The 111,185-nt window shown below is 65.7% G+C and carries 107 protein-coding genes (2 of these 107 cut by a window edge); 60 read left to right on the forward strand and 47 right to left on the reverse strand.

Translation table 11 applies throughout. The features are described from left to right. Nucleotides 1–252, reverse strand: partial view of a ribosome biogenesis GTPase YlqF gene (ylqF, locus tag M5C98_RS14385; RefSeq protein WP_272548121.1) — the start only. Its footprint begins 768 nt before the window's first position; 252 of the gene's 1,020 nt are visible here — the first part of the coding sequence; its start codon is at nucleotides 250–252; the stop codon falls past the left edge of the window. Nucleotides 253–331: 79 nt separating this feature from the next. Between ylqF and M5C98_RS14390 the strand changes: the two genes are divergently transcribed. Together M5C98_RS14390 and M5C98_RS24720 are read left to right on the forward strand one after the other, a co-directional pair. Next, nucleotides 332–577: a hypothetical protein gene (locus M5C98_RS14390; protein ID WP_272548123.1), complete on the forward strand. Its 246-nt coding sequence runs from the start codon at nucleotides 332–334 to the stop codon at nucleotides 575–577. After that, on the forward strand, nucleotides 555–884 hold the full coding sequence (locus tag M5C98_RS24720; protein WP_336298475.1) for an oxidoreductase-like domain-containing protein: 330 nt from the start codon (nucleotides 555–557) through the stop codon (nucleotides 882–884). The genes M5C98_RS14390 and M5C98_RS24720 overlap by 23 nt, the downstream gene beginning before the upstream one ends. 81 nt (nucleotides 885–965) lie before the next feature. On the opposite strand, the gene M5C98_RS14400 is transcribed toward M5C98_RS24720, so the two are convergent. Further along, the gene (locus M5C98_RS14400; protein ID WP_272548124.1) at nucleotides 966–1,844 is read right to left on the reverse strand and encodes a LysR family transcriptional regulator; all 879 of its coding nucleotides are present in this window, start codon (nucleotides 1,842–1,844) and stop codon (nucleotides 966–968) included. Between the two features lie 153 nt (nucleotides 1,845–1,997). Here M5C98_RS14400 and M5C98_RS14405 point away from each other — a divergent pair, with 153 nt between their 5' ends. Together M5C98_RS14405 and M5C98_RS14410 are read left to right on the forward strand one after the other, a co-directional pair. After that, complete coding sequence (locus M5C98_RS14405) at nucleotides 1,998–2,909, forward strand: NADP-dependent oxidoreductase (RefSeq protein ID WP_272548125.1); 912 nt, start codon at nucleotides 1,998–2,000, stop codon at nucleotides 2,907–2,909. Between the two features lie 135 nt (nucleotides 2,910–3,044). Next, on the forward strand, nucleotides 3,045–3,821 hold the full coding sequence (locus tag M5C98_RS14410; protein ID WP_272548126.1) for an SDR family oxidoreductase: 777 nt from the start codon (nucleotides 3,045–3,047) through the stop codon (nucleotides 3,819–3,821). Between the two features lie 92 nt (nucleotides 3,822–3,913). Here M5C98_RS14410 and M5C98_RS14415 read toward each other — a convergent pair whose 3' ends face one another. Both M5C98_RS14415 and M5C98_RS14420 read right to left on the reverse strand, forming a co-directional pair. Beyond that, nucleotides 3,914–4,486 (reverse strand): DUF4256 domain-containing protein, encoded by a 573-nt coding sequence (locus tag M5C98_RS14415; RefSeq protein WP_272548127.1) that lies wholly within the window; start codon nucleotides 4,484–4,486, stop codon nucleotides 3,914–3,916. A gap of 75 nt (nucleotides 4,487–4,561) precedes the next feature. Further along, a complete protein-coding gene (locus M5C98_RS14420) occupies nucleotides 4,562–5,044 on the reverse strand; it encodes a GreA/GreB family elongation factor (protein WP_272548128.1) in 483 nt (160 codons plus the stop codon). A 226-nt stretch (nucleotides 5,045–5,270) separates the two neighbouring features. On the opposite strand from M5C98_RS14420, the gene M5C98_RS14425 reads away from it, so the two are divergent. Further along, nucleotides 5,271–5,843: a DUF3885 domain-containing protein gene (locus M5C98_RS14425; RefSeq protein ID WP_272548129.1), complete on the forward strand. Its 573-nt coding sequence runs from the start codon at nucleotides 5,271–5,273 to the stop codon at nucleotides 5,841–5,843. 97 nt (nucleotides 5,844–5,940) lie between these two features. Here the strand turns inward: M5C98_RS14425 and M5C98_RS14430 are convergent, their stop codons facing one another. Beyond that, on the reverse strand, nucleotides 5,941–6,852 hold the full coding sequence (locus tag M5C98_RS14430; protein WP_272548130.1) for a LysR family transcriptional regulator: 912 nt from the start codon (nucleotides 6,850–6,852) through the stop codon (nucleotides 5,941–5,943). Nucleotides 6,853–7,074: 222 nt separating this feature from the next. Between M5C98_RS14430 and amaB the strand changes: the two genes are divergently transcribed. The 4 genes from amaB to M5C98_RS14450 all read left to right on the forward strand — a co-directional run bounded on the left by amaB (nucleotide 7,075) and on the right by M5C98_RS14450 (nucleotide 12,646). Next, complete coding sequence (amaB, locus tag M5C98_RS14435; protein WP_272548131.1) at nucleotides 7,075–8,640, forward strand: L-piperidine-6-carboxylate dehydrogenase; 1,566 nt, start codon at nucleotides 7,075–7,077, stop codon at nucleotides 8,638–8,640. 94 nt (nucleotides 8,641–8,734) lie between these two features. Further along, nucleotides 8,735–9,670, forward strand: coding sequence for an amino acid ABC transporter substrate-binding protein (locus tag M5C98_RS14440; protein ID WP_272548132.1), 936 nt, complete (start codon nucleotides 8,735–8,737; stop codon nucleotides 9,668–9,670). Next, nucleotides 9,667–10,908, forward strand: coding sequence for a pyridoxal phosphate-dependent aminotransferase (locus tag M5C98_RS14445; RefSeq protein WP_272548133.1), 1,242 nt, complete (start codon nucleotides 9,667–9,669; stop codon nucleotides 10,906–10,908). Before M5C98_RS14440 ends, M5C98_RS14445 begins: the two co-directional genes overlap by 4 nt. 49 nt (nucleotides 10,909–10,957) lie before the next feature. Next, nucleotides 10,958–12,646 (forward strand): thiamine pyrophosphate-binding protein, encoded by a 1,689-nt coding sequence (locus M5C98_RS14450; protein ID WP_272548134.1) that lies wholly within the window; start codon nucleotides 10,958–10,960, stop codon nucleotides 12,644–12,646. Nucleotides 12,647–12,700: 54 nt separating this feature from the next. Here M5C98_RS14450 and gshA read toward each other — a convergent pair whose 3' ends face one another. Next, entirely contained in the window at nucleotides 12,701–14,227 is a 1,527-nt protein-coding gene (gene gshA / locus M5C98_RS14455) for a glutamate--cysteine ligase (protein WP_442867285.1), read from the reverse strand. Nucleotides 14,228–14,497: 270 nt separating this feature from the next. Here gshA and xopZ point away from each other — a divergent pair, with 270 nt between their 5' ends. Continuing rightward, entirely contained in the window at nucleotides 14,498–18,730 is a 4,233-nt protein-coding gene (gene xopZ / locus M5C98_RS14460; RefSeq protein WP_272548135.1) for a XopZ family type III secretion system effector, read from the forward strand. Nucleotides 18,731–18,757: 27 nt separating this feature from the next. Here the strand turns inward: xopZ and M5C98_RS14465 are convergent, their stop codons facing one another. After that, nucleotides 18,758–20,989: an FUSC family protein gene (locus M5C98_RS14465; protein WP_272548136.1), complete on the reverse strand. Its 2,232-nt coding sequence runs from the start codon at nucleotides 20,987–20,989 to the stop codon at nucleotides 18,758–18,760. Between the two features lie 108 nt (nucleotides 20,990–21,097). Between M5C98_RS14465 and M5C98_RS14470 the strand changes: the two genes are divergently transcribed. After that, entirely contained in the window at nucleotides 21,098–23,059 is a 1,962-nt protein-coding gene (locus M5C98_RS14470) for an esterase/lipase family protein (protein WP_272548137.1), read from the forward strand. Nucleotides 23,060–23,087: 28 nt separating this feature from the next. Here M5C98_RS14470 and M5C98_RS14475 read toward each other — a convergent pair whose 3' ends face one another. Further along, the gene (locus tag M5C98_RS14475; RefSeq protein ID WP_272548138.1) at nucleotides 23,088–23,990 is read right to left on the reverse strand and encodes an SDR family NAD(P)-dependent oxidoreductase; all 903 of its coding nucleotides are present in this window, start codon (nucleotides 23,988–23,990) and stop codon (nucleotides 23,088–23,090) included. A gap of 113 nt (nucleotides 23,991–24,103) precedes the next feature. Between M5C98_RS14475 and M5C98_RS14480 the strand changes: the two genes are divergently transcribed. The 10 genes from M5C98_RS14480 to M5C98_RS14525 all read left to right on the forward strand — a co-directional run bounded on the left by M5C98_RS14480 (nucleotide 24,104) and on the right by M5C98_RS14525 (nucleotide 33,639). Continuing rightward, entirely contained in the window at nucleotides 24,104–25,018 is a 915-nt protein-coding gene (locus tag M5C98_RS14480; RefSeq protein ID WP_272553290.1) for a LysR substrate-binding domain-containing protein, read from the forward strand. Between the two features lie 198 nt (nucleotides 25,019–25,216). Next, nucleotides 25,217–26,602, forward strand: a complete 1,386-nt coding sequence (locus M5C98_RS14485; RefSeq protein ID WP_272548139.1) for an SLC13 family permease — start codon at nucleotides 25,217–25,219, stop codon at nucleotides 26,600–26,602. A gap of 49 nt (nucleotides 26,603–26,651) precedes the next feature. Continuing rightward, nucleotides 26,652–28,343: a malonate decarboxylase subunit alpha gene (gene mdcA, locus M5C98_RS14490; protein ID WP_272548140.1), complete on the forward strand. Its 1,692-nt coding sequence runs from the start codon at nucleotides 26,652–26,654 to the stop codon at nucleotides 28,341–28,343. 13 nt (nucleotides 28,344–28,356) lie between these two features. Further along, a complete protein-coding gene (mdcC, locus tag M5C98_RS14495) occupies nucleotides 28,357–28,689 on the forward strand; it encodes a malonate decarboxylase acyl carrier protein (protein WP_272548142.1) in 333 nt (110 codons plus the stop codon). Beyond that, entirely contained in the window at nucleotides 28,686–29,573 is an 888-nt protein-coding gene (locus tag M5C98_RS14500) for a biotin-independent malonate decarboxylase subunit beta (protein WP_272548143.1), read from the forward strand. The genes mdcC and M5C98_RS14500 overlap by 4 nt, the downstream gene beginning before the upstream one ends. A gap of 34 nt (nucleotides 29,574–29,607) precedes the next feature. Then, on the forward strand, nucleotides 29,608–30,309 hold the full coding sequence (locus tag M5C98_RS14505; RefSeq protein WP_272548144.1) for a biotin-independent malonate decarboxylase subunit gamma: 702 nt from the start codon (nucleotides 29,608–29,610) through the stop codon (nucleotides 30,307–30,309). A 14-nt stretch (nucleotides 30,310–30,323) separates the two neighbouring features. Then, entirely contained in the window at nucleotides 30,324–31,037 is a 714-nt protein-coding gene (gene mdcG / locus M5C98_RS14510) for a malonate decarboxylase holo-[acyl-carrier-protein] synthase (protein ID WP_272548145.1), read from the forward strand. After that, nucleotides 31,034–31,924, forward strand: a complete 891-nt coding sequence (mdcB, locus tag M5C98_RS14515) for a triphosphoribosyl-dephospho-CoA synthase MdcB (protein WP_336298476.1) — start codon at nucleotides 31,034–31,036, stop codon at nucleotides 31,922–31,924. Before mdcG ends, mdcB begins: the two co-directional genes overlap by 4 nt. Then, nucleotides 31,921–32,829 carry an ACP S-malonyltransferase gene (locus tag M5C98_RS14520; protein WP_272548146.1) on the forward strand — a complete coding sequence of 303 codons (909 nt, stop codon included), beginning with the start codon at nucleotides 31,921–31,923 and terminating at the stop codon, nucleotides 32,827–32,829. Before mdcB ends, M5C98_RS14520 begins: the two co-directional genes overlap by 4 nt. 141 nt (nucleotides 32,830–32,970) lie before the next feature. Continuing rightward, nucleotides 32,971–33,639, forward strand: a complete 669-nt coding sequence (locus M5C98_RS14525; protein WP_272548148.1) for a glutathione S-transferase family protein — start codon at nucleotides 32,971–32,973, stop codon at nucleotides 33,637–33,639. A 19-nt stretch (nucleotides 33,640–33,658) separates the two neighbouring features. Here the strand turns inward: M5C98_RS14525 and M5C98_RS14530 are convergent, their stop codons facing one another. Next, nucleotides 33,659–33,805 (reverse strand): hypothetical protein, encoded by a 147-nt coding sequence (locus tag M5C98_RS14530; RefSeq protein WP_272548149.1) that lies wholly within the window; start codon nucleotides 33,803–33,805, stop codon nucleotides 33,659–33,661. A 134-nt stretch (nucleotides 33,806–33,939) separates the two neighbouring features. On the opposite strand from M5C98_RS14530, the gene M5C98_RS14535 reads away from it, so the two are divergent. The 11 genes from M5C98_RS14535 to tolA all read left to right on the forward strand — a co-directional run bounded on the left by M5C98_RS14535 (nucleotide 33,940) and on the right by tolA (nucleotide 43,035). Continuing rightward, nucleotides 33,940–34,221, forward strand: a complete 282-nt coding sequence (locus tag M5C98_RS14535) for a DUF427 domain-containing protein (protein ID WP_272548150.1) — start codon at nucleotides 33,940–33,942, stop codon at nucleotides 34,219–34,221. A gap of 389 nt (nucleotides 34,222–34,610) precedes the next feature. After that, nucleotides 34,611–34,907, forward strand: a complete 297-nt coding sequence (locus M5C98_RS14540) for a 2Fe-2S iron-sulfur cluster-binding protein (RefSeq protein ID WP_272548151.1) — start codon at nucleotides 34,611–34,613, stop codon at nucleotides 34,905–34,907. A 123-nt stretch (nucleotides 34,908–35,030) separates the two neighbouring features. Further along, nucleotides 35,031–36,764, forward strand: coding sequence for a DUF2235 domain-containing protein (locus tag M5C98_RS14545; RefSeq protein WP_272548152.1), 1,734 nt, complete (start codon nucleotides 35,031–35,033; stop codon nucleotides 36,762–36,764). A gap of 147 nt (nucleotides 36,765–36,911) precedes the next feature. Beyond that, complete coding sequence (ribBA, locus tag M5C98_RS14550) at nucleotides 36,912–38,033, forward strand: bifunctional 3,4-dihydroxy-2-butanone-4-phosphate synthase/GTP cyclohydrolase II (RefSeq protein WP_272548153.1); 1,122 nt, start codon at nucleotides 36,912–36,914, stop codon at nucleotides 38,031–38,033. Between the two features lie 3 nt (nucleotides 38,034–38,036). Beyond that, nucleotides 38,037–38,501 (forward strand): 6,7-dimethyl-8-ribityllumazine synthase, encoded by a 465-nt coding sequence (ribH, locus tag M5C98_RS14555; RefSeq protein ID WP_272548154.1) that lies wholly within the window; start codon nucleotides 38,037–38,039, stop codon nucleotides 38,499–38,501. Beyond that, complete coding sequence (gene nusB, locus M5C98_RS14560) at nucleotides 38,498–39,082, forward strand: transcription antitermination factor NusB (RefSeq protein ID WP_272548155.1); 585 nt, start codon at nucleotides 38,498–38,500, stop codon at nucleotides 39,080–39,082. Before ribH ends, nusB begins: the two co-directional genes overlap by 4 nt. Nucleotides 39,083–39,188: 106 nt before the next feature. After that, nucleotides 39,189–40,373, forward strand: a complete 1,185-nt coding sequence (locus M5C98_RS14565; protein ID WP_272548156.1) for a pyridoxal phosphate-dependent aminotransferase — start codon at nucleotides 39,189–39,191, stop codon at nucleotides 40,371–40,373. Nucleotides 40,374–40,381: 8 nt separating this feature from the next. Continuing rightward, the gene (locus M5C98_RS14570) at nucleotides 40,382–40,834 is read left to right on the forward strand and encodes a YbgC/FadM family acyl-CoA thioesterase (RefSeq protein ID WP_272548157.1); all 453 of its coding nucleotides are present in this window, start codon (nucleotides 40,382–40,384) and stop codon (nucleotides 40,832–40,834) included. Next, nucleotides 40,831–41,535, forward strand: a complete 705-nt coding sequence (gene tolQ, locus M5C98_RS14575; protein WP_272548158.1) for a protein TolQ — start codon at nucleotides 40,831–40,833, stop codon at nucleotides 41,533–41,535. The genes M5C98_RS14570 and tolQ overlap by 4 nt, the downstream gene beginning before the upstream one ends. Before the next feature lie 20 nt (nucleotides 41,536–41,555). Beyond that, nucleotides 41,556–41,981 (forward strand): ExbD/TolR family protein, encoded by a 426-nt coding sequence (locus M5C98_RS14580; RefSeq protein ID WP_272548159.1) that lies wholly within the window; start codon nucleotides 41,556–41,558, stop codon nucleotides 41,979–41,981. Between the two features lie 52 nt (nucleotides 41,982–42,033). Next, a complete protein-coding gene (gene tolA, locus M5C98_RS14585; protein ID WP_272548160.1) occupies nucleotides 42,034–43,035 on the forward strand; it encodes a cell envelope integrity protein TolA in 1,002 nt (333 codons plus the stop codon). 234 nt (nucleotides 43,036–43,269) lie between these two features. Here the strand turns inward: tolA and M5C98_RS14590 are convergent, their stop codons facing one another. Beyond that, nucleotides 43,270–44,610, reverse strand: coding sequence for an MFS transporter (locus tag M5C98_RS14590; RefSeq protein ID WP_272548161.1), 1,341 nt, complete (start codon nucleotides 44,608–44,610; stop codon nucleotides 43,270–43,272). Nucleotides 44,611–44,785: 175 nt separating this feature from the next. On the opposite strand from M5C98_RS14590, the gene cyoA reads away from it, so the two are divergent. From cyoA to M5C98_RS14670, 16 genes are all read left to right on the forward strand, one after another. Beyond that, nucleotides 44,786–45,865 carry a ubiquinol oxidase subunit II gene (gene cyoA / locus M5C98_RS14595; RefSeq protein WP_272548163.1) on the forward strand — a complete coding sequence of 360 codons (1,080 nt, stop codon included), beginning with the start codon at nucleotides 44,786–44,788 and terminating at the stop codon, nucleotides 45,863–45,865. A 54-nt stretch (nucleotides 45,866–45,919) separates the two neighbouring features. Further along, the gene (cyoB, locus tag M5C98_RS14600) at nucleotides 45,920–47,923 is read left to right on the forward strand and encodes a cytochrome o ubiquinol oxidase subunit I (protein ID WP_272548164.1); all 2,004 of its coding nucleotides are present in this window, start codon (nucleotides 45,920–45,922) and stop codon (nucleotides 47,921–47,923) included. Beyond that, on the forward strand, nucleotides 47,916–48,557 hold the full coding sequence (cyoC, locus tag M5C98_RS14605) for a cytochrome o ubiquinol oxidase subunit III (protein ID WP_272548165.1): 642 nt from the start codon (nucleotides 47,916–47,918) through the stop codon (nucleotides 48,555–48,557). Before cyoB ends, cyoC begins: the two co-directional genes overlap by 8 nt. Beyond that, nucleotides 48,554–48,982: a cytochrome o ubiquinol oxidase subunit IV gene (gene cyoD / locus M5C98_RS14610; protein ID WP_272548166.1), complete on the forward strand. Its 429-nt coding sequence runs from the start codon at nucleotides 48,554–48,556 to the stop codon at nucleotides 48,980–48,982. Before cyoC ends, cyoD begins: the two co-directional genes overlap by 4 nt. A 44-nt stretch (nucleotides 48,983–49,026) precedes the next feature. After that, nucleotides 49,027–49,851: an SURF1 family protein gene (locus M5C98_RS14615; RefSeq protein WP_336298504.1), complete on the forward strand. Its 825-nt coding sequence runs from the start codon at nucleotides 49,027–49,029 to the stop codon at nucleotides 49,849–49,851. Further along, complete coding sequence (locus tag M5C98_RS14620) at nucleotides 49,835–51,172, forward strand: ATP-binding protein (RefSeq protein ID WP_272548167.1); 1,338 nt, start codon at nucleotides 49,835–49,837, stop codon at nucleotides 51,170–51,172. Before M5C98_RS14615 ends, M5C98_RS14620 begins: the two co-directional genes overlap by 17 nt. Further along, the gene (locus tag M5C98_RS14625; RefSeq protein WP_272548168.1) at nucleotides 51,162–51,698 is read left to right on the forward strand and encodes a response regulator transcription factor; all 537 of its coding nucleotides are present in this window, start codon (nucleotides 51,162–51,164) and stop codon (nucleotides 51,696–51,698) included. Before M5C98_RS14620 ends, M5C98_RS14625 begins: the two co-directional genes overlap by 11 nt. Before the next feature lie 162 nt (nucleotides 51,699–51,860). Next, nucleotides 51,861–52,409 carry a hypothetical protein gene (locus tag M5C98_RS14630; RefSeq protein ID WP_272548170.1) on the forward strand — a complete coding sequence of 183 codons (549 nt, stop codon included), beginning with the start codon at nucleotides 51,861–51,863 and terminating at the stop codon, nucleotides 52,407–52,409. A gap of 850 nt (nucleotides 52,410–53,259) precedes the next feature. Next, nucleotides 53,260–57,009: a non-ribosomal peptide synthetase gene (locus M5C98_RS14635; RefSeq protein ID WP_272548171.1), complete on the forward strand. Its 3,750-nt coding sequence runs from the start codon at nucleotides 53,260–53,262 to the stop codon at nucleotides 57,007–57,009. Between the two features lie 56 nt (nucleotides 57,010–57,065). Beyond that, a complete protein-coding gene (locus M5C98_RS14640) occupies nucleotides 57,066–58,049 on the forward strand; it encodes an aldo/keto reductase (RefSeq protein WP_272548172.1) in 984 nt (327 codons plus the stop codon). A gap of 43 nt (nucleotides 58,050–58,092) precedes the next feature. After that, entirely contained in the window at nucleotides 58,093–58,815 is a 723-nt protein-coding gene (locus tag M5C98_RS14645; protein ID WP_272548173.1) for a hypothetical protein, read from the forward strand. Nucleotides 58,816–58,979: 164 nt separating this feature from the next. Continuing rightward, a complete protein-coding gene (locus M5C98_RS14650; RefSeq protein WP_442867286.1) occupies nucleotides 58,980–59,738 on the forward strand; it encodes a family 3 encapsulin nanocompartment shell protein in 759 nt (252 codons plus the stop codon). After that, on the forward strand, nucleotides 59,666–60,976 hold the full coding sequence (locus M5C98_RS14655) for an MFS transporter (RefSeq protein ID WP_272548175.1): 1,311 nt from the start codon (nucleotides 59,666–59,668) through the stop codon (nucleotides 60,974–60,976). The genes M5C98_RS14650 and M5C98_RS14655 overlap by 73 nt, the downstream gene beginning before the upstream one ends. Before the next feature lie 55 nt (nucleotides 60,977–61,031). Then, the gene (gene cysD, locus M5C98_RS14660) at nucleotides 61,032–61,931 is read left to right on the forward strand and encodes a sulfate adenylyltransferase subunit CysD (RefSeq protein ID WP_272548176.1); all 900 of its coding nucleotides are present in this window, start codon (nucleotides 61,032–61,034) and stop codon (nucleotides 61,929–61,931) included. Then, nucleotides 61,931–63,838: a sulfate adenylyltransferase subunit CysN gene (gene cysN / locus M5C98_RS14665; RefSeq protein ID WP_272548177.1), complete on the forward strand. Its 1,908-nt coding sequence runs from the start codon at nucleotides 61,931–61,933 to the stop codon at nucleotides 63,836–63,838. The genes cysD and cysN overlap by 1 nt, the downstream gene beginning before the upstream one ends. Then, nucleotides 63,835–65,046: an NAD(P)/FAD-dependent oxidoreductase gene (locus tag M5C98_RS14670; protein WP_272548178.1), complete on the forward strand. Its 1,212-nt coding sequence runs from the start codon at nucleotides 63,835–63,837 to the stop codon at nucleotides 65,044–65,046. The genes cysN and M5C98_RS14670 overlap by 4 nt, the downstream gene beginning before the upstream one ends. Before the next feature lie 151 nt (nucleotides 65,047–65,197). Here the strand turns inward: M5C98_RS14670 and acnB are convergent, their stop codons facing one another. From acnB to M5C98_RS14695, 5 genes are all read right to left on the reverse strand, one after another. Then, the gene (gene acnB / locus M5C98_RS14675; RefSeq protein WP_272548179.1) at nucleotides 65,198–67,783 is read right to left on the reverse strand and encodes a bifunctional aconitate hydratase 2/2-methylisocitrate dehydratase; all 2,586 of its coding nucleotides are present in this window, start codon (nucleotides 67,781–67,783) and stop codon (nucleotides 65,198–65,200) included. Nucleotides 67,784–67,871: 88 nt separating this feature from the next. After that, nucleotides 67,872–68,549, reverse strand: a complete 678-nt coding sequence (locus tag M5C98_RS14680; protein WP_272548180.1) for a hypothetical protein — start codon at nucleotides 68,547–68,549, stop codon at nucleotides 67,872–67,874. 53 nt (nucleotides 68,550–68,602) lie between these two features. Continuing rightward, nucleotides 68,603–69,613, reverse strand: coding sequence for an HpcH/HpaI aldolase/citrate lyase family protein (locus tag M5C98_RS14685; RefSeq protein ID WP_272548181.1), 1,011 nt, complete (start codon nucleotides 69,611–69,613; stop codon nucleotides 68,603–68,605). Next, complete coding sequence (gene tam, locus M5C98_RS14690; protein WP_272548182.1) at nucleotides 69,610–70,386, reverse strand: trans-aconitate 2-methyltransferase; 777 nt, start codon at nucleotides 70,384–70,386, stop codon at nucleotides 69,610–69,612. Before tam ends, M5C98_RS14685 begins: the two co-directional genes overlap by 4 nt. Nucleotides 70,387–70,405: 19 nt before the next feature. Beyond that, the gene (locus M5C98_RS14695) at nucleotides 70,406–71,392 is read right to left on the reverse strand and encodes a malate dehydrogenase (protein ID WP_272548183.1); all 987 of its coding nucleotides are present in this window, start codon (nucleotides 71,390–71,392) and stop codon (nucleotides 70,406–70,408) included. 219 nt (nucleotides 71,393–71,611) lie between these two features. Between M5C98_RS14695 and M5C98_RS14700 the strand changes: the two genes are divergently transcribed. The 7 genes from M5C98_RS14700 to M5C98_RS14730 all read left to right on the forward strand — a co-directional run bounded on the left by M5C98_RS14700 (nucleotide 71,612) and on the right by M5C98_RS14730 (nucleotide 77,587). Next, nucleotides 71,612–72,403 (forward strand): GntR family transcriptional regulator, encoded by a 792-nt coding sequence (locus M5C98_RS14700; protein WP_272548184.1) that lies wholly within the window; start codon nucleotides 71,612–71,614, stop codon nucleotides 72,401–72,403. 134 nt (nucleotides 72,404–72,537) lie between these two features. Next, complete coding sequence (sdhC, locus tag M5C98_RS14705; protein ID WP_272548185.1) at nucleotides 72,538–72,972, forward strand: succinate dehydrogenase, cytochrome b556 subunit; 435 nt, start codon at nucleotides 72,538–72,540, stop codon at nucleotides 72,970–72,972. Nucleotides 72,973–73,017: 45 nt separating this feature from the next. Further along, the gene (gene sdhD / locus M5C98_RS14710; RefSeq protein WP_272548186.1) at nucleotides 73,018–73,383 is read left to right on the forward strand and encodes a succinate dehydrogenase, hydrophobic membrane anchor protein; all 366 of its coding nucleotides are present in this window, start codon (nucleotides 73,018–73,020) and stop codon (nucleotides 73,381–73,383) included. Nucleotides 73,384–73,414: 31 nt separating this feature from the next. After that, nucleotides 73,415–75,223, forward strand: a complete 1,809-nt coding sequence (gene sdhA, locus M5C98_RS14715) for a succinate dehydrogenase flavoprotein subunit (protein ID WP_272548187.1) — start codon at nucleotides 73,415–73,417, stop codon at nucleotides 75,221–75,223. 27 nt (nucleotides 75,224–75,250) lie between these two features. Then, nucleotides 75,251–75,952 carry a succinate dehydrogenase iron-sulfur subunit gene (locus M5C98_RS14720; RefSeq protein ID WP_272548188.1) on the forward strand — a complete coding sequence of 234 codons (702 nt, stop codon included), beginning with the start codon at nucleotides 75,251–75,253 and terminating at the stop codon, nucleotides 75,950–75,952. A 5-nt stretch (nucleotides 75,953–75,957) separates the two neighbouring features. Continuing rightward, a complete protein-coding gene (locus M5C98_RS14725; protein WP_272548189.1) occupies nucleotides 75,958–76,257 on the forward strand; it encodes an FAD assembly factor SdhE in 300 nt (99 codons plus the stop codon). Between the two features lie 19 nt (nucleotides 76,258–76,276). Continuing rightward, the gene (locus M5C98_RS14730) at nucleotides 76,277–77,587 is read left to right on the forward strand and encodes a citrate synthase (RefSeq protein ID WP_272548190.1); all 1,311 of its coding nucleotides are present in this window, start codon (nucleotides 76,277–76,279) and stop codon (nucleotides 77,585–77,587) included. Nucleotides 77,588–77,664: 77 nt separating this feature from the next. Here the strand turns inward: M5C98_RS14730 and M5C98_RS14735 are convergent, their stop codons facing one another. Next, nucleotides 77,665–77,910, reverse strand: a complete 246-nt coding sequence (locus M5C98_RS14735) for a hypothetical protein (protein WP_272548191.1) — start codon at nucleotides 77,908–77,910, stop codon at nucleotides 77,665–77,667. A 766-nt stretch (nucleotides 77,911–78,676) separates the two neighbouring features. On the opposite strand from M5C98_RS14735, the gene M5C98_RS14740 reads away from it, so the two are divergent. Then, a complete protein-coding gene (locus M5C98_RS14740; protein ID WP_272548192.1) occupies nucleotides 78,677–79,408 on the forward strand; it encodes a hypothetical protein in 732 nt (243 codons plus the stop codon). A 282-nt stretch (nucleotides 79,409–79,690) separates the two neighbouring features. Here M5C98_RS14740 and M5C98_RS14745 read toward each other — a convergent pair whose 3' ends face one another. The 26 genes from M5C98_RS14745 to M5C98_RS14870 all read right to left on the reverse strand — a co-directional run bounded on the left by M5C98_RS14745 (nucleotide 79,691) and on the right by M5C98_RS14870 (nucleotide 103,030). Then, nucleotides 79,691–80,797 carry a glycoside hydrolase family 24 protein gene (locus M5C98_RS14745; protein ID WP_272548193.1) on the reverse strand — a complete coding sequence of 369 codons (1,107 nt, stop codon included), beginning with the start codon at nucleotides 80,795–80,797 and terminating at the stop codon, nucleotides 79,691–79,693. Beyond that, a complete protein-coding gene (locus M5C98_RS14750) occupies nucleotides 80,794–81,075 on the reverse strand; it encodes a hypothetical protein (protein ID WP_272548194.1) in 282 nt (93 codons plus the stop codon). The genes M5C98_RS14745 and M5C98_RS14750 overlap by 4 nt, the downstream gene beginning before the upstream one ends. Before the next feature lie 32 nt (nucleotides 81,076–81,107). Next, on the reverse strand, nucleotides 81,108–81,494 hold the full coding sequence (locus M5C98_RS14755) for a hypothetical protein (protein WP_272548195.1): 387 nt from the start codon (nucleotides 81,492–81,494) through the stop codon (nucleotides 81,108–81,110). Continuing rightward, complete coding sequence (locus M5C98_RS14760; RefSeq protein WP_272548196.1) at nucleotides 81,491–81,718, reverse strand: hypothetical protein; 228 nt, start codon at nucleotides 81,716–81,718, stop codon at nucleotides 81,491–81,493. Before M5C98_RS14760 ends, M5C98_RS14755 begins: the two co-directional genes overlap by 4 nt. A gap of 10 nt (nucleotides 81,719–81,728) precedes the next feature. Continuing rightward, on the reverse strand, nucleotides 81,729–82,289 hold the full coding sequence (locus M5C98_RS14765; protein ID WP_272548198.1) for a hypothetical protein: 561 nt from the start codon (nucleotides 82,287–82,289) through the stop codon (nucleotides 81,729–81,731). Beyond that, nucleotides 82,289–83,668 (reverse strand): hypothetical protein, encoded by a 1,380-nt coding sequence (locus M5C98_RS14770; protein ID WP_272548199.1) that lies wholly within the window; start codon nucleotides 83,666–83,668, stop codon nucleotides 82,289–82,291. The genes M5C98_RS14765 and M5C98_RS14770 overlap by 1 nt, the downstream gene beginning before the upstream one ends. Next, nucleotides 83,665–84,576 carry a carbohydrate-binding protein gene (locus M5C98_RS14775; protein ID WP_272548200.1) on the reverse strand — a complete coding sequence of 304 codons (912 nt, stop codon included), beginning with the start codon at nucleotides 84,574–84,576 and terminating at the stop codon, nucleotides 83,665–83,667. The genes M5C98_RS14770 and M5C98_RS14775 overlap by 4 nt, the downstream gene beginning before the upstream one ends. Next, nucleotides 84,573–90,053: a phage tail length tape measure family protein gene (locus M5C98_RS14780; RefSeq protein ID WP_272548201.1), complete on the reverse strand. Its 5,481-nt coding sequence runs from the start codon at nucleotides 90,051–90,053 to the stop codon at nucleotides 84,573–84,575. The genes M5C98_RS14775 and M5C98_RS14780 overlap by 4 nt, the downstream gene beginning before the upstream one ends. 76 nt (nucleotides 90,054–90,129) lie before the next feature. After that, a complete protein-coding gene (locus M5C98_RS14785) occupies nucleotides 90,130–90,390 on the reverse strand; it encodes a DUF1799 domain-containing protein (protein ID WP_272548202.1) in 261 nt (86 codons plus the stop codon). Nucleotides 90,391–90,452: 62 nt separating this feature from the next. Next, complete coding sequence (locus M5C98_RS14790) at nucleotides 90,453–90,869, reverse strand: phage tail assembly chaperone (RefSeq protein ID WP_272548203.1); 417 nt, start codon at nucleotides 90,867–90,869, stop codon at nucleotides 90,453–90,455. Between the two features lie 93 nt (nucleotides 90,870–90,962). After that, nucleotides 90,963–91,613, reverse strand: coding sequence for a phage tail protein (locus tag M5C98_RS14795; protein WP_272548204.1), 651 nt, complete (start codon nucleotides 91,611–91,613; stop codon nucleotides 90,963–90,965). Nucleotides 91,614–91,742: 129 nt separating this feature from the next. Next, complete coding sequence (locus tag M5C98_RS14800; RefSeq protein ID WP_272548205.1) at nucleotides 91,743–92,177, reverse strand: Rha family transcriptional regulator; 435 nt, start codon at nucleotides 92,175–92,177, stop codon at nucleotides 91,743–91,745. Between the two features lie 136 nt (nucleotides 92,178–92,313). Next, the gene (gp17, locus tag M5C98_RS14805) at nucleotides 92,314–92,670 is read right to left on the reverse strand and encodes a tail completion protein gp17 (protein WP_272548206.1); all 357 of its coding nucleotides are present in this window, start codon (nucleotides 92,668–92,670) and stop codon (nucleotides 92,314–92,316) included. Next, on the reverse strand, nucleotides 92,667–93,218 hold the full coding sequence (locus M5C98_RS14810) for an HK97 gp10 family phage protein (protein WP_272548207.1): 552 nt from the start codon (nucleotides 93,216–93,218) through the stop codon (nucleotides 92,667–92,669). The genes gp17 and M5C98_RS14810 overlap by 4 nt, the downstream gene beginning before the upstream one ends. Next, nucleotides 93,215–93,547 (reverse strand): phage head closure protein, encoded by a 333-nt coding sequence (locus tag M5C98_RS14815; RefSeq protein ID WP_272548208.1) that lies wholly within the window; start codon nucleotides 93,545–93,547, stop codon nucleotides 93,215–93,217. The genes M5C98_RS14810 and M5C98_RS14815 overlap by 4 nt, the downstream gene beginning before the upstream one ends. Further along, nucleotides 93,544–93,903, reverse strand: a complete 360-nt coding sequence (locus M5C98_RS14820; RefSeq protein ID WP_272548209.1) for a head-tail connector protein — start codon at nucleotides 93,901–93,903, stop codon at nucleotides 93,544–93,546. The genes M5C98_RS14815 and M5C98_RS14820 overlap by 4 nt, the downstream gene beginning before the upstream one ends. Next, complete coding sequence (locus M5C98_RS14825) at nucleotides 93,900–94,970, reverse strand: phage portal protein (protein WP_272548210.1); 1,071 nt, start codon at nucleotides 94,968–94,970, stop codon at nucleotides 93,900–93,902. The genes M5C98_RS14820 and M5C98_RS14825 overlap by 4 nt, the downstream gene beginning before the upstream one ends. Beyond that, nucleotides 94,955–96,358, reverse strand: coding sequence for a phage portal protein (locus tag M5C98_RS14830; RefSeq protein ID WP_272548211.1), 1,404 nt, complete (start codon nucleotides 96,356–96,358; stop codon nucleotides 94,955–94,957). The genes M5C98_RS14825 and M5C98_RS14830 overlap by 16 nt, the downstream gene beginning before the upstream one ends. Continuing rightward, nucleotides 96,355–96,711 carry a hypothetical protein gene (locus M5C98_RS14835; RefSeq protein ID WP_272548212.1) on the reverse strand — a complete coding sequence of 119 codons (357 nt, stop codon included), beginning with the start codon at nucleotides 96,709–96,711 and terminating at the stop codon, nucleotides 96,355–96,357. Before M5C98_RS14835 ends, M5C98_RS14830 begins: the two co-directional genes overlap by 4 nt. A gap of 60 nt (nucleotides 96,712–96,771) precedes the next feature. After that, a complete protein-coding gene (locus M5C98_RS14840; RefSeq protein ID WP_272548213.1) occupies nucleotides 96,772–98,175 on the reverse strand; it encodes a phage major capsid protein in 1,404 nt (467 codons plus the stop codon). Between the two features lie 17 nt (nucleotides 98,176–98,192). Then, entirely contained in the window at nucleotides 98,193–98,771 is a 579-nt protein-coding gene (locus tag M5C98_RS14845) for an HK97 family phage prohead protease (RefSeq protein WP_272548214.1), read from the reverse strand. 100 nt (nucleotides 98,772–98,871) lie between these two features. Then, nucleotides 98,872–99,069 carry a hypothetical protein gene (locus M5C98_RS14850; RefSeq protein ID WP_272548215.1) on the reverse strand — a complete coding sequence of 66 codons (198 nt, stop codon included), beginning with the start codon at nucleotides 99,067–99,069 and terminating at the stop codon, nucleotides 98,872–98,874. A 265-nt stretch (nucleotides 99,070–99,334) separates the two neighbouring features. Then, a complete protein-coding gene (locus M5C98_RS14855; protein WP_272548216.1) occupies nucleotides 99,335–101,176 on the reverse strand; it encodes a terminase large subunit in 1,842 nt (613 codons plus the stop codon). Beyond that, nucleotides 101,121–101,507, reverse strand: a complete 387-nt coding sequence (locus tag M5C98_RS14860) for a hypothetical protein (protein WP_272548217.1) — start codon at nucleotides 101,505–101,507, stop codon at nucleotides 101,121–101,123. The genes M5C98_RS14855 and M5C98_RS14860 overlap by 56 nt, the downstream gene beginning before the upstream one ends. 222 nt (nucleotides 101,508–101,729) lie before the next feature. Beyond that, nucleotides 101,730–102,032 (reverse strand): HNH endonuclease signature motif containing protein, encoded by a 303-nt coding sequence (locus M5C98_RS14865; RefSeq protein WP_272548218.1) that lies wholly within the window; start codon nucleotides 102,030–102,032, stop codon nucleotides 101,730–101,732. A gap of 205 nt (nucleotides 102,033–102,237) precedes the next feature. Continuing rightward, nucleotides 102,238–103,030, reverse strand: a protein-coding gene (locus M5C98_RS14870; RefSeq protein WP_272548219.1) for an IS5 family transposase whose coding sequence is annotated in 2 segments (ribosomal slippage) — nucleotides 102,238–102,772 and nucleotides 102,771–103,030 — 795 coding nt in all. Because the reading frame shifts where the segments join, the coding sequence is not laid out codon by codon here. Between the two features lie 52 nt (nucleotides 103,031–103,082). Between M5C98_RS14870 and M5C98_RS14875 the strand changes: the two genes are divergently transcribed. The 4 genes from M5C98_RS14875 (at nucleotide 103,083) to M5C98_RS14890 (ending at nucleotide 106,629) form a co-directional block, all read left to right on the forward strand. Beyond that, nucleotides 103,083–103,364, forward strand: coding sequence for a hypothetical protein (locus M5C98_RS14875; RefSeq protein WP_272548220.1), 282 nt, complete (start codon nucleotides 103,083–103,085; stop codon nucleotides 103,362–103,364). Between the two features lie 263 nt (nucleotides 103,365–103,627). Continuing rightward, the gene (locus M5C98_RS14880; protein ID WP_272548221.1) at nucleotides 103,628–104,620 is read left to right on the forward strand and encodes a hypothetical protein; all 993 of its coding nucleotides are present in this window, start codon (nucleotides 103,628–103,630) and stop codon (nucleotides 104,618–104,620) included. Between the two features lie 198 nt (nucleotides 104,621–104,818). Next, nucleotides 104,819–105,175 carry a hypothetical protein gene (locus tag M5C98_RS14885; RefSeq protein WP_272548222.1) on the forward strand — a complete coding sequence of 119 codons (357 nt, stop codon included), beginning with the start codon at nucleotides 104,819–104,821 and terminating at the stop codon, nucleotides 105,173–105,175. A gap of 707 nt (nucleotides 105,176–105,882) precedes the next feature. Next, nucleotides 105,883–106,629, forward strand: coding sequence for a hypothetical protein (locus M5C98_RS14890; RefSeq protein WP_272548223.1), 747 nt, complete (start codon nucleotides 105,883–105,885; stop codon nucleotides 106,627–106,629). A 169-nt stretch (nucleotides 106,630–106,798) separates the two neighbouring features. On the opposite strand, the gene M5C98_RS14895 is transcribed toward M5C98_RS14890, so the two are convergent. The 5 genes from M5C98_RS14895 to M5C98_RS14915 form a co-directional block, all read right to left on the reverse strand. Beyond that, a complete protein-coding gene (locus M5C98_RS14895; RefSeq protein WP_272548224.1) occupies nucleotides 106,799–107,506 on the reverse strand; it encodes a hypothetical protein in 708 nt (235 codons plus the stop codon). Continuing rightward, nucleotides 107,490–107,720, reverse strand: coding sequence for a hypothetical protein (locus M5C98_RS14900; RefSeq protein ID WP_272548225.1), 231 nt, complete (start codon nucleotides 107,718–107,720; stop codon nucleotides 107,490–107,492). The genes M5C98_RS14895 and M5C98_RS14900 overlap by 17 nt, the downstream gene beginning before the upstream one ends. A 317-nt stretch (nucleotides 107,721–108,037) precedes the next feature. Next, complete coding sequence (locus M5C98_RS14905; RefSeq protein ID WP_272548226.1) at nucleotides 108,038–108,979, reverse strand: PriCT-2 domain-containing protein; 942 nt, start codon at nucleotides 108,977–108,979, stop codon at nucleotides 108,038–108,040. After that, nucleotides 108,976–110,481, reverse strand: coding sequence for a DEAD/DEAH box helicase (locus M5C98_RS14910; protein WP_272548227.1), 1,506 nt, complete (start codon nucleotides 110,479–110,481; stop codon nucleotides 108,976–108,978). Before M5C98_RS14910 ends, M5C98_RS14905 begins: the two co-directional genes overlap by 4 nt. A 50-nt stretch (nucleotides 110,482–110,531) precedes the next feature. Next, nucleotides 110,532–111,185, reverse strand: the 3' portion of a protein-coding gene (locus M5C98_RS14915) for a hypothetical protein (protein ID WP_272548228.1). It continues 240 nt past the right edge of the window; only the last 654 of its 894 coding nucleotides appear in the window; the start codon falls outside the window, past its right edge — the gene reads right to left on this strand; its stop codon occupies nucleotides 110,532–110,534.

Below are 111,185 nucleotides of genomic sequence, written 5' to 3' on the forward strand. Positions count from 1 at the left end.
GATGGCGCGCGTCTCCGAGCGGGCGTTGTACCAGTCCAGCCACAGCGGCGTGCGCGCGGGGTCGGCCACATCCTGCTTGTTGAGCACCTTGACCGCGGGCTTGTGCCCGGTCAGCTCGGCCAGCAACGGGTTGCTGCTGGAGCCGGGCAGGCGCGCATCCAGCAGCTCGATCACCACGTCGATGTCCTTGATGCGCTCGCCGATCGCCTTGCGCGTGAGGTGCATGTGACCGGGAAACCACTGGATGGCCATGGAGAGTCTTTCGCTTTTTGAGGGGGTTCGAGGGCGACAAGGATAATCGGCCCTGTCTTCACTTCCCCCATTGGCCTTCATGCCCCTTCCCCCACCCCCCGTTCACCGCCCCGATCAGAAGCACGACAAGGAGTTGCTGTTCAAGGGCGTGACCTGCGCGCTCATCGGCCTCATCGTGCTGCTGGCGCCCTACGTGGCGCGGTCGTCCAGCGTGGCGGACATGATGCGGCAGGCCTACCTCGTGGGCTGGTTCGCCCTGGTGCTGGGCGGCGCGTTCCTCGTGCGCTACGCCCTGCGCCGCTATGGGGGCCGCCGCCGCTACTGAGGGGACGAGCGACGTGACGCAGTACGAAGCCGCCGCCCGCGCGCCGGCCGCCCCGGCCCCGATCGCTGCGGTGCATGTCCCTGCGGCCGATCTGCCCGGCGCACGCGCGATGTTCGCCACCTTGGGCGAACGCGCCGCGGCGCAGGCCGTCGCGCTGCGCCCGCCCCCGGCCGAACCCACCACCTGCTGCGGCCGCGGCTGCAACGGCTGCGTGTGGGAAGGCTTCTATGCCGCCGCCGAGTGGTGGCGGCAGGATGCGCTGGAGGCTTTACAAGCCGCAGCTCCTGCCGTCGCGCCCCCCGGCTGATGGCGCGGCCATCCGGCTGCAGCGCCAGCGATTTTTAGCTTCCGCGCCCGATCGTCTTGGGCCCTCGGGCACAGTCCCACCTCAGGCGAAATGATCGCAGAGGAAATCCACGAAGGCGGTGACCTTGGGGCTCACGAGCCGGCGTGATGCGTGCAGCACCCAGCCTTCGGGTTCAGCCCCCTGCACCACGCCCCACTCGACGATGCGCCCGGCGGCCAGGTCCGGCGCCACGGCGGTCCGCGGCACCAGGGCCGGGCCTGCGCCCGCGAGCACCGCGTTCCGGATGAGCAGCGGGGTCGAGTAGCGCAGCAGGGGCTTGGGGTGATACGTGCGCACGCTGCCGGCTTGATCGACCACCGTCCAGGGCCCCGCCACGGTGCGGCCCGTGCGCATGACCGCCGGGAGTTCGGTGCCGCCGCCGGGCGCTGCGGCATTCGCTGGCGGCAGCGGCCAATCCGGCGGAGCGACCAGCAGCAACTGATCGCGCAAAAAGCAGCGGCCGACCAGCGTGTCGTCCGGCCGCGGATTGAAGCGCACGACGACGTCGTACCCGTCGCCCACCAGATCGACGAGGCGGTCTTCCGCCGTGACCTCCAGCCGCACCTCGGGGTGCGCGCGGAGAAACGCCGCGCCCAGGTGTCCCATCGCCACGTGCGCGAACAGCAGCGGTGTGCTCACGCGCAGCACGCCGCGCGGCCGGCCGATGCCGGACTTCAGCTCATCGACCACCTGCGTGATCTCACCGAAAGGATCGGCCGTGCGCGAATGCAGGATGGCGCCCTCCGGCGTCAACTGCAATTTGCGGGTGCCCCGCTCGACGAGGCGCACGCCCAGGGCGTCCTCCAGCGCCCGCACGCGGCGGGACAGCGTGGCCTTCGGCACGCCGCTGGCGCGGCTGGCGCTGCCGAACCCGCCGTGGGTCGCCACCCGATTGAAGTCGGCCAAGGCCGTGATGTCCATGGTTTGTTCCATTGATGAGACGCCGTGTCTAGATTTCTCTGACTATGCACCATTCATGAGCCACTGAACAATCACGGCGTGGGCAAGGACTGGCCGCCACCCGGCTCGCCTCACTGCCCTCTCCCTTCACCCCATCAGCAAGGAATGCCCCCCATGAAAGCAGTACGGTTTCACCAATACGGTGGTCCAGAGGTTCTGGCCATTGAAGACATCGCGAAACCCGCGCCCGGCCCCGGCCAGGTGCGCATCGCGGTCAAGGCGGCAGGCGTCAACCCGATCGACTGGAAATTGCGGGCCGGCTACATGCACGCGATGATGCCCATCGCCATGCCCGCCGGCAGCGGGTTCGACGCGGCAGGCATCGTCGATGCCGTGGGCGAAGGCGTGTCCGGCGTGGCCGTGGGCGACGCCGTCTTCGGCAAGGGCATCGACACGATGGCCGAATACGCAGTCCTGCAGGAATGGGCCGCGAAGCCCCAGGGGCTGTCTTTCGAAGAAGCCGCAGGCTACCCGGTCGCGGTCGAAACGGCCACGCGCATCATTGCCGAAGTGGGCGTGAAGCCGGGCGAGACGCTCCTGGTCAGCGGCGCCGCCGGCGGCGTGGGCTCGGCCGTGATCCAGCTGGCCAAAGCCGCCGGCATCCGCACGATCGGCACCGCCAGCGCTGCCAAGCACGACTACCTGCGCTCGCTGGGCGCCACCCCGACGACCTACGGGCCCGGGCTGGCCGACCGCGTGGCCGCCCTGGCGCCGCAAGGCGTGCAAGCCGCACTCGACATTGCCGGCTCTGGCGTCATTCCGGAACTGGTGGCGATCACCGGCGACGCATCGAAAGTGCTGTCGATCTCCGACCTGTCGGCCCCCCAGCACGGCGCGAAATCATCGTTCGAGCCCATGGAGGCGGCCCAGGCCGCCAAGGCGCTGGCAGGTGCTGCAGCGCTGTTCACCGCCGGCTCGTTCACCTTGCCCGTCGAGCAGACCTTTCCGCTCAACCGCATCGCCGCCGCGCATGAACTCAGCGCCCAAGGCCACGTCACCGGGCGGCTCGTCATCACCATGAACTGACGGATCAGAGGCCGGGCCCTCACGGCCTGGCCTCTTTCAACCACATCGATTTCCCTAGCAGCGCCTGGAAGGCTGCGTGCGGAATCCAACGACCGTCAACCTCCACCTTCAACCGTCAGGCAACAAGGCCACACCATGGACATCAGCAACAACACCGTCTTGATCACCGGCGGTTCGTCCGGCATCGGGCTGGAACTGGCGAAGCAGCTTCTGCACCTCGGCAACACCGTGATCGTCACCGGCCGCAACCCCACCAAGCTGGCGGCCGTGAGCCGCTCGCTACCCGGCATCCATACCCGGGTTTGCGACGTGGCCGACCCCGCGTCCATCCGCGCGATGCACCAGAAGTTGCCCCAGGAGTTTCCGGCACTGAACGTCGTCATCCACTGCGCCGGCATCATGCGAAAGATCAATCTCCAGAGCCCCACGGACGATCTGCAAGGCCTGACCCAGGAAGTCGAAACGAATCTAAAAGGCACCCTCTGGGTCAACCAGATGTTCCTGCCCCACCTGAAAAAGCAGCCACGCGCGGCGATCGTCAACGTGTCTTCAGGATTGGCCTTCGTGCCCATGGCCATCGCGCCCATCTACTGCGCGACCAAGGCGGGCCTGCATGCCTACACACGCTCGCTGAGATTGCAGCTCAAACGCACCCGCGTGCAGGTCTTCGAGCTGGCGCCACCGGGCACGGATACATCGCTGTTCTCGGGCGACTTCACGAAGGAAGATGTGGGCGGCGTGACCCCGATGCCGGTCGAAACCCTGGTGAAACATGCCTTGGCCGGGCTGCGAAAAGACAGGCTCGAGATTCGGCCGGGGCTGAGCAACGTCTTGAAGATCGCATCGCGCATCGCACCGAATTTCATGTTCGCGCAGTTGGGTAAGTCGGTGGATTTGATGCGGGACCAGTGAGCCGGGCGAGCGAGCTGGCAACGATGAACGCCATGCGACGACGCCTTCGGCAGGTTCGAGTTCATATCGCTACGCGCCGACTCAAGGCTGTCTCACACACTCACCGAGCCCCTGAACCCTCGCGCAGCATAGTAAGACTCGGCCCCGTTGTGGTACACGAAGACCCTGCCGTAGCGCCTATCGCAAAACAGCGCGCCACCGAGTTTTCTGATCTCCGGCGGCGTGGCGACCCAGCTCGACGTTTTGCGGTCGAACTCCCCGAATTGCTGAAGCGCCCGGTATTGGTCCTCCGTCAGCAGCGAAATGCCCATGGCAGCGGCCACGTCCTCCGCGTTGTTCTCTGGCTTGTTCTGCTTGCGGGCATTCCATGCCGCTGCGTCATAGCAGAGGCTTCTGCGGCCCGAAGGGCTTTCGGCGGCACAGTCATAGAAAACGCAGGCGCCAGTGGCATCCGCTGTTCCGATGACATCGGGTTCGCCTCCTGTGGCCTCCATGGCGTGGAGCGCCTTCAGCTTTTCGGGGTTGCTTTGCAAACGCGCATGGACGTGGGCCCAATCGACACCCGGGTGTCTGTGAGTGTTCTGCTGGAAACGCTGCTGCAATGCTTCAAGGATGAGGTCGCCCTGGTCTGTTTTCACGTCGCTCCACTCCTGTTTGAACATCATTTTTGCCAGCGGATGCGTGCATGAGGTCTGAACGTCCGCTGACCTCGTGTTGATTCTGCTTGACCTTGCAACGGCTCAATGCACCCGAAGCACCTCAAACTGCTGCCGGCTCGAAGCGACCTGTATCGACAATTCATCCCCCTCGCATTTACCCAGCATGGCCTTGCCCAAAGGGGCTTCGCAGCTGATGACCTGAACGAGCTGACCGCCGCTGACCAACTTCATGTTGCCTCCATCCGGGCCGAGAAAGATCTGCTGCTCCTTGTCGTCGGAATCGACCAGGCAGACCAGCGCGCCGAGCTGTATGCCTTTGCTGGCGTCGTAGGGGCGCGGTCGGAATTGGCGCCAATGGGCCAGCGCCTGGCGGATGGCTTCGGCGCGCCGAGCCTGGCCGGTCGCCAGATAGGCGGCTTCGAGCCCCAAGGTGTCGTATTTGTTCTCGGCGATGTTTTCTTCGTGGGTCGCCGTTTCATGGGCCGCCCGCATTGCCTGCTCGGCTTGCAGCAGGTCTTCTGCGAGCCGTTCCAACACCTGCTGCTGCAGCAAAAATTTATCCATGATCAAAGTGAGGCATGTCGAACGAGCGGTGGGCAGGTCTTGATTGTGAAGGGCTCCAACAGCCTTCGAACGCTCCCGTTGGCCGCGGGGTTAACTTCAGCGATGGGAGCGATGCCGCAGCTCAAGCGGCTAAGCCATTGGCAGAATTGACCAATCACCCGACACTTGGCACTGGCCTCACTCAGGCAACTCCATCAACAAAAGATGCTCGAATAGAGTGACGGATATGCGCACTGACCCCCTTGCCTGGTGGCATTCTGAGTTCGGCGAGATTGCGCCTCGCGGGCATCTTCTGCGTCGCGCTCTCAGCGCGCAATGGGTGCGGTTTCATTCACTCCCTGAATCGAAGCGGTACGCTGAGTCGCTGGACGAATACGCCGAAATTGAACATCGACATTGTCTCGTCGCATCAGCGCTCTTCAGCGCCAACGAGCCCTTGTACGTCTTTCGCGCGCTTGGCGAGGAAGCCAGGCTGCGTGGAAAGGCCAAGCATCAGCTTGCCGGGCGCCAATTCAGAGAGGCCGTTGCTGTTATGCAGCCCGAAAGTCTTGGGCAGGACGAAGAGGATCGAATGTATGTCCGGGCTTTGGTTTCCCATTGGAAACCGGATTTTTTCGAAGCTGCGATTCGCCTACTCGCAGACTGGAAAGCGGTGGGCATCTCGTTTGTTTCTCCGGCGACAAAAAACATTTTCTGTCCCTACGACGGTGGGATGGACGTCTTCACGCACTCCATCGCACCCGAAGAGCTTCGTGCCTGCTTTACGGACTGGCTATCGCCCCGTCCGGACGGTCTATGAACGACGGCTTGGGCCCAAAGCGAACATCCGTCTCAACCGAAATTGGCCATACGTGACGGACCTTGAAACCGCGAATCATTCAGGCCAACTTTTCGCGTCAACTCCCCCACTCTCCCCCACTCTCCCCCACCACCCAATCCCTGAACGCCTTCACCAACGGCGCCTCGGCCCGCGTCTCCGGATACACCAGGTAATACGCATCGCCACTGGTCAGCACCGTGGCCGACAGCTCCACCAGGCTCCCCGCCGCCAGCTCCGGCTCGATCAAAAACCGCGGCAGCAGCGCCGCCCCCAGCCCCGACACCGCCGCCTGCGCAATCATGGCGAACTGCTCGTGCCGTGGCCCGCGCAGTGCCAGGCTGGTCGGGGCGCCCACCAATTCGAACCATTCCGACCACTGCGTGGGCCGCGTGCTCTGCTGCAGCAGCACCACGCGCGCCAGGTCTTGCGGGGTGTGGATGCCGTGCTGGCTTTGGTAGCCCGGGCTGCACACGGGCACGACTTCTTCGTGCATGAGGTATTCGCACACCGCCCCGGCCCAGTGCGGCGCGCCGAAGTGGATGGCGGCGTCGAACGGGGTGCCGGCAAAGTCGAACGGCTCGGACCGCGCCGCAAAATTGACCGTCACCTCCGGGTGCAGCGCCATGAACCCGCCCAGGCGCGGGATGAGCCAGCGGGTGCCCAGGGTGGGCAGCACGGCCAGGTTGAGCAGGCCGTCGGTGCTGCTGAAGGCCATGGCCTTTTGCGTGATGGCCGACAGTTGCTGCAACACGCCCTGCAGGTCGGCTGCGTAGACGCGGCCGGCGTCGGTGAGCACCACGCGCTGGCGCACGCGGTGGAACAGGGCGGTGCCCAGCTGCGCCTCCAGCTGGCGGATCTGGCGCGAGACGGCGCTTTGGGTCAGGTGCAGTTCTTCGGCCGCGCGCGACACGCTGTGGTGGCGGGCGGCGGCTTCGAAGGCCAGCAGGTCGGCCATGGAGGGGAGAAAGGCGCGGCGCAGCAAGGTCATGCTTGAAGGGAATGACTCTGCGCAGGGCATTGCCGGCCAGCGCAGATTCGACTAGGGCAAGGGTTTTTACCAATCCAGGACTTGATTCCATTTTTACATCAAGTCGTTCCGTTATTTTGCTATGCAGGCGGTCGCGATTGGGGGATATTGGCGCACGCGTTCTTGTTTCTTTTCCTCGTCGCGTCTCCTGTTGTTTGTTTTTTGACTGCGAGCACCACCGCCATGTCTGCCAACGCCGCCAGCCCGTCTGCCCCCGCCACGCCCTCCCCGTCCGTCTCGGCAGAGGTCGATCAACTGCTGCAACGACTGGGCGTGCCGCGCACGGCCTACACGGGCGGCAGCTTGCCGGTGCGCTCGCCCATCACGGGCGAGGCGATCGGCGCGGTGCCGCAGCACAGCGCGGCCGATGCCACCGCGGCCATCGGACGGGCGCACGCGGCCTTCCAGGTCTGGCGCAATGTGCCGGCGCCGCGCCGGGGCGAACTGGTGCGCCTGCTGGGCGAAGAGCTGCGCGCGGCCAAGTCCGACCTGGGCCTGCTGGTGACGATCGAGGCGGGCAAGGTGCCGTCCGAGGGGCTGGGCGAGGTGCAGGAGATGATCGACATCTGCGACTTCGCCGTGGGCCTGTCGCGCCAGCTGTACGGCCTGACGATCGCCACCGAGCGCCCCGGCCACCGCATGATGGAAACGTGGCATCCGCTGGGCGTGTGCGGCGTGATCTCGGCGTTCAATTTTCCCGTGGCGGTGTGGTCGTGGAACGCGGCGCTGGCGCTGGTGTGCGGCGATCCGGTGGTGTGGAAGCCGTCGGAAAAAACCCCGCTCACGGCGCTGGCCACGCACGCGATCGCGCAGCGCGCCATCGCCCGGTTCGGCGCCGATGCGCCCGCGGGCCTGCTGGAGCTGATCATCGGCCAGCGCGACCTGGGCGAGGTCCTGGTGGATGACGCGCGCGTGCCGGTGCTGTCGGCCACGGGCTCCACCGCCATGGGCCGGGCCGTGGGCCCGCGCCTGGCGGCCCGCTTTGCGCGCGGCATCCTGGAGCTGGGCGGCAACAACGCGGCCATCGTGGCGCCCACGGCCGACCTGGGTCTGGCGCTGCGCGGCATCGCCTTCGCGGCCATGGGCACGGCGGGCCAGCGCTGCACCACGCTGCGCCGGCTGTTCGTGCACGAAAGCATCTACGACCAGCTGGTGCCCCAGCTCGCCAAGGTGTATGCCAGCGTGCAGGTGGGCGACCCGCGCACGCCAGGCACCTTGGTGGGCCCGCTGATCGACCGGCCGGCCTTCGAGGGCATGCAGGAGGCGCTGGCGCAAAGCCGCGCGCTGGGCGCCACGGTGCATGGCGGCGACCGGGTGGAGGGCATCGCGGGCAGCGATGCGTATTACGTGCGCCCGGCGCTGGTGGAGCTGCCAAAGCACGAAGGCCCGGCGCTGCATGAAACCTTCGCGCCCATCCTGTACGTGGTGCGCTACGGCACGCTGGAGGAGGCGATTGCCATGAACAACGCGGTGGGCGCGGGCCTGTCGTCGTCGATCTTCACGCTGAACGTGCGCGAGGCCGAGCAGTTCATGTCGGCCGCGGGGTCGGACTGCGGCATTGCCAATGTGAACATCGGCCCGAGCGGCGCCGAGATCGGCGGGGCCTTCGGCGGCGAGAAGGAGACCGGCGGCGGCCGCGAGGCGGGGTCGGACAGCTGGAAGGCCTACATGCGCCGCGCAACCAACACCATCAACTATTCCACCGCCCTGCCCCTGGCGCAGGGCGTGACCTTCGACATCGCCGACTGAGCGATCGGCCGCGGCGCAACGGATTCCCCGCCGCCGCAGCCCCCCGGCCTGGGCCTTCACGGACCGGGCCCATCCCTATAGGAGACAAGCACCCATGGCATTCCCCCTCAAGGCCCTGGCTGGCGCGGCCACGGCCGCAGCGGCCTTTTTCTGGGGCGGCGCCGCCGCCGCGCAGGCGTCCGCACCGCCCGCCACCCCTTCGGCGCAGCAGCCCACGCTGGAGAAGATCAAGGCCGCCGGCAAGGTGGTGCTGGGCGTGCGCGAGGCCTCGCCGCCCATGGCCTACGCCCTGGGCGCGAACGAGAAGTTCGTGGGCTACCACGTGGAGCTGTGCGAGCGCGTGATGAAGGAGATCGCGCCGCAGGCCCGGCTCGAATACATGGCGGTGACCGCGCAGAACACGCTGGCGCTGGTGCAGAACGGCACCATCGACATCGGCTGCGGCCCCACCACCAACAACACGGCGCGCCAGCAGCAGGTGGCCTTTGCCGTGACCACCTACGTGAGCGAGGTGCGCATGACCGTGCGCGCGGATTCGGATTTGAATTCGGTCAGCCAATTGGGCGGGCGCACGGTGGCCGCATCGGCCGGCACCACTGCCGTGCAGATGCTGCGCAAGCAAGAGCGCGCACTGGGTGCCCCCATCAAGACGCTGCTGGGCAAGGACCACCAGGAGAGCTTTCTGCTGATGGAGTCGGGCCGGGCGGATGCCTTCGTGCTGGACGACAACCTGCTGGCGGGCGCGATTGCCACCTCCAAGGACCCGGCGGCCTACCGCATCGCGGGCGAGGCGATGGGCGTGGAGCCGATCGCGCTGCTGTTCCGCAAGGACGACCCCGCGTTCAAGGCCGGGGTGGACGGCGTGCTGGTGCGGCTGATGCAGACGGGCGAGCTGGAAAAGATCTACGCCAAGTGGTTCACGAGCCCCATCCCGCCGCGCCACCTGAGCCTGAACCTGCCCATGAGCGGCACGCTGCGGCAGCTGATCGCGGCGCCCAACGACAAGCCGCTGGAGGCCTATCTGAAATGACCGCCGCTCTGACCAATGGCGCGGCCCCGGCCGACACCTTCACGCCCGCGCGGCGCATCGCGGCGCTGGGCGTGTCGCCCATCCTGCGCATCACGGACCACGCCAACGCGCTCAAGCGCTCGGGCCGGCCGGTGATCGTGCTGGGCGCGGGCGAGCCCGACTTCGACACCCCCGACCACATCCTGGAGGCGGCGCGCCAGGCGCTGGCGCGTGGCGAGACCCGCTACACGGTGCTGGACGGCAGCCCGGCGATGAAGGAGGCCGTGCGCGAGAAGTTCCGGCGCGACAACGGCCTGGACTTCGCCCTGGACGAGATCACCGTGGGCACGGGCGCCAAGCAGGTGCTCTACAACGCATTCATGGCCACGCTGGACCCGGGCGACGAGGTGATCCTGCCCGCGCCCTACTGGTCGTCGTATGCCGATGTGGTGACGATTGCGGGGGGCGTGCCGGTCACCGTGCCGTGCACCGAGGCGGACGGCTTCCGGCTGGCGCCGGCCGCGCTGGAGGCGGCCATCACGCCGCGCACGCGCTGGCTGCTGCTCAACTCGCCCTCCAACCCCACCGGGGCCGCCTACAGCGCTGCGCAGTTGCGCCCGCTGCTGGACGTGCTGCTGCGCCACCCGCAGGTGTGGCTGCTGTCGGACGACATCTACGAACACATCCTGTACGACGGCGCGGCCTTCGCCACGCCGGCCGCGCTGGAGCCGCGCCTGAAAGGCCGCTGCCTCACGGTGAACGGCGTGTCCAAGGCCTATGCCATGACGGGCTGGCGCATCGGGTTTGCCGGCGGCCCGCGCGCGCTGATCGCCGCCATGGCGGTGGTGCAGAGCCAGTGCACCTCGTGCCCCTCGTCCATCAGCCAGGCCGCGGCCATCGAGGCACTGACCGGGCCGCAGGCCATCGTGGCCGAGCGCTGCGCGGATTTCCAGGCCCGCCGCGACTTCGTGGTGCAGGCGCTGAACCAGGCGCCCGGCCTGCGCTGCCGCACGCCCGAGGGCGCGTTCTACACCTATGCCAGTTGCGCCGGCACGCTGGGCCGCACCACGCCGGGCGGCGCGCTGCTCAAGACCGACGTGGATTTTTGCCAGTACCTGCTGGCCGAGTACGAGGTGGCCGTGGTGCCGGGCACGTACTTCGGGCTGGCGCCGTACTTCCGCATCTCTTACGCTACCTCGATGGCGCAGCTGCAGACGGCCTGCCAGCGCATCCAGGACGCTTGCGCTGCGCTGCGGTGAGCCGGCCCGCCGTGTTTCCATTCCTTCAACGCCCTTGATCGACGCCCTCATGACTTCCACCGTTTCCCCCCGCACCGGCGGCCAGGTCCTCGTGGACCAGCTCATCCTGCACGGCGTGCAGCAGCTTTTCTGCGTGCCCGGCGAAAGCTACCTGGCCGTGCTGGATGCCCTGCACGATGCGCAGATCGCCGTCACCGTGTGCCGCCAGGAGGGCGGCGCGGCCATGATGGCCGAGGCGCAGGGCAAGCTCACCGGGCAGCCCGGCATCTGCTTCGTGACGCGCGGCCCGGGGGTGACCAATGCCTCGGCCGGCATCCACATCGCGCACCAGGATTCCACGCCGCTCATCGTGTTCGTGGGCCAGGTGGCGCGCGGCGCGCTGGGGCGCGAGGCGTTCCAGGAGCTGGACTACGGCGCCGTGTTCGGCACCATGGCCAAGTGGGTGGTGCAGATCGACGACGCGCGCCGCGTGCCCGAGCTGGTGTCGCGCGCCTTCCACGTCGCCACGTCGGGCCGCCCGGGCCCGGTGGTGGTGGCGCTGCCCGAGGACATGCTGACCGATGCGGTGCAGGTGGCCGACGCCCTGCCCTACACGGTGCCGGAAACCCACCCCGGCGCGGCGGCGCTGCAGGAACTGGCCGAGCGCCTGGCGGCCGCCGAGCGCCCCGTCGCCATCCTGGGCGGCAGCCGGTGGTCGGAGAAAGCGGTGCAGGACTTCGTCGCGTTCGCGCAGGCCTGGTCGCTGCCGGTGTACTGCTCGTTCCGCCGGCAGATGCTGTTCCCGGCCAGCCACGACAGCTACGGCGGCGACCTGGGCCTGGGAGTGAACCCCAAGCTGCTGGCGCGCATCCGCGGGAGCGACCTGGTGCTGGTGGTGGGCGGGCGCCTGTCGGAGATTCCGTCGCAGGGCTACGAGCTGTTCGACATTCCCGTGCCGGCACAGCCCCTGGTGCATGTGCATGCCGACGCCAATGAACTGGGCCGCCTGTACCGGGCGACGCAGTCCATCCACGCCACGCCGCAGGCCTTTGCCAGCGCACTTGCCCAAATGCAGCCACCCGCCGCCGTGCGCTGGGCGGCGCACACACAGGCCGCCCGCGCCGAGTACCTGGCCTGGAGCGATCCGGACCCGATCCGCATCCCGGGGCCGCTGCAGATGGGCGAGGTCATGCGGCACCTGCGCGAGGTGCTGCCGGCCGATGCGATCTTCTGCAACGGCGCGGGCAACTTCGCCACCTGGGTGCACCGCTTCTGGCCGTTCACCGCCTATGCCAGCCAGTTGGCGCCCACCAGCGGATCGATGGGCTACGGCCTGCCGGCCGGCGTGGGGGCCAAGCGGCTGTGGCCGCAGCGCGAGGTGGTGGTGTTCGCGGGCGACGGCGACTTTCTGATGCACGGGCAGGAGTTCGCCACCGCCGTGCAGTACGGCCTGCCCATCATCGTGGTGCTGCTGGACAACGCCATGTACGGCACCATCCGCATGCACCAGGAACGCGAATACCCCGGCCGCGTGAGCGCCACCCAGTTGAAGAACCCGGATTTCAAGGCCTATGCCGCGGCCTTCGGCGGGCATGGCGAGCGGGTGGAGACGACGGCGGAGTTCGCCCCGGCGCTGGCACGCGCCCGGGCCAGCGGCCTGCCCTGCGTGCTGCACTGCCTGCTGGACCCGGAGGCCATCACGCCCACGGGCACGCTGCAGGGCATCCGCAGCGCGGCGCAGGCCCGCAAGCCGGGCTAGGCCCCAAGCCAGCACCAGCGCGCCGACGCCCGGCGGCCCGCCGGGCAAAGTCCGTCAGTCGTGGATGGGCACCGCCATGTACTGCTCGCGCCAGGCTTCGAACGGCAGGGTGTCGGCCGCTTCGATGGCCTTTTGTTCGGCCACCGACTGCGCGGCGGCGGCCTCGAACCGGGCCTGCTGCGCATCGGTCCAGGGCATGGCCAGCAGCGTGTCGCGCGCCCATTGCGAGCGTTCCAGCCCGAAGGCGCTGAAGTTCTGGCCATGCGCCTCGGCCATGCGGTCGAGCACGCGGGCGGAGGGCGTGGCCTGCGGCTGCTGCATGAGCCGCTGTGCATCGGCCAGCGCGTTGCCGTAATCGCCGGTGCCGTGCGCGGCATCGAGCGCGGCGGCCAGCGGCTCGCATTCGGCCAGCACCTGCGCACCCCATTCGGCCAGCGGCACCTCGCGCCCGGCGCGCTGCAGCAGCAGGCCCGGCTCGCGACCCCGCTCGGCGGTGAGGTGCTGGTTGCGCTTCAGTTCGGCGATCTCCTGCGGCGTGTCGGCCGGGCTGTCGGACAGCAGGCAGTGCAGCAGGAACACGTCCAGCAGGCGCATGGTCTGCGCATCGATGCCCAACGGCGCGAACGGGTCGAGGTCCATCAGGCGCACCTCGACGTATTCCACGCCCCGGTCACGCAACGCGTTCAGGGGCCGCTCGCCGGAACGCACGGTGCGCTTGGGGCGGATGGTGCCGTAGAACTCGTTCTCGATCTGCAGCAGGCTGGTGCCCAGCTGGTTGTATTCGCCGCCGGGGCTGCGCACGCCCAGTGCCTCATAGGCGGGGTACGGCCGGCTCAGCGCTTCGCGCAGCGAGGCGGCATAGCCGTCAAGCCCGTTGTAGCTCACCGCCAGCGTGGCCTGCGCCTCGCTCTGGTAGCCCAGGCGGCCCATGCGCAGCGATGTGGCGTGCGGCAGGTAGAGCGCCTCGCCGCCCAGGCGCTGCAGGCCGTGTTCGCGCCCCTGCACGAAGCACGGGCACAGCGCGGGCGAGGCACCGAACAGGTACAGCAGCACGAAGGCATGGCGGCGGAAGTTGCGGATCAGCGCGAAGTATTCGTCGCTGGTCACATCGGGCAGCGACCAGTTGTAGTGGATGCCCGAGATGGTCTGCATGCGCCGGCCGTAGCGGTGGCCCAGGCCCATGCGGTACACGCTCTTGGCGCGCCCCACGTTGGACGAGCCGTAGCGCGCCAGGGGAATGGTCTCGTCGGTGGGCAGGCCGCAGGGCATGCTGGACAGCCACAGCATCTCGCCGCCCGAGGCCTGCAGGCTGCGATAGACGAACTGGTGGATCTCAGTGAGTTCGTCCAGGCATTCCTGCACGCCCAGGCGCGCGCCGGTGATCAGCTCGATCTGGGATTCGCTGTAGTCGGTGGTGATGTGGGGATGGGTCAGCGCCGAGCCGAGCGCCGCCGGGTGCGGCGTGAGCGCCAGCCCTCCCGTGGGCAGCACCCGCAGTCCTTCTTTTTCGATGCCACGGCGCATGCCAGCCAGTCGGCTGGCGGGCTGCGCGTGGATTTTCCGCTGCAGATGGCTCATCATCATTTTGGTCGTTTCTTTATCACCTGATCGTCGGTTCGGCCCGGAACTTAGCACGGCCGAGGCACTCTCGCTGGCGCGCCAGGTCAAGACCTTGCTTCGCCCGGCTGCACAGCCTTTCGCAGGCAGGCTGGGCGCCCTCTTTGCCGCAACGCACCATCGCGCGTGTCGTGGCCAGCCAACACAGGGCGTGCAATGCACCCGGTCCAGCCACCGTTCCCCAAGAGCCGTCGCTCGCGGAATGCACACGACGCCCATGAATGACTGGACACCATGCCCAAACTCTCAGTGCGTCCCACTACCTCTTCCGCGGGCCTGCCCGGCACGTCGACATCGAGCGCTCACGCCGGCGCGCCGGCCAGCCACAAACAGGCCCACCACAAGCTGCACCAGCTCGACCCGCGGGCCGCGCAGAACGAGCTGCTGTCGCCCCTGTACGGCGCGGGCCGCGCCGCACGCCAATACCTCGCGCAACCGCTGCCGACGGCCGACGCCGCCCCCATGCCTCCGCGCAAGTCCAAATCGGTACTGGGCCAGTTGGCGAACAAGGTGGGCAGCTGCTTCGGAATGGCGCGGGGCAATCCGGTGCCGACCGAGCAGTTGCTTCGCTATCAGAACACCAAGGAAGACCACGCCCGCATCCCCTCGCGCAGCCGCGGCCAGTGGGAAAGCGTGGAGCCGGTGCTGACCGGGCAGATGAAAGCCGCCGAAACCCTGCGGCTGGCCCAGATCGCTGTGGACAAGGCCATCGCGATGGAACGGCTGGTCCAGCACCACGAAGCGCAGTTGACCTGCGAGGCCGGTTTGCGCGGACAGCGGGCGGCGCACATGGCCGACCAGGCCCACCAGCTCACCAGTGAAAAGCAATCCATCGCCATCTGGCAAGCGGCACTGCATTCGCAGCAAGCCGCCGCGCAAAAGGAACTGGACACCACGCAGCAGCGGCTGAACCGGGCGCTCGCACAATCGGGCGCACCGGGCGAAGAAACCGCCCCCCACCCGGCCCAGGTGGACGGGCTGGCCCAGCACATCGAGGCGCTCCAGGCACTGAAAAGCCGGCAAGCCGACAAGCACGCCGAGCTGGTGCGGCGCAGCCAGGACAAGGACGCCGCGCTGGAACACACCCAGCGCCTGGCCCAGGCCGCCACGCGCGAACTGTTCGAGTTCGAAGCAGGCGCCGACGACCTCAAGTCGCTGCAGCCGGCCCTGGCCCAGCGCCGCAAAGAGGCCGAGGTGCAGCTGGAACACGCCCAGCGCCGCCATCGGATCGCGAACGAAGCCCTGCAAAAAACCTATGCCGAGATCATCGACCTGCAACTGCGGCGCCTGCCGGGGTTCGAGGTCTTTCGCAGCTCGCCCGCCATCGCGGCCTTGCGCGACGCGTTGCGCGACTGGGTGCAAACCATCGACCCCGCCCGCCACGGCGCCGAAGCCGTGGAGCCAGCGGGTGCACTGACGATGGCGATCAAGGCCCTGGCCGACACCAGCGGGGGCGATGCCAAGGCCGCGCTGCATACCCTCAAAACCCTGCGCGGGCACACCTGGGGCACGCTGCTGCCTGCGCCGGCGGCCGGGCCGGGCCACCCCCCGCCGCTGGACCCGGCCAGCCAAGGCATGGTGGATCTGCTGGCCCACATGCCGCGTGGCACCCAGGTGCTGGGCCATCTGCTGGCACCGGCGGCCGAAGGCATGCCCGACCACACCCGCCGCCACACCGCCCGCCTGGCGCTGCAGACCGAAGCGGCGATGCGCTCGGCCCCCACACCGGAACTGCGTGAATGGCTGGGCGCGGCCTCGCACGCCGCCCGCACGGCCCTGCACGCGGCCGATCCGGCAAAGGCGCTGGCGGCGTGCACCGACGATCAGCGCGCGGCCTACCACGCCATCCGCAACAACTACCGCAGCAACGCCAAGGGCTCGGCCTACGACCGAGCCAACCAGCATCTGCAGAAATTCGCCGACTGGCTGCACGACATCGACGACACCGGCGACCTGGCTGCCGACCCCACCGCCAAAGCCAGGCGGGGCCAGAAGATCAACCCCCTGCGCTCACTGCCCCAGGCCCTGCAGGTGGCGTCGGCCACCGCGTTGCCCACCCCCAGCCGCAGGGCGGAAGAAGAACTGGAGAACGCGGCGGGCCACCTCACCCAATACCTCATGGCCTTGCGCGCGCAGCGGCCGGCAACGCAGGTGCCCTCCGAATCGGAACTGGCCTGGCAGGCCATCGCCGAAAAGATACGCTGGGCGCCCGAGGGCACCGAGCGGGCTTCCATGGTGCTGGACGCATCCATGCTCGACGGCATCCGCGCGCAATGCGATGCCATGCGGCGCGACATGGCGAAAAAAAACGCCCGCCGTGGCGGCGAAATCAGCACGGCCATTGAATCGCCAGCGCTGCGGTCCGCATGGGAGCAGTTGCGCGCCGAGCCGCACACCGGCGTGCAAGCCCTGGCACTGCTGCAGCACGCGCTGCTGAACACCGACCGCGAACAAGCAGAGACGACACCCGCATCGGCCACGGCCCAGGCCACGGCCGATATGGAGCATGCGCAGGCAAAGGGCAATGCATTCCACGTTGCTCTGTACAAGGCCCTCAACCTGCTGCACGACGGGGACCCGGCCAACGCCACCAACAGCCAGGCGCTGTTCAACCTGCTGCGCGATGTCGCCGAGCACCTCGAATGGCGCGACCGCATGAAACTGCTGGGCCAGAAGACGTACGGCGCCAACCTCGGCCCGCTGTCGGCCGCCGCGGCGATTACCAGTGCCGTGGGCCTGGGCGTCAAGCTCATCGGCGGGGTTCAGCACAACGAGGACCGCATCCTGGAGCTGTACCGTGGCCGCACCGGCATGTATCTGCAGATCACATCCCAGTCCACCAACCAGCTGCAGGCCGGCGCCGGGGTGAACACCGGCTACTCGGTCGCGATGGACACCGAGCAGGCCAGCTTCGGCGTGACAGGCGGAGCCGACTGGCGCTGGCGCGGCGAGCGGGGCGTGGAAAACGGCGTGCAGGTGCGCATGCCGCGCCTGACCAAGAACCGCGAGCCGCAACTGGACGCCCAGTTCGTTGACGCGATGGAGCACCTGTTCGACATGGCGGCCCCCCCCGGGGACGGCCAGCCGGCCCGCAGGGACTGGATGCGCGAACTGCTGGCCCACCACCCCGAGCTGAGCGTGGGGATCATCGACGACGCGCAGCGCAGCAGCATGGGCACCGAGACCAATGTGTCGCTCAGCGCAGGCGTGCGGGTGGGCGAGGTGGCGGGCAAGGGGCGGCGGGCAGGCGTGTCAGCGGGCGTGGGCGTGAAATCCCGGCAGGACAATGGCCAGACCCGCACCACCGTTGCCGGCTACATGACCACCATCTACCGCGATGCCACGGCCCAGATGAAGGTGGAGGTGTCGGGCCGCGCCACGCTGGGCGTGCAGTTGGCGGAATCCGTCAAGGACGACCCGAAGAACGGCCCGTCCCAGAAGGCCAGCGCCAGCGTGGGGCTGCTGGATGCCAACCATGGACGCGAACTGGTTTCCAAGGCCGTGACGCACTTTTGCACGCTGTTCCTGTTCGACGACGAGATCGATCCGACCCGCAGCGACCGCGCCACCGACGTCTCGCAATTCGACGTATTCCAGCAGCTCGTGCGCGACGAGTGGGACAGCTGGTCGGCCTACGGGGTGGGCAAGCTGGGCACCGCCGTGGACGATGACTTGAAGCATGCTGCGTCCGAACTGCAGCTCGAACACTTCATGGAGCAGACCCGGGCATTCGCCGAAGGCAATGGCCTGGCGGCGATGTTCGCCGACAAGTCCATGAAGGTGCAGGCCGCACCCGCGTTGGACATGTTCCGGGCGCTGTCGCGCATGGATGGCGAAGCCGCCCAGGCGAAGTTCGAGCAGGCTTGCCAGGGCTATGAAAGCGCGGCCACGGAATTCGAGGCCGCCGGCATGGACATGCGATCGGCACGTGCGAAGCTGGGCCAGGCCCGCCAGGCCCTGGCGGCGGGCCACACGGCGGCGGCGGCAGAAAGCCTGGAGCAGGCGCAAGCCAGCATGCAGCGCAAAGTGCTTGGCAAGACAGGCCGCTCGCCCGCGTTGGCGCGGCGGCGGGACGACGGGGTGGCCCACATGGCGCAGGCCACGCGCAGCAAGGAGATGGCCGCCATCCGCTGGAAGCAGGCGCAGGCGCACGACACCGCGTTCGACGACCTGGTGGTCAAGGACGAACTGTGGGAGCCCACCCTGCTGCTGCTGCGCGAAAAAGCCAAGATCCTGCGCGAGCGGGGCCTGGACTTTTTCCTCAAGCGCCAGAACAACCGCGGCGCCGAGGCCATGCGCACCGTGGCGCAATGGATTCTTTACGAGCCCGTGCTTCGCGCGGAGCCCGGCCAGCACATCGAGCCGGCCGGACACTGGAAGGCCACGGCCAACGACGCCGCAGGGGCACGCCTGCCCACGGTGACGGAAGGCGATGAAGAGGGCGAACTCCAGGCGCACCGGGGATGACCGTTGCACCAGCGCGCAACGCCTGCCTCAGGCGCGGCGCTCGCCGTCCGGGCCGGCAACCGGCGCCTTCATCGATTGCAGCACCTGGTCCGCATCGCTGCGCAACTCCTCGGCCAGCCCTGCGGCCAGGCCCAGGCGGCGCAGCAGCCATGGGCCCAGCTGGGCATCGAACGGGTCGGGCAGCGGCTCGGGCCCGGGCGAGGCGCGCGGAGGCATGCCGGCATCCGCCGCGGCGCGCGGCGCGGACAGGGCGTGGCCGATGGCCTCGGCCGTGGTAGCCAGCGGCGCCTGCAGGCGCTCGGGTTCCAGGTGTCCGCGGCGCAGCAGCAGCATGGTCTTGACGGCCGTGAGCTGCGCCAGCAACTGGTAGCAATGCACCTGCAGCCGCTCCAGCGGCTCGAGCGGCGGGCGCACGGCGCGCGGCTCCGACAGCGACCGCTGCGTGGCCTGCACCAGGGCCGAGAGACTGTCGTAGGCCTCGCGCCGCGCCAGCCGCCAGGCCAGCTCGGGCGCGTTGTCCACCGCCTGCAGTTGCCCCAGGGCCAGCGCCTCGCGCGCATGCAGCGCCTGGGCCGCCAGGGTGCGCGACACCAGGGCGGGAATCTGCGTGCGCTCCCATGACGGCAGCACATAGGAGAACGCCCAGGCCACGCCGGTGCCGATCAGGGTATCGGCCAGCCGCTCGAACAGCGCGAAGGCCGTGCTGCTGCCGGCATGCAGCATGTGCGACTGCACCAGCCCCAGCACCGTGGCCGCCACGGCGGTGATCAGGTAGCGCCGCACGGCAAAGCCATGGGCCACGGCCTGCGCCAGCGTGAGGCACACGATCAGGCCCAGCGCGGTGGGGTGCATGGACAGCAGCCCCAGCGCCAGCACGCAGCCCAGCAGCGTGCCGGCCACGCGGCTGTTGCGCCGCTCCAGCGTCTGCGCCAGGCTGCCGCGCAGCACCACCACGATGGTCAGCAAGATCCAGTAGGCGTGCGTGCCCCAGGGCAGCGCCAGCGCCACCGCATAGCCCACCCCCATGGCCAGCGCCGCGCGGATGGCGTGGCGCAGCGGCGGCGCATCCCAGCGCCACAGGCCGTTGAACGGGTGCCACGACCACGCGGTGGGGCTCACGAACATCTGCCAGTTCGCGCGCACCACGGCCAGGTTGGGCTCGGCCTCGCCACGGGCCAGGGCGATCATGCGCAGGGCCTCGTCGTTGATGTGGCCGATGCGGTCGGCCAGCCCGCGCGCCAGCAGGCGGGGCGACGGGGTGGCGCTGTCCGGCTCGGGCAGGGGCGCCGCTTCCCAGCGCAGCGCGGCCAGGTGGGGCCGGTGGTCGGCAAAGGCGGTGGGCATGCGGCCCATCAGCATGGCGTCGGCCAGGCGCTCCATTTCGTCGGCCACGTGGTGCAGCACGTCGCGCAGGCCGACCACCACGGGCGCATGGCCGGGGTGGGCTTTGAGCGTGTCCAGGTCCAGCTCGCAGGCCAGCAGGTGGTCGCGCATTTCCAGCACCAGCAGCAGCATGCCGGCCAGCCGCTGGCGGCGCGGCGTGCGGGGCGACTCCAGCACGATGTTGCGCGCGGCCTGCAACTGTTCGGCCAGGGCCGCCTGCCGGTGCAGCAACGCACCCGCCAAGGCGGGCGCGGGCGGCCCCTGCAGATCGACCGGCGTGAACTGCCGTGCCTGCACCCGCATGAGCGCAGCGAGCGCCAGCAGCGCATCGGCCACCGACTGCACGCGGTAGCGCGCATTGAGCGCATGGTTGGCCACCACCGAATACACCACGTACAAAGCCGCCCCGAGCGCGAAATGCCCGGTGGTGGCCAGCGCCGCCGCCAGCGGCTCCACGCCCTGGGTGGGCGGCACGGCCATGGAGAACACCATCGAGAACATCACGGCCACCGCGATCGGCACGCCGCGCTTGCCCCAGGCCATGGCCAGGAACGCGACGAAGCTGGCCGGCACGATCAGCAGCCCCAGGGCCAGCTCCGAAGGGTGCAGCATCTGCACCCCGAAAAAGAGCGGCACGCCCAGCAGCGGCGCCGGCAGCATCTGCCAGAACTTGCCGCGCGTGGGGCCGGGCAGATCGGGCGGCGCCGTGACGATGACCCCGACCGATGCCGAGGCGGCCGCCGCAGCGCCCAGCCACCCGTGCACCCCGGCCGAGATGAGCAGCAGGCCGAAGGCCACCGACAGGCCGTTGAAGACGTAGTGGCTCAGCGCCACGCGCAAGGCAGCCCGCAGGCGGTGTTCCGGAGAGATCCTCATAAGCCGGCAAGCGTACCGCAGCGCCGTGCGCCGCGGCGTCAGGCGGCGCCCCATTCGCGGGCCCGCCGGGTAACATCGGCCACCCCGTTGCCGCCCGGCCCGCCGCCCATGTCGCCACCCACCCCGTCGCCGTTTCACCACACCCGGACCCCTGCCCCGCGCCCCACTCCGTGGCCGGTCCTGCGGGGGCTCGCCGCGCTGTGCGCCGCGGCCCTGCTGTGCGGCTGCGCGGGGGTGACGGTGTCGTCGATGTCGCCGCGCGAATACCTGTCGCAGCGGCGCGGCGACGTGCTCACCAGCGGCCGGGTGAGCGAGGCCACCGAAGAGGTGCTGCGCGTGATCGGCAGCGATGCCGACACCTGCGCGGACGACCTGGCCGGCTGCCGCAACCAGCTGGCGGCCTCGGGCGGCATCAGCGAGGAGCAGCGCCTGTCGGCGCTGGCCGAGGTCTGGCTGCAGGTGGGTATCGAAGGCGAGCGCGACCGCAGTGCGCCGCTGCCGCCGGACGAGGCGCTCGATGCCTGGATGGAGTCGGCCCGCTACGCCTGGGCCTACCTGTTCTTCACGCAGCGCTCCCCCGGCGAGCGCGCGTTCGAGGACCGGCAGACGCAGGTGCGCGACTACTACAACTTCGCCACCCAGCGCGTGGTGTCCCTGCTGTTCCTGCGCTACCGGGCCGAAGGCGCCCGGTCGGACGAAGCACGCACCCTGGGCGCCTGGCGGATTTCGAGCGACGCCTCGGACCTGCGCCTGCCCAGCGACGCCCCGTTGCCCGAGGAGTTGATTCCGGCCACCACGCTGCGGTTCTCCGGCGTGCGCAACACCTACCGGCGCGACGGCTTCGGCACGGAACTGGTGGCCGCGTCCACGCCCGAGCCGGCCAACGCGCCAGCGCCCGCACCTTTCAAGGAAATGCCCTACCCCGCGGCCACGGCGCTGCTGCGGTTTCCCGGCAAGACGCTGGGCGAGGTGCTGCGCACGCAGGAAGTGCAGGTGGCGATCTACGACCCGTATCACACCGCGCGGGTGGAACTGGGCGGGCAGCAGGTGCCGCTGGCGGGCAACTTCACCGCCGGGTACGGCCTGTGGCTGGCCCGCTCGGGCTTTGCCACGCAGGCCATGCGCACGCTGCTGGGCTGGAGCGACCGGCTGGACGCGCCGCGCATCCACCTCATGCAGCCCTACGACCCCAACCGCCGCACCATCGTCATGCTGCACGGCCTGGCCAGCAGCCCCGAGGCGTGGATCAACGTCGCCAACGAGGTCCTGGGCGATGCGCAGTTGCGGGACGCCTACCAGGTGTGGCAGGTGTACTACCCCACCAATGCGCCGCTGGCCCTCAACCAGCACGACATCCGGGAGGCCCTGGTGCAGACGCTGGCGCACTTCGATCCCGCCGGTACGGCGCGCGCATCGCGCGACATCGTGCTGGTCGGGCACAGCATGGGCGGCGTGCTGGCACGGCTGCTGGTGTCGGAATCCGGCGACGCGCTGTGGAACTCGATCATCGGCCGCCCCGTGCTGCCCCCGCAAGACCAAGCCCGGCTGCGCGAGGACCTGGGGCCTTTCCTCGTGTTCCATCCCATGCCCCAGGTGGCCCGCGCCGTCTTCATCGCGGCGCCCCACCGGGGCACGCCGTTCGCGAACAAGACCCTCTCGCGCTGGCTGGCCAACATGGTGACGCTGCCGCTGGCCGTGCTGGAACGTTTCGGCGATGCGACCCGCATGCTGGCGAAAGCCCATGCCACGCAGCCTTCCTCGGAAGGGATTCCGCCGCGCCTGCCCAACAGCATCGACAACCTGGGCGACACCGACCCGTTCGTGCGCGCCGCCGCCGACCTGCCGATCAGCCCCCGCGTGCGATACCACTCCATCATGGGCCGCGAAGACCCGGGCGCACCGCTGGCGCAGTCGAGCGACGGCATCGTTCCCTACGGCAGCGCCCACTTGGAGGGCGCCGATTCGGAACTGGTGCTGACCTCGCACCACAGCGTGCAGGAGAACCCGCGCGCGATCCTGGAGATCCGCCGCATCCTGCGCGAGGCGCTCGCGGCAGAGCCGGTGCGCTAAACGCCGGCGCGGCGCAAGCCCTTGGCGCTCAGCGCTGCTGGGCCAGCCGCACCTCGTTCGTCCCTTGGGCGGCACCGCTTTGCGGCACCTGCTCGCCGCTGCGGTCGGTCACCTCGGTCAGGCGCGCGGCGAGCTGCTCGGGCACATCGGGCCCGATGCCCAGATGCAGCCCCTGGGTGAGCGTGACGTGCGCCGCCTCGAAGGTGCCAGCGCCCGCGCACAGGATGGTGCGCGTGGGCGCGCTCTCGTGCGCCAGCACCAGCATGGCCGGCACCACGGCCTCGGGCTTGAGCGCGGCCAGCACCTCCTCGGGCATCAGGCCCTCGGTCATGCGGGTGGCGGCGGTGGGCGCGAGCGCATTCACGTGGATGCCGTGCTTGGCCCCTTCGATGGCAAGGGTCTGCATCAGCCCGACCTGCGCCAGCTTGGCGGCGCCGTAGTTGGCCTGGCCGAAGTTGCCGTACAGGCCGGTGGACGAAGTCGTCATCACGATGCGGCCGTATTGCTGCGCGACCATGTGCGCCCACACGGCCTTGCAGCAGTGGGCCGCGCCCATCAGGTGCACATCCACCACGAGCCGGAAATCGTCCATGTCCATCTTGCCGAACGACTTGTCGCGCAGGATGCCGGCGTTGTTGACCAGGATGTCCACGCGGCCCCAGACATCGACAGCCTGCTGCACCATGCCCTGCACGGCCGCGAAGTCGGTCACCGAGGCGCCGTTGGCCAGCGCCTCGCCACCGGCCGCGCGGATCTCGTCCACCACGGCCTGCGCCGCGCCCACCGCCGCGCCGCTGCCGTCCACCGCGCCGCCCAGGTCATTGACCAGCACCCTCGCGCCCCGCGCCGCCAGCGCCAATGCATGCTGGCGGCCCAGGCCGCCGCCCGCGCCCGTCACGATGGCCACGCGGCCCTTGAAATCGATTGCCATTGCGTTCTCTCTCCTGTGGGCCCGGCGGGCCCGTGGTGGTTTTCGGGAAGCGGCCGCGCAATGTGCTGCAATCGGCCCAGCACGAATTCTGATCGAGCCCCACCCGCATGGCCATGCCTCACCGTCCCGATGACGACATCACCCTTCGCAAGCTGCACATCCTGCGGGTCTTCCTGGAGGCCGGCAACCTCGCGCGGGCGGCGGCGAGCCTGGACATCAGCGCGGTCAGCGTGCACCGCGCCTTGCACTCGCTGGAAGACGCGCTGCGCTGCCCCCTGTTCCGCCACGAAGGCCGCCACCTGCACCCCACCGAGGCCGCGCACCACCTGGCCGAAGTCGCGCGCGAGCTGCTGGGCACACTGGCCGAGGGCATCCGCTCCACGCGGGCGGTGGCCGGGTATTCGTCCGACCGCATCCGCATCGGCTCGCTCTATTCGCTGACCAGCCGCGCGGTGCCCACCATCGTGATGGGCATGAAAAAGCGCCTGCCCGAGCTGCAGACCGAACTGGTGCTGGGCTCGGACGCCGACCTGCGGCAAAAGCTGCGCAACGGCGCCATTGACGCCGCACTGATGGGGTCGTCCGGCGACATGCCCGACCTCGAGTGCGAGCCCCTGTTCGAGGACGACATCCACTTCGCCGCGCCAACCGACTCGCCCTACCCGCCCGACGAGCCCATCGACCTGGCCGCCTGCGCCGGCGAGCGCTTCGTCAGCCTCACGGAAGGCTTCGTGACCTACCAGGGGTTCATGGAAACGTTCCGCGTGGCCGGCTTCACGCCCGACATCGTGATGCACACCGAAGACATCTTCTCGCTGATGAACCTGGTGGGCGGCGGGGTGGGCTGCACGCTGCTGCCCGGGCGGGTGCGCGGCGTGCTGCCGCCCAACGTGCGGCTCATCGCGCTGCAGCCGCGCTACCGCATGCGCCAGACCATCGCGCTGCACTTCCTGCGCACCCGCGAGCGCGACCCCAACCTGCTCGCCCTGCTGGCGGTGTGCCGCACCGCCAAGGCGGCGCTGTCCTGAGCCACCTCGGCTGCCGCCTGCGGCCACCCTACGGGGTAACCCTGGATCGTTTCAATTAGCGTAAGTGTCGGCACGCCGCTGGCATTGATCCGCACCGCCCGGCTGCGTATCGTCCCCTGCAAGAACAAAGCCCCGCATCCATGAGCACAGCCACCGGCATGTGCCGCCGCGGGGCGCCACGGACAGGAGACAAATTCAATGACTTCCCACTGGATATCCATCTGCGCGCTCGCCAGCATGTTCGTCATCGCCACCGTGCTGCCCATCAACATGGGCGTCATCGCCTTCGTCGGGGCCTTCCTCGTTGGCACGCTCGTGGCCGGCATGAACGCCAAGGCCATCATGGCGGGCTTTCCGGCCGACCTGTTCCTGACGCTGGTGGGCATCACCTACCTGTTCGCGCTGGCGCAGAACAACGGCACGATCGACTGGCTGGTCAAGCTGGCGGTGCGCGCGGTGCGCGGGCGCATCGCGGCGATCCCGTGGATCATGTTCTTCATCGCCGCGGCGCTCACGGGCGTGGGGGCCGTCAGCCCGGCGGCGGTCGCGATCATCGCGCCGATCGCACTGGGCTTCGCGGCCAAGTACGGCATCAACCCGCTGATGATGGGCCTGCTGGTCATCCACGGCGCGCAGGGCGGCGGCTTCTCGCCGATCAGCATCTACGGCGGCATCACCAACAAGATCGTGGCCACTGCCGGCCTGCCGCTGAACCCCATCGCCACCATGGCGGCCAGCCTCGCGGTGAACCTGTCCGTCGCGGCCATCCTGTTCGTGGCGATGGGGGGCCTCAAGCTGGCCCGCCACCGCGCCGAGGGCAACCCTGCGCGCTTCGACCTGCCGCAGGTCACGCACGGCCAGGGGGGCGCCCAGGTCTATGGCGATGCCGAGGGCGATTCGCTGGCCGAGGAGCGCCGCACGGCCGCCCAGACCGGCGACTCGCTCCTGAACGCCGCTCCGTCCGCCCAGGAAGCGCAGGGCGCGCGCTGGTATCAAGCGGCCACCGTCATCGGGCTGCTGACCCTGGCCGTGCTGACCCTGTTCTTCAAGCAGGACATCGGCTTCGTCTCCATCACCATCGGCCTGCTGCTCACGCTGATGGCGCCCAACCTGCAAAAGCGCGCGCTGGGCCAGGTGTCGTGGCCCGAGATCATGCTGATCGTGGGCGTCAGCACCTTCGTGGGTGTGATGGACAAGATGGGCACCATCGACTTCGTGGGCCACAGCGTGGCCGCGCTCACCTCGCCGCTGATGGCGGCGCTGCTGCTGTGCTTCGTCGGCGCGGTGATCTCGGCCTTCGCCTCGTCCACGGCGGTGCTGGGCTCGCTGATCCCGCTGGCCGTGCCGTTCCTGCAGGGCGGCGGCTCGGGCGATGCCGGCGTGGGCGCGGTGGGGTTCATCGCGGCCATGGCCGTGTCGTCCACCATCGTCGATGTGAGCCCCTTCTCCACCAACGGCGCCCTGGTGCTGGCCAATGCGCGCGGCGTGAACCGCGAGGTGTTCTTCCGTCAGCTCATGGTGTACGGCGCGGCTGTCACACTGATCGCACCCGTGGTGGTGTGGCTGCTGTTCGTGGTGCTCTGACCGGCCGCCATCACCCGCCCTTCCCTCTTCCAACCCAACCCTACCTCCCATGAACCCCAGAGACTGGAACACCCGCGCGGACCGCCGCGCCGCCCGGCTCGCGCGGGCCGACCGCGCGCTGGCTGCGCACGGCATGCCGCTGGCCGGCAAACGGGTCGATGCCGCCGCCATCGGCACGCTGCTCGAAGCCGTGCTGGAGCCCGGCGACCGCGTATGCCTCGAAGGCAACAACCAGAAGCAGGCCGACTTCCTGGCCGATGCGCTGGTGCAGGTCGATCCGGCGCGCGTGCACCACCTGCACATGGTGCAGTCGGTGCTGGCGCTGCCGCAGCACCTGGACGTGTTCGAGAACGGCATCGCCTCGCGGCTCGATTTCAGCTTCTCGGGCCCGCAGAGCGCGCGCATCGCGCGGCTGGTGTCGGCCGGGCGCATCGAGGTCGGCGCCATCCACACCTACCTGGAGCTGTTCGCGCGCTACTTCATCGACCTCACGCCGCAGGTCGCGCTGATCGCCGCGCAGGCGGCCGATGCCGAGGGAAACCTCTACACCGGCCCCAACACCGAGGACACGCCCGCCATCGTGGAGGCCACGGCCTTCTCGGGCGGCATCGTGATCGCGCAGGTCAACGAGATGGTGGACGGCCGCACCACCACGCTGCCGCGCGTGGACATCCCGGCCGGCTGGGTGAGCTTCGTGGTGCAGGCCCCGCGCCCGCACTTCATCGAGCCGCTGTTCACGCGCGATCCGGCGCAGATCAGCGAGATCCAGGTGCTCATGGCCATGATGGCGATCAAGGGCATCTACGGCGAGTACGGCGTGCAGCGCCTGAACCACGGCATCGGCTTCGACACCGCCGCCATCGAACTGCTGCTGCCCACCTACGGCGAGTCGCTGGGCCTCAAGGGCAAGATCGCCCGGCACTGGGCGCTCAACCCGCACCCCGCGCTGATCCCGGCCATCGAGGCGGGCTGGGTGGAGTCGGTGCACTCCTTCGGCTCCGAGCTGGGCATGGAGGACTACATCCGCGCGCGCTCGGACGTGTTCTTCACCGGGCCGGACGGCAGCCTGCGCAGCAACCGCGCCTTCTGCCAGGCCGCGGGCCACTATGCCTGCGACCTGTTCATCGGCTCCACCCTGCAGATCGACCTGGACGGCAACAGCTCCACCGCCACGCTGGGGCGCATCGCGGGCTTCGGCGGCGCGCCCAACATGGGAGCCGACGCACGCGGCCGGCGCCACGCCAGCCCCGCCTGGCTCAAGGCCGGCGAACAGGCGCGGGCGGGCCGCCGCGGCGCGGCCGGCACGCCGCGCGGGCAAAAGCTCGTGGTGCAGATGGTGGAGACCTTCCGCGAGCACATGCAGCCCGCGTTCGTGGAGCGGCTCGACGCCTGGACGCTGCAGGAGCAGGCCGGCATGGCGCTGCCGCCCATCATGATCTACGGCGACGACGTGACCCACATCCTCACCGAGGAAGGCATTGCCAACCTGCTGCTGTGCCGCAGCGACGAAGAGCGCGAGCAGGCCATCCGCGGCGTGGCGGGCTACACCGCGGTGGGCCTGGCCCGCGACCGGCGCGCGGTGGAGAACCTGCGCGACCGCGGCATCATCCGCCGCCCGCAGGACCTGGGCATCGATCCGCGCGACGCCACGCGCAACCTGCTGGCCGCGCGCAGCATGCGCGACCTCGTTCGCGCCTCGGGCGGGCTGTACCAGCCGCCCAAACGATTCCGGAACTGGTAGCAGGAGGCACCCCATGAGCGACATTCCCGCAGGGCTCGAAACCCTGGACTTTTCCTTCCCCGGCGGCCGCGCCGCCGGCCCCTTCGCCCCCGTGCTGGTCGGCGTGGTGGGCTCCGGCAACCTCGAAGTGCTGCTGGAGCCCGACAGCGGCGCCGGCTGCTCGGTGCGCGTGGAGACCTCGGCGCGCGGCTTCGGCCCGATCTGGCAGGCGGTGCTGGACGACTTCCATGCGCGCCACGCCTTGGCCGGCGTGCGCATCGCCATCAACGACATGGGCGCCACGCCCGCCGTGGTGGGCCTGCGGCTCGACCAGGCCGTGGCCGAACTGCCGGGAGCGCGGCCATGACCTTGAGCTACGCGGAATGCAGCGCGCGCGAGCGCCTGGCCCACCTGCTGGATGCCGGCAGCTTCCATGAGTGGCTGCCGCCGTCCGAGCGCGTGACCAGCCCGCACCTGGCGCAACTGGGCGTGCCCTCGGCCTTCGACGACGGCGTGGCCGTCGGCCGCGCCACGCTGGGCGGGCAACCCATCTTCGTGGCCGCGCAGGAGGGCGAGTTCATGGGCGGCGGCGTGGGCGAGGTGCACGGCGCCAAGCTGGTGGGCCTGCTGCGGCGCGCGCTGCGCGACCGGCCCACGGCCGTGCTGCTGCTGGCCGAGTCCGGCGGCGTGCGGCTGCACGAGGCCAACGCCGGGCTGATCGCCGTCTCGGAGGTCATGCGCGCTTTGCTGGACGTGCGCGCCGCCGGCATCCCGGTGGTGGTGGTGATCGGCGGCGCCAACGGCTGCTTCGGCGGCATGGGCATCGTGGCGCGCTGCGCAGACCACGTGGTGATGAGCGACATGGGCCGACTTGCCATGTCGGGCCCCGAGGTGATCGAGGCCTCGCACGGCGTGGAGGAATACGACGCGCGCGACCGCGCCCTGGTGTGGCGCACCAGCGGCGGCAAGCACCGCTGGCTCACGGGCGACTGCGACGCGCTGGTGGAAGACGACGTGGCCGCCTTCCGGTCCGCTGCCATCGCCGCGCTCGGGGCCGCGCGGCCCGTCACGCTGGCGGCACTGGAGGCCGAGCATGCGCTGCTGGCCGCCCGCATGGCCGCGCTGGACCACCTGCCGGACGATGCCCCCGCCGACGACGCCACCGCGCTGTGGCAGGCCCTGGGCGTGGCCGATGCCGCCCGCGTGCCAGAGCTGGACGTGGCGGCGGTGCAGGGCCTGCGCCCGGCCTGAACCCGCAGCAACGAACGAGAAGGAAGGAACCGACATGCAATGGAACACCCTGGCCGAACGGCTCTTCGGCGCGCAGCACGGCATCGTGGCCGATGGCGACCTGCTCTCGGGCACGCCGACCTTCGACGGCCAGCCCCTGGCCGTGATCGGCACCACAAACCATGCGCCCATCGGCGTGCGGCTGGCGCTGGCACAGGCCCGCGCGGTGCTGGACACCGTGGCGCATCACCCCGGCCGCGCCATCCTGCTGCTCATCGACACGCAGGGCCAGCAACTGCGCCGGCGCGACGAACTGCTGGGCATCAACCGCGCCATGGCGCACCTGGGGATGTCCATTGACCTCGCGCGCCGGCACGGCCACCGCGTGGTCGGGCTGGTCTATGACCAGGCGCTCTCGGGCGGCTTCATCACCTCGGGCCTGATCGCCGATGCCTGCTACGCGCTGCCCGAAGCGGAGATCCGCGTGATGCGCATTCCCGCCATGGCGCGCGTGACCAAGCTGCCCGAGGCCCGGCTCACCGAGCTGTCGCAGTCCAACCCCGTGTTCGCCCCGGGCGTGGACAACTACGTGGCCATGGGCGGCGTGCGCGCGCTGTGGGAAGGCGACCTGGCCGCCGCGCTGCGCGAGGCCCTGGCCCACACGCCCACGGACGACGTGCGGGCCCGGGATGGCGCCGCGCGCGGTGGCCGCCGACTCGCCGCCGGGGTGACGCAGCGCGTGCTGGATGCCGCCTGACGACGCAGCCCCCCATGCCAACGCCCATGGCCACCGCCCTGCCCCTGCAGCGCCACCAGCTCGCCTGCCTGTCCGACGCCGGCTGGCAGCGCCAGCTCGCCCGGCCCTGGGACGGCGAGGCCCGCGAATGCCTGGACCACTGGGCCGCGCGGCGCCTGCCGCTCGTGGTGACCACCCAGCCGACCGGCCCGGACGGCAGCATCGCGCTGGGCCTGCCGGCCCCAGGCCGCTGGGCTCGGCGCCGCCTGGCGCTGTGCGTGGCGCGCGAAGACATCCTCTACTTCGATGCCTTTCCCCCCGCCCTGCAGGCCCAGCCGCTGATGCCCACCGGATCGAAGGCCGCCTGGGGCCGCCTGTGCAACGCGCTGCAGGCCTGCGGCGTGGCCGCCCGCATCTACGGCAGCCACGGCTGGCAGCTCCTCACCGGGCTGGACCACCTGCGCAGCGGCTCCGACGCCGATCTGTGCATCGGCGTGGCCAGTCCCGCACAGGCCGATGCCGTCGCCAGCTGCCTGCTCGCCTTTCCGAAAGCGCAGCCCCGGCTGGACGGGGAACTGCTGTTCGCCAACGGCGCCGCCGTGGCCTGGCGCGAATGGAGCGCCTGGCGCGCGGGCCGCGGCAAGGCCGTGCTGGTCAAGCGCCTGGCCGGCGCGGCGCTGGAGCGTGCGCCGTTCTGGCCGGCCCCGCAGGCGGCGGAGGAACCGGCCGCCGAGGAGCCGGTGCCATGACCGCCATCGCACGGCGCATGCCCATGGCAGTGTCGCTCTGCGGACCGAGCCCGCACACCATCGGCCGCGCCGCCACGCTGTCGCTCTACGACGAACTGGCCCTCTCGCCCAAGCCCGGGCTGGTGACCCTCACCGACACCGGCAGCCACACCGACATGGATGCCCGCACCTTCGTGCGCAGCCTGTTCGCGCTGCGCGGCTATTTCGTGCGCATCGCAGCGCTGGGCCATGCCGGCGAAGGGTTCCCGGCGCTGGAGCGCTGCGGCATCGAGGCCGAGGCCCGCATGGCAGCGGCCACCGGCGGCGTCAACACCCACCGGGGCGCGATCTTCACGCTGGGCCTGCTGTGCGCAGCGGCGGGGGCCCTGGCGCGCAAGGACACGCCCATGCAGCCCGCCGCGCTGCGCGATGCGCTGCGCCGCCACTGGGGCGCGGCGCTGGCCGAGCGCGCCGAACGCACGCTGCGCGCGCCGCGGCTGCCCGGCGGCATCGCCGCGGCGCGCCACGGCCTGCGCGGCGCGGCGCAGGAGGCGGCGCTCGGCTTTCCCGTGCTGTTCGACACCGCGGTGCCTGCGCTGCGCCACGCGCTCGCCCGCGGGCTCGGCGTGCAGCAGGCGCGCGTGGACACGCTGTTTTCCGTGATGGCCGTGCTGGACGACAGCAACCTCGCGCACCGGGGCGGCCTGGAAGGCCTGCGCCACGCCCAGGCCTGCGCGCGGGGCTTTCTGACCGCGGGCGGCGCCGGGCGGCCCGGCGGCCTGGAGGCCGCCCACGCCATCGGCCGTGATTTCGTCGCGCGGCGCCTGTCACCCGGCGGTTCGGCCGACCTGCTGGCCGCCGCCTGCTGGGTGGTGCGCATGGCGCCGCCGGCGAGCCGCGCGCCATGAGCTACGCCCTGGTGTTCTCGGGCCAGGGCATGCAGCACCCCGGCATGCTGCCCTGGCTGGCCGACGGTGCCCCGGTGCGCGCGGTGAACGAACGCCTCGGCGTGCGCGACTGGCGCGCCGCGCTGCAGGACGCCGATTGGGCCGCGCGCAATGCCCACGCCCAGGTGCTGCTCACCGGCCTCGCCCTGGCCGCATGGGACGCCCTGGCCCCGCTGCTGCCCGCGCCGGCCGCCATCGCGGGCTACAGCGTGGGCGAGCTGGCCGCCTTCAGTGCGGCCGGCGTGTTCGATGCCGGCACGGCGCTGTCGCTCGCACAGGCGCGCGCCGAGGCCATGGACCGCTGCGCCGCCGGCCACCCCGGCGGCCTGATCGGCCTGAGCCGCATGGCGCCGGCCGCCATCGACGCCCTGGTGCGCGACACCGGCCTGGCCGTGGCGATCAGGAACGGCCCGGACAGCGTGGTGCTGGGCGGCGCGCTGGCCGCGCTGGACCGCGCCGAAGCGCTGGCCGCCGCACAAGGCGGCCACTGCACGCGCCTGCGCGTGGGCGTGGCCTCGCACACGCCGGCCCTGCAGCCGGCGGCCGATGCCTTGCGCCAGCGGCTGGAGGGCACGGCCTTCGCCCGCCCGCGCACGGCGCTGTTCAGCAACGCGGCCGACCGCATCGCCAGCGTGCCGCAGGCCCGCGAGGCGCTGGCGGCGCAGATCGCCCGCACCGTGCGCTGGGACGAGTGCATGGACAACCTGCACGCGCGCGGCGTGCGCTGCGTGGTCGAGGTGGGCCCCGGCCAGGCGCTGGCCAAGATGTGGAACGCGCGCTACCCCGGCGTGCCGGCCCGCGCCTGCGACGAATTCCGCAGCGCACTGGCGCTGGCCGCATGGGTGGGCAGCCACGGGCTCTCCTGATTCCCTGGACGCCGCGAACAGGCGCCCTGCAAACACATTGGCAGCTTTTGCGAACGCGTTGTCGCAGCAGCACCCGGCACCGCACCTAAGCTGGTGGCCCCTTCTTCCTCGATGGCGACGGTACCGCCGGGAAACACGCCCATGCTCACGCTCCACCACTGCCTCAGCGCACGCTCTTTTCGCCCCCTGTGGATGCTGGAGGAACTGAATGCGCCGTATGCGCTGCAGGTCCTGCCCTTCCCCCCGCGCGTGCATGCGCGCGCTTTCCTGAACGAGAACCCGCTGGGCACCGTGCCGCTGCTGGTCGATGGCGATACCCGCATGACCGAATCCGCTGCCATGTGCCAGTACCTGTGCGCACGCCACGCACCCACTCCACTGCAGGTCGAAGCGGGCGAGCGCGATTTCGGCCGCTATCTCAACGACCTGCATTTCGGCGAAGCCACGCTCACCTTCCCTCAGACCCTGGTACTGCGCTACCGGTATTTCGAGCCGGCAGAACGCCGCAGCCCCCAGGTGGCCGACGACTACGCCCGCTGGTTCCTGGCGCGGCTGCGCACGCTGGAACCCCGGCTGGCGCAGCAGCCCTACCTGTGCGCGGAGCGCTTCACGTCGGCGGATGTGTCGGTGGGCTATGCGCTGCTGCTGGCCGAGCACCTGAAGCTGGCGGCCGCGTTCCCGCCCGCCGTGGCGGCCTACTGGACCCGCCTGCGCGAGCGGCCCGCATTCGGCCGGGCCATGGCGGCGCAGGAGGCGGCGGCACGCGCGCAAGGGGTGCAGCTCACGCCATCGCCCGACCTGCGGCCCTGAGCCGGTCAAAAACAGGGATTCAGAACGGCTGGCGCATGAAGTCGGCCATGCGCTCGGCCGTGTCGGCGCTGCCACGGCGGGCCTTTGCCGCCTGGCGCTGCGCTCGCGCCCAGATGCCGGCCCGGGCAAAGTCGGGTAAGGTGCTCTTCAGTACAGCGGTTTGCAACCCGTTGCCACCGCCCCACCGTCCGGACCCTGCACATGCCGCAGCGCCCCTCGGTCAAATCGCTATCCATTCAATCGCTGCCCGCGCCATATCCATGAGCGCAGCCAGCATTTTTCACTGCAAAGGAAACTCCCATGAAAGCCATCTGGAACGGCGTGACCGTCGCCGAGAGCGACAACACCGTGCTGATCGAGGGAAACCATTACTTCCCCGAGAGCGCGCTGAAGCAGGAATATTTCACCTTCAGCAACCACAAGACCATGTGCCCCTGGAAGGGCCAGGCCACCTACCGGTCGCTGCTGGTCAACGGCGAACTCAATCCCGACGCCGTCTGGACCTATGCCGATCCCAAGCCCGAAGCCGAGTCGATCCGCGGCCACTTCGCGTTCTGGAAAGGCGTCAAGGTCGGCGCCTGAGCACGCACCCTCGGGTTATCCCTGCCCGCACTGGACAATCATGTGGATAACCCGGGACAACGCCTGTATGGGCGCGCCAAGTCGTTGATTTTTCAGGGAAACCGATGCAGTGCCTCATTTTTTGGCACTGGGTTGCCCACAGGCCTGTGGTTATCCCTGGCACCGCTGGACAATCATGTGGATAACTCGGGACAAGCCCTGTATGGCGGCGCCAAGTCGTTGATTCTTAAAGGATACCGCTCGACTGCCTTCTTTTTAGGCAATCCAGGCCGGGCCGTGTGCCAGCCAATAGATGCTATAAAATTCATAGCTATACGCCCTAGTCTTTATTGCGGTGGAGGCCTTTTTTATCCTGCCCCTCCGCTGGCCCATTTTTGTTGCCGCTTGCCATGAGTGACCCTTCTCCGACTCCCTTTTTCACCGCCCGCATCGGCGACGACGGCACCCAGTGCGACGCCTGGCCCGAGCAGCCCTTGCTGCTGTCGCTGGAGCAAGGCGGCATCGACTGGCCCAGTTCCTGCCGCAACGGCACCTGCCGCACCTGCATCGGCATGCTGGCCGAAGGCGAAGTGCGCTACGCCATCGAGTGGCCCGGCCTGTCCCCCGAAGAGCGTGCCGAGGGCTGCGTGCTGCCCTGCGTGGCCTACCCGGTGAGCGACGTGCGGCTGCAAGCGCCCGGCATCTGAAGCCGGCTGAAATGATCTGAACGCGCGCCCGCCCCGCGCGCAGGCCGGGCTGGCACCCTTGCTGGGGCCCACGTTCCTCGCCCAGAATCCTCCGACATTCATTGCAATGAAGGGAGGGACACCATGAACGCCAACGACCATCCGTCGGCAACAAAGGCCGAAAAGGCCGCGACGGCCACCAACGCGCCGCAGGGCGCCGACCAGGCCCCCACGCGCGAGGCCATCCTGGCTGAATGCATCGCCGCGGACGCGCAATGGGCCACGCAGCCCGGCCGCAACCTCGTGCTGCTGTTCGACGGCACCGGCAACATCCTGGGCAACCAGCAGGACACCAACGTGGTGAAGCTGCTGCGCATCCTAGGCAAGGGCCGGGACGCATCGGGCAGCGGGCCCACGCAACTGGTCTATTACGACCCCGGCGTGGGCACCACCAACGAATTCCCGGCGGACGGGGTCGTATCGAGGGCCAAAAACAAGCTGCGGCAACTGGCCGGGCTGGCACTGGGCAACGGCGTGTTCCCCAACATCGCCGAGGCCTACAAGTTCCTCGTGCACACCTACCGGCCGGGCGACCGCATCTACCTGTTCGGCTTCTCGCGCGGCGCGTTCACCGCGCGGGCAGTGGCCGGCATGATCAACATGTACGGCCTCATCCACACCGAGGGCCTGCCGCTCATCGACAGCCTGGTGCGCACCTATTTCGCGCCGATCAACCGAAAGAACCAGGCCGGCACCAAGAGCCGCGAGGCCTTCGCGCGCGACGTGATCGACAACTTCTCGCTCGGCCGCACGCCGCTCGTGCACTTCGTGGGCGTGTGGGACACGGTGGAGGCCATCGGCCTCGGGCTGCTGGGCGGCATCAAGATCACCAACTCCGCCAAATTCGCCCGCAAGCGCTTCGCCCATGTGCGCCATGCCATGTCGCTGTACGAATCGCGCAGCAAGTATTCGCCCCGCCGCTACGACGATCCACATTTCACGGATAAGGATCGGCCCTGGCGCAGCTACGACCAGCGCTGGTTCCGCGGCGTGCACAGCGACGTGGGTGGCTCGTACGCGCGCGACGGGCTGTCCAACCTCACGCTGAAATGGATGGTGGACGAGGCCTTGGCCCAAGGCCTGCGCGTGGACCGGGGGCAGTTGCAGCCCGGCGACCCGCTCACGGCCATGCACGACCAGGCCTACGACTGCCCTTATTGGGTCTGGACCGGGCTCAGCGCGCGCGAGCGCTTTCCCAGCGACTTCATCGACCCCACGGCCCGCCCGGTGGACGGCGCCGTGCCCGCCAACACCGTGCCGCGCACGCAGCCCTGGCGCTGGCTGGGCGTGGCGCTGGCGATCATCACGGCCGTGCTGTTCGCCATCACGTTCCAGGCCGGCCAGGCCGCCTGCGATCTGGGGGCCGCGCCGGGGTGGGTGCAGGGCCTGCCCTCCAGCTTTCAGGTGTCGGCGCACTGGCATGCCGGCTGGGGCGTGGTCTGCGGCGGCACCGACGGCGTGCGCCGCGCCATCGCCTGGGACTGGGCCTTGCTTGCGAGCTACGCCCTGTGGCTGGCCTATCCGGTGGCCTGGTCCCTGCGGCGGCTGGTCGCGCGGGCCGTGCCGCCGGGCCGGGCGCAGGGCTGGCTCTACCGCCATGCGCACTGGGCGATGGGCGCGCTGGTGCTGTCGGACATCGCGGAAAACTACGCCACGCTGCACATGCACCACCCGAACTGGCCCACCGTGCTGACGGTGGCCAGCAGCATCAAGCTGCTGTCCCTGCTGCTGCTGGCGTGGGTGATGGTGGCGGGTGCCCTGGCCGGGCGCGAGGGCAGCCGGACGCGGCCCGCCTCGCCCGCGCCCCAACTGCACTAAAATCGCCGCCTTTGGGGCGCAGAGCGCTCCCGCACCGTGCGGCCAGCGCCGCACCGCCCGCTCTTTGGAGGCGGCCCTGCCCGGGCCGCGACCGGATCAGCGTGCGGTGCACGCCACCCGCGCGGCCCACCGAAAGCCCAGCCCTCCATGAACACCCCCCTGACCCCTGCGCCGATCTCGCCGGTGCAAGACATCGTGGCCGAGATGCGCGCCGGGCGCATCGTCATCCTCGTGGACGAGGAAGACCGCGAGAACGAAGGCGACCTGGTCCTGGCCGCCGACCACGTCACCCCCGAGGCCATCAACTTCATGGCGCGCTTCGGCCGCGGACTGATCTGCCTGACCCTCACCCGCGAACGCTGCGAACGGCTGAACCTGGCGCCGATGGTGGCGCGCAACGGCACCAAGATGGGCACGGCGTTCACCGCCTCCATCGAGGCGGCGGAAGGCGTGACCACCGGCATCTCGGCGGCCGACCGCGCCCGCACCGTGCAGGCCGCCGTGGCGCCGAACGCCGTGGCCGCCGACCTGGTGCAGCCCGGCCACATCTTCCCGCTGCAGGCGGTGGACGGCGGCGTGCTGATGCGCGCCGGCCACACCGAAGCCGGCTGCGATCTGGCCGCCATGGCCGGCTGCAGCGCCAGCGCCGTGATCTGCGAGGTCATGAAGGACGACGGCACCATGGCCCGCCTGCCCGATCTGCAAACCTTCGCCGCCGAGCACGGCCTCAAGATCGGCACCATCGCCGACCTGATCGAATACCGCAGCCGCAACGAATCGCTGGTGCGCAAGGTGGGCACGCGCGCGCTGCAGACCGCCTTCGGCGAATTCACCGCCCATGCCTTCCGCGACGAGCCCAGCCAGGCCGTGCACCTGGCGCTCGTCAAGGGCCAGTGGGGCCCGGACGACAGCGTGCCGGTGCGCGTGCACGAGCCCCTGTCGGTGCTGGACGCGCTGGAAGTCAACCGCTCCATGCACTCCTGGGGCCTGGACAGCAGCTTGCAATACATCGCAGCCCAGGGCCAGGGCGTGGCCGTGCTGCTCAACTGCGGCGAAAGCGCCGACCAGCTGCTGGAGCAGTTCGAAGGCCGCGCCCGCTCGGCCCACGCGCCCGAACGAGGCCGCATGGACCTGCGCACCTACGGCGTGGGCGCACAGATCCTGCGCGAATGCGGCGTGCACAGGATGCAACTGATGGGCCCGCCGCGCCGCATGCCCAGCATGGCGGGCTACGGCCTCGAGATCACCGGATACCTTCCCAAGGAATAAGACATGTTTGGCGCAGACAAAGGAACATCGGACAAGCTCGACGGCAAGAAGCTGCACATCGGCATCGTGCAGGCCCGTTTCAACGAGAGCATCACCAACACCCTGGCCTCGGCGTGCCGCGCCGAGCTGCTGGCGCTGGGCGTGCAGGAAAAGCACATCCACCACGTGCTGGTGCCCGGCGCGCTGGAAGTGCCGGTGGCGCTGCAGGCCATGGCCGAGCGCGACGAATACGACGCGCTGATCGCCCTGGGCTGCATCATCCGCGGCGAAACCTACCACTTCGAACTGGTGGCCAACGAATCGGGCGCGGGCGTGAGCCGCATCTCGCTCGACTACCACGTGCCGGTGGCCAACGCCATCATCACCACCGAGAACATGGCGCAGGCCATCGCCCGCCAGACCGAAAAAGGCCAGGACGCCGCCCGCGTGGCCGTGGAAATGGCCAACCTGCTGGAGGAACTGTCGTGAGCGATTCCACCTCTTCCCACCCCGGCGGCGCCAAGCGCCCGCCCCGCCAGGCGCGCACCGGCGTGACCAGCACCGGCGCCCGCAAGGCCGCCTCCAAATCCAACCGCAGCCGTGCCCGCGAGTTCGCGCTGCAGGCGCTCTACCAGCATCTGGTGGGACGCAACGATGCCACCGCCATCGACAGCTTCACGCGCGACCTGTCCGGCTTTCACAAAGCCGATGCCGCCCACTACGACGCGCTGCTGCACGGCTGCATCGAATCGGCCGAGGCGCTCGATGCCTTGATCACGCCGCAGCTCGATCGCAAGATGGCCGAGATCTCGCCCATCGAACATGCGGCCATGTGGATCGGCGTGTACGAGTTCCAGCACTGCCTGGACGTGCCATGGCGCGTGGTCATCAACGAGTGCATCGAGCTGGCCAAGGAATTCGGCGGCACCGACGGCCACAAGTACGTGAACGGCGTGCTCAACGGCCTGGCCCCCACGTTGCGCGCCTCCGAGGTCGCGGCCGACAAGAGCGCAGCGAAGCCCCAGGCTCCCGCCAGCCAGGTCCCCGAAGCCCCGGCGGACAACGCCTGAGCGCGATGGGCATGGGCGTGGGGCCGCGCGCCCCGTTGCCGGACTGCCTCGCCCGCCCCTCCCCACGTCAACGCCCACGCACGCGCCGTGCGGGCAGGAACAGACCATGCAATTTTCTTCGCGCGCCGAGCGCATCGAACCGTTCTATGTGATGGAAGTGGCCAAGGCCGCCCAGGCGCTGGCGCGCGAGGTCGCGGGCACGCGCGAGCCGATGATCTTCCTGAACATCGGCGAGCCCGACTTCACCGCGCCCCCCCTGGTGCAGGAAGCGGCCGCCCGCGCCGTGCAGCGCGGCACCACGCAGTACACCAACGCCCTGGGTCTGGAGCCGCTGCGCGAGCGCATCAGCGGCTGGTATGCCGACCGCTTCGGCGTGCAGGTGCCGGCCCGGCGCATCGTGGTAACGGCAGGGGCCTCGGCGGCACTGCAGCTGGCCTGCCTGGCCCTCATCGATTCGGGCGACGAGATCCTCATGCCCGACCCGAGCTACCCGTGCAACCGCCACTTCGTGAGCGCAGCGGAAGGCAAGGCCGTGCTCATCCCCACCACGCCCGAAGAGCGCTACCAGCTGAGCGCCGCCAAGGTCGAGGCGGCCTGGGGTCCGAAGACGCGCGGCGTGCTGCTGGCCTCGCCCTCCAACCCCACCGGCACCTCCATTGCACCCGAGGAGCTGCGCCGCATCCACGCGGCCGTGCAGTCGCGCGGCGGGGTGACGCTGATCGACGAGATCTACCTGGGCCTGTCGTACGAGGAGCGCTTCGGACACACGGCGCTGGCCATCGACGAGAACATCATCAGCATCAACAGCTTCAGCAAATACTTCAACATGACCGGCTGGCGGCTGGGCTGGATGGTCGTGCCCGAGGCCATGGTGCCCGTGGTCGAGCGGCTGGCGCAGAACCTCTTCATCTGCGCCAGCACCGTCTCGCAGCATGCGGCCCTGGCCTGCTTCGAGCCCGACAGCATCGCCGAATACGAGCGCCGCCGCGCCGAGTTCAAGGCCCGGCGCGACTACTTCATTCCCGCGCTGCAGGCGCTGGGCCTGCCCGTGCCCGTGGTGCCGGACGGCGCCTTCTACGCCTGGGCCGACTGCACGCAGGCCGCCGAGCGCCTGGGCGTTGCGGGCAGCTGGGACTTCGCCTACGAGGTGATGCGCCGCGCCCACGTGGCCGTCACGCCGGGCCGCGACTTCGGCGCGTTCGAGCCGCAGCGCTTCGTGCGCTTTTCCACGGCCAATTCGATGGCGCAGCTGGAAGAATCCGTGGCCCGCCTGCGCACCTTGCTCGGATGAAGGCGGGCATGGCAACGGAGAACGCGCGCGCCATTCCGTCCGTCCCGTTCGCGTGGCCCTTGCGCATCTACTGGGAAGACACGGACGCGGGCGGCATCGTGTTCTATGCCAACTACCTCAAGTTCTTCGAGCGCGCCCGCACCGAATGGCTGCGTTCGCTGGGCCTGGGGCAGCAGAACCTGCGGGAACTCACGGGCGGCATGTTTGTCGTAACGGACGCGCGGCTGCGCTATCTGCGGCCGGCACGCCTCGACGATGAACTGATTGTTACGGCCTCTTTGCAAGAGGGTGGCCGGGCATCCCTGACAATACGCCAGCAAGCGCTCCTGAAACCAGAGCAAATGACCGAATCCCCGCCCGTGCTACTGTGTGAAGGCACCATCCGCATCGGATGGGTCGATGCCGCCACCTTGCGTCCCGCACGCATCCCGGGCCCCCTTCTGGAACAACTCTCATCATGAACTCCCAAGACATGTCCATCCTGAATTTGGTGCTCAACGCCAGCTGGGTGGTGCAACTCGTCATGCTGCTGTTGATCGGCGTGTCGGTGGCCAGCTGGGCCGCCATCTTCCGAAAACTGTTTTCCCTCAAGCGCGTGAAGTCGCTCAACGAAGACTTCGAGCGCGAGTTCTGGTCGGGCACCAGCCTGAACGACCTGTATTCCAGCGCCGCGCAGAACGCCAAGAACGCAGGCCCCATGGAACGCATCTTCGCCAGCGGCATGCGCGAGTACCAGAAACTGCGCGAGCGCCGCATCTCGGACGCCGGCACGCTGCTCGACGGCGCCCGCCGCGCGATGCGCGCCAGCTTCCAGCGCGAGATGGACGTGGTCGAGTCCAGCCTGTCCTTCCTCGCCTCCGTGGGCTCCGTGTCGCCCTACGTGGGCCTGTTCGGCACCGTGTGGGGGATCATGCACGCCTTCACGGGCTTCGCCGGCATGGAGCAGGTCACCCTGGCCACCGTCGCCCCGGGCATCGCCGAAGCGCTGGTCGCCACGGCCATCGGCCTGTTCGCCGCCATTCCGGCCGTGATCGCCTACAACCGCTTCGCGCGCGACATCGACCGCGTGGCCATCCAGCAGGAGACCTTCATCGAGGAGTTCTCCAACATCCTGCAGCGCAACCTGGGCGCGCAGCCCACGTCGTCCGCCTCGGGCCACTGAGCAGCACAGGAGACAGCAGCATGCCCGCAATGGCTTCACGCGGCGGCGGCCGGCGCCGCACCATCAACGAAATCAACATGGTGCCCTTCATCGACGTGATGCTGGTGCTGCTCATCATCTTCATGGTGACCGCGCCCATGCTCACGCCCAGCGCCATCAACGTGCCCTCCGTCGGCAAGGGCGCCAAGCCGCCCAAGTCGTTCGGACAGGTCATCATCCAGAAGGACGGCAGCCTGCAGCTCAAGACCGGGGACGCCGAGCGCCCGATCACCCTGCAAGGCCTGGGTGCCGCCGCCAAGGCCTGGCAGGCCACGCAGCCGCCCGATACGCCCATCCTCATCAGCGCCGACAAGACCGTGACCTACGAATCCGTGGTGAAGGCCATGGATGCCCTGCAAAGGGCGGGTGTGCAGCGCGTGGGCCTGTCGGTCAAGTCCGGCGGCTAAAGGGGCGCTCGCCGCCCTGATCCGCCGCCCGTTTTCGCCTTTTTTCGATCGCATGCACGCCTCCAACGACCGCGACCAGTTCGCCCCCACCCGTCCGCCCGGGCGCCTGCGCGCCGTGGCGCTGGCCGTGCTCGTGCACGCGGCGCTGCTGGGCGCCCTCACCTGGGGCGTGAACTGGAAGACCAGCGCGGACATGCCGGCCGTGGAGGCCGAACTGTGGTCCGCCGTGCCGCAGCAGGCGGCACCCCGCGACGTGCCGCCGCCGCCAACGCCGCAGCCCGAACCCACCCCCGCTCCGCCCCCGCCTCCCCCGGCACCGGCGCCGCCGCCTCCCCCCCCTCCGCCACCCAAGGCCGAGCCCGACACGCGCGAGGCCGACATCGCCATCGAGCGCGAGAAAAAGCGCCTGGAGCAGGAAAAGAAGGAACGCCAGCAGCAGGCCGAGCGCGAAAAGCGCGAGCGTGAGCGCAAGGAACAGGCCGAGCAGGACAAGAAGGAACGCCAGCAAAAGGAAAAAGAGAAGGAACAGCGCGAGAAAGCCGACAAGGCCGAACGCGAGAAGGCGGAAAAGGAGCGCCGCGAAAAGCAGGCCGAGCAGGACCGCCAGGAGCAGCAGAAGAAACAGGCCGAGGACAAGCGCAAGGCCGAAGAAAAGCGCAAGGCCGAGGCCGCACAGAACAAGCAAGCCGAAGCCCTGCGCCAGGAAAACCTGCGCCGCATGCAGGGCCTGGCCGGGGCCACGGGCGGCGAAACCGCCACGGGCAGCGCGCAGCGCAGCTCCGGCCCATCAGGCAGCTATGGCGGCAAGGTGGCGGCCAAGGTCAAGCCGAATATCGTCTATCCCGATGCCATCTCGGACAACTTGCGCACCGAGGTGGAAGTGCGGGCCTCGCCCGACGGCACCATCGTGGGCACCCGCATCACCAAGTCGAGCGGCAACAAGGCCTGGGACGACGCCGTGATGCGCGCGCTGGACAAGACCGAGACCCTGCCGCGCGATGTGGACGGGCGGGTGCCTCCTTCCCTCGTCATCGGGTTCCGTCCACGGGATTGAGGCCTGGCCGCATCTAGCCCCGGCTGCTCCGGGGGGCGGGCACAGGCCGGCCGACAACCCTCCATCCTTGCAAGGGCAATCGTCGCCCCAGCAAAAAGGGCTTCAAGCCAAATCAGCTTGAAGCCCATATTCTTCTAGGGCATATCGCTATATTTTTAATAGCAAACCCCTAATCCCGTCAACGGCGGCGGTCGGCGCCGGGCGCCAGCCCCGCCTTCCGTCCGCGGGCCGATCTCAGTCGCGCCGCTCGATCATGCGGTTGACGCTCAACGCCCCCAGCGTGCAGGCCGCTGCCGACAGCAGGTAAAGGCTCACCGCGAACAGGCCGAAGTGTGCGGACAGGCCCAGCACCACCAGCGGTGCGAAAGCCGCGCCCACCAGCCACGCCAGGTCGGCGGTGAAGGCCGCGCCGGTATAGCGGTACTTGGAAGCGAAATTGGCCGTCACCGCGCCGGCCGCCTGGCCGTACGACAGGCCCAGCAGCACGAACCCGATCAGGATGAATGCATCCAGCGCCACGGCGCCGCCGCCGATCAGCGTGGGCGCAAACCCGCTGTAAACGGCGATCATCACTGCCAGCACGCCCAGCGTGGTGCGGCGGCCCAGGCGGTCGGCGATCACGCCTGAAGCGATCATGCTGCCGATGGCCAGCACGCCGCCGATCAACTGCACGAACAGCACGTCGTTGATCGGCTGTTCGGGGTACAGGGCCGCCCAGGACAGGGGGAACACGGTCACCAGGTGGAACAGCGCGTAGCTGGCCAGTGCCGCAAAGCCGCCGATGAAGACGTTGTAGCCTTGCGTGCGAACCATCTCGCCGATGGGCGTGGGCTCCAGTTCACGCTCTTCCAGCAGCTTGGTGTACTCATCGGTCACCACCAGGCGCAGGCGGGCGAACAGGGCCACCACGTTGATGGCGAAAGCCACGTAGAACGGATAGCGCCAGCCCCAGGAGATGAAGTCGGCATTGGACAGGCTGGCATGCAGGAACAGGAACAGCGCACTGGCGATGATGAAACCCGTCGGCGCCCCCAGCTGGCCCAGCATGGCGTACCAGCCACGGCGGCTGGCCGGCGCGTTCAGCGCCAGCAGCGAGGGCAATCCGTCCCAGGAGCCGCCCATCGCCACACCCTGCAGGATGCGGAAAAGAGCCAGCAGCACGATGGAATAGGCACCGAGGCTTTCATACCCGGGCAGGAAAGCCATGCCCGCGGTGGAAAAGCCCAGCAGGAACAGCGCGGCCGTCAGTTTGGTGCCACGGCCCCAGCGGCGCTGCATGGCCATGAACAGCGCCGTGCCGAAGGGACGAGCGACGAAGGCCAGCGAAAAGACAGCGAAGGCATAGAGGGTGCCCTGCAGCCGGTCCACGAAGGGAAAGAACACGGTGGGAAAGACCAGCACCGAGGCGATGCCGTAAACGAAGAAGTCGAAATACTCGGAAGCGCGGCCGATCACCACACCGATCGCGATCTCCTCGGGGGCGACCGGGGAATGTCCGTTTTGTACCGGCCGGGAGTCTTCTTCCGTGGTGGCGCGCGATGAAGGTCCGGGAAAATGCTGTGTCAATGTGGTCATCGGCGTGCTCCTGTAAATGCACCAGCAGTTTTTGCTTTGACGGGCCACCGAACCTGTCGCTGGCAGCCGCAACCCAATGTAGGACAAAACGTCCCATTCACACCACACTGGTTTTCACGTAGATTCGATGCCTTCCCGCGGCCATTCGTGCCGCCTTCCACCTTTCTTGCCCGGTATGCCCTCCACCCACCGACTTCGCGGACTGCTCGCGGTTCCCGCTGCCGCGCTATTAGCCGGCTGCAATGCCGTCGTGCTCAGCCCTTCCGGCGACATCGCCGCGCAGCAGCGCGACCTGATCATCGTCTCGACCGTCCTGATGCTGCTGATCATCGTTCCGGTGATCTTCCTCACCTTCCTGTTCGCCTGGCGCTACCGCCAAGCCAACACCGAGGCCGAGTACCAGCCGGACTGGGACCACTCCACGGGGCTGGAACTCATCATCTGGTCGGCGCCGCTGGCCATCATCATCGCCCTGGGGGCGATCACCTGGGTCAGCACCCACAAGCTGGACCCCTACCGCCCGCTGGACCGCATCAGCGAAGGCCGTGCCGTGCCGGAAGGCGTCAAGCCGCTGGTGATCGAGGTGGTGGCGCTGGACTGGAAGTGGCTGTTCCTCTACCCCGAGCAAGGCATCGCCACGGTGAACGAGATCGCCGCGCCCTTGGACCGCCCGATCCAGTTCAAGATCACCGCCTCGACGGTCATGAACTCGTTCTACATCCCCGCGCTGGCCGGCCAGATCTATGCCATGCCAGGCATGGAAACCAAGCTGCATGCTGTGATCAACGCGCCCGGCAACTTCGAAGGCTTTTCCGCCAACTACAGCGGCGCGGGCTTCTCGGGCATGCGCTTCCGTTTCCATGGCGTGGACCAGGCAGGCTTCGACCAGTGGGTCAAGCAGGCCAAGGATGCCGGCGGCGAACTGGGCCGCGACGGCTACCTGCAGCTGGAAAAGCCCAGCGAACGCGACCCCGTGCGCCGCTGGGCCACGGTGGCCCCTGGCCTGTATGACGCCATCCTGAACCGCTGCGTGGAAGCCAACCGCATGTGCATGAAGGACATGATGGCCATCGACGCCAATGGCGGCCTGGGCAAGCCCGGCTCGTTCAACGTGGCCTCGCTGGACGAAGCGACCCGCTCGCGCCTGGGCCTGGCGGGCACGCCAGCCCGCAGCTATGTGGGCGCCATGTGTACCGTCACGAACCCCGAGGGCGCCGCGTCGGCCTCCCCGGCCCCTGTCACGCAGCCGATCTAAGCGGCACGCGTTCAGACCCCTCACTTTTCACGCGCCAACGGCACGCGACCTCCGATGTCCGATCCTACAGACCTCACACGACTCATCTTTGGCCGCCTTTCCTGGGAGGCCATCCCGCTGCACGAACCGATCCTGATCGCGACGTTCGCCGCCGTCATCCTCGGCGGAATCGCCGTGCTCGGTGCGCTGACCTACTTCAAGCTATGGGGCTACCTGTGGCGCGAGTGGTTCACCAGCATCGACCACAAGAAGATCGGCATCATGTACATCATCCTCGGGCTGGTGATGCTGCTGCGCGGCTTTGCCGACGCGATCATGATGCGGATGCAGCAGGCCATCGCCTTCGGCGACAACCCCGGCTTCCTGCCGCCGCACCACTACGACCAGATCTTCACCGCCCACGGCGTGATCATGATCTTCTTCGTGGCGATGCCGCTGGTCACGGGCCTGATGAACTACGTGGTGCCGCTGCAGATCGGCGCGCGCGACGTGGCCTTCCCGTTTCTCAACAACTTCAGCTTCTGGATGACCACCAGCGGCGCCGTGCTGGTGATGGCCTCGCTGTTCGTGGGCGAGTTCGCCAAGACCGGCTGGCTGGCGTATCCGCCGCTCTCGGGCATCCTGCACAGTCCGGATGTGGGGGTGGATTACTACATCTGGTCGCTGCAGATCGCGGGGGTGGGCACGCTGCTTTCGGGGGTCAACCTGCTGGTGACCATCGTGAAGATGCGCGCGCCCGGCATGGGCCTCATGAAGATGCCCGTGTTCACCTGGACCTCGCTGTGCACCAACGTGCTGATCGTCGCCGCCTTCCCGGTGCTGACGGCCGTGCTGGCGCTGCTGTCGCTGGACCGCTATGCCGGTTTCAACTTCTTCACGAACGACTTCGGCGGCAACTCGATGATGTACGTGAACCTGATCTGGATCTGGGGCCACCCCGAGGTCTACATCCTGATCCTGCCGCTGTTCGGCGTGTTCTCCGAAGTCGTCTCCACGTTCAGCCGCAAGAAGCTGTTCGGCTACGCCTCCATGGTCTATGCCACGGTGGTGATCACCATCCTGTCGTACCTCGTGTGGCTGCACCACTTCTTCACGATGGGTTCGGGCGCGAGCGTGAACTCGTTCTTCGGCATCACGACCATGATCATCTCGATCCCGACCGGGGCGAAGATCTTCAACTGGCTGTTCACCATGTACAAGGGCCGCATCAAGTTCGAGGTGCCCATGCTGTGGACCATCGGCTTCATGGTGACCTTCGTGATCGGCGGGATGACCGGCGTGCTGCTGGCCGTGCCACCGGCCGACTTCGTGCTGCACAACAGCCTGTTCCTGATCGCCCACTTCCACAACGTGATCATCGGCGGCGTGGTGTTCGGCCTGTTCGCCGGCATCAACTACTGGTATCCCAAGGCCTTCGGCTACAAGCTCGACCCGTTCTGGGGCAAGTGTTCGTTCTGGTTCTGGCTGATCGGCTTCTGGATGGCCTTCATGCCGCTGTACGTGCTGGGCCTGATGGGCGTCACGCGCCGCATGAGCCACTTCGAAGACATGTCGCTGCAGATCTGGTTCCAGATCGCCGCCTTCGGCGCGGTGCTGATCGCCCTGGGCATCGGCAGCTTCCTGATCCAGCTGGTGGTCAGCTGGCGCAACCGCGAAGCCCTGCGCGACACGACGGGCGACCCATGGGGCGGCCGCACGCTGGAGTGGTCCACCTCGTCGCCGCCACCTGCCTACAACTTCGCGTTCACGCCGCAGGTGCATGACAACGATGCCTGGCACGACATGAAGCAGCGCGGCTACGAGCGTCCGCTGAGCGGGTTCATCCCGGTGCACATGCCCAAGAACACGGCAGCTGGCGTGGTCATCGCCGGCATCTGCACGGTGCTGGGCTTCGCGCTGATCTGGCACATGTGGCTGCTGGCCGGCGTGTCGTTCGCCGCCCTGCTGATCGTGAGCATCGCCCACACCTTCAACTACCAACGCGACTACTACATCGATGCGGACACCATTGCCCGCACCGAAGCCGATCGCACCCGTCTCCTGGCCAGCCATGTCTGATACCACCGCACTCCACCACCCCGGCGCCTCGGGCGCCCCGGCGAAGCCGGTCTTCCACCTGACGGAAGAGCACCACCCCCAGAACGGCACCCTGCTGGGCTTCTGGATCTACCTGATGAGCGATTGCCTCATCTTCGCGTGCCTGTTCGCCGTCTACGGCGTGCTGGGCCGCAGCTACGCCGCCGGCCCCTCCGGCGCGGACCTGTTCGACCTGCCCCTGGTGGCGTTGAACACGTCCATGCTGCTGCTGTCGTCCATCACGTACGGCTTCGCCATGCTGGAGATGCAAAAGAAGAAGCTCACCAACACCATGGTGTGGCTGGCCATCACCGGCCTGCTGGGTGCGGCCTTCATCGGCCTGGAACTGTATGAGTTCAACCACCTGATCCACGAAGGCGCAGGCCCGCAGCGCAGCGCGTTCCTCTCGGCCTTCTTCGGCCTGGTGGGCACGCACGGCCTGCACGTCACCTTCGGCATCATCTGGCTCGTCGTGCTGCTGTTCCAGCTCAAAAAGCACGGCCTGAACCCGGCCAATCGCCGCCGCCTGCTGTGCCTGTCCATGTTCTGGCACTTTCTGGACGTGGTCTGGATCGGCGTCTTCACCTTCGTCTACCTGATGGGAGTCCTGCCATGAGCACCCCCCACAACCACCAAAACCTCACCGACACCCACCACGGCCAGCACAGCGACGATGGCCACCACGACCACCACCATGAAGACGATGGCGCAAGCCACGGCTCCATGCGCGACTACGTGATCGGCTTCGTCGCATCGGTCATCCTGACCGCCATTCCGTTCTGGCTCGTCATGGGCAAGGTGTTCGAACAATCGAGCACCACGGCCCTGGTCATCCTGGGCTTCGCCGCGGTGCAGATCGTCGTTCACATGGTGTATTTCCTGCACATGAACACCAAGTCCGAAGGCGGCTGGAACATGCTGGCGCTGGTCTTCACCATCGTGCTGGTGGTCATCACGCTGGCGGGCTCGCTGTGGGTGATGTTCCACCTCAACCACAACATGATGCCCATGTCGATCCACGACATGAAGAACATGCCTTGACCCAGATCCACGGCAGCGCTGCTGCACCCTCTCCCGCGCCCGCCATGGGCGCGGACAGGCCCGCCCCGCCCCGCTCCCGGGCCTGGCTGGCTGCAATGGGGGTGTGCGCGTTGCTGGTGTTCGCCACGCTCGTGGCGCTGGGCAGTTGGCAAGTGGCACGCCGCGCCTGGAAGCTGGATCTCATCGAGCGCGTGGAGCAACGCATCCATGCCGCTCCCACCGCGCCCCCCTCCCCCGCCGAATGGCAGCGCAGCCCCGATGTGGCGCGCGAATCCGAATACCGCCATGTGCGCCTGCGCGGCACCTTCGACCACGCCAAGGAGGCGCTGGTACAGGCCAATACCACGCTGGGCGCGGGCTTCTGGGTGGTGACGCCGCTGCGGCAGGCCAATGGCACCACCGTGCTGGTCAACCGGGGCTTTGTGCCGCCGCAGGCGCGCGACCCCGCCGCACGCACCGCCCCTGCGCCCCAAGGCGAGACCGAGCTGAATGGCCTGCTGCGGCTGAGCGAACCCGAAGGCGGCTTTCTGCGGCACAACGATCCCGCCGCCGACCGCTGGTTCTCCCGCGATGTGCCCGCCATCGCCGCATCCCGCGGCATTGCGCCCATCGCTCCCTATTTCGTGGACGAGGACGCAGCCCCGCGCTCCGCCAACGTGGCCACGGCCACGGGGGCTTCTGCGGATGCCCTCGAATGGCCTGTCGGCGGTTTGACAGTGGTGCGCTTTCCCAACAGCCACCTGGTCTATGCCATCACCTGGTACACGCTGGCCCTGATGGTGGCCGCGGGCGCCTGGTACGTGTGGCGCGACGACCGCAGGCGCCGCCAGCAGCACGCTTCACCCACCGCCGATGCCGCTCTCCTCTGACGCCTCGGCCGAAAGGCCCGCGCCGCGCACGCGGGCGGCGGTGGCGGACTCCACCGGGCTCAAGAACCTGCAGCAGCTGATCCAGCTGCGCTGGATCGCCGTGATCGGGCAGCTTTTCACCATCGAGGTGGTGCACTACAGCCTGGGCATCATCCTGCCGCTGCAAGCCATGCTGATGGTGCTGGGCGCGCTGGTGGTGTTCAACACGGCCAGCCTGCTGCGCTGGCGCATCGGCCGCCGGGTGCGCAACGTGGAGCTGTTCTTCGCCATGGTGGTGGACGTGGCCATGCTCACCGCCCAGCTCTACCTGAGCGGCGGCACCACCAACCCGTTCGTCTTCCTGTACCTGCTGCAGGTCACGCTGGCCGCCGTGCTGCTGCGCGCGGGCTACACCTGGACCATCGTCGCGATGACGGTGGCCTGCCTGTGCGGCCTGGCCCTGTTCAGCCGCCCGCTCGCCCTGCCACTGGACCATGACCGGGGGCTGTACAGCCCCTACGTGCTGGGCATGCTCGTGTGCTTCATGCTCAACGCCGTGCTGCTGGTGATCTTCATCACGCGCATCGGCCGCAACCTGCGCCAGCGCGACGCCCGTCTGGCCACCATGCGCCAACGCGCCGCCGAAGAAGACCACATCGTGCGCACCGGGCTGCTGGCCTCCGGCGCGGCCCACGAGCTGGGCACGCCGCTGTCCACCCTGGCCGTGATCCTGGGCGACTGGCGCCGCATGCCCGCCCTGGCGCAGGATGCCGAACTGCAGGCCGAGATCGCCGAGATGCAGGCCCAGGTGCGGCGCTGCAAGACCATCGTGAGCGGCATCCTGCTGTCGGCCGGCGAGACGCGGGGCGAGGAATCGATGCAGACCACCGTGTGCACCTTTCTCGACCAACTGGCCGAGGAGTGGCGCAGCACGCGGCCGGTGGGCACGTTCGCCTACGACAACCAGTTCGGCGAAGACCGCCCCATGGTCTCGGATGTCACCCTGCAGCAGATGGTCTTCAACGTGTTGGACAATGCACGCGATGCGTCGCCGCATTGGGTGGGCCTGGCGGCTGAGCAGGAGGCCGATGCCCTGCTCATCACCGTCACCGATGCCGGCCCCGGTTTCGCCCCGGCCATGCTGGAGCAGTTGGGCAAGCCCTACCAATCCAGCAAGGGCCGGCCGGGCGGCGGGTTGGGGCTGTACCTGGCCACCAATGTGGCGCGCACCCTGGGTGGCACCATCACCGCGCGCAACCGCGCGGCCGGCGGCGCCGCCGTCACGATCACCCTTCCGCTGGCAGCCGTCGCGCTGCAGGAGACCCCGAACCATGGACGCTGACCGCCTGTTGCTGATCGTGGAGGACGACGAGGCCTTCGCACGCACGCTGGCGCGCTCGTTCGAACGGCGCGGCTACCGCGTGCTGCATGCCGCCAACCTGCCCGAGGTGGAAGCCCTGCTGGACGCACACAAGCCCGGCTACGCGGTGGTGGACCTGAAGCTCAAGGGCGAGGCCTCGGGCCTGGCCTGCGTGCAGAAGCTGCACTCCACCAACGAAGACATGCTCATCGTCGTGCTGACGGGCTTTGCCAGCATTGCCACTGCTGTGGAAGCCGTGAAGCTCGGCGCCTGCCACTACCTGGCCAAGCCCTCCAACACCGACGACATCGAGGCCGCCTTCGGCCTGACCGAAGGCAACATCGAGGTGGAATTGACCAACCGCTCCAGTTCGATCAAGACGCTGGAATGGGAACGCATCCACGAAGTGCTGGCCGAAACCGGTTTCAACATCTCCGAAACCGCGCGGCGCTTGGGCATGCACCGGCGCACCTTGGCCCGCAAGCTGGACAAGCGCCGCGTGAACTGAGCCCGTTGCCTGCAACGGTGGTGCGCTGCCAAAGTGCGAAGGCGGGCAGAGGTACGCTGGACACCGAGGGGCCTGGCTGCAGTCTGTTGCAAAATTGCAAGGCACGGCAAATGCCGCCATTCAGGGCATGGACAGACCGCCGGCATCCACGGGAGGAAATACATGAAGCGATATGAAAAGGCACGCCTTGCCACCAGCGCCATGCTCGCCATGGCGTTCGTTTTTCCCGTTCGCGCAGAGGAAGAATTGCGCAACTGGGGCAACGATCCCTTCTTTCAGGTGTCCCGCGCGGTGGCGAACTGCCCGCAACCGCTGGGCCCGCTGCTGACGCAGCAGGAATGGCAGCGCGAGGAACACTACCGCGCCGAACGCGGCAACAGCTGCTACATCCAGGGCACCTGCCGGCTCTCCAGCGGCTACCGCTATGACAGTGAAATCAACGAAGCGGTGAAACGCCGCCTCACCCACATTGCCGACCAGACACAGTGGGAAAGCAAATCGACACTCTGGCTCATGCTCCAGCGGCGGATCATCTACGTGCAGGGCTGCGTGACCGCCGACTTCGACCGGCAAGCCTTCGTGAAGCAATTGGCAGAGACGGCAGACGTGGTCACGGTGATCGACCAAATGGCCGTGCTGGGGCCGCCGGACGCCATCCGGTATCCCTTGGCGCCGCCAGCAAAATCCCCTGCCGCTGCGGCGAAACCCTAAGCCTCAAACCCACATTTTTGCCATCCCGGGGGGGCTGCAGCCGCTCCATCCAGGGCTCTTCCACCAAGCGCGCGTGTGGGCCCGTCAGCCTGCGGCTGTCCAGCAAAAGCACACGCGCCGCCTCAAAGCATTGGAGCGGCGCCCCCCATCCAACTCGGGGCCGCGAACCCCAAGCGCCGCCATTCTGATGCACCTTTCGCATCGGGATCGGGCTGCCCTTCCCAGGGCCTCGAAGCCGAGCAAAGTGCGCTCAGCCCTCTTCCCCATCGCACCGATCCACCCACAAAAAATCCTTGATGGCAGGTCGGGCATGGCGCCTCAGGCAGGGCAATCCAGCAAATCGGCGGCGGGCGAATCTGTGGCCCGGATGCGCTGACCCCCATATTTCTGGCGGGAAAAGCAAGCCGAATGGCTGAGCAAATTGCATACCGAATGGGATATCCATCGCCAGATTCGCTAACAAATCCAAAAGAGGCGACCAGTCATGCACTGAACTGGCCTGGCTTTTATAGCAAAGGCAAACAGACAATTTGCCAATCAGTTACCGAAACATTAAATTACATTTAATACAAATAAAGAGCAAACAAAGCATCGACAAGCAAACCTGTTTTTTTACAAACTGGGCCTGCAACACAAACCCCCGAAAAATAAGATCAGCCAAAAGCACGGGATCGGGGATCTTCAGAAAACCATGGAATGCATTAATCTGCTGGGATTACTCCCAGTGGGGCGAAGCTTTCCCGCTCGTTTTCAAAACGGTATTGATCCGCTTTGAAGCCGCCAAAGGCATGGTTTTTAGAAAATGGAAAACAACACTGGGGAATTTCCAATGCAGGTGGAATCAAGCAGTTTGTCGATCGCTACTGAGAACGCCCGCCTCGAACCGTTCGAGGTTTCAATAAAACCCGCAGAAAACCATCCGGACAAAGCAGCGGCAGGTGCCGCGTACTCCCTTGGCAGCCACGTTCTGGGACAGTACTCGCGCCCTGCCGACGCCCTGCCGGATGGCGAAGCGCGGGTCGGCCTGAGGGCATTGGCGGCAGTGGCCGCCTTCGAGTTGTGCGATCGGCTCGATCTGCAGCTGCCAGTGGCGGTCCTCGACTTTTGGCGCTCCGGGCGCATGCTGGGCCAATCGGGCTTTGCGGTCCAGCCGGCCCCCCCTTTGCCGGTGTTCCGTGCGTGCTGGCCCGCCGATGTGGACGGGCACTGGCGGCAATGCCCTGCAACCCAAACCGGTGCATTGCTCGATTTATCAGAAGCAACGCCCGAAAACGGTGCATTAATGGTGCAACTGGCGGATCACGCTGCAGAAATAGACATCGGCAGTGCCAAGATTCTCATCCATTGCCAACTGGGAAATGGGGTCGCGTCGGCCATCGTCATTGCCGAGGCCGGCGATTTTGCGGCACCGGCCTGCAATGCCATCGCGGAGATTTACCTGGAAATTTTATGCACCATGATGGCGGATGAAAATATTTCCGCGTCACAGGCCGCAGGCATTGGAACCGCATCGCTGCAATATGCCCTGAATATTCTTTCGGGCCATTCCCATGAATATGGGCCATTCATCCCGATTCCCTATCTGCTGGAACAATCGGCACAGCGCCACGGCAACGATGTAGCGTACTTGTTCGGCAATTCGGCCCTCACTTACCGGGAGTTCGACGGCAAGGCCAATGCATTGGCCAGTGTGCTGGCAGCCCGGGGGGTCGGGCCCGCGGCACCCGTGCCGGTGCTGATGGGCAATGGCCTGGAACTGCCCGTGTGTTACTTCGCCCTGATGAAGCTGGGCGCCGCCTTCGTTCCGCTCGACCCCGGCTGGCCGGTGGAGCGACGGCTGCAAGCCCTGGAGGCACTGAACGGCCCTGCCGTGCTTTGCACCGACCTGTCTGCCGTGCCGACGGGCCACCAGGGCCGGGCGCTGCGGGTTGACATCGATCGTCTCGACGGGGCTTCGGCCGCACCGATCCAGGCACGCATCGCTCCGGAGCAAGCCATCTACGGCATCTTCACTTCCGGCACCACCGGCCGGCCGAAGTGCGCGATGAACAACCATGGCGGACTGGCCAATCGGTTCCAGTTCATGACACGCTATTTCCATCGCGATGGCGGCATCCGGCGCGTGCTGCAGAACACCCGCCACACGTTCGACTCTTCGGTATGGCAGCTATTTTGGCCGCTGACGGCCGGGGGCACCACCGTCATTCCGCAAGAGGGTGCCCACCTCGACCTCGAATGCACGGTGGAGACCATTGCCCGGCACCGCGTCGATATGACGGATTTCGTGCCCAGCGTGTTCAACCAGCTGGTGGTGCTGGCGGAGCACAGCGATGGGGTCCGCCACCGGCTCGCCACGCTGCGCGAACTGGTGGTCGGTGGCGAGGAGATCACGCCCCAGATGGTGCACCGTCTGCGCGCCATCCTGCCCGAGCTTCGCATCACCAATGCCTACGGTCCGACGGAAACATCGATCGGCATGGTGTTCCATCCGGTGGAGGATGCCGATGGGCTGTCCATCCCGCTGGGGCGGCCGATCGACAACTGCCATGTCGTTGTCGTGGACGCGGCGCTGCGGCCCTTGCCGCCTGGCGCCCGGGGTGAACTGCTGGTCGGCGGTGTGTGCGTGGGCAACGGCTACCTGGACGATGCGGTTCGGACCGAGGCAGCCTTCGTGGACAACCCGTTTGCCGCCATCGCCGGGGCCAAGCTCTACCGCACTGGCGATCTTGGCTATTTCGACAGCCTCGGCCGGCTGCGATTTTCGGGGCGCAGGGATTTTCAGGTGAAGGTCGGCGGGGTGCGCATCGAGCTGGGCGAGATCGAAAGCGCCGCAGAGCAGTGCCCAGGCGTCACCCAAGCCAAAGCGATGACCGTGGGCGAAGGCGACGAACGCGCGCTGGCCCTGTTTGCCGCGGGCGACCGGCGCCTGACGCGCGATGCCCTCGCCTCGCACCTGCGCAGCGCGCTGCCACGCCATACCGTGCCGCGCCACATCGTGGTGCTCGCCGAGATGCCGACCACCGACAACGGCAAGCTGGACCGCAAGGCGCTGCTGAACCGCCTGGACCAACCAGCCCCGGCCGCGCAGCCGGACGAGGCCCGGCCGCAAGACTGGAACGCACCGCTGGCCGATGCCGTGCTTGCGGCCTTTCGGACGCAATTGCGCCAGCCTTCGTTGGGGCCTGACGATGCCTTTTTCGACCATGGGGGCGATTCGCTGCAGGCGGTGTCGCTGATCGTGTCGCTGGAAAAACGCTTCGGCGTGCCCGTGCGCATCGCCGAGCTGATGCGGCAACCCACCGCACGGCAGATCGCCGCCTGCATTGCCGCGAAACAGGGCCATGCAGCGGCCTGCAACGCCGACGGGCCCGACGAATCCGCCATGGAACACGACGCCGCGCTGTCGCCGGGATGGGTTGCGGCGCACTGGTCGGGCGACGCCGCCCCGCAGCTGCCGTCGAGCATCTTCATGACGGGTGCCACGGGCTTCGTCGGAGGCCACCTCGTCCACGAGATCCTGACCAGCGACCCGACCGCGACGGTACACGCCCTGTGCCGATACACCGGCGATGCCCAAGTGGCATTGCACGAGGCCCTGCAGCGCCAGGGCCTGTGGCGGCCCGACTTTGCCGCACGGCTGATGGCCGTACCGGGCGACCTGGGCCAGCCGGCCTTCGGCCTGAACGCGGCAACCTGGGGCCGGCTCTCGCGGGACTGCGATGCCGTGCTGCACTGCGGTGCCATGGTCAACTTCCTGTACGACTACGGGGCCCACCGCGCCACCAACGTGCTGGGCACGAAAGAGGCCCTGCGACTGGCGCTGGAGGGCCGCGCCAAACCGCTGCATCACATCTCCACACTGGGAACGCTGGACCGGCACGCCGCGCTGCAGCCGGCGCCGCTGGCCGAGGACTTCGACCTCGCCCAGGGCGTGCGGCCTGTCAGCGGCTACAGCCGCTCCAAATGGGTGGCCGAGCGCCTGCTCGATGCCGCTCGCCAACAAGGCGCCCTGGTGTCGATCTACCGGCTGGGCGAGGTCATGCCGGCAGCAGCCGAGGGCACGCTCCAGCGGCCCAACGAGCGCGCGCTGACCCACTTTCTGCTGGCCGCCATCGCGCACCTGGGTGTCCGGCCCGCCACCGAGATCGTGTCCGACTGGTCGCCGGCGGACTACGTTGCGCGCCGCGTGGCCCTGGCGATGCGCTCGCCCCAGGCATGGGGCCGCACCTTCCACCTTCTGCATCCCCAACGCGTGGCGTTTCAGACGGTATTCGAAGGCGCTGGAGCCGCCATGCCCCAGGTGTCCTGCACGGCCTGGGTCGAGCGGCTCGATGCAGCCATGGCTGCGGGAGCGCCCCGCGCGCTCGCACTGCTACGCAGCCTGCTGCCCGCCGAAGGCGACGAGCAGGCCTTTGCACGCGCCCTCAGCGGACTGCTGACCGACAACCCCCGCCTGTTCCGCCGCGACGCGTGCACGGCGCTGGAGCAGTCCATGGCACGGGGGGACGATGGAGCGCTGGCTGCCTCCGTAGGCCGCTACGCGCGGCAATTGCTCGAGTCGTCATCGAAGGCGCGGACGCAGGCGGGCACCGCAGGCTGATCCCATCGGTTTCTTGGGTTCTTGGTTTCTTTCTTTGTTCGACAGGAGTGGGAGCGATGCAATATCGACGGATGGGCCGGCTCGGCTGGCAGGTGAGCGAAGTGGGCTACGGCATGTGGGGGATCGCGGGAGGTCCGGGCAACTTCACGGGCGCCAACTATGAAACGGCCCCGCACTGCCTGGAACGCGCGGTGGAGCTGGGCTGCAACTTCTTCGACACCGCCTGGGTGTACGGCCGAGGCATCAGCGAGCAGATGCTGGGCCGCCTGCTGCGCGCACACACGGGCGAGCGGCTCTACGTGGCCACGAAGATCCCTCCGAAGAACCGCGAATGGCCACCGCGTCCCGGCGACCGGCTGCAGGACGTGTTTCCGGCCGATCACATCCGCGAATTCACGATGAAGAGCCTGGAGAACCTGGGCACGGATCGCATCGACCTGATGCAGCTGCATGTCTGGGAAGACCGCTGGGCCGAAGAAGAAGAGTGGCAGCGCGCGCTGGGGGACCTGCGCGCCGAGGGGCTGATCGAGGGCATCGGCATCAGCGTCAACCGCTGGGAGCCGGAAAACTGCCTGCGGGCCATCGACACCGGACTGATCGATGTGATCCAGGTGATCTACAACCTCTTCGACCAGGCCCCCGAAGACCGCCTGTTCCAGGTGGCGGCAGACAAGGACATCGGCATCATCGCGCGGGTGCCCTTCGACGAGGGCGGGCTGACGGGCACGCTGTCGCGCGACACGGTGTTCCCGGCCGAGGACTGGCGATCGACTTACTTCGGACCGGAAAACCTGCTTCCCACCGTGGAGCGCGCGGAGCGGCTCAAGGCACTGCTGCCCGAGGGCATGGCCCTGCCCGAGATGGCATTGCGCTTCATCCTGCACCACGCGGCCGTCTCGACGGTGATTCCCGGCATGCGCCAGCTGCGCAATGTCGAGGCCAACCTGGGCGCGAGCGACGGGCGCACGCTGGAGGCTCCCTTGCTGCAGTCGCTGCGTGCGCACCGCTGGGACCGCTCACCCACCGCGTGGTCCCAATGAAGGCGCCGTCCGGCCGTTCTCCTTTCCACTTCCGGAGCCCTGCATGAAAAAGATCATTGCCCTGTGGGCGCACCAGCGCGCGCTGTCCACGGCTTTCCTGCGCATGATGATCGAGCGCAACGACGTCACCGTGATCCACGAGCCGCTGGTGACATTGCTCGATACCGGCGAGGTTCCCTTGCCCGACGGTGCGGGCGGCCAGGTGGTGGTGCGCTCCGAGCGCGCCTTCTTCGACCACCTGCGCACGCTGGCGCAGCACCGGCCCGTGTTCTTCAAGGACACGGTGGAGCACCGCTACAGCTACCTGTTCGACCATCCCGAAGAGGTGGCGGACATCGAGCACACCTTCATCGTGCGGGACCCCGCCCCCACCATCAGTTCGATGTACCACATGAAGCCGACCATCGCCTTGCACGAGGTCGGCTACGAACACCTGTTCGAGATCTTCGAGCTCGCCACCCGGCTGAAAGGGTCGGCCCCGGTGCTGGTCGATGCCGACCGCCTGGTCGAAGAACCCCAGGCCGTGGTGCGGCGCTACTGCGAAGAGACCGGCCTGCCGTTCATCGAATCCGCCCTGCAATGGCAGCCCGGCGACCGGCCCGAATGGGGCCGCACCCGCCAATGGCATCTGGATGCGATGCGCAGTTCGGGCTTTGCCGCCACTCAAAAGACCTACCCGGAAACCGTGGCCAACAACGCGACCCTGAAGGGTTACTTCGACCACCACTATCCGTTCTACCGGCAGCTCGTACAGCACGCGATCTGATCGTTCGCCGGGCGTTCCCGCCCATTCCTTTTCCAACCGAGAAAGCAGCAACCACCATGTCTTCGATCCAAGCCAATGCCGTCGCCCCCATCCGCCCCGTCGAGGCGCTGTCGTCCGGCGAACAGTTCGCCCAGGCCTACCTGGCCAAGGGGGAGCAGACGGAAGTGCACTTCGACTTCACCATCACCGAAGCCTTCAAGCCCACGCAGGACCGCCCCCGCCTGATGGTGAGCCAGCTCTTCAGGAAACGCCTAGTGAGCGAGACGCACAATCGCTTCTGGTCCGAAAGCCGCCCACCCAAGGTGGAAACCGGCGACATCCACGAAGGGGACTTGCGCCAGGAGGCCACCTTCCGCTTCGGCATGGGCGAGGGCATCGTGCGCCCGATCTCCGCCTGGGTGCAACTGCCGCCCGACCTGGCCGGCGACGAGCGCGGCATCGCCGAGTTCATCGACTACCGGCTGCTGGTGCGCCTGGCCACGGCGGAGAACCAGGCCCTCACCTTCGGCCCGCATGGCCTGCTCAACCACCCCGGCGTGACGCGCCTGCCCTACACCGGCAGCTATTTCGACGGCATCATGGCCGCCTGCAACGAGATCGAGCAGAACGGCGCGACGGCCCACGCGATGATCGTGAACCCCGTGGACTACTACCACGGCCTGCTGGGCAAGGGCATCCTGGGCGACCTGCAGCAAAACGGCACGAAGATCGTGCGCACCCGCATGGTGGCCCCGGGCTGTGCACTGGTCGGCGATTTCGCGGTGGCGGCGCGCATCCTGCACACGGGCAAGTCGGTCATCCGCGTCGGCACGCCCCCTGCCGGCACGTTCGCGACCGAAGGCACCGCGGTGTGCGCGGAGATCTACGAAGGCCTGGCCGTGCACCTGCCCACGCACTTCTTCCACGTCGTGAAGGCCGGCTGAGCCCCCATCGCCTCGTATCGCATCGCTTCGGCTCGCACCGCGCGCCCACCGACAAGGAGTCCGCCCCCATGCATGACCCACAGAGCGGCCTGGCCTTCTACCGGCCTTTCATGCCGATCTTCCTCGGCCTTTTCTTTTGCCACCTGGGCATCGGCGCCACGTTGTCGGTGCTGCCGTTCTACGTCAAGGACGCGATCGGCGGCAGCGACGTGGACGTGGGCACCGTGATCGCCGCCATCGCCGTGGCCGTGGTGCTCACCCGGCCGGTCGCGGGGCGGCTGTCGGACCGCATCGGCCACAAGAAGCTGATGCTGCTGGGCGCGCTCTTTTGCGTGCTGGCGGGCGCCGCGTACCTCGTGGCGCATCGGGTGGATGCGCTGATCGCGGTGCGGGTGCTGCACGGCATCGGCGAGGGCTGCGCCTTCACCGCCGGGGCAACTTGGCTGGTGGGGCTCGCGCCCGCCGAGCGGCGCGGAAAGATCATCGGCCTTTATGGCGTGAGCATGTGGTCGGGCGTCACCCTGGGCGCGCTGGTGGGCGCGGCGCTGATGCAGGCCGCAGGGTTCACCGCCGTGTGGGTCCTGTGCATTGCCGCCCCCCTGGCCGGATTCGCCTGCGTGCTGTCGAAACCCGCGCCCGTGAAGGCGCAGGCAGCGACGAAAAGCGCGCTCTTTCCCCGCTCGGCATTCCTCCCCGGCTTCACGTTGGCGCTGGGGTCCATGGGGTATGCCGCGCTCGCCTCCTTCGTCTCGCTCTACATGGCGGCCAAGGGCATCGAGAACGGCATCCTGGCATTCAACGTCTTCGGCTTCGCCTATGTGGGGTCGCGGCTTTTCCTGGGTCACTGGCCGGACCAGCTGGGGCCTTACCGCGTCGCCCTGTGGGCGGCGCTCGGCGAGGCCGCGGGCCTACTGCTGCTGGCCGTCGCTCCCAACCTGGCCGTGGCCGTGCTGGGGGGCCTCGCGATGGGGCTCGGACTTTCGCTGCTCTATCCCTCGCTGGCGCTGATCGTCATCCGCAAGACCGAAGCGGCGCACCATGGCGCGGCGCTCGGCATGTTCACCTCGTTCTGGGACCTGGGCATTGCCGCAGGGGGCGTGGTGGCGGGCTTCGTGGCGGCCCGCTTCGGCTATGCCGAGATCTACGGGGTGATGCTGGCCGCCACGCTGGCCAGCATGGTCGGCGTGATGCTGCTGTGGATGCCGCAGCGCACTCCCCGGCGCTCGCTACCGCAATGACGCCCTCCCTGCGCGCCCTGTCATTTGGATTTCCCTTTTTCGAAGGAGCCGAAACATGTTTCTCGATCATCTGCAGCGGCTGGAAGCCGAGAGCATCCACATCCTGCGCGAGACGGTGGCGGAGGCCGACAACCCCGTCATGCTGTACTCCATCGGCAAGGACAGCTCGGTGATGCTCCATCTGGCGATGAAGGCGTTCTACCCGGCCCGGCCGCCGTTCCCCCTGCTGCACGTGGACACGCTGTGGAAGTTCCGCGAAATGATCGCCTTTCGCGATCAGCGGGCGCGGGAAACCGGCATGGAGATGCTGGTGCACAGCAATCCGGATGGCATCGCGATGGGCATCGACCCGTTCGTGCATGGCTCGTCGGTCCATACCGATCTGATGAAAACCCAGGCGCTCAAGCAGGCGCTGGACCACCACCGTTTCGACGCCGCTTTCGGCGGCGCGCGGCGCGACGAAGAGAAGTCGCGGGCCAAGGAGCGCATTTTCTCACTGCGCTCCGTGCACCACCGCTGGGACGCCCGGCGCCAGCGGCCCGAGCTTTGGCGGGTGTACAACACGCGCAAGCACCAGGGCGAGAGCATCCGCGTGTTCCCGCTTTCCAACTGGACCGAGGCCGACATCTGGCAGTACATCGCCCGCGAGCGAATTCCCATCGTGCCGCTGTACTTCGCCAAGGAAAGGCCCGTGGTGGAGCGCAATGGCATGCTGCTGATGGTGGACGACGAACGCCTGCCGCTGGCGCCCGGCGAGCGGCCGCAGATGCGGCGGGTGCGTTTTCGCACCCTGGGCTGCTATCCGCTCACCGGCGCCATCGAAAGCGATGCCGATTCGCTCGATGCGATCATTGCCGAGACGCTGGCGGCGCACACCTCCGAACGGCAGGGCCGGGCCATCGACCACGACGGCAAGGGATCCATGGAACTGAAGAAACAGGCGGGGTATTTTTGATGAGCGGCTCCCAACCTTCTCCTGCGCCGCAGCGCAGCCTGCTGCGCGTGATCACCTGCGGCAGCGTGGACGACGGCAAGAGCACGCTGATCGGCCGGCTGCTCTACGAATCCAAGAGCCTGTATGAAGACCAGCTGCAGGCGCTGGCCGCCGACTCCCGCAAGGCCGGAACGCAGGGCGGCGCGCTCGACTTCGCACTGCTGGTCGATGGCCTGGTGGCCGAGCGGGAACAGGGCATCACCATCGATGTGGCCTACCGCTACTTCTCGTCCCCCACGCGCAAGTTCATCCTGGCCGACACGCCGGGCCACCTGCAATACACCCGCAACATGGCCACGGCGGCCTCCAACGCCGGCGCGGCGATGGTGCTGGTCGATGCGCGCAAGGGCGTTCTCACCCAGACCCGCCGGCATGCCTACATCGGCGCGCTGCTGGGCATCCGGGCCCTGGCGCTGGTGGTCAACAAGATGGATCTGGTGGACTACGACCAGGAACGCTTCACCGCCATCGAGGCGGAATTCAGCGCCCTGGCGCAGCAGATGGGGCTGCCCGCACCCGTGTGCATTCCGCTGTCGGCCCTGCGCGGAGACAACCTGGTGGAACGCAGCCAGCACACGCCGTGGTATCAGGGGCCCACGCTCGGGCAGTGGCTGGAAACCACGGAGGTTGACGAGACCGTGGCCGCGCGGCAGCCGCTGCGGTTTCCGGTGCAGTGGGTGAACCGGCCGAGCGAGGACTTCCGGGGCCTGGCAGGCACCGTGGCCGCTGGCAGCGTGCGCGTGGGCGACGCGGTGGTGGTGCAGCCATCGGCCCAGCAGGCGCGGGTCAAGCGCATCGTCACGTACGACGGCGATCTGCCCACCGCCGTGGCGGGCCAGTCCGTCACCCTGGTGCTGGATGCCGACATCGACGTCTCGCGCGGCGACCTCATCGCCGACCCGGCCTCTCCCGCGGAAGTGGCCGACCGCATCGAAGCCGACATGGTCTGGTTCAGCGAAACGCCGCTGTTCCCGGGCCGCGGGTATTGGCTCAAGTGCGGCCCCCGCACGGTGGGCGCGACCGTCACGCGCATCGTCCACCGGGTGGACATCGAAACCTTCGACCGACTGCCTGCGGACCAGCTCGACATGAACGCGGTGGGACTGGTCGAACTAACCCTGGACCAGCCCATCGCCTTCGATGCCTATGACCTCAATCGCGACGCCGGCGGCTTCCTGCTGATCGATCGCATCGACCACGAGACGGCCGGTGCGGGCATGCTGGTTCGCGCGCTGCGCGATGCCGATAACCTGGTGTGGCACCACTCCCAGATCACCAAGGCACAGCGGGCCGCGATCAAGCACCAGAAGGGGTGCGTGCTGTGGCTCACCGGGCTGTCCGGCGCAGGAAAATCGACCATCGCCAACAGGGTGGAGCAGCAGTTGCACCGGCGCGGCTGCCACAGCTTCCTGCTGGACGGCGACAACGTCCGCCACGGCCTCAACAAAGACCTGGGGTTCACCGACGCCGACCGGGTCGAGAACATCCGCCGAGTGGGCGAGGTTGCCAAGCTGATGGTGGATGCCGGCCTCATCGTGCTGGTGGCCTTCATCTCGCCGTTTCGTGCCGAGCGCCGGGCGGCACGGGCGCTGCTGGAGGCCGGCGAATTCCTGGAGGTGTTCATCGACGCGCCCCTGGAACTGGCCGAGCGGCGCGATCCGAAGGGCCTGTACCGCAAGGCGCGCAGCGGCGCGCTGAAGAACTTCACCGGGATCGACTCGCCTTACGAGCCGCCGGAGCATCCGGACATCCACATCCAGACCGCGCACATGTCGCCCGAACAGGCGGCCGACTGCATCGTGTCCCGGCTCATCGCCGCGGGCCTGGTGGTGCCGCCCTCGGCAGCGCGCACGGCCACCACCGCATGAGCGGCAGCACTGGCACCGGCACCGATTCGGCCTGGGACGCCATCGTGCTGGGTGGCGGCATGGCGGGGGCCAGTTGCGCCTGGGCGCTGGCGCGCCACCGGCGGGTGCTGCTGCTGGAGCGCGAGGCACATTGCGGCTACCACGCCACCGGCCGCTCGGCCGCGCTGTTCTCCGAGTATTTCGGCAACCGGACGGTGCGCGCGCTCACCGCGCTCAGCCGGCCGTTTTTCGAGGCGCCGCCCACCGGCTTCGCCCCGGTGCCGCTCGTGGCGCCGCGCGGCGTGGTGGCACTGGCCACGCAGGACGACCTGAACGCTGGCCGCATCGACAGCGCCCTGGCGGCCGGCCACCACGCCCGCGAGCCCGCCCGCGTGATCGGGCTGGACGCCGCCCTGGCCCGCTGCCCGGTCATCGACCCCCGCCCCTACCGCTGCGCCGTGTGGCGCCCCTCGGTCATGGACATCGATGTCGATGCGCTGCACCAGGGCTACCTGCGCGGCCTCCGGGCCGCTGGCGGCAGCGTCCGCACCGGAATCCGCCTGGAGGCCATCGCGCGGGACGCGTCGGGGCACTGGACTGTCCAGACGCCGGAGGGCCGCTTTCACACGCCGTGCCTGATCAATGCGGCCGGCGCCTGGGCCGACGAAGTCGCGGGCCAGGCCGGCGTCGCGGCCATCGGCCTGGTGCCCAAGCGCCGCACGGCCGTGATCGTGGATCTGCCGGACAGCGCTTCGTACCAGCCCGCGCTGGCATCCTGGCCGATGGTGACCGATCTGGCGGACACGTTCTATTTCAAGCCCGAGGCCGGCCGCCTGCTGGTCAGCCCCAGCGACGAAACCCCCATGCCGCCCTGCGACGTGCAGCCCGAGGAGTGGGATGTGGCGGTGGCGGTCGATCGGCTGCAGCAGGCCACGACCCTGGCGGTGCGGCGCGTGGCCCACCGCTGGGCAGGCCTGCGCAGCTTCGTGGCCGACGGATCTCCGGTGCTGGGTGCGGCCGGGGATGCACCCGGCTTCGTCTGGGCCGCGGCGCTCGGGGGCTATGGCATTCAGATCGCTCCGGCAGTCGGACAGGCAGTCGCCGCGCTCGTCCTGGAAGGGGATCTGCCACGCCATTTCATCGAACAGGGCCTGTCGGCCGCTGCGCTGCGTCCCCGCCGGCAGGATCACGCCGATGCACTGCCCGCCTGCGCCCAGGCGCTGCCGTGAGGGCGTGAGGGCGTGAGGGCGTGAGGTTGCCGCCACAGGACCTGGCATCAAAAAGGCCTCTACCGCAATAAATACTAGGGCATATAGCTATAAATTTAATAGCAAAAGAAAAACCCGCCGAAGCGGGCTTTTCTTCACAGGGAGGGGCCGATCAGGCGGCCACGCCGTCCGCGACTTCCTTGTACTCCTCGATCTGGTCGAAGTTCATGTACTTGTAGATCTTGTCGCCGTTCTGGTTGAGCACGCCCATGTCCGCCAGATACTCTTCCTTGGACGGAATGCGACCGAGCTTGGAGCAGATGGCCGACAGCTCGGCCGAGCCCAGGTACACGTTCGTGTTCTTGCCCAGGCGGTTGGGGAAGTTGCGGGTGCTGGTGGACATCACCGTGGCGCCCTCCTTCACCTGTGCCTGGTTGCCCATGCACAGCGAGCAGCCAGGCATTTCCATGCGGGCACCGGCCGCGCCGAACACGCCGTAGTGGCCTTCCTCGGTCAGCTGGTGCGCGTCCATCTTGGTGGGCGGCGCCATCCACAGCTTGACCGGGATGTCCTTCTTGCCTTCCAGCAGCTTGGAGGCCGCGCGGAAGTGGCCGATGTTGGTCATGCAGGAGCCGATGAACACCTCGTCGATCGGCGCGCCGGCCACATCGGACAGCGTCTTGGCGTCGTCCGGGTCGTTGGGGCAGCACACGATGGGCTCGGTGATCTCGGCCAGGTCGATCTCGATCACGGCGGCGTACTCGGCGTCTTCGTCGGGCTGCAGCAGCTGCGGATTGGCCAGCCAGGCCTGCATGGCCTTGATGCGGCGCGTGATGGTGCGTGCATCGGCATAGCCCTGGGCGATCATGTTCTTGAGCAGCACGATGTTCGAGTTGATGTACTCGATGATCGGCTCCTTGTTCAGGCGCACCGTGCAGCCGGCAGCCGAGCGCTCGGCCGAGGCGTCGGACAGCTCGAACGCCTGCTCCACCTTCATGTCCGGCAGGCCTTCGATTTCGAGGATGCGGCCCGAGAAGATGTTTTTCTTGCCCTTCTTCTCGACGGTCAGCAGGCCGGCCTTGATGGCGTACAGCGGAATGGCATGCACCAGGTCGCGCAAGGTCACGCCGGGCTGCATCGCGCCCTTGAAGCGCACCAGCACCGATTCCGGCATATCGAGCGGCATCACGCCCGTGGCGGCGGCGAACGCCACCAGGCCGGAGCCCGCGGGGAAGCTGATGCCGATGGGAAAGCGCGTGTGCGAATCGCCGCCCGTGCCCACGGTGTCGGGCAGCAGCATGCGGTTGAGCCAGCTGTGGATGATGCCGTCGCCGGGCTTGAGCGAGATGCCGCCGCGCGTGCTGATGAAGTCGGGCAGCTCGTGGTGCATCTTCACGTCCACGGGCTTGGGGTACGCGGCGGTGTGGCAGAAGGACTGCATCACCAGGTCAGCGCTGAAGCCCAGGCAGGCCAGGTCCTTCAGTTCGTCGCGCGTCATCGGGCCGGTGGTGTCCTGCGAGCCGACCGAGGTCATGCGCGGTTCGCAGTACGTACCTGGCACCACGCCTTCGCCCTCGGGCAGGCCGCAGGCGCGGCCGACCATCTTCTGGGCCAGCGTGAAACCCTTGCCGGTGGCGGCAGGGTTCTGCGGCAGGCGGAACAGGGTCGAAGGCGCCAGGCCCAGGGCCTCGCGCGCCTTGGCGGTGAGGCCACGGCCCACGATCAGCGGAATGCGGCCACCCGCGCGCACTTCGTCGAACAGCACTTCGCTCTTCACTTCGAACTCGGCGATGACCTGGCCGTTCTTGAGCGCCTTGCCGGCGTAGGGCAGCAGCTCGATCTCGTCGCCCATGTTCATCTGGCTCACGTCCAGCTCGATCGGCAGCGCGCCCGCGTCTTCCATGGTGTTGTAGAAGATCGGAGCGATCTTGGAGCCCAGGCACACGCCGCCGAAGCGCTTGTTCGGCACGTAGGGGATGTCTTCGCCGGTGAACCACAGCACGCTGTTGGTGGCCGACTTGCGGCTGGAACCCGTGCCCACCACGTCGCCCACGTAGGCCACGAGGTTGCCCTTGGCGCGCAGGTCTTCGATGAACTTCACCGGGCCGCGCTTGCCGTCTTCTTCGGGCGTGATGCCCTCGCGCTTGTTCTTGAGCATGGCCAGCGCATGCAGCGGAATGTCCGGGCGGCTCCAGGCGTCAGGTGCGGGCGACAGATCGTCGGTGTTGGTTTCGCCGGTGACCTTGAGCACCGTGAGCTTGATGCTCTGCGGCACTTCGGGGCGGCTGGTGAACCACTCGGCGTCGGCCCAGCTTTGCAGGACGGCCTGGGCGAATGCGTTGCCCTTGTCGGCCTTTTCCTTGACGTCATGGAACTGGTCGAACATCAGCAGCGTCTTCTTGAGGCCTTCGGCCGCGACCGATGCCACGGCGGCATCGTCCAGCAGGTCGATCAGCGGCGTGAGGTTGTAGCCGCCCAGCATGGTGCCCAGCAGTTCGGTGGCCTTCTCGCGGCCGATCAGCGTGCATTTTTCGGTGCCGTGCGCCACCGCGGCCAGATAGCTCGCCTTGACCTTGGCGGCGTCGTCCACACCAGCGGGCACGCGGTAGGTGATCAGCTCCACCAGGGTGGCCTCTTCGCCTGCGGGCGGCGCCTTCAGCAAATCGATCAGCGAAGCGGTCTGCTTGGCCGTGAGAGGCAGGGGCGGAATGCCCAGTGCGGCGCGCTCGGCCACATGGTCACGGTAGGCTTTCAACATATTTTTCTCCGGTGGGTTTCTGGTGTGGGGGGCTGTGTATCGCCGGCCATGCGGTCCGGGCCCAGCAGGCGCGCCCGGTCAAGAAGAATCACTGGGCCGGCGCAGGCGCGGCCGCCGTTGCGGGAGCGGGCGCAGGCAGGGCTTCCAGCAGGCTGGGCTGCGGGTTCTTCTTGATGGTTTCGGTCACGGCGACCTGCTGCGGGCTCATGCACTCGTCGGCCAGGCGCTGGCCGAGCTTCTGGTTCATGAGCATGGACTTGTTGGCGATCTGGATCCACACGGCGCCGGCCTTCTGGTCCTCCAGGCGTACGGCGCCCGTGCTGGTCGCGATGGGCGACATGTAGTAATTGAAGCCCTTGCCGTCGATGCGGAAGTGGCCCGGCGACTTGGGGTCGGCTTCCACGTGCACGGAGGCGCCAAGCTCGCAAGGAATGTGGCCCGTGTGAACGCGCTCGGCAATGGCCAGTTCCTGCGGCGTCAGGGCGGCCTCGGCCGCGATGATGCCGGTGGCCACCTGGTTGGTGGCGCTCTTCAATTGCGTGCGGCTGCTCGTGGCCTTCTTGGCCGCGGCCGGCTTGGCCGCTGCGCTCTTGGCGGCTGGCTTGGCTGCAGGCTTGGCCTCGGCGGACTTTTCCTTGGCGGCGGACTTGGCAGGCGCTGCCTTGGCCGTGCTCTTGGCCGGTGCAGGCTTGGCGGGAGCGGCGTCTTGCGCCATCACCAGCGCGGGGGCCAGCAGCATCAGGGCAGAAGCGATGAAGGTTTTCATGAGAACTCCGACGAAAAAGGAGATGTGGGGGGAGAACGTTATGGTGGGGCGGCTCAGGAATGGCCCTGAGCCGGCAGGTCAAACCAGGCGTGCGCCGCAGCGGGTAGCACGCGGCCGGTTTGGTGCGCACGCTCCAGCACCTGCCAAAAGTAGCGGTAGCTGGCGCGGTCGTGCAATACGCCATCGACGCTGATGGGGGCCCAGTCAGCGTGCGAGGCGGCGGAAAGAAGCTGGGCAGCTTGCGCGATCTCGTCCTGCGCAGGCGCGAAGGCGTCCAGGATGGGGCGGATCTGCGCCGGGTGGATGCTCCACATGCGCGTGTAGCCCAGCTGGCGCGAGGCTCGCCCTGCAGCCGTGCGCAGCGCATCGGCATCGTTGAATTCGGTCACCACGCAGTGGGACGGCACCTTGCCGTGGGCATGGCATGCCGCAGCGATCTCGAGCTTGGCCCGCACCACCAGCGGGTGCTCGAACTGGCCCTGCGATCCCATGGCACGGGCAGGAATCGCACCGGCATGCGCCGACACGAAATCCATCAGGCCGAAGCTGATCGATTGCACGCGCGGATGGGCGGCGATCTCGAAGGCGTGCTGCACGGCGGCAGGCGACTCCAGCAGCACGTGCAGGGGCACCTGCCCTGCCGATGCGGCGAGCAACGCCTTTTCGGCTTGCAGCACGTCGTCCACCGACTCGACCTTGGGTACCATGATGTGGCACAGCCGCGGGGCGGCTTCGCCGCCAATGGTGGCCATGTCTTCGGCGAAGGCGGGATGGTCCACGGCGTGCACGCGCGCTGCCACCCTGGCGCCGGGCGGCGCACTGCGCGCCAACTGCGCCACCAGGGCGGCATGTTCGCGCTCGCGGCCCACGGGGGCGCCGTCTTCGCAATCGAGGGTCACATCGAACACGCAATGGCCGAACTCGGCCGCCATGGCGGCTTGCAGCTCCAGGCTCTTGCGCATGCGGGCTTCCACGCCGCTGTAATGGTCGCAGACCGGCAAGCGCACGGCGCTGGCCTGCGCGCCCATGAGCACCGTCGCGGGGTGGGCGCCGGTCGCGGTCATGACGGGCGCTGCGCCACGATGAACATGCGCGGGAACGCCAGCAGCCGCCGACCATCGCTGCGCACGGCATAGGCCGCGGCGATGCGGCGCTCGTACTCGGCCAGGAAGCTCTCGCGCAAAGAATCGCCCAACGGATCGATGAAGGGCTTGAGGCCCGTGGCGCGGACCCATTCGACGATGGCTGCGGGCGACGCCATCACATGCTGGTAGATGGTGTGCCACACATCGATGCGCTCGGCGCGCGGGGCCAGCAGATCGTAGTAGCCGCCGATGTCGTAAAGCCCGGTGCGCAGCGCGTCGGCGTCGCCGATGGGCTCGCGCCAGGGCGCCTCGGCAGCCACTTCGCGCATCAGGCGGTGCGTGGGCTCCTGGCGGTTGTCTGGCATCTGGATCGCCAGCACGCCACCGGGGGCGAGGCTGTCGAACAGGCGCGCAATGAGCGTGTCATGCCCTGCCACCCACTGCAGGGAGGCATTGGCGTAAATGAGGTCGGGTGCCGTATCAGGCACCCAGCGGGCGATGTCGCCCAGCACGAAGGACACGCCGGGCAGGCGCTCGCGCGCGCTGGCCAGCATGGCTTCGGAATTGTCGAGGCCGGTCACCTGCGCTTGCGGGAAGCGCCGGACCAGCAGCTCGGTGGAATTGCCTGGCCCGCAGCCCAGATCCACCACGTGGACCGGCTCGGGATGGGGCACCCGCGCCAGCAGCTCCTGGGCCGGGCGCGTGCGCTCGTCCTCGTAGCGGCGATAGAGCGCAGGATTCCAGTCGAGCATGAAAAACGGAAAACGAAAATTACAACAGGTGCTTCACGCCGTCTTGCTCGCCTTGCAGCTCGGCCAGCGTCTTGTCGATGCGTTCCTGGCTGAAAGCGTCGATTTCCAGGCCTTCGACGACCTTGTACTCGCCGTTTTCGCAGGTGACGGGGAAACCGAACATCACATCTTCGGGAATGCCGTACTGGCCATCCGAAGGAACGCCCATGGTGACCCACTTGCCGTTGGTGCCCAGTGCCCAGTCGCGCATGTGGTCGATGGCGGCATTGGCGGCCGAAGCGGCGGAGGAGGAACCGCGCGCCTCGATGATGGCGGCACCGCGCTTGCCCACGGTGGGCAGGAACGTGTTGGCGTTCCATTCCTGGTCGTTGATCGTCTTGGCGACGCTTTCACCGTTGATGGTGGCGAAGCGGTAGTCGGCATACATCGTGGGCGAGTGGTTGCCCCAAACGGCCAGCTTTTCGATGGCGGCCACGGGCTTGCCGGTCTTGGCAGCGATCTGGCTGGCAGCGCGGTTGTGGTCCAGGCGCAGCATGGCGGTGAAGTTCTTGCGCGGCAGGTCCGGTGCGCTCTTCATGGCGATATAGGCGTTGGTGTTGGCGGGGTTGCCCACGACCAGCACCTTCACGTTGCGGCTGGCCACGGCATTCAGCGCCTTGCCCTGGGCCGTGAAGATGGCGCCGTTGACGGCCAGCAGTTCGGCACGTTCCATGCCCGGGCCACGGGGACGCGAGCCCACCAGCAGGGCGTAGTCCGCATCCTTGAATGCCGTCATGGGGTCGCTGTGGGCTTCCATGCCGACCAGCAGCGGGAAGGCGCAGTCGTCGAGTTCCATCATCACGCCCTTGAGCGCCTTTTGCGGGCCTTCGACGGGCACTTCGAGCAATTGCAGGATGACGGGCTGGTCCTTGCCCAGCATTTCGCCGGAGGCAATGCGGAACAGCAGGGCGTAACCGATTTGACCGGCGGCGCCGGTAACAGCAACGCGGACGGGCTTCTTGCTCATGAAAAACTCCAGAAAGTGGAAAAACGGGTGTCGGTGCAGTCGATGCACCAGCGCCAGTCAAACCAAGCAGCCCGTGCCCTGCAGAACAGCTCCCGAGTGTACCGCTGAAATCTGCAGCCGGTCAATTTGTCTTATGTCTTATATAAGATATGATCCGGCGTCGCCGCCGCGCGAAAACCCCTCCTCGCCTGCGCGCCAGCCGCCCATCGATCCGCCGCCATGTCCACCCTTCCGGTTGCCGCCTCCGACAGCCCTGCGATACCGGCAGGAAACGCGGGCGCACCCACGCCGGCCTTCAGCCCGCTGTACCAGCAGATCAAGGGACTCATCCTGCACAGCCTCCAGCATGGCGAATGGAAGCCGGGCGAGTCGATTCCGAGCGAGATGGAACTGGCCGCCCGCTTCCGCGTGAGCCAGGGCACGGTGCGCAAGGCCATCGATGAGCTGGCAGCAGAAAACCTTGTCGTTCGCCGCCAGGGCAAGGGCACCTTCGTCGCCACGCATGCCGAGCGGCATGTGCAATACCGATTCCTCAAGCTCATGCCTGATTCGGGCGATGCCGGGGTCGAGGGGCCGGCCCAGCGCCACATCATCGAATGCCGCCGCATCCGTGCCAGCGCCGAGATCGCGCGCGCCCTGGCGCTGCGCAGCGGCGACGCCGTGGTGCATGCCCGGCGCATCCTGTCGTTCGGCGACGTTCCCACCATCCTGGAAGACATCTGGCTGCCCGGACAGGCCTTCAAAGGACTGACCGCGGAGCAGATGTCCAGCTACCAGGGCCCCACCTACGCCATGTTCGAAATCGATTTCGGCGTGAGAATGGTGCGCGCCGACGAGAAGCTGCGGGCCGTGCAACCCGACGACGAACAGGCACGGCTGCTGCAGGTCGCCCCCGGCACGCCGCTGCTCAGTGTGGAGCGCATTGCCTACACCTACAACGAAGTTCCGATGGAGTTACGCAAGGGTCTGTACCGTACCGATACGCACCACTATCACAACGAACTGAGCTGAGTTGCCCACCATGCCGATACCGTCCGGTGAAATTACGCCGTACCGAAACACTGCGGTTGCTGCATTGCAATAGAATTTTGGGTTGTTTCGTTCGCGCGAAATTACAACGCAGTTACATCCACGAAAGCACCGCCATGACCGAGATCGCCAAAAAGCGGCCTGAATTCCGCAACATCAATGCCCTCACGGACTTGCCCACCTACCGACTTCCTGCCGCGGGATGGGTGTCGATCCTGCACCGCGTCAGCGGGGTGATCATGCTGGTGCTGCTCCCCTTCATCCTTTGGATGTTCGACACCTCGGTGTCTTCGGAAATCTCCTTCGGCAAATTCAAGGCCGCCTTCGTGGTGGGCCTGGGCTTCGTGCCAGGCTGGTTCCTCAAGCTGGTCGTGCTGGCGCTGATTTGGTCCTATCTGCACCACTTCACCGCCGGCTTGCGCCACCTGTGGATGGACGTGAGCCACAGCGCGGTGAACAAGGACTTCGGCAACAAGTCCGCCACCGCCACCCTCGTCATCAGCATCGCCCTCACCCTCGTGCTCGGCGCCAAGCTGTTCGGCCTTTATTGATCCGGCCCGGCATCTCCCACGTATCTACAAAAAAAAGGAACTCCCATGTCCGTGAACTACGGCTCCAAGCGCATCGTCGTCGGCGCTCACTACGGAGTCCGCGACTGGCTGAGCCAGCGCGTGACTGCCGCCCTGATGGCGGTCTTCACCATCGTCTTGCTGGCGCAGGTGCTGCTGACCAAGGGCCCCATCGGCTACGACCGCTGGGCCTCGATCTTCTCGGCGCAATGGATGAAGGTTCTGACCTTTTCCGTCATCGTCGGCCTCGCATGGCATGTCTGGGTGGGCACGCGCGATGTGCTGATGGACTACGTGAAGCCCGTGGGCTTGCGCCTCGCCTTGCAAGCCATCGCGATCTTCTGGCTCGTCGGCTGCGCCGGCTGGGGTATCCAGATCCTCTGGCGTCTCTGATCCATTCCCCCGCGACTGAAGGCAAACAACAATGAGCTACACCAAAGCGAACATCACCACGCGCAAGTTCGACGTCGTCATCGTCGGTGCTGGCGGCTCCGGCATGCGCGCCGCCCTCGAACTCTCCCGTGCCGGCCTGAACGTGGCCTCGCTGTCCAAAGTGTTTCCCACCCGCTCGCACACCGTGGCAGCCCAGGGCGGAGTGAGCGCATCGCTCGGCAACATGAGCGAGGACAACTGGCACTATCACTTCTACGACACCATCAAGGGCTCCGACTGGCTGGGCGACCAGGACGCCATCGAGTTCATGTGCCGCGAAGCCCCCAAGGTCGTGTACGAGCTCGAGCACTTCGGCATGCCGTTCGACCGCAACCCCGACGGCACCATCTACCAGCGCCCGTTCGGCGGCCACACGGCCAACTACGGTGAAAAACCGGTACAGCGCGCCTGCGCCGCGGCCGACCGCACCGGCCACGCCATGCTGCACACGCTGTACCAGCAGAACGTGAAGGCCAAGACGAACTTCTTCGTCGAATGGATGGCACTGGATCTGATCCGCGATGCATCGGGAGATGTGGTTGGCGTGATGGCTCTGGAACTGGAAACCGGCGAGCTGTATGCCCTGCAGGCCAAGGCCGTTTTGCTGGCCACCGGTGGCGCCGGCCGCATCTTCGCTGCATCGACCAACGCGTTCATCAACACGGGCGACGGCTTGGGAATGGCCGCACGCGCCGGCATTCCGCTGCAGGACATGGAGTTCTGGCAGTTCCACCCCACCGGCGTGGCCGGTGCGGGCGTGCTGCTGACCGAAGGCTGCCGCGGCGAAGGCGCCATCTTGCTCAACAGCAATGGCGAGCGCTTCATGGAGCGCTACGCGCCCACGCTGAAAGACCTGGCGCCGCGCGACTTCGTCTCCCGCTCGATGGACCAGGAAATCAAGGAAGGCCGCGGCTGCGGCCCCAACAAGGATTACGTGCTGCTCAAGCTCGACCACCTGGGTGCCGAGACGATCCACAAGCGGCTGCCTTCGGTGTACGAAATCGGCGTCAACTTCGCCAACGTCGACATCACCAAAGAGCCAATCCCCGTGGTGCCCACCATCCACTACCAGATGGGTGGCATTCCGACCAACATCAACGGCCAGGTCGTGGTTCAGAACGGCGACGTGCACAATCAGGTCGTCAACGGCCTGTATGCCGTGGGCGAATGCTCGTGCGTGTCGGTGCACGGCGCCAACCGCCTGGGCACGAACTCGCTGCTCGACCTGCTGGTCTTCGGCAAGTCCGCCGGCCGCCACATCGTGGACATGATCAAGGGCAGCGGCGAGCACAAGCCCCTGCCGGCCGATGCGGCCGACCGCACCCTGGTGCGCCTGAACCAGCTGCAGGATTCGAACGAAGGCACCTACGCACAGGACGTCGCCAACGACATCCGCGCGTCGATGCAGCAGCACGCCGGCGTGTTCCGCACGCAAGAGGGCATGGATGAAGGCGTGGTCAAGATCAACGCCATCCGCGAACGCGTGGGCTCCGTCACGCTCAAGGATAAATCCAAGGTCTGGAACACCGCCCGCATGGAAGCGCTGGAAGTGGACAACCTCATAGAAGTGGCCCAGGCCACGATGACCTCCGCCGCCGCCCGCAAGGAATGCCGCGGCGCCCACACCGTGTATGACTACGAGCATCCGGCCGACCACGCGGAATTCCCGCTGGGCCGCAACGACAAAGAGTGGATGAAGCACACCTTGTGGCACAGCGCAGGCAATAACCTGACCTACAAGCCCGTGAACCTGAAGCCTTTGACGGTCGACAGCGTGCCCCCCAAGGTCCGTACGTTCTGACCTTACAAGCCCACGAGAAAGAACACCATGAAGCGCACCTTTCAAATCTACCGCTACGATCCGGACAAGGACGCCAAGCCCTACATGCAGACCGTGGAGATCGAACTCGACGGCCACGAGCGCATGCTGCTGGACGCCCTGGTGAAGCTCAAGGCGCAGGACCCGTCCATCTCCTTCCGCCGCTCCTGCCGCGAAGGCGTCTGCGGCTCCGACGCGATGAACATCAACGGCAAGAATGGCCTGGCGTGTCTCACCAACATGAACACGCTCAAGGGCACCATCGTGCTCAAGCCGCTGCCCGGTCTGCCAGTGATCCGCGACCTGATCGTGGACATGACGCAGTTCTTCAAGCAGTACAACTCGATCAAGCCGTATCTCATCACCGAAGGAATCACGCCCGAGAAGGAACGCCTGCAAAGCCCCGAAGAGCGCGATGAGCTCAACGGCCTGTACGAGTGCATCCTGTGCGCTAGCTGCTCGACGAGCTGCCCCAGCTTCTGGTGGAACCCCGACAAGTTCGTGGGCCCCGCCGGCCTGCTGCAGGCATACCGCTTCATTGCGGACAGCCGCGACGAGGCCACGGGCGCCCGCCTGGACAACCTCGAAGATCCCTATCGCCTGTTCCGCTGCCACACCATCATGAACTGCGTGGACGTGTGCCCCAAGGGCCTCAACCCCACCAAGGCCATCGGCAAGATCAAGGAACTGATGGTGCGTCGCGCCATCTGACCGCCATGGCAGACGACGAATTGCTCGACGAACGCGAGGCTGCCAAGCTGAAGTGGCGCAGCCGCCGCGGCCTGGTGGAGAACGATCTGTTCATCGAGCAGTTCTTCGCCACCTACGGCTCGCGCCTGACCCAGCGCCAGGCACAAGGTCTCACGACCTTGATGGACCTCTCCGACAACGACCTGCTGGACCTGCTGCTGCGGCGCACGGAACCCACGGGCGAGATCGATACCGGGGACGTCAAGGAAGTGCTTGAACAGCTGCGCCGCAGAGCGTCAGCACCCCCTCCACCGCTTGCGGGCTAACAACAGAAGGAAACTGGAAATGAAACTGGCAGACAACAAGGCAACGCTATCGTTCAGCAACGGCAGCCCCAGCGTGGAACTTCCCGTGTACCAAGGCAGCATCGGCCCCGACGTGGTCGACATCCGCAAGCTGTACGCACAGACGGGCATGTTCACCTATGACCCCGGTTTCCTTTCTACGGCAGCGTGCCAGTCTTCGATCACCTACATCGACGGCGACAAGGGCGAATTACTGTATCGCGGCTACCCCATCGAGCAACTGGCCACGCAGTGCGACTTCCTCGAAACCTGCTATCTGCTGCTGAATGGCGAATTGCCCAACCCCTCGCAGAAGACCGAGTTCAGCGACAGCGTGACCCAGCACACGATGGTCAACGAGCAGATGCAGTTCTTCCTGCGTGGCTTCCGCCGCGACGCCCACCCGATGGCCGTGCTGACCGGCCTGGTGGGTGCGCTGTCGGCCTTCTACCATGACAGCACGGACATCAACAATCCGCAGCACCGCGAAATCTCCGCGATCCGCCTGATCGCCAAGATGCCGACGCTGGTGTCGATGGCATACAAGTACGGCGTGGGCCAGCCCTACATGTACCCGCAGAACGACCTGAGCTATGCCGGCAACTTCCTGCGCATGATGTTCGGCACGCCGTGCGAAGAGTACAAGGTCAATCCGGTGCTCGAACGGGCGCTCGACCGCATCTTCATCCTGCACGCCGACCATGAGCAGAATGCTTCCACGTCCACCGTGCGCCTGTGCGGCTCCTCGGGCACCAACCCGTTCGCCGCCATCGCTGCTGGCGTGGCCTGCCTCTGGGGCCCCGCCCACGGTGGCGCCAACGAAGCCGCATTGAACATGCTGCATGACATCCAGGCCCAAGGCGGCGTGGAAAAGATCGGCGAGTTCATCAAGCAGGTCAAGGACAAGAACTCCGGTGTGAAGCTGATGGGCTTCGGTCATCGCGTGTACAAGAACTACGACCCACGCGCCAAGCTCATGCAGGAAACCTGCAATGAAGTGCTGGCTGAACTGGGCCTCGAAAAGGATCCGCTGTTCGCCTTGGCCAAGGAACTGGAAAAGATCGCCTTGGAAGACGACTACTTCGTGCAGCGCAAGCTCTACCCGAACGTGGACTTCTACTCTGGCATCGTGCAACGCGCGATCGGCATTCCGGTGAACCTGTTCACCGGAATCTTCGCGCTGGCCCGCACCGTGGGCTGGATCGCCCAGCTGAACGAAATGATCGGAGACCCCGAGTACAAGATCGGTCGCCCTCGCCAACTGTTCGTGGGTGCCGAGCGCCGCGACGTACAGCCACTCGACAAGCGTTAATCCGTGCTGCTGTTGGAGAGGGCCTGAGCGGGCTTCTCCACCTGCCGGAGCTGCTTTCTTACTCAATGCCAGTCAGTTCACGCTGACTGGCATTTTTTATTGGGCAGCCCAAGCCGAAGCCTTGATGGCCGAGGCGCAATGCCGCTCAAAGCGGGTGCGCCCATTGCAAGAAACGGTTGCTCAAGCCGGCTATCTTTTGCCGTGCTGCTCGCCAGACCCATACAAAGGTTCAGGAAATAAAAAAGCCTTCCAAATCTGTGATTTGGAAGGCTTTTACCAATGGTTAGTTGGTAGGCGCGATTGGACTCGAACCATTTGTTCATAGGATTCGGGTAGGTCCATGTCGGGTTGCCCCCTGCAGCCCAACCACCGGGGACCGACACGTATTCCCATCAAGTTCCCCGGGTAGTTCCCAGACGTGTTCCCAGCCTTCCAGACCGCGCCCCGTGATCGAATGCGCCACCACGCCGGGTGCGTCAATGGCTGGCGGGAGAGCTCAAAATTCCCGATGGCGTTTGGGACGACATCAAGCGGCTGCTACGAGAGCGCGGGGGGAACGCCATCGCCGTGGTTGCAGGCTTGGAAGTGCCCCCGCCAGCCACGATTGCGCCCGAAAAAGATTCGCTTTGAACCGGCAGCGACTGGAAAAGGGCGCGCCATGTGAGGCCTTGTGCTGCACTAGTGCAGACGTGTGCACACCGAAACGGCGATCCCGTAGATCGATCTAGGCTTCGCTTGTTAGATCGTCTGTTCGCATTCAACTCAAGTTGAGATGCACACGCATGCGCACAATAAGCCAAAGGAACACCGGAATTCCGCCCCATATCACACTTATGGGAACAGTAGCCGATGCCACAATCTGAACGCACGCTACTGTATCGATAGCAGAGATGCCAAACCTGAGTTAGTTTTCAGCTATTGAGGTACAGTTGTTTTGTTGCCTAGTCCTTATTGACGGGAGCATCATTAGCACCTATTGTTACAGAAACGCGATCAACTTTTTCACGTCTATTTTTTTATGCTATAATAGCGGGATTTGCCAAAAAAACGCGACAAGCACAACAACAGAAAACTAGGGAATTGAGGGACATGACGACTAACGTGTACGACAGCAAGACAGGTGTTATGGCTACTGACTCGCGGTGGTCGCACATGTTCGGTTCAAGGATCTTGTATGCCGACGATTTGGCTTACTCGAAGATTGAGCTGTACAAGTCCTCAGCCTTCATGTTCGCAGGGGATGGCGAGATGATTCAGTCTTGGAAGGATTGGATCAGTTCGTCGCCTACAGATGCTTCTGCGATGCCTGGCTACGATGGGGTGTGCGTTTGCGTTGTTGACATTCCCAGTAAAGCAGTTCGGTTCAAGCAACCGCAGGACATTACAAAGGACGGTGGCTACTTCGCAGGTTCCGGCTCAATGCATGCCTACCTTTGCTGGTCAGTCAATGGCGATGCAAAACAGGCCGTGACGTCTGCGTCGCTAAGCGATCCTTTTTCCGGTGGGGTTGTCCGACACATTGATTTAAACGATATGTCGGGCAATTTGGACCACGGACCCGTCACGAAACAACGCATTGATGATGTTCGTACAGCAGTTCTTGAAAGAGGTATGGTCATGACTATTGCACACAACGCAGCACCTTTTCCACTCTCTAAATTGGCCGCTAATGATGTTGAAGTGGCTAACGTCAGAGACGCCATCGCTCGAGGAGAGATTTCTCCTGCCGCCCCTTGCGATGGCATGTATACCGAGTGGACTGAGGAACAGAAAACTGAGCTGAAAGGTGTTCTTGCTGACATCTTTGGATGGCAGAGCTAAGAGTTCAGTCCATTAAAAAAGGCCCGCTCCGTGCGGGCTTTTTCTTTTGTCAGGCTGTATTCACTTTGGTGCTGGTGCAGACGTGTGCACACCACCCCGGCGCTCCTCGATATCGAGGATCTCATTGAGTTGGTCGCTCACCTGGCCATACCACCCTCGGCAGGTGGCAATCCAGGCGGCGGTATCTCGCTCGCTTACGAAGCCGCCGGCATCGTCAGCGGTAGATCCGGCAGCGGGCGCTGACTGCACGGCAAGGGAAGACATCACACAAGTCGTCAAGTGTCAGCCGCCGGCAATCTTCGAATCGCTCTTACGCTGGCTGGAAAAGCTCGTCCCCAGCCAGTAGGCCCCAATCACACCTAGCAGCGCCAGGATGGCAGTGACGATCTGGATGCGCAGGGTGTCGTTGTAAACGTCGGGGTGCACGAAAAGCATGTCCAGCAGGATTAATAGCGGCATCAGCAGGAAGCCGGCGCTTACCCAAAACGCGGGGTTGAGCCAGAAGCCGGGTGCGTTCGGCTGCAGATAGACCGCATTGGCCTCACGCGCTGCAGTGATGCCACCTCCAACCTCTTCCAGCCGGAACCATTGCGCTTCGATTGCCGCCTTTGCCGCGGCGGCAGCTTCTGGGTCGGCCTCGATGGTTTCCATCAGCTCTTGCTCGTTCCGGGCTCCGATAGCCTCCTTGGCCGCAGACACGACGATCTCAGCCGCCTTGATGTTGCGCTCCGAGGTTTCCGAGCCGCTGGAAAACAGTTTGCCCAGCTTGGGCACCAGGTCGATGAGGGATGGCAGGACGGCGGCAATGAATGGAGTCACAAGAACCTCCTTAGGTTGATCGAGGTTGATTGGTTGGCTGATGAGGTCCAGCGGGACGGAAATGGTTTCAGACGGCTCTGGCGCATAGGTGCCTCCATATTCCTCATACTCTTGCCGGGCTTGCGCTATGGTCACGACGGGTTGGCCGTATGGGCTCCCTGGCAGGCTCGCCCATTCCCGGTTGCATTTGCGCACCGCGTCTTCAAAACGACCAGAGAGCACATCATCAAGCGCTTTGCGGCCCTTGATGAGCGCGACGGCGCCCAGGTCCTGGTTGGACGGGCTGAAGTCTGCAAAGCCGTACTGCTTTACCAGGCCATCCCAAGTGCGCAAGAGGAACTGGTAGGCCCCGGCCGCCGTGCTGGTGATGGGCGTGCCGCCCAGCTTGCGGGTGATGGCCTGTCGCGGGTGGTCGGCGAAGCTGTCGAACAACCCACCGCCGAACATGACGCGATAGCCATCCTCCCCGGCTGTGCCTTCGCCGTGGCGGAGCATCCGCAGGAATGCGCGCACGTTGCCGTGCGTCAGGGCCTCGACGAGCGCTATGGGGTCGTGGGTCGGGGCGATCATTTACGACTCCCCGGCTCGGCAGCCCGACCGCGAAGAATGGCTAGGGATTCCTTGATCTCCTGGTTGCTTTTTTGGAGGTCGGACACTTGGGTCTTGATCTCCTTCAGGGCGTCCTTAGTGGACTCACGGTCCTTGTCGGCCAGGACTTCGACCTGCGCGATGCGGCCGTCTTGCTTGACCTGATCTTCGCGGTAGCCGCCGTAGGCCGTGGCCACGCCGACGATAAAGACCAGCGTCTGGATGATGGTCCCGGTGCTGACGGTTGGATCGAATTTCATGAAGCGTCCGGGTTGTTGGATAGTTGATCTGGTCATCGGTTGCTCCTATCGATGGCGGCGACCAGCAGCACCGCCAATCTGTCGCTGGCCGCTTGGGAGCGGTGCACGCTGTCGATGAGGTCTTCGGGCCCGCGGTAGTCCTCGCCCCAGCCAGCGTGCTGTAGGCCAAGGTCGTGGGCCACAGACAAGGTGATGGCGTTGAGTGCAGCGGCGTGCACCACCCAAGGCTCCTGGTCGCCGTAGATCTCCACCGTGGTCGCTGGCGCGCCAGCATGCGCTGCAGGCGCTTCGCCGCCCCCACCGCCGCAGCCCGCCAGCAGGCCGAGTACAGCGGTGGAGACCAGGGCACGCCGGGAGATTTTGGGCGTAAAAAAACCCGCCGTGGCGGGTTGTGCTGGATTGTGAGGTGAGCAGATCACGGGGCGTCCTCCGGCGGCGCATCCCGCCACCGGATGTCCTCGAAAAGAGGTTGCATCGGGTCGTCTTCGGCCCAGCCAATCAGCCGCTTTCCTGCCGCGTTGATTTCATAATTCCGGGTTTCGAACATTCCCGGAATGCCAGAAATATCCCACTCCATTCCATCGGGGATGGTGATATTACTGATAACCACATTTTCCTCATTCACTTGAATATAGTGCGGCATGGTCTGACCCTCAGTTAAAGATGACGATTTCCCAATTGATTTTCACGGTGGAGGCCCCTCCTCCGGTGTTGAAAACAATCGAATTTGCATTCAGCGTTGGAATGATCGAGCAGTCACCGCTGCCATATGTGCCGCCAGATTCAACCGTCACACCGAGAATATTTACTTGGCATCGGGCAGGATCGACAGTTGGGAGCGAGCTTGAGATCGTTGTGCTGATGCTCGGCTGCCCTTGAGCCATCCCACGCAAAACGGTGACGTTTGCATATTCGACCACCTCCCAAGCGATGTAAGCCCCAGCCAAACCGGGCTGCGAAGAAATGGCAATCGCCGCCCTGTCAAGCAGGAGATTGGTAGTGCCATTGAGCGCAATTCTTCCCATCGGCAGAATGGAGTTATCGAGCATTCTTTCGATAACCCCATTGAGCTTCACACTGGCTTTTGCAACTTCGACGGCGGCGGGCAAAGGAATGTTGTATTGACCAGTGCCGTTGCTCCCCGTGTAGAAAGTGCCACGCTGAGAATATTTGACGCCCTCGCCCTTCATGAGGTTGAAATTGGAAGTTGCCATTATTCAATCATCCATGCGTCGTTAAACAGGTTATAGAAAAATCCGAATCGACTGAATTGCTTATTGAGCTTCACATTGTCATTTGTAGCGGACAAATAAACTCCATTCCCCATAATCGGCTTGTCTTTGTAGAAGACCGCGTTATCGATCCGGGAATTGGTATAGAAGTAAGTTCTATCGCCGTCCTCTGGCAGTTCCGGCAAATACCAAAGACCGGCCGCAGTATTCAACGATGTGGCAATATGATTAACACGGTTATTGCCCAGCTGCGTATTGCCATACATATCGCCGCCGGACGCCGTCAGCGTTGACGAGGGCAACGCTCCAGTGGGCTTCCACCGGCCCCAGGTCGCGCCTACCTTTTTCCTCGCGAAGCGCAGTCCCACCCCCAGGGCGTTCCCTACCACGCTGGGTACAGCGGTTTGCGTCGCGCGGATGCCTGCACCTGCCCCGAAGCCCAGCGTCTCTACCACCCAGTCGTAAGACGTGCCCCAGCCCGCGCTGGCAGAGTTGGCTGTGATCACGGGCAGGTGCGTGGTTGCATAGGCGCTGTTGACGCCGGTGATGACCGTCACGCTGTTGAGCGGCGCGAGGTCCGCGTCCGTGTAAGTGCCGGCGGCTATGGTCTGCACGCCCGCTGCCGCCCCGTTGGCGGCCAGCACAAGCCGCCAGCTGGCCAGCGTGCCCGCGCCCATGGTGGCGTTGACCTGCAGGGTGATCTGACCCGTGCTGCGGTCGTGCGCAGTCACCGGCCCGGCCATCCAGATGGAGGTGTCCGCCGTGCTGACCGCCGACACGTACTGGCCGACCGCAAAGGACTTGCCCGCCTCGATCGCGAAGACCTTCGCGCCCAGACCGATCGTCAGGCTGGTGGTGCTGGTGGACTCGAAGGCGAAAGCGGCCAGGCTCAGGGCAGTGTCCCGCGCTCCTTCGGCTCCGGTTCGCGCTGTTTCCGCGCCAGTGCGGGCCGTCTCGGCACCGGTGCGCGCCGTGCCCGCGAGGCCCGCCTGCGAGTCGGCCGCGTCGCGCGCTGCCTCGGCGCCGGTGCGCGCCGTCTCTGCGCCCGTGCGCGCGGTGCTGGCCAGGCCGGCCTGAGTGGTGGCGGTGCCCGCTGCATTGTTCGCCGTGTTGCGGTAGCCCATGGCCAGGTCGGCCTGTGCGGTGGCCGTGGCTGCCGAAACATCCGCAGCCACGGCCCGCTCGTTTGCGGCCGTGGCGTTCTGGTATGCGTTGGCGCCCAGGTCATTTGCCTGCGGCACAAAGGCCACCTGTGCCGCGACGGTGGCAAAACCCTTGGCGTTGAAATCCGCTGGCGTGTCGGTCGGCAGCGGCGCCGGAGGCAGCACGTCGATGATCGGCGGGGAAACGATGGCGGTCATGTCAGCCCTTCCAGCTCCAGTTCGGAGTCTGCGTAGTCGTAGTAGGAAATCACGATGTCAAAGGACTTGTAGAAGCCGTAGACCGTGGTCGATTCGTAGCGGCCGGAGCCGATCCAAAGGCATGGCTTGGCGCGCACCTCGGCCAGGAAGGCGTTGAATGCATCCACTTCGGCCGCTGTCAGCAGGAGCGAGAAGCTGGCGCGCTTTGCGAACGCGCGCTCGACCACCACCACGTCACCGAACTCCGTGCGCTCCTTGCGGCTGTAGTCTTGGATGCCCACCCGCGCGCCGGACTTGACCCCCAGCCCGAAAGTGCGCAACTGGCCCAGCAGCAACACGCCCACCGCCAGCAGCGCACTGCCAGTGAAGTCGATCAGCACGTCAGCGCCGGGGAAGCTGGGGATGTCCATCAAAACGGCCTGCGTGGCCGCGCGGCGCTCCCCGAAGAACCACTCCCACCATCCCACCGAGACAGGCACGCGGGAGAGATCCACCGTCTTGTCATACACCGTCCCGTAGGTGGGATCGATCACGCGCACGCGCATGCTCGTCGCCCCTATGAGATTGAGCGCGGACAGAGATGTGATCGCCTGGCCCGGCCGCAGCCGGTACTGGATGGTGGACGCCTGCGCGGTCTGCGAACTCACCGAGCGGTCGAAGACCTTCCAGCGGTTCGTGGCGCCCACCTCCACCCAGAAGCCCGCCGTGGTCGTCGGGTCCTTGCCGACGTTGCCATCCTGCGTGCTCTGGAACACCTTGTGCGCGCCGACGTGGATCACCCGGGCGCCGGCGGCGTAGGTGGTGCCCGAGGACCACGCGGGATAGTCGGCCTCGGCCACGTTGGTGCTCACCAGCATGGCTGCGGTGACGATCAGCGGCCGCACCACGTTCAGATTTCGGATGCTCATGCAGTCGCCTCTTCTCTCTCAGCCGGCAGGCCATCGCCGTCCCAGCGGTCCAGCACCTTTGCCACGCGTGCATTCAAACGCAGGAGCGCGCCCGCTTGGGTCCGGTTTTCTTCCCGCAGCGCGCGCACCTCAGCGACCAACTCGGCGGTAGCGAAACCGCTCCCCCATGCCGTGCCGCTGGCCCAGGGGTTGAACGCCTTGGGCACGATGGCCTCGCCCTCGTGAATCTGGGCCAGCATGTCTCTCTGGACGTAGTTGGTCCCAACCGCGAAAGCAGGAATACCCACCGTGGCGCCGGCCTTGATCCAGTCGGACAGGAAAAACCCGCTCAAGATGGAAAGGTCATCCATCGTTGCGCCCGCACCCTTGAACGCGGTCAGCAGCCCGGTCAGGTCGCCAGATCCGTCGTAGGAGTGGTACAGCGGCGCCAAGACATCCAGCTGGGCAATCAGCGCCTGGTCGATGATCGGCTCATACCCGACCCCGGCCGTGCCCGCTGACATCACCCGGCTGTACTTGGCGGTAGCGGCAGGCGCGGTGCTTCCACTGCCTCCCCACACCGCTCCGCCGCTGTTGACCTCCGTCGGGGCCTTGGTGTTCACCCCCGCGGTCTTCGCCCCGAGTGCCAACGCCACGCGGTCCACCGCCTGCGCCACAGTGAGGGTGGCATCGAAGGTTCCGTTGGCGATGTCGATCTGCCGGCGCCAGTACTCCAGCACCTTGTCCTGCGCGCGCAGCTGGTCGTTCAGCGTCTTGGTTTGGGCATCCAGCGCTGCCAGCTGGTTGTCCATCGCCTCGACCTGCTGCTCCGCCAGCGTTTTCTGCTTGCCGCTGATCGCCTCCAGCTGTGACAGCTTGCCGGCCAGCACCAGCGCATCCCGGTCCTTCTCAAACTGGGTGCTGTAGCTCTGGGAATCCAGGCCACCGCGGGCCGCAGTGATGGCCTCCTGCAGCGGCGCCTGCTCCGGCAGGTAACCTGTGCTCTTCGCGTTGGCCAGCGCTTGATCGATGAAGGCGAACCCTTGTGCGGCCTGCAGCTTGGCTGTGGACTCCACCTGGCCATACAGATCCTGCGCCTGACCACGCACCAGCTCAAACACACCGGTGATGAGCGAGAGCGACTCGTTCGCGATATCGCGCTGCAGGTTGGTGGCGGTGCGCTGCGCATCGATGTTCTCGATCTGCGCATTGATCCGCTCGCTCTCCAGCGTGGCCGCGTCGCGCAACCGCGAGTAAGCCGTTTCGCGAGCCTCCTGCGCCTTGACCAGCGCCTGGGCAGCATCCTCCGCCTTGTAGATCTCGATCACCATCGCGGCCAAGGCCGGATTGAGGTCCAGCAACGCGTAGTACTCCTGCAGCCGGCGCAGGTCCAGCGCCTGGCGGTCCTTGCCCTGGGCGATCAAGAGCCGCTGCTCCAGGTCCCGGCCCTTGTCCGCAATGCTCTGCTGGCGCTGCGCCGCCTCTTGCGCCGCACGCACACCGTCGTCCGCTGCGGCGGTGACGCCAGCAAACGCACCGGCCAGTTGGACCAGCACGGCGTACGCCTTGCGACCAGCATCGGTGTTGAGGTCCTGTGCATCGATCAGAGCCCGGTATTGGGCGCGAGCGTCGGTGGCATCAATGTCCGGCAGCTTGATGTCAATAGCGTCAGCCTGCGATTGCAGTTGCCGCTGCATGGCTGCACGCTGCTCCTCCTTCGAATAAAAGTTCTGAAAGTAGGTCCCTGTGGCTTCGCGCATCTTGTCGGCACCGCCGAACGAGTCGATCAGCTTGCTTGCCATGTCGGCGCCGGCGAGACTTGCGTCGTACAGCGAAACACCGAGCATTTCGAAGATGCCATTGACCGTCGTGATGCTCCCGGCGAGGCGGGTCAGCGTGTCGATCGCCTTCTCGTTCTCGCGGGCGTACTCGCTAGCGACGTAAACCGTGCGGGTGATGGTGTCTGTCACCTCCTGCCATTCACCAGCGATCTCGTTATCACCGGTGATCGGTGCACGTACGGTGTTGGTTCGCGTGACTGTCTCCGTCACCGTTTTCCAACTGCCAATGACCTGCTGCGCCAACTCGTTGTTGGCAGTCTCCAGCGCGGTCTGGATCTTTGCGGATATCTGCTCTGCATTCAACCCGTCGAATTTCAGGCCCACACCGCCCGTGTCAGGGTGGAGCACGTCACTGCCCAGCGTGACAGTGAACTTGCGCACGGCGTCCGAGCTGATGCCCAGGGCGTCAGCCATGTCCCCCACGCTGGAGCGCATCGCGTCGAAGGTCTTCTGCAATGTGTCGCTCTGAGCCTTCTGCGCCGTGATCTGCTCTCCATACAAGCGGTCGATTTCATCGATGCGCTGTTGGTACTCCACAGCCTGACCCGTGGCACCTTGCCCCTGGTCCCGCAGCTTCTTGAGCTCCGACTGAAGCAGATCGCGCTCTTGGGCAGGGTTGCGCAGACGGTAGTCGGGGCCGCCAAAGAGCGTCCCGCCCTCGCGCCACAGCTGGTAGGACTCGATGTCACCCGCGCCCAGCGTGCCGCGCAGACCGCCCCCGACCTGCTTATCCGATCTGAAGGCACCCAGTGCGTTCAAAACCAAAGCTGCGACCGCCACGAAAGAACCACCCGCACCCCATGGCACGGCACCCGCGCCGCCTGCCGTGCCGTAGGCGCCATTGGTCGCCAGCAGTCCGTCGATGCCGGTGCCAGTGGCGTTGCCCCACACGGTTCCCAGTGCGTTGGCTCCAGACATCGTGCCGCCGATGTACTGCGAGCCGATGTTGTACAGCTGGGAGCCCGTGTTGTAGAGGCTGTAGCCATTGCTCACGGTTCCGACAGCACTACCACCCCCACCCGTCAACCCGTTGGTGAGCCCGGAGACCACGCCCGACACCGGCGCCAGGACTGCGCTGATGATGGGGCGCAACACGAGGGTGTTGAACATGTTCTTGAGCGTGTCGCGCAAGTTCTCCGCAAACCCTTTGCCAGACTCGAAGCCCCGCAGCAGCGCATCTGTCAGGCTGCGGTTGATCTCGTCGGTGGTCTTCGTCCAGTCGTCGCGGATCACCTTCGAGACCGCGGCCTCGCCCTCAATACGCTTGGCCTGCTCCAGCTTGGCGCGCTGCGCCTGCTTTTCGTCGTCGGACAGGGTGGACTTGTTGATCTTGTCCAACTCCTTGGCGTACTTCAGTTCAACCAGCCGTAGCGCCACGATCTTCTCGCGCTCCAGGGCGGTGAGGCCGACCAACTGCGCCTCATCCTCGTAGAGCTTGGCCTGTTCTTGGGCGTTGCGCAGGATCTCGCCGGTGTGGGCGTTGATCGTCTTCAGGTCACCCTGTTGGAGCGATGCCACCCAGCGCTTTTGCGCATCGATCGCTGCGTCCATCGCCGCCAAATGCTCCGCAGTCCATGGGCCAGCGTCCTGCTCCATCGAGCGAGCCAACTCCATCTGCGCGAGGTTCATCTCGGCAATGGCGATTTTCGATTTTCCGAAGGAGGCGTTGGCTGCCTCTTGCGCTTCGGCCTGCTTGTTGGTGGCCTCGGCGCCCTTGTAGATCGACTCCAGGAACTTTTGGAAGCCGGCCTCAGAATCGGCTTGGCTCTTGACGCTCTTTTCCGCCTCGATGCGGACCTTCTGGACCACAGCAAGCCTATTGGCCTCTACCAGTTCCAGTTGCTTCACGGCACGGGTGCGGACATCCAGCTTACCGTTCAACTCCTCTTGAATCTTGGCGGCAAGGCGCTCTCCCTCTGTGAGCTTGTCCGCCGCAGTGCCTCGCTCCTTCAAGCGAGCAATGTAGGACTCCTCGTCCTTGATCTTCGCGCGGATGCCGGCCAGTTCGGATTGGCCAACCATTTGCCCCGCGCTGGCCTTCTTGCTGAGCGCATCAAGCCGCTCCTTCACGCCATCCAGACGTGACTGCAGCTCTTGCGCTTCTGAACTGGTGCCCTTCCCCGCTTCTTTCAGCTTGGTCAGGACAGTGCGCAGGCGATCGCCCTGCTCCCGCACTTCCGCCATGGAGGACGCCACCGACTTGTAGCTCTTGGTGGCCTCCAGAGCAGACTTCGCCTCTTCATCCAAGGTGCTGACGGGAGCGCCCCAAGATCCCGTGGCGCCGCCAGTGCTGGGTGCCCATGAGCCTTCCGCGCCTCCCGTGTTCACAGATGAGGCAGGAGCGGACGCGAATGTCCGGTAGACCGCTCCATTGAGGCCACCCTTGAACTGGTCCTCCAGCCAAGGCGGCAGCCGCGCCCTTCCCAGCCACTCCACCAGGTTCGAAACCTTCATGATCAGCCCAGCGAACATTTCGTTGGCGGCTTTCAGCCCGCCCGCATCGTTGATGCGTGAAATGGTCAGTGTCCAGGTGTCGCCTAGGCCATTGATGGCTTTCTCAAGCGGGGTCAGGGAGTCTTGAGCCAAGCCCTGAGTGGACGCCTTCAGCGCATCGAACAGCACCGCCTGAGCGCCCGCCTTGTCGCCGACCGCCAGCATTGCATCCACAGCGAGATACTGGCTTGCAGTCAGGACATTGAGAGCCTCGTCCAACTGCTTTGCACCCTTGGCCGGATCGTTAAACGCTTGAGCGAGCGTCTTCGCCGCAGTAGGGGCATCGGTGCCAGTGGCCACGGCGAAGTCCGCCACGCTTAGTGCCAGATCCCGGAACAGCTTGCCCCCGACCTCGCGAGTCTTCACGAACTCATTGATGATCGCGGAAGCTGCTGCCTTAGATACATCAGGCAAGAACGTCAGTTCCTGCTTCAACGCCTTTATCTGGTCGCGCGTCAGGTCTGCAGAGCGGCCCGTGGCCTGGAGCTGGATCGCGATGGAGTTGGACGATCGCAGCGAATCTTCCGCGCGGAACATGGCAAAGCCAAGCCCGGCGACAGCAGCTGCTGCAACCGTGAATGGATTGACCAGACCGAGGACATAGCCGCCCAGCGCTCGCGCGGCATTGCCGGCACCACCGAACATGTCCTTCAACTGGCCGCCCTGCTGAAGCAGCACCGTCAGCGGGGCCTGGCCACCCTGCAAGCTCGTGATGATGTCGGTGAACTGCGCCGGCACGCCGCGCAATGCAGCGGCAGTCTGCTTCGCGGACACACCCATGGTGTTCAAGGAACCGCTGGCTGCCTGCTGCGCGCGCTCCGCTTGACGTAGCTGGTCGATGTACGGTTTGAGTACGTCTGCGCTCACGCCGCGCTGCTGGCCCAGCGTCTCGTAATAGGAGGCGCTGCCCTTCTCTCCGGCCTTCATGGCGGCGGTGGCGCGCTCGATGCTGCCGATGATCGAGCGAGCTGCGCCGTCCACCTTTTGGGACGCAGCAGGCGCACCATCACCAATGGCGGCAAGGCCCTTCGCTGCCTGCTGGCCGGACTGCTGCACGTCCTGGGCCATGTCGCGCACGTCGCGCTTGATGCCGTCGAGGCCCGGCTTCACGCCAGAGGCGTCTACCTCGAAGGCCAATGCTGCTTTCCGCTCTTGATCTGCCATTTCGGATCGCCCAATGAAAAAGCCCTGCGGGGTGAGCCGCAGGGCTTTTGTGTGACTCGCCCAGCTTGGGCGTTTTTTACTTATCGCTTGAGCGTTGCTCGGCCATCACCTCAAGGGCCGCGCACTCCATGTGCCGCACGTCCTCATCGAGCTGATCCCGGTCTTCGGGCTCAAGCGCCATGCGATCGAGGCGCGCCAACAGGACGTTGTGATCGAGCCCCGTCGGCCCGCCCATGCTTACCCGCCACTGGGTAGCCAGCATCTGAAAAAGGCGGAAGGCCTCCCAGTTCTCTGGCCAGATCTCCACAACCTCATGGTCGTAGTCGGATGGCGTCATGCCCCAGGCAGCCAGCTCCCTGGGATCGGGCGGCGGCTTGTACAGTGCAGCCGCCGCAGAGGTCAGTTTCCCAGGCGGCCTTCGGTGATGGCGGTGCGGTACGTTTCCACGATCGCAGCGGTAGCACCAGGCAGTTCGTCGGCCAGTTGCTCCAGCGACTCGCGGGAGAGCTCGACGTCGAGGTTCCATCCTTCCAGGATCTCCAGGATGTACTGGGCGTTCGCGCCCACGGTCTTTTCGAGGTGATCCTTGAGGGAGAAAGGCTTCGGTTCGTTTTGGCCGTCCCGCTCGGCGCTTTCCTCTGCGGCCTTGCCCTCAGCGCGCGCGGCTTCCGTCAGGCCGTCCACGAACTCGCCGAACTCCTTGCGCGTGCGGTACTTGAACAGGCATTCGATGGTGCCCGAGGTGCCATCGAGCATCGGGACGGAGATGGTCTTCTTGAAGTTCTTCGGACGGTTGCCCAGCTTGATCTTTGCCATGGTTTTTTGCTTTCAGAGGGAGAGAAAAAGACCCGCGCCGCTTACGTTCGGCGGGGCATGAAAGAGGCCCCGAAGGGCCCGTTGCGAAATCGATCAGGCGGCCTGGTAGCGGACGGGCCGGCCCTGCAGCGAGATGGTGGCGCGCACCTGCATCACCTGGCCCTTGGTCAGGGTGGGCGTTTCGTTGAACGACACGTAGCCGTTGTAGAGAATCACCGAGCCATTGGGCAGAGTGATCTTGATCGCGCGGATGGCGCGGGTTTCTCCGGCCAGCTTCAGCGCTTGGTAGCCCGGCAGCGTGGGGTCGTCGCCGATGCCGATCTGGATGGACTGGGCGCTCGTCACCGTGGGCAACTGGCGTTCGTAGTCCTCTTCCAGGAAGGAGAAGTTCGCGAACTGCTGGTCGCCGCCGTTGGTCGTGAACTCCAGAATCTGCGGGATCTGCGTCCAGGCCGTGATCTCGCGCAGCGAGCCCGCCGACGAGCCCACCGGGAAGCGGTTCGCGTCCGTGGTGTTGATACCCGACACGTCCAGCACGTTGGCTGCCACGTTGGCGGCCTTGAAGATCCGCTCGCTGATCTTTTGCCAGCCGGTCTTCAGTTCGTAGAACGCGCCGTTCAGGAGACCGTGGGCCGGCGAGGTAACAACGCCAGGATCGGCGTTGCTGATGGCGGAGACCGCCTTCACGGCACCGTAGCCGGTTGCAATTGCGACGGTCGCGCCGTCGGGGAGAGATACAGCCATGTTGGGCCTTTCAATGCAAAAAGCCCGCGACGCGGGCACTGGTGGGATGCCCTCGCGGGCGGGATGGCACAAGGGCCAGGAATAAAAAAGCCACCCGAAGGTGGCAACCACGAAAGAGCAGAGTGGTATTCAGTGGAGAGGCAGACCGGGCTGCATCTCTGCGGCCAGATAGGCCCGCTCTGCCTTGATAGCAGGCAGATCTTTTTTCCGGTCCAGCATCAGCCGAGAGCCGATTGATGCCTTGGCCGCAGAGCTGGCATCGCGCGTTTCCAGTGCAAGACGACGGTTCCACAGGGTGAACGCCATCCGCTCGACCTGCTCGGCCAATGCATCGAACGCGGCAATGAAGCGCTCCTGCCAGTCTTCAGCGCCACGGAGCTTCGTCGCCATGGCGATGAAGCCGTTTTTCGTCATCAGAAGCTCTGGGCGAGACTCGCCCTTGGCGTCCACGTAATCGACCACCTGAAAATTCAGGGCGATGAATTCCTCGGAGTGCCGACCGAGAACACGCTTTTGATAAAGCTGGAGGATGTTGTCGTGGCGCTTCCTGAAGCGCTTGGCCATTTGCCGACTCGTTGTGACGGGCCTCCCATCTGCGAGAGAGACGAGTTCGTTGATTTCTTGCATACATGCTCTTTCATGGTTAAGAAACGAAAAAACCGCCCTGCGGCGGTTTAGCGAGTCCGGTCTCTGCCGGTTTTTATGAGCGCGCGCCCCAGATGGAAAAGCTCTGCAGCGCGCCCTTCAGCGTGTCGCCGTCGTCATAGGCACCGACCGGCTCACCCTGGGGCGAGACCGTCAAGTTGGTGGCTGCGCACAGGTCGTCTTCAATCTGGCGCAGCAGGTCCAGCGCAGCCTTTGGCGTCGCGGCCCAGGCGTTGATCTGGATGAAGGAGTTGCGCTTGTCGGCCGGGCTGTTGTCGAGGTAGCGCAGCGAAGCGCCGCCGACGTGCTGCCAGGTGATGTAAGGCGTCGCCGTGTCGTGCGGCGCTGTGCCAAGGTGGACACGCGGGCAGCGCGCCTTCAGAACAGAGATCAGGTCGGTCTCAAGACTCATGCAGCACCTGCCTTCGCCGCGACTCGGCGGACCAGTTCGTCCTCGGCCGCCTTGTAGGCGCGATCAAAGGCACTCTCAGCGCGCCGCACGAATGCCTTGGCAGGAACCTGCTTCGGCGTCGGGAGAGTCACGTAATAGGCGTCCTTTTCGGCCTGCGAAGCGCGGCGGCCGGGCTTGCGCTGGCCGTCCATACCCGGGCGTACCATGGGGCCCATTCCGTCAGGACGGTAGCGATAGCGCTGCAGATAGCCGTACTCCACCAAGTGACCGTGCGGCGCCTTCTTGTGGTTCCAACTGATGTTGTAGACCGCCTTTCCGTCCAGCGACTTTTCCGGGCTGAACTTCTGGTAGATCGAGGCATCCAGATTGCCGGTCTTTCGGCCAAGGCCGGCGACGTTGCGCTTCACCTCGTCGTACAGCACCTGGGAGCCTGCCTGGGCCGAGGGGCGCACCGCATCGTCTGCCACTTCACCCAACTGATCGAGCAAGGAATCGAGGCCTGCGGTATCCACCGCGGCACTGAACGTCTTCGCACCCGTCCGCGTCATTTCTTCACCTCGCAAACCAGGTCGACGTGCTCGCGCCGAGCTTCGTCCGGCAGCACCGCATTGATGTCGTACACCGTAGCTCCGTGCAGCGCACGCATGCCGGCAGTGATGTCGGTGCGGTAACGGATGCGGATGGACGTCTTCACAACAGAGGCTTGCGCGTCAGCCTTGATAGCGCCCAAGCCGCTCAGGTTCTTGATGCTCGCCCAGGGCTTGGCCACCTCGACCCAGTTCTCGGAGTCGGGGATGGGTGAGCCCCACTCGTCCTGCATCTGACGCGGCTTCTGGATGGTGATCCGGCGATTGAGAGATCCTGCGTCGAGCGTCATGCCAGTACCCTCTTCCTGATCGGGGCGAGCAGCGCGGTAATGGGCGCTGGCAGCTGACCGTCCTCAAATGCCTTCTTTTCGTCACCGCTCGGGTAGCGGTAGAGGTAGCCCACCAGCAGCAGAGTCGCGGATTTCACGATGGAGCGGATCGCGGTCGTGTAGACGATCTTTCCGTCTGTATCGCGCACAGGCTGGCCCAGCGAATCCAGTTCGGGCTGGAAAGGTGGCACGCCGTTGAGGTGCATGGCAATCCGCTCGGACGCCGCTTCCAGCTTCAGAATCAGGTCGTCGTCAGCGGAATCGTCATCCACGCGCAGGTGCTGCTTGACCTGCTCCAAGGTTGCGAACGGCGTCATACGGCAATGCCCTTCCCGGCATCACGACCTCGCTTAACGGCCAGGCGCCAGCCATTGGAGCCGGGCTCGCCGGGGTGCCCGATCGGCGCATCCTTCTGGGCGATGAAATACGAGCCACCCCAGGTCACGCCGTCGCCAGCTTCGTAATCCGTCCCAGCCTTGAATACGCCCTTATCGACCAGCGCGGCGACCTTGATGCTTTTCGAGACTTCCGCGCCGCTTGAAGTGCGGGCCACCACCGTGAACTCGCGGCCGTCCTGATCGATGCGGAGATCAGCGATGCCTTCAACCACGCATTCCCAGCCGTGCAGGCCCTTGGTTGCTTCGAAGGCGCGCCACAGTCCGCCCGCATGCCTCGCATACGTGCCGCGAGCGTAGGACTTCTCCAGATCAATCTCAGGTTGCAGTTCCAACTGCAGGGCGTCGCGGCCTGGCTCGCCATCCTTCGGCACGGCCACTGCGCTCAGTGCTTTGGTCACAGCCTCATCCACCATGCGCTGCACCTCCTCGGCGGGCAAAGATTCGCCGTCCTTGGGGCGCGGAATTTCAGCAACCGCCTTGGCGACCTCTTGCACCACCAGCGGCGCCACGTCGTCAGCAGTGACGCTGCGGCCATCTTGCGGCAGAGGAATCGCAGCCACAGCCTTCGCGACAAGCTCCGCGACCACTTCAGGGTCGGCATCCTTGCCGTCCTTCGGAGCCGGGATATCTGCTACAGCCTTCGTCACCAATTCGGCCAACATCGGAGCGACATCGTCAGGCGTGACGCTGACGCCGTCCTTAGGCGCGGGAAGCTCCTGGACCGCCTTCGACACCTGCTGCGCGACCTCCTCCACGACCATGGGCGCCAGTTCTTCAACGGTCACACTGGCGCCAGGCTCGCCGTCCTTGGGACGCGGAATCTCAGCCACTGCGGCCTGCACACGCTCGGCCAGCTGCTTGCTCACGCTCTCGGGCAACTCCTTGATCGCAGTGTCGATGTCGTCCAGGCGCTTCATCAACGGTGCCATCTTGGCGCGCACGGCCTTGATCACGGCGTCAGCCAGGGCTTTCAGGTCAGCTCGCATTCCAGTCCCTTCTCGATGTACTCGGCCAGGGCCTTCACATCGTCTTCGCTGATCTCGTCAGGCTCTGGCTGCGGTGCAGGCGCGGGAGGTGGCACCGGCAGATCAACCAGAGCGACCCGGTTCAGACGCACTTGGTCAAGTGGCATGTCTTGCTGTTGCATGTACACCGTGTCCCCACCCAGCAATGGCGCCAAATTCAGTTCGCGCCGTCCTTCGTTGGGCGTCTTCACCCCTCCGCCTACGAGCTTCACAATCACCTCGGCATTGGTGGCAGGATCCATGCGCAGCAGGTTTTCCAGCTCCAGCTCCGTGCGGTAGCCAGCAGGCAGCGAAAGCCCGTCGTCAAAGCACAGCTCCATCTCCTCGATGAGGGAGTGCAGCGCGTCGTTGAAATAGATCTGGTTCAGGTCGCCGACCTTCTGGCCGGCGGGGATCGGACCGCCGACTTTGAAAGCCGGCACATGGAACACCTGCGCCACCATCTCGGAGGTGAGCGTGATCTGCTCTTTCGTCTGGGCGTCCGACGCCGTCATGCGGATGGGCTCGTACTTGAGCCCGTCGCCCACCACCGCCACCTTTCCCGAGTTGGGCCCGGTGAAGTTGTCGTTCCAGTAGGCCTGCAGTCGCTTGGCATCGGCATCATCGATCTCACCGGGAGCAACCAGGAGGCCGCTGGGCTTCGCGCCCTGATTAAAGAAGCGCCGCGAGTCCCGCAACATTTCCAATCCGCCGGAGGCCGGCAGGCAGGCCGCAAACAGCGGCGAAACGCCAACCAGCGGGTGGAACATGCAGTTCATCCGGTCGTGGATGACCTCGGAGGTCGGCACGTACACCGTGGACTCCTGCAGGCCAGATAGGTTGTCCTGCCCGAGCTGGTAAAAGATGGAGCCGTCTGGCGCGATCAGTGGCTGAACGAGTCCAGGGACGAGCACATACAGTGCCACCACGACGCCTCGGCCATCACGAATCTTGAGCGCGTAGGTATTACCCCAGGTCAACTTCGAGCAGATCCACCATTGCTTGAACTGGATCTGGTTCTGGTAATGGTTGGGCCGGCGCAGCACGGGGGAATAGGCGGGATTGGTGGACTCCTTCCAGATGCCGCTCGGCTGCAACTCCATCAGGCGCGTGCGCAACTTGCCGATGTCGTTGTAGATCAAGGAGCAGCACGAGAACACCGCCGGGTACGACAGCACAGTCTCCGGGCGGACGTTGATGTCAATCTGGAAGTAGCCAGGCGGTTGTGCTGGCGTGATGTCGTGCCACACACCATCGGTATGCGGCGACACCAAGCCCCGCGGCTGGGCCGTCACGATGCCCTTCTGCACCTCGCCGCCACTGGCGGGCGTCGCCCCGCGGCTGACGAGATTTCTAAGAAAGCGAATCATTGGTCGTCAGCCTTTTCAAACGCGGCGTCCAGCAGTTCGGCCAGATCGGCCTTGAGCGTCACACCTTCAGGGATCTCGATCCCCCTGTCGGCGAGCGCCGCCTTCAGGTCGGCCACTTTCAGGCCATCGGAAGGCTTGGCGCCACCGTTCGCGGCTTGGGCCGGGGCGGATGGACTGACGGTCTTCGTCACCTCGGGCGTCGCGACCGCAGTCTGGTAGGTCTCAGCAGGAACAGCCCGGCCGATCGCCTGCAGCACGCGCGCATCACCGCGGGAAGCGGGGAAGCCGTCCCCGGCTTTCAGCGCGCGGCCGGCGTAGGTGAACGACTTGGTTGCTTTCAGGTTTTCTCGCATGGCTGTCCTTTGATTTGGGGAGCACCGGGCGTCATATCCCGGCGCTGGGGCGGCTATCGATCAGCCGCCGGCATCCACGGCGCCGTAGTCGGCGCCGGTGATAACCGCCACTGCGGACGCGCGGCGCTTGGCGAAGTTGATGGAGCGCACCACCTTGATGGCGGTGGATTCGCTCTGGAACATCGAAGTGAAGCTCGCAGACGCGCCAGTGGGCGTGTCGGTCGCGCCCGTTGGGGAGGTGTCCTGCTCGATCATTGCCTCGCGAGAGATCGACACCTGCACGCCAGAATCGCCGATGCGGTAGATGTCCGAGGGCTTCAGCATCATCATCAAGCCGGCGCCGACGTTGTCGCCCGTGGTCACCGTGTCACCCAGCAGCGTGCCGCCTGATGCATTGATGCCAGGGAATTCGACCAGGCCCAGAGCGTTTGTCATCAGCTGGACAGACTTGGCCAGGGACGGGGTGGTCACCAGGTGCAGGCCGTTCACGTTCTTGGCGGCGATGAACTGCGCGTACAGGGCCTTGATGTCGGCACGCAGGCCGGCGCCGTCGGTGCCAGCGGAGGGGATGCCGGTCACGCCGTTCAGGATGCCAGCCGGAGACACGCCAGCGACACCAGCGGCCGCGCTCAGGAACGTGGTGTCCACGCGCTGCGAGCTGGCTTCCACCAGGGCATCGCGCACCAGCTGCTCGGCCGATGGGCTGGAATCGCGCAGCAGTTCGTTGGAGACCACGGCCAGCGCAGCCACCTTCAGCGGCGTCAGCGTCACGTTCATGAAGTCGGCGGTGGTCGCAGGGATGGCCTTCGACTGCCCCACCCAGTAGGCGGTCGCCGCGCCGTCCTGGCCCTTGATCTGCACGTTCGCAGGGATCTGGCGCAGCGGCAGCTTGTCGTACACGGTCTGCGAGTACAGGAAGTCGATGAAGTCGCCGGTGTAGCGCTGATCGATAGCCGCCAGCTCGGCGCCCCACTCGCCTGTGCCGGTTCCGCCGCCAGGCACCGCGGCCTTCATGACGTTGATCAGCGTGGGATTGGTCTTGCCCCAACGAGCTTCCGCGATGGCGAGCGCCGAAACGTCGCCGTCGCTCAGGCGGGACAGGGCCTTGGCGATCACGATGCGGGTGTAGTTCTGGCCCTTGAACTTCTCGTCGGCGTCCTTGTTCATGTGGATGGCAGGAGCGCCACCGGTGGCCAACGCACCGCGGGCGACTGCACCAGCGCCGGCAGCAGCACCGCCCGTGGCTGGAACAGCCTTGGTGACTTGCAGCGCTTCGAGTTCGCGCAGGTCCGCCAGCTCAGCATCGATCTGGGAAATGTCGGTTGTGAGGCCCTTGAAGGCTTCGCGCTCGCTCTCGTCCTTGGTCCGGCCTTCGTCCAAAGCCTTCTTTTGCACGCCTTCCAGCTCCAGGGCCTTGGCGGTGCGCGTCTCCATGAGGCGCTTGATCTGTTCTTGCAGGTTCATTGGGTGTCCTTTCGGGATTACTTGAGAAATACGACGCCCTTGCGGGCTTCTGGTTGTCCCGAGACGCCGGGAGGCAGCAAGCGCACGACACGGTCATGCTTGCGGCCTGTCGCGGCCAGCAGCGCGTTGTCGAGAGACTTGATGGTGGTGATCGATGCATCGGCGTTGGCCGGCACCGTGACTGCGGACAGCTCAAACCACAGCCATTTCGTGTAACGCATGCCGTAGGTGCCCTCGATGCGGGCTGCCTCCAGCGGCTTGAGGCCGACCGAAAGGCCGCGCACCAGCTTGGCCTTCAGCATCTGCCAGGCAGTGGAGAGGCGCTCCTTTAGCGGGCCCTCCTCCTCAACATCGGCCACCTCGCCTTCGACCTCGATCCCCTTCTCGGTCACGCGCGCCGCGGTAATCCAGCCGATGGGATCGTTGCTGTCGTGCTGCCATAAAAACGGAATGGGCAACTTGAACTGGGCCCCCTTCGGCTCCACGATGTCGCCGGTTCGATCGGTGGTCGGCGTTGAAGCAACACCCTTGAAGGTGCGCTTGCCTCCCTCGTCGCTGAGGGCCTTGATAACAAGGGTCGAGTAAGCACGTTCCATGCGGTGCTCCAGAAAGAGAAAAGCCCGCTCATGGCGGGCCGGAATGAAAAGAGCCCGCGCAGTGCGGGCTCATGGACTTGGGGGCGGGCGCGCGAGATCTTCAGCCGCGTCCGCTTCGATCTCCGACCGGATCGTCCAGCTCATCAGCAACTGGATCGAAGGGCGCGGGATGGGGCGGGAAGTGCAGCTCCGCGTGTGTTGATTGCTGGACCAGGGGCGGGCGTTTTCCTTCCTCGGGCGATTCCGGGACTTGTTGGTGATCCACCTGCTCTTGGTGCATCGGCTGAATGTTGGTCATGTGTCGCTCCGTTGAATCGGGCGGTGTGCCCTTACGCATATTTCGCGCCAGATGCCCAACGCGACTGGTGGGGCATGTCCGACGGGGGAGGTAGGACAGAGGCCGGGAAGGGTTTCCCTCATGAGGAGCGTCGAAAAATACGATCAAGCTCTACAGGACAGCACCGATGGGTTGACTTAAACCAACCATCCTCCGCGAAAGCCGGCGCGGTTCATGGTGCTCGGCCAGCCAAACGAATGAAGCGGACCGCACATGGCGGGCCTGTTTAGATGATGATCAGCTGGTGCTTTTTTCGCGGCTTGTCCACGATTGCGTTTGCCGCTCCGAATGCCATGCACAGCGCCACCGCAGCGTCGATCTTGTTGATGGACCGAGTTTTCGCGAGCCAGCGGTTACCCCATTTGTCCTCTTCCGTGACAGCCGACATCATTGCGGAGATAAGCACGGGATTGCGTCTCAGCCTGATACGCCCCTCCAGCAGCGCGTCTTCCAGGAGCCTGAGCGATCCCGGCATCCAGAGACCTTCAGGCTTTTCCTTCTTCGCCTCAGCCACCTTCTTCATGGCTTCGTTGGGCTGGCCCTTCTTGGTCCCGCCCTGCGGGTGCTCAAGGAACTCCAGCGCAAGCCCGATCTCGGCAACAGCCTCTTCGAACCGCTTGAACGCGTAGCGGTCGTAAGCGACCAACTGCAGGCTGAACTTCTCGGAGTCCTCGGCCAGTGTTTGCGCCACATGCCGGTAGTTGATGTTTTCGCCCTGGGGCGCGTGTATGAACCCTTGGTCGCGCCAGACGGTGTATGGGATCTTGTCTCTCAGTTCGCGCGCCATGATCGTGTCGCCCGGCGTCCACGCCTCAATCCACGCATCAAACATCGGCTTGTTGTCTTTGGTATGCCCCGTCTGAACAACAGAGGCTTTCGCCGTGATGTCTCTGTTCTGGGACAGATCCAAGCCAGTGAACACCTTCTTGCCCGCGTGCTCCACCTCCGGATCGAAGTCGGCGAGCGCGGGCTCCAGAGTCGCCCGGGTCATCCAGGCCGTATCGGCATCCGTCCACACGCAGAAATGCAACCGGAGAATGCCATTCAGCTGCCCGGGGATGGCCTTCGCCTGCGCAACCACATCCCTCAGGTACTGCTCGGTGATCGTCACTCCAAGCAGCGGATTGGCCTTTGCCCAGCAGGACGGATCACGCAGGGGGTCGTCCCCCTGGTCAAGCGAGCACACGAAGCTGAATGTCGTGTCGTCAATCACCTCGCCTACATAGGCGGGGTCGTTCACGGCCTCCGTATGCCCCGCCGCCACCTTCACGGCGTGTTCGTGCTCTTCCCAGCACACCGAGTTGCGATCGCTGCCGCTGTTGGTGATCATGAACAGCAGCGGCTGGCGGCGGAACTTGAAGCCCCGCTCTAGCATCTCGATGCTTTTGCGATCCGGCAGTTCGTGTACCTCATCGGCCAGCACGAAATGGGGCCGGGGCCCCGATCCAGTCTTGCCGGTGTCGCGGGAGACTGGGCGGAAGAAGCTGCCGTTCGGATGGAACGCGATGTTGTACTCGCGCCCTTCGCCGCCGGAGAACTCCAGGCGCTGCTTCAGCTTCGCCGAGGCCTTCACCATCTTCACCGCGTCGGCAAACAGAATGCCCGCCTGCTCCTTCTTCGCCGCCGCCGCATAAACCTGTGCCCCGGCCTCATGGTCTGCGGTCAGGCCGTACAGCCCAATGCCGCCAGCCATCGGGCTCTTGCCGTTGCCCTTGCCCTGCTCGATAAATGCTCGCCGAAACCGGCGCGTCCCATCGGCTCGCTTCCATCCGAAAAGCGAGCCGATGATGAATGCCTGGCTGGGGTGGAGACGAAAAGGCGTTCCCTCAAACTGCCCTTCCGAGAGCATCAGCATGCCCTCGAAGAATCGGAACGCATAGTTCGCGGCCTCAAAATCAAATCGCAGGCCGCGCTTACCGCCCTCTTTCAAGTCCTGCAGGTGGCGCCGACATGCGTTGCGTACATGCGGCCCCGCCACGATCTCACCGGCCACGACGGCCGAGGCATAAGCTTTAGTGCGGTCTGCCGAAGAACTCGTCCGAGGGGTCTTCTTCTTCGCTGCCGCCATGGTTGACCTTACTGACATCAACGGGCGTCGCACCCAGTTTGGACAGGATGCTGGCTAGCGCACTGGAGGCCGCCACACCCAGATCGCCCTCTTCCATCCGGGCGATCCATGAGCATGCGAGCCGGACCATGATCCGGTCAGAGCTGGTTAACCAAGGCATCTCATGCTGGATCTCCGCCCATGCGGCCTTCTGCTCGGCCGTCATGGTGACGTAGGGCTCACCCAACGGGCGCGCAACTTTCGGCCCTTTTCGATCCTTGAAACGACCGGCGTTCTTGGCCACCGCCCCGGACACTTCGGCCTTGGCTTTCGGTGTTCTTTGTCGTGGCATTGCCCTGTATCCTGAATTGTGGATGCGCGAAGAAGGGGAACAGGTCGGTTTCCGAGGGGAACGCCTTTTCTCGGGCCCTCACCCCCCCCTACCCCTTGCCTGCCTCGACCCCTTCAGGCATACCCCTCAGGCTTGCGAGGCGCCCCGTGGAGCGCCGATCCCGGCAGGCTCGCTCCTTGGCCCTGTTGCACCTACGGCACGCACAGCGACGGTTCTAGAGGTTCAGGCTTTCGGCTCTACCGGCCACCCATCCAGACCAATGGCCTGGCGCTGCTGATAGCCCATGTCTTTCGCTGTCTTCTTGGCGTGGCAGCCATCCGGGCCACAGCACAGCACCTGGGTGTTGGACTCAATGTCCTCGCCAGTGCCGCCGTCAGCTTTCAGGGCCTTGATGTGGTCGAGTTGGAAGCCGCGGCCGGGCTCGTCGTTGAACTCCACCAGCTTGCCGCAGCCGGCGCAGTGGGGGTCCTTGCTCCAGACCTTGAGGCGTCGTGCCTGAAGTCTTCGACCAGAAATGCGATTCATGATCCCGAGCCGCTGTATAAGTGACCAATGACTACGCTGAAGCGTCGTTGATTTCCGCACTTAGTCCTAACGCAGCCGCCACCCTTGCCAGGCGCGCCCTGCAAGGGATGGTGCGAGACTTTTTCCAAGTTACGGGCAAAAGGACGTTGCACTCAGAACTTGAGGCAATCAAGGACCGGTGCGACACGGCACTCTAAGAGCCTGTTCAAAGTCTTTTGAGCAGTAGCGCCAAGAACGCCAGGTGAATCAACTGCAGGCTGGTGTTGAGCAGTCTCTCGCAGTTCTTCCACAACCGCCGGTTCTTCTCCAGCCATGCAAAACTACGCTCAACCACCCAGCGTTGGGGCATCACCTTGAACGTATGCAGTTCACTGCGCTTGGCAATCTGCACCCTGACATGTCCGCCCAGAATGTCTTGGACGCCCTGAGCGAAAGGTTTACCCACATAGCCGCTGTCACACAGCAGGGTTTGCATCCGACCCAGAGCTGGTTTGCAGCGCTGCAGTGCCTGCAAGGCCCCTTTGCGGTCCGTCACCTCTGCTGTGGTCACCGCAATGGCATGCGGCAGTCCTTGGGTGTCCACTGCAATGTGGCGCTTGATGCCGGAGACCTTCTTGCCCGCGTCATAGCCCTTCGAGGCCGCCGTGTCCGTGTTCTTCACGCTCTGCGCGTCCACGATCAAGAACGCGCTGCAGGCGCTGCGCCCCAGTCTCTCTCGGACCACGCCAACCTGATTTTTTTAAAGCCTGCTGAAGCAGGCTGCCACCCTCACGCGGCTCACTCCAGATCGCAAAGTACGCGTGCACAGTGCGCCACTTGGGGAAATCCTCGGGCAGCATGCGCCACTGGCAACCGCTTCTGAGCAGGTACAGCACTGCACAGAACACCTCGTACAAATCCACCCTGCGCGGCGCAGTCTTCCTGCGCGCACTCTCCAGCAGCGGCTTGACGGTCTCGAATTGTTCGCGACTGATGTCGCTGGGATAGCTCTTTCTCACTTCCCGAGCTTCTCACACCCTCAGCGAGACTTTGAACAGGCTCTAAGACGCCATGATGGCGGTTAAGAGCGTCGGCAACATCGGCGCGCACCCCGAACAAGACGTCAACTTGATCGTTGATGTAGATCCAGGGGAAGCTGAAACACTCCTGCAGCTGATACACCTACTGGATATCGAATGGTATGTAGCAAAAGCCGAGAAACAAGCTCGGATCGCTAAAGTTATGCAGCTTGCCGCTTCAAAAGACGTGGCAAAAAATGCAGGCCAATCGCCATCTCCCGAGGCGAGAGGATTTGATCCTGGAACCAGGATGCCACCCCATCGGCGGGGATGATGCGGTCTAGTTCGGGGCGAAGCATGAGCCTCTTCATACCTTCACCTTACTGCCTTGTAAGCAAATGCTGCTACCGTGATCTATGTGCGCCAATATCGACTTCCCGAGCAGAAGTCGAAAGGTTGCACTTTTCACAATGTCTACAACACTTTGCATGAGGGGAGCCGTCTGTGAGATTCCTACTTAACTTCGTATTAGTTGTCGCTGTCGTTGCAATAACTGGATGTGCAAATCGTGAGCGACGGGTCGAAAGCGTGGAGGCCATGCAGAAAGACATGGCAGCAAAAGTGGCCGCAACATTCGGTGGAACGGAGGATTTCCAAGTCGTCGTTACTAATGCCATCTATCCAATCGGAACAGTGATGCGGCAGGGAACCACCATCCCAATTGATTTCGATGCCTGCCAGTCAAAGATTGAAATTCCCAGCTTCCCCACACCAAGTCTTTTTCCTGGTTACAAGTTTTCCATGAAAAACTCTATGGAATTCGGATTAGACAACGCGGTTATAAAAGAGTTGGCTGATGCGAACTTTAGATTAAACCTAAATGATACCGCATCATATAACGTAAAGTCCCCAAAGATAAAATCCCTCACAGATCGGCAATTTGATGCGCTGCTTAGCAATGCCGCATGCAAAGCTGCCATTCCTTTATCCCGGTCTGTTTGGCTAGTTCGCGGCTATGTCACAGGAAAGAGGGAATTCAAGCTTAGCAATAACAATTCGGGCGGGGTAAAAGGAAAAATTGTAAAAGTCGCGTCATTCGATATTTCCCTCAGTGGGGGAGAATCTGAATTGACTCTAAGCGATGACACGGAGACCGAGTTTTTGCAGATAGTTTCACAGGTTTCTAAAGTCGATAAGAACGTACTTGGCTCCCTAATGGGTGGCGGGGTTGGCGCAGGAGTCGTCGCTCCAATTCCTAACGTCGCCACCAAGGTCACCGGACTAACCCCTGGCTCGGTCCCCGGGAAAATCTACCTGCAACGCGACTCCGCTGACAAGAGCGGTCTGGCTGAGCGGGTAGCATCAACCCTAAAAGATAAAGGCATTCTCGTAGAACGCAATATCGAGGCAATCCCATCCAAAGGAATGCCAACAGAGGCTCAGGTCCGATACTTCAATGATGACGATGCTGAATCCGCGAACCGGGCTCTAGAGATACTGCGCGATTTGCAACCGAGCGCAAAGGCCATAAAAGTCAAGATGCCCGCCCCTTCTGGCCAACTTGAAATCTGGATGGCACGGATTAAATAACCCCCTACCACGGCCTCTAAGGTCCTGCCCACGGTGCGCTGGGGCCACGCTTGCCTTCACGCATGCCCCGAGCGGGCAGCGTGTCGGTTGGTTGCGGGGTTCGGATGGGTGGCCCTCCCGGCTTTACGATGGAGTTCTCACACAACCATCGCCGGGAGGGCGCAAGTGACACCAGAGGAAAGAGCTGAATTTGAATCCATGCGTGAGGCCATCAAAGACATACGCCTCACTCTCGCAGCACACCAAGGCGACTTGGCAGCGAAGGCTCAAGATCTTGCGGAAAAGCAGCGCAATCTGGATGAGAAGGGGGCTCACCTTGACGTGCTGACCGCTTTCTCAAATGCTGCGCGCGTCATGCTTATGGCCATCCAACACACCATCTCACTTGACCCCCAACAAGCAGCCGCACTCGGTCCGATAGTTGCAACGCTGCGAGAAAACTACCAAAACGGTCTTTTGTTCACGACCGTCTCGGATGTCTCTATTTCTGAGATACAGAAAGACATCGACCGGCTTCTCTTGCCTTCAGCGAAGCTGCCTCCGCAGCAGCCTTAGACAACTCCGCAGCGATAGCAGCCGCGGCAGCCTGGCGCATTGCCTCGGCGACCATTTCCTTCTGGGCCTTGCGCTGCGGGTTGGACATTGCGAATCTCCTTTGAGGTGCCACCACCTGGGACAGGGCGTCCCTGGCTCTGTAACGGTGGTAGCGGATGGCACACTCCGGCAGCAATTAGAGGGAGTGAAATGAAAAAATTCTTTGGCCGTCTTAGTGATCTCTGCGACCACTTGATCGATACAGAGTCGCTCATGCCCAACAAGGGAAGGCTCAGACCTATCCAGATAAAGGCGATCTTCGATAACCTTCGGTACTACCCGCTACTGGCATTTCTATGGTTCGGAGTCCGCATCCTTCAAAAAGATGGCAGCTCGGCTGCAGCAGTTGGATCGGTGGTTTTGGTGGCCGTGTTCGTAGCCCTCTCTATATTGGTCGTAGCCCAAACTTGGCTAGTTGTGTTGGCAACACTTCTAACGATTGTTGGAGGGCTATTGCCACCGAGATGGGCCGTGACGTTTCGCAGCCGAGTACGCGCACGGAAAGGATGGGCAAACGCTATAGCAATCCTCCTCACCGCGATTCTCGTCTTAGCAAGCTGGGGGGTCGGGATTGGTTTATTTGGGGCGCTAACGCGGGCCGGCCTTCTGTAGCCACGATGGATTGACTGCCTGCTAGAAGCTTGAGCGCTCAGACAAAGGAGAGAGGAATGTTCAATTGGTCGCGCCACGTTGGCGTCATTGGGTGGATTGGCATTGCTGCGACCCTAGGGTATGCAATTGTTATGGCGTGGTTCGTTGATGGCCGCTGGGCAGACATCCAAGGGCTGAAGCTGAATGAGCTTGGAGATTTCCTTGCAGGAGTTTTCGGCCCACTAGCCATTCTGTGGCTGGTTCTCGGATTCTTCCAACAGGGTATTGAACTGAAACAGAACAGTGAAGCGCTACACCTGCAAGCAGCTGAGTTAAAAAATTCTGTGGAGCAGCAAACTGAACTGGTGAGAGTTGCCCAAGCCCAACTGGAAGCAGACAAAGCGGCATTTGAGGAGCAGCGTATGAGATTTCAAAAAGATGAACTTGAAAAGAAAACTCTTGCTCAACCCCGCTTCGATCTAGCCATGGGGGGTGGGCACAGCGGTTCGATAAGTAGACATGATGTGTTCATCACCAACATTGGTGCACCTTGCTCTAAAGTTGCAATCTCGACGTTAGGCATTGTGGACAACTTCATTCCGTCAGAATTCATCAAACTCGATAAAAGTGAACGTGTCAGAACTGAGTTGACGCTAGAAAGAAACCCTCCCTTTGAGCAGTTCTTTGCCACTCTGAGCTTTTTTGATATGCGAGGAGATGCCGGGGAAATCTTTTACAGGATGAGGCTTATGCGCGGAAAGGAAAACTACCTAACACTCCACGCAACCGAAATCAAAAAGAGCGAAATCCCAGTAACAAACTGACAAGAGAGCGACAAAAAGCCCCGGGCATCACTGCTTCGGGGCTTCCTAACTTCAGGGCGCGACTTTCCAACAAGGCTTGGCTTACCCAGACTCACCGCCTGGGGGCCTTTCGGCATGTTGGCAAGGCGGTTTCAGTGCGCCTGCGCTCTAGGGTCGCAGTATACATGAATCAGGGGGCCGTGCGGCATCCATCGCGTGCTGCCGCATAAGCCTTGATCCGGTTGAGACCAGACAGGCCGCTACGGACGCCCTGCCGTGCGCGATCAACATGCATCGCGATGTGCTCGGAGATGGTCTGCCCTTCCCTGCCGTGCGGGATGTCGCGCTCGCCCACGCCACGGCACACTTTGCACACCCTTCCGTCGCGCACTTTCGTCCCACTGCAGACCGGGCAGCGACGATCTGCCCACCAGCCCAGCACATCCAGCAGTTTCACGTCAGGGGATGTGTAGCCCTGTGCCACCACCCAGGGCAGCAAGCCCGAATGAGGGTGCGTCAGCTTCGGCAGACTGCGAAGCCTTCCCAGCACTTGACGGCGTTCAGCAATCAGCCAGGCATCCGCCTCGGCGATAGCTCCTTGGAGGTCCAGCGCTTCCACTTGACGCACTCCGCGCTTGTTGCGCTTTTCCACCTTGATACGGGGAAGGTGCTCGGCCAACCGCTCGATATCCGCGGCGTTCGGCACACGGGGCTTGGCGCAGGCATCCCATTCCGTCATCAGCTGGTACACGTAGCGGCCCAAGCTGGCCGTAGTGCTGCCCGCTGCAATCAGGAGATCAACGTCCCCTCGGGCGTCGCAGCTCACCGTCAGGTCGCTGCTGTTGCCTGCACTGGTCAAGCGCTCGGCAATGGTGGGGCGGTCAAGGGCAATGGTCATTCGCGGGCTCCTGTTGATTTCGTTCCGTTGTGATCTGCGCTCGTTCTGCAGCGCGCCTTTTCATTTCTGCTGCGAGCAAGTCGGGAAGGTCAGCCAGCACGCCTGCCGACTCCCTGGCGTAGTGGTTGGCCGCCCACCAGGCGTAGTGCTTGTCCACTTCGGCCATCCGGATGCAGTGGTCCAGCATCAGCCTTTTGTGTTTGTCGTAATCCATTCATCCCTTACTCCTATGTCTACCTATTCCCTACTGAGGCAAGGCTGAAGACCCGGTGGACTGCGCATACCACCCCTTACCCAGGGGAGGCCCTGGGTTCGTGGATATGCGCAAGAGGCAGTGGCAGTTAGCCCAGCGTTCAGCGCCCTGCGGTAGCCGATGCGCCCCGCAGATAACCCAGACTTACAGCCCCCACATCGGGACCCTGCGCACGCTCTAGGTACTCCACCCACGTTTCGGCTCTGCACACTCCGGGTAGCCGTTGCTTGGCCCCTGCCCCCGCGTATCGAACCGCTGGCAGAGGTTGCATGGGAGGGCTACATGGCCACCTCCTGGGATTGGTGCGTTCGGATGCAGCTGAGCCACCTCCGCAGCGCCTGAGAGGTGCGAAACACGCCCTGCGCCTTGTGCATGTCGTTCAAATCGCCAGGGGGCGGCAGGAAGTACGGGAGGCCGGTGGCCTGCGCCGCCGCCTCGCCAGTCTTCGTTTCGTCGTTGTCAGCCACCACCACGCCTGCGGTGGCCATGCGCTTGAGGTTGCCTGCGCTGAAGCAGATGTGGATTCGGTAGCGCATGCGCAGCGCGTGCAGGCAGTCGCGCAGACTGAGCCCCGTCGCATAGCCCTCGACCCACCAGTCCAGAGCCCCATGACCGGGATTGCTGATGCAGTATTCGGCGCCGCTCGTGCGCTGGCCCTTCAGGTACTTCTTTTCCCCGCAGCGATCGATCATTTGCACGCCCACAAGGCTGCGGCCCACGCGCATCGGGATGCAAAGAAGGTTCTGCTCCTTGGACGGCCACCACACGGTGCCGGTGGCCTCGGGCCAGCCCTTGGAATGCAGGTAAGCGTGCTGCTCGTGCTTGCACTGATGCAAGATCCATCCGGCCTTGCGTGCTGCCTGCTCCTGCTCCTGGTCTCGCTGCTGATGCTCCGCGGCCACGCGAGCGTCCCGGGCCTGCCTCTGGGCCTGTAACTGCGCCTCGGTGGGCGCTGTGTAGGTGCCGTCATCGGTTGGCTTCCAGCCTGCCGCCTGGGCTTCATGGAATAGGGAGCCAATGGTTACCCCTGAGCCGCGAAAGCTTCGCCAGGACGCGCGGGCGGCGTTGACCTTATAGGAGCCAGAACGCTGGCTCCAGCTGTCCCACAGATCAAAGCCATGTTCGCCAAGCTCATGCTTGATGGCCATTCCCGCCATGATCCAAACCTCGCGATCATCGTGGTTCAGGTACTGCAATGCGTCGCGGATACGGTCGGTCATGCTGCGACAGCCCTCCGCTTCGAATTGCGGATATTGCGGCTCACCAGCCACTTGCGCACCTCCTCACCCATGGGCTCGGGCTCGGGCTTCGGACCAGACGGGCCCACGCCGAATTTCTCGATGTATCGGTGGTACGCGCTGCCGGGGTTGTGCCCCTTGTCCAGGGCATTCCACAGCAACTGTGCATAGAACGTGCGCTTGTAGTCGGCGCTGTACTTCTCGGCTTTGGCAGGCTTTGTGCCCCCCACTTCGATCAACTCCCCCGCGACGGCCTGCACATCGTTACCGCGCACGCGGACGTGCCCGCAATGGGTGCAGGTATCGGTCTTGGGCGGCCACAATGCCGAGCATTTCGGGCACTTCGCGGCCTCCTTCTGCGCGTCGCTGGGCTCCTTCTTCGGCTTCGTGTCCGTGCCCGGGCCCAGAGCCTCGACGCCGTGGTGGTAGAGCTTGTCCCAGTCGTCTTGGAACCGCAGCCAATTGCCGCTGTTGTCCTGAATCACACAGAGCGCCTTGCCGTCATGCACGCGCGCGCCGCGGCCCACCATCTGCACATGCTCACTGAAGGACTTCTTCAACGGTCGGGCCAGGATGACGTGATCAATGTCCGACTGATCGAAGCCCCGGCTCAGGATGGCGACGCTGATCACGACCTTGATGTCGGTGTCAGGGCGCGCGAAGTCCTCCAGGACCTGATCCCGGTAGTCGTCCTCATCGTCCGAGCTGATCTGCACGGCGTTGATGCCCGCATCGTTGAAGCGCTGGGCCAGCTCGGCCCCGTGCTGCACTCCGCAGCTGAAGCAAATGGTTTTTCGGTACTCGCCGAAGACCTCGTGCGAGATCCGCACATAGTCCGCCACCACGTCGCCGACGATGCGCCGGCCACGTTCTTCCAACTCGTCTTTCTTCCACTCTCCGGCCACCGTTGGCAAGCCGCTGGTATCCACTTCCCTGGCGACAAAAACGCGGAATGGAACAAGGTGGCCATCTCGCACGAGGGCGGCCATCGTGGTGACGCTGACCACGTTCGTGAAATGCATGCCGATGGCCGGATGGAATGGCGTCGCAGTTGCTCCCACGATACGCAGGTTCGGCTGGTTCACCATCATGTTGATGATGCTTTTGCGCAGGCAGGCGTGCAGCTCATCGATGAACACCAGATCCACTTGCGGCAGCGTCTCCATGCGCTCCAGCGTCTGTGCGCTCGCGATCTGCACCGGAAGGTGCGGGCGGAAGCGCCAGTGCTTTGCCATCAGCACGCCATGGTCGATACCGGCGCGGTCCAGGTGCCTAGAGAACTGCTCCACCAAGACGCGGCGCTCGCAAACGAACATGATGCGCGTGCGCTTCTCCTGTACGCACTTGATCATGTGCTCCATGATCCGGCTCTTTCCGGAACCGGTGGGCGCGGCCAGCACCTGGCGCACATGCTTCGCGCGAAAGCCATCGCGCAGACGTTCCACGCTAGCAGACTGGTAGGGACGCAACTGCAAAGCTTGCATAGGGGACTCCTGACGGTCACCATCAAGGGCCGGTGACGTGGCCTGATTCATCACGCTGCAACCGCCTTCATGCGGTCGATTTCGCGGCGCTGGGAGGCCAACTGCTGCTTCAAATGCGTGTTCTCCTGCATGAGGAAATCCCGGCTGCTGGTGACAGTGCGCAGCTGGGCGGTCAGTCCCTTGACCTCGCCTTGCAGGTGCTCGATCAACTCAGCTGCCTGATTGCGGTCCTCATCAAGGACGTCGCCCAGGTTGGCCAGCGACAGTGCCGCTTGCAGGTCGGCGATCTGATCGCGCGCAGCATCGAGTTCGGTGTACTCGGGTGCAGTGGCCTCCGGTTGTGCCGCGGACGCGCTGACTGGTGCGGGTGCGGGTGCTGGAGCTGGGCGAGGCCTGGGAGCCGGTTGACTGATTGCTGCGACTTGCTCGTCCTTCGGTAACTTGGCAATGGCGGAGGCCTTGACCAGACCGATCTCGCCGCCAACAACGGCTTCAACCACCGCAGGAACCGCATCCTTCATCACCGTGTTGGCCTGCCTCAGCGAACGCACGCTGACGCCCGCCTGCTCCGCAACTGCGCTTTGCTTTAATTCGGCACTCAGTGCCGAATTTCCTGAGGGCCGCCCGACAGCCTTCCACTCATAGACCGAGGCGGCTGCCATGGCCATCTGAGCGACAGTGACATGCCGGCGCGCCTTGTTCTG

It is taken from the genome of Acidovorax sp. NCPPB 3576, from assembly GCF_028473605.1.
GTDB lineage: Bacteria > Pseudomonadota > Gammaproteobacteria > Burkholderiales > Burkholderiaceae_C > Paracidovorax.

What these genes read in the sequence shown, in the direction of transcription:
- M5C98_RS14645 (WP_272548173.1), top strand. Translation starts at nt 58,093, where the DNA reads ATGAAAAAGATCATTGCCCTGTGGGCGCACCAGCGCGCGCTGTCCACG.
- M5C98_RS14790 (WP_272548203.1), bottom strand. Translation starts at nt 90,869, where the DNA reads ATGGCAAAGATCAAGCTGGGCAACCGTCCGAAGAACTTCAAGAAGACC.
- mdcG (WP_272548145.1), top strand. Translation starts at nt 30,324, where the DNA reads ATGCCAACGCCCATGGCCACCGCCCTGCCCCTGCAGCGCCACCAGCTC.
- M5C98_RS14750 (WP_272548194.1), bottom strand. Translation starts at nt 81,075, where the DNA reads ATGAAATTCGATCCAACCGTCAGCACCGGGACCATCATCCAGACGCTG.
- M5C98_RS14865 (WP_272548218.1), bottom strand. Translation starts at nt 102,032, where the DNA reads ATGAATCGCATTTCTGGTCGAAGACTTCAGGCACGACGCCTCAAGGTC.
- sdhD (WP_272548186.1), top strand. Translation starts at nt 73,018, where the DNA reads ATGTCCGTGAACTACGGCTCCAAGCGCATCGTCGTCGGCGCTCACTAC.
- M5C98_RS14885 (WP_272548222.1), top strand. Translation starts at nt 104,819, where the DNA reads ATGCGTGAGGCCATCAAAGACATACGCCTCACTCTCGCAGCACACCAA.
- M5C98_RS14840 (WP_272548213.1), bottom strand. Translation starts at nt 98,175, where the DNA reads ATGAACCTGCAAGAACAGATCAAGCGCCTCATGGAGACGCGCACCGCC.
- M5C98_RS14680 (WP_272548180.1), bottom strand. Translation starts at nt 68,549, where the DNA reads ATGAAAACCTTCATCGCTTCTGCCCTGATGCTGCTGGCCCCCGCGCTG.
- M5C98_RS14565 (WP_272548156.1), top strand. Translation starts at nt 39,189, where the DNA reads ATGCAATTTTCTTCGCGCGCCGAGCGCATCGAACCGTTCTATGTGATG.
- M5C98_RS14630 (WP_272548170.1), top strand. Translation starts at nt 51,861, where the DNA reads ATGAAGCGATATGAAAAGGCACGCCTTGCCACCAGCGCCATGCTCGCC.
- gshA (WP_442867285.1), bottom strand. Translation starts at nt 14,227, where the DNA reads ATGATGAGCCATCTGCAGCGGAAAATCCACGCGCAGCCCGCCAGCCGA.
- M5C98_RS14700 (WP_272548184.1), top strand. Translation starts at nt 71,612, where the DNA reads ATGTCCACCCTTCCGGTTGCCGCCTCCGACAGCCCTGCGATACCGGCA.
- M5C98_RS14420 (WP_272548128.1), bottom strand. Translation starts at nt 5,044, where the DNA reads ATGGATAAATTTTTGCTGCAGCAGCAGGTGTTGGAACGGCTCGCAGAA.
- M5C98_RS14875 (WP_272548220.1), top strand. Translation starts at nt 103,083, where the DNA reads ATGATGGCGGTTAAGAGCGTCGGCAACATCGGCGCGCACCCCGAACAA.
- M5C98_RS14825 (WP_272548210.1), bottom strand. Translation starts at nt 94,970, where the DNA reads ATGCGAGCTGACCTGAAAGCCCTGGCTGACGCCGTGATCAAGGCCGTG.
- M5C98_RS14855 (WP_272548216.1), bottom strand. Translation starts at nt 101,176, where the DNA reads ATGGCGGCAGCGAAGAAGAAGACCCCTCGGACGAGTTCTTCGGCAGAC.
- mdcC (WP_272548142.1), top strand. Translation starts at nt 28,357, where the DNA reads ATGAGCGACATTCCCGCAGGGCTCGAAACCCTGGACTTTTCCTTCCCC.
- M5C98_RS14470 (WP_272548137.1), top strand. Translation starts at nt 21,098, where the DNA reads ATGTCGCCACCCACCCCGTCGCCGTTTCACCACACCCGGACCCCTGCC.
- M5C98_RS14760 (WP_272548196.1), bottom strand. Translation starts at nt 81,718, where the DNA reads ATGCCGCACTATATTCAAGTGAATGAGGAAAATGTGGTTATCAGTAAT.
- gp17 (WP_272548206.1), bottom strand. Translation starts at nt 92,670, where the DNA reads ATGAGTCTTGAGACCGACCTGATCTCTGTTCTGAAGGCGCGCTGCCCG.
- M5C98_RS14540 (WP_272548151.1), top strand. Translation starts at nt 34,611, where the DNA reads ATGAGTGACCCTTCTCCGACTCCCTTTTTCACCGCCCGCATCGGCGAC.
- M5C98_RS14835 (WP_272548212.1), bottom strand. Translation starts at nt 96,711, where the DNA reads ATGCGAGAAAACCTGAAAGCAACCAAGTCGTTCACCTACGCCGGCCGC.
- M5C98_RS14720 (WP_272548188.1), top strand. Translation starts at nt 75,251, where the DNA reads ATGAAGCGCACCTTTCAAATCTACCGCTACGATCCGGACAAGGACGCC.
- M5C98_RS14640 (WP_272548172.1), top strand. Translation starts at nt 57,066, where the DNA reads ATGCAATATCGACGGATGGGCCGGCTCGGCTGGCAGGTGAGCGAAGTG.
- M5C98_RS14485 (WP_272548139.1), top strand. Translation starts at nt 25,217, where the DNA reads ATGACTTCCCACTGGATATCCATCTGCGCGCTCGCCAGCATGTTCGTC.
- M5C98_RS14765 (WP_272548198.1), bottom strand. Translation starts at nt 82,289, where the DNA reads ATGGCAACTTCCAATTTCAACCTCATGAAGGGCGAGGGCGTCAAATAT.
- M5C98_RS14775 (WP_272548200.1), bottom strand. Translation starts at nt 84,576, where the DNA reads ATGAGCATCCGAAATCTGAACGTGGTGCGGCCGCTGATCGTCACCGCA.
- tolQ (WP_272548158.1), top strand. Translation starts at nt 40,831, where the DNA reads ATGAACTCCCAAGACATGTCCATCCTGAATTTGGTGCTCAACGCCAGC.
- M5C98_RS14735 (WP_272548191.1), bottom strand. Translation starts at nt 77,910, where the DNA reads ATGAACAAATGGTTCGAGTCCAATCGCGCCTACCAACTAACCATTGGT.
- M5C98_RS14410 (WP_272548126.1), top strand. Translation starts at nt 3,045, where the DNA reads ATGGACATCAGCAACAACACCGTCTTGATCACCGGCGGTTCGTCCGGC.
- M5C98_RS14725 (WP_272548189.1), top strand. Translation starts at nt 75,958, where the DNA reads ATGGCAGACGACGAATTGCTCGACGAACGCGAGGCTGCCAAGCTGAAG.
- M5C98_RS14800 (WP_272548205.1), bottom strand. Translation starts at nt 92,177, where the DNA reads ATGGCCAAGCGCTTCAGGAAGCGCCACGACAACATCCTCCAGCTTTAT.
- M5C98_RS14890 (WP_272548223.1), top strand. Translation starts at nt 105,883, where the DNA reads ATGTTCAATTGGTCGCGCCACGTTGGCGTCATTGGGTGGATTGGCATT.
- M5C98_RS14475 (WP_272548138.1), bottom strand. Translation starts at nt 23,990, where the DNA reads ATGGCAATCGATTTCAAGGGCCGCGTGGCCATCGTGACGGGCGCGGGC.
- M5C98_RS14810 (WP_272548207.1), bottom strand. Translation starts at nt 93,218, where the DNA reads ATGACGCGGACGGGTGCGAAGACGTTCAGTGCCGCGGTGGATACCGCA.
- acnB (WP_272548179.1), bottom strand. Translation starts at nt 67,783, where the DNA reads ATGTTGAAAGCCTACCGTGACCATGTGGCCGAGCGCGCCGCACTGGGC.
- cyoD (WP_272548166.1), top strand. Translation starts at nt 48,554, where the DNA reads ATGAGCACCCCCCACAACCACCAAAACCTCACCGACACCCACCACGGC.
- M5C98_RS14910 (WP_272548227.1), bottom strand. Translation starts at nt 110,481, where the DNA reads ATGCAAGCTTTGCAGTTGCGTCCCTACCAGTCTGCTAGCGTGGAACGT.
- M5C98_RS14405 (WP_272548125.1), top strand. Translation starts at nt 1,998, where the DNA reads ATGAAAGCAGTACGGTTTCACCAATACGGTGGTCCAGAGGTTCTGGCC.
- mdcA (WP_272548140.1), top strand. Translation starts at nt 26,652, where the DNA reads ATGAACCCCAGAGACTGGAACACCCGCGCGGACCGCCGCGCCGCCCGG.
- M5C98_RS14620 (WP_272548167.1), top strand. Translation starts at nt 49,835, where the DNA reads ATGCCGCTCTCCTCTGACGCCTCGGCCGAAAGGCCCGCGCCGCGCACG.
- M5C98_RS14520 (WP_272548146.1), top strand. Translation starts at nt 31,921, where the DNA reads ATGAGCTACGCCCTGGTGTTCTCGGGCCAGGGCATGCAGCACCCCGGC.
- sdhA (WP_272548187.1), top strand. Translation starts at nt 73,415, where the DNA reads ATGAGCTACACCAAAGCGAACATCACCACGCGCAAGTTCGACGTCGTC.
- M5C98_RS14415 (WP_272548127.1), bottom strand. Translation starts at nt 4,486, where the DNA reads ATGATGTTCAAACAGGAGTGGAGCGACGTGAAAACAGACCAGGGCGAC.
- M5C98_RS14740 (WP_272548192.1), top strand. Translation starts at nt 78,677, where the DNA reads ATGACGACTAACGTGTACGACAGCAAGACAGGTGTTATGGCTACTGAC.
- cysD (WP_272548176.1), top strand. Translation starts at nt 61,032, where the DNA reads ATGTTTCTCGATCATCTGCAGCGGCTGGAAGCCGAGAGCATCCACATC.
- ribBA (WP_272548153.1), top strand. Translation starts at nt 36,912, where the DNA reads ATGAACACCCCCCTGACCCCTGCGCCGATCTCGCCGGTGCAAGACATC.
- M5C98_RS14625 (WP_272548168.1), top strand. Translation starts at nt 51,162, where the DNA reads ATGGACGCTGACCGCCTGTTGCTGATCGTGGAGGACGACGAGGCCTTC.
- M5C98_RS14400 (WP_272548124.1), bottom strand. Translation starts at nt 1,844, where the DNA reads ATGGACATCACGGCCTTGGCCGACTTCAATCGGGTGGCGACCCACGGC.
- cyoB (WP_272548164.1), top strand. Translation starts at nt 45,920, where the DNA reads ATGTCCGATCCTACAGACCTCACACGACTCATCTTTGGCCGCCTTTCC.
- cyoC (WP_272548165.1), top strand. Translation starts at nt 47,916, where the DNA reads ATGTCTGATACCACCGCACTCCACCACCCCGGCGCCTCGGGCGCCCCG.
- mdcB (WP_336298476.1), top strand. Translation starts at nt 31,034, where the DNA reads ATGACCGCCATCGCACGGCGCATGCCCATGGCAGTGTCGCTCTGCGGA.
- M5C98_RS14505 (WP_272548144.1), top strand. Translation starts at nt 29,608, where the DNA reads ATGCAATGGAACACCCTGGCCGAACGGCTCTTCGGCGCGCAGCACGGC.
- M5C98_RS14730 (WP_272548190.1), top strand. Translation starts at nt 76,277, where the DNA reads ATGAAACTGGCAGACAACAAGGCAACGCTATCGTTCAGCAACGGCAGC.
- M5C98_RS24720 (WP_336298475.1), top strand. Translation starts at nt 555, where the DNA reads ATGGGGGCCGCCGCCGCTACTGAGGGGACGAGCGACGTGACGCAGTAC.
- sdhC (WP_272548185.1), top strand. Translation starts at nt 72,538, where the DNA reads ATGACCGAGATCGCCAAAAAGCGGCCTGAATTCCGCAACATCAATGCC.
- M5C98_RS14390 (WP_272548123.1), top strand. Translation starts at nt 332, where the DNA reads ATGCCCCTTCCCCCACCCCCCGTTCACCGCCCCGATCAGAAGCACGAC.
- M5C98_RS14440 (WP_272548132.1), top strand. Translation starts at nt 8,735, where the DNA reads ATGGCATTCCCCCTCAAGGCCCTGGCTGGCGCGGCCACGGCCGCAGCG.
- ribH (WP_272548154.1), top strand. Translation starts at nt 38,037, where the DNA reads ATGTTTGGCGCAGACAAAGGAACATCGGACAAGCTCGACGGCAAGAAG.
- M5C98_RS14425 (WP_272548129.1), top strand. Translation starts at nt 5,271, where the DNA reads ATGCGCACTGACCCCCTTGCCTGGTGGCATTCTGAGTTCGGCGAGATT.
- M5C98_RS14525 (WP_272548148.1), top strand. Translation starts at nt 32,971, where the DNA reads ATGCTCACGCTCCACCACTGCCTCAGCGCACGCTCTTTTCGCCCCCTG.
- M5C98_RS14905 (WP_272548226.1), bottom strand. Translation starts at nt 108,979, where the DNA reads ATGACCGACCGTATCCGCGACGCATTGCAGTACCTGAACCACGATGAT.
- M5C98_RS14845 (WP_272548214.1), bottom strand. Translation starts at nt 98,771, where the DNA reads ATGGAACGTGCTTACTCGACCCTTGTTATCAAGGCCCTCAGCGACGAG.
- xopZ (WP_272548135.1), top strand. Translation starts at nt 14,498, where the DNA reads ATGCCCAAACTCTCAGTGCGTCCCACTACCTCTTCCGCGGGCCTGCCC.
- M5C98_RS14770 (WP_272548199.1), bottom strand. Translation starts at nt 83,668, where the DNA reads ATGACCGCCATCGTTTCCCCGCCGATCATCGACGTGCTGCCTCCGGCG.
- cysN (WP_272548177.1), top strand. Translation starts at nt 61,931, where the DNA reads ATGAGCGGCTCCCAACCTTCTCCTGCGCCGCAGCGCAGCCTGCTGCGC.
- M5C98_RS14780 (WP_272548201.1), bottom strand. Translation starts at nt 90,053, where the DNA reads ATGGCAGATCAAGAGCGGAAAGCAGCATTGGCCTTCGAGGTAGACGCC.
- amaB (WP_272548131.1), top strand. Translation starts at nt 7,075, where the DNA reads ATGTCTGCCAACGCCGCCAGCCCGTCTGCCCCCGCCACGCCCTCCCCG.
- M5C98_RS14860 (WP_272548217.1), bottom strand. Translation starts at nt 101,507, where the DNA reads ATGCCACGACAAAGAACACCGAAAGCCAAGGCCGAAGTGTCCGGGGCG.
- M5C98_RS14745 (WP_272548193.1), bottom strand. Translation starts at nt 80,797, where the DNA reads ATGATCGCCCCGACCCACGACCCCATAGCGCTCGTCGAGGCCCTGACG.
- tolA (WP_272548160.1), top strand. Translation starts at nt 42,034, where the DNA reads ATGCACGCCTCCAACGACCGCGACCAGTTCGCCCCCACCCGTCCGCCC.
- M5C98_RS14880 (WP_272548221.1), top strand. Translation starts at nt 103,628, where the DNA reads ATGCAGAAAGACATGGCAGCAAAAGTGGCCGCAACATTCGGTGGAACG.
- M5C98_RS14430 (WP_272548130.1), bottom strand. Translation starts at nt 6,852, where the DNA reads ATGACCTTGCTGCGCCGCGCCTTTCTCCCCTCCATGGCCGACCTGCTG.
- M5C98_RS14445 (WP_272548133.1), top strand. Translation starts at nt 9,667, where the DNA reads ATGACCGCCGCTCTGACCAATGGCGCGGCCCCGGCCGACACCTTCACG.
- M5C98_RS14480 (WP_272553290.1), top strand. Translation starts at nt 24,104, where the DNA reads ATGCCTCACCGTCCCGATGACGACATCACCCTTCGCAAGCTGCACATC.
- M5C98_RS14850 (WP_272548215.1), bottom strand. Translation starts at nt 99,069, where the DNA reads ATGACCAACATTCAGCCGATGCACCAAGAGCAGGTGGATCACCAACAA.
- M5C98_RS14795 (WP_272548204.1), bottom strand. Translation starts at nt 91,613, where the DNA reads ATGGCTGTATCTCTCCCCGACGGCGCGACCGTCGCAATTGCAACCGGC.
- M5C98_RS14590 (WP_272548161.1), bottom strand. Translation starts at nt 44,610, where the DNA reads ATGACCACATTGACACAGCATTTTCCCGGACCTTCATCGCGCGCCACC.
- M5C98_RS14900 (WP_272548225.1), bottom strand. Translation starts at nt 107,720, where the DNA reads ATGGATTACGACAAACACAAAAGGCTGATGCTGGACCACTGCATCCGG.
- cyoA (WP_272548163.1), top strand. Translation starts at nt 44,786, where the DNA reads ATGCCCTCCACCCACCGACTTCGCGGACTGCTCGCGGTTCCCGCTGCC.
- M5C98_RS14830 (WP_272548211.1), bottom strand. Translation starts at nt 96,358, where the DNA reads ATGATTCGCTTTCTTAGAAATCTCGTCAGCCGCGGGGCGACGCCCGCC.
- M5C98_RS14615 (WP_336298504.1), top strand. Translation starts at nt 49,027, where the DNA reads ATGGGCGCGGACAGGCCCGCCCCGCCCCGCTCCCGGGCCTGGCTGGCT.
- M5C98_RS14500 (WP_272548143.1), top strand. Translation starts at nt 28,686, where the DNA reads ATGACCTTGAGCTACGCGGAATGCAGCGCGCGCGAGCGCCTGGCCCAC.
- M5C98_RS14580 (WP_272548159.1), top strand. Translation starts at nt 41,556, where the DNA reads ATGCCCGCAATGGCTTCACGCGGCGGCGGCCGGCGCCGCACCATCAAC.
- M5C98_RS14685 (WP_272548181.1), bottom strand. Translation starts at nt 69,613, where the DNA reads ATGACCGCGACCGGCGCCCACCCCGCGACGGTGCTCATGGGCGCGCAG.
- M5C98_RS14695 (WP_272548183.1), bottom strand. Translation starts at nt 71,392, where the DNA reads ATGAGCAAGAAGCCCGTCCGCGTTGCTGTTACCGGCGCCGCCGGTCAA.
- M5C98_RS14895 (WP_272548224.1), bottom strand. Translation starts at nt 107,506, where the DNA reads ATGACCATTGCCCTTGACCGCCCCACCATTGCCGAGCGCTTGACCAGT.
- M5C98_RS14545 (WP_272548152.1), top strand. Translation starts at nt 35,031, where the DNA reads ATGAACGCCAACGACCATCCGTCGGCAACAAAGGCCGAAAAGGCCGCG.
- M5C98_RS14535 (WP_272548150.1), top strand. Translation starts at nt 33,940, where the DNA reads ATGAAAGCCATCTGGAACGGCGTGACCGTCGCCGAGAGCGACAACACC.
- M5C98_RS14815 (WP_272548208.1), bottom strand. Translation starts at nt 93,547, where the DNA reads ATGACGCTCGACGCAGGATCTCTCAATCGCCGGATCACCATCCAGAAG.
- M5C98_RS14785 (WP_272548202.1), bottom strand. Translation starts at nt 90,390, where the DNA reads ATGACGCCATCCGACTACGACCATGAGGTTGTGGAGATCTGGCCAGAG.
- M5C98_RS14570 (WP_272548157.1), top strand. Translation starts at nt 40,382, where the DNA reads ATGGCAACGGAGAACGCGCGCGCCATTCCGTCCGTCCCGTTCGCGTGG.
- M5C98_RS14450 (WP_272548134.1), top strand. Translation starts at nt 10,958, where the DNA reads ATGACTTCCACCGTTTCCCCCCGCACCGGCGGCCAGGTCCTCGTGGAC.
- M5C98_RS14820 (WP_272548209.1), bottom strand. Translation starts at nt 93,903, where the DNA reads ATGACGCCGTTCGCAACCTTGGAGCAGGTCAAGCAGCACCTGCGCGTG.
- tam (WP_272548182.1), bottom strand. Translation starts at nt 70,386, where the DNA reads ATGCTCGACTGGAATCCTGCGCTCTATCGCCGCTACGAGGACGAGCGC.
- M5C98_RS14465 (WP_272548136.1), bottom strand. Translation starts at nt 20,989, where the DNA reads ATGAGGATCTCTCCGGAACACCGCCTGCGGGCTGCCTTGCGCGTGGCG.
- M5C98_RS14670 (WP_272548178.1), top strand. Translation starts at nt 63,835, where the DNA reads ATGAGCGGCAGCACTGGCACCGGCACCGATTCGGCCTGGGACGCCATC.